This is a genomic window from Limosilactobacillus mucosae DSM 13345, from assembly GCF_001436025.1.
In the GTDB taxonomy this organism is placed as follows: domain Bacteria; phylum Bacillota; class Bacilli; order Lactobacillales; family Lactobacillaceae; genus Limosilactobacillus; species Limosilactobacillus mucosae.
Genome location: NZ_AZEQ01000001.1, coordinates 115,344 through 197,339, shown reverse-complemented (window position 1 = coordinate 197,339; position 81,996 = coordinate 115,344). Strand labels below are relative to the sequence as shown.

The window sequence follows — 81,996 nt, the reverse complement described above, 5'->3', positions numbered from 1 at the left end:
CGCTCTTAATTTATCTAGTTCTGCCCACTCGGCTTTGGGCTTAGCCTTACCCCGCCGATCACGAAGTGATTGCGGGTCATTACCACTCTTACGATATTTCTGATACCAGCCATAGACTTGTTGGTAACTCACGTGATACTTATCTACAGCCCAACTGTAATTAACATCGTGCTTGATTAAGTCTTCAATAATCGATAATCGTTCTTCAAAAGTAGTTTTGCGTCCTGGCATAATTGAATCTCGCTTTCTCGGCGTATAAGCCTTCAGTTTTGATTCATTATACTGGATAATCCATTGTGATAATTGCCAATCGGATTTTAAACCATGCTTTAAAGCAAATTTTTCTAAGGTATCCGTTGAATGCTCAAATTCCACAACTAATTTGCGCTTAAACTCAACGGAATAAACTTTATTATGGTGAGCACTTTCAAGTCCTCTCATTCCCTGGTATTTGTACACTCTCTTCCATCTTCTGATGGTGTGTGCGTTGACGCAATATTCCTGAGCTAATCTTTCAATAGATTCTGTTTGAGCTTTCTTGATAATAATTAATTTTTGCTGAACTGAAAATTTGGCTCGTCTTCCCATAATTAAAAACACCCTCCAAGTATCAGACGAATTTTCTATTTCATCTGTATACTTAGAGGGCATTATAGCCACAAAAGTCCAAGACATTTTTTCATTATTCAGTTGCTTTTTCAGCAGCAGCTACCAATTCTTCTAGCGACTGGCTGCCAAAGATAACCGGTCCGTCATTGATAATCGTAGCCGGTACGCTCATAATCTGCCGTTCCTTTCTTAAAGCTGGGAAGTGCTGCAGATCAATCATTGTTGCTGTAATGCGCGGATTGAGCGAAGCCATCCGCTGACAAGCAGCCACGACATCCGGACAGAAGTGACACGTTAAAGAGACCCCAATCTTAATATCAGTCGATGGCAGCTTTTTGATTCGTTCAGCCAGCGCCGGTTCAACACTTTGGCCTGGACCGCCAACGTTATAGATTCCCAGAATCAATGACGTCAGCTCATGGCCGGTTGGAACCCCGGCATAATGCAGTCCGGTATCCGTACCGTCAACGACCAAGCGCAATTGTGGCGTGTAGACCAGACTATCCGGTGCCGTCGTCTTTTGAAGCTTAAGATGATCGCTGAGCTTGACCATTTCACCAATAAAGCTGTCCATTTCTTGGCTCAGCTCCGTGTCGTCATCCAAAAGCTGCAGCGTTACGTCCTTGGTCAATTTGCCAAAGACGGCCTGCATCTGCGCCACCAGATCTGGGGTAAACCAGTCCCCAGTATGATGGGCTGGCTGAGTACTTTCAACTTTGGAAGTCTGACCAACCGTAGCGGCTTTAGGAACCTCTTTTTTGACATGAACCGGGATTCCCAACCGCTGCTTTTGTTCCGTCACGTATTTTTCCGCGCTGGTAGCTGCTACCGCCCCATCAGCCGCGGCCGTGATGATCTGACGCAACTGCTTGACGATGACGTCGCCCGCCGCATAAACACCAGGCAGGTCGGTTGCCCCGTTTTGATCAACGTGAATATAGCCGCGTTCATCCAGATCAACGATACCCTTTAACCGCTCAGTAGCCGGCTGCGTACCAACATAAATAAAGACGCCAAAGGTTTGGTCGCCATCATCGACATGGTAGACCGTTTCCTCGCCGGTTTGATTATTGACCATCGTCAGCGAGTTCAGGTATTGATCACCATCAACGCGCTTGACTTCGGTATGATACATCACGCTGACCTTAGGATTGTCTAGCGCCCGAGAAGCTGTCAGTGGTGCACATTTGAAATGATCACCCCGGACTAAAACCGTAACGTGCTTGGCAAATCGCGTCAGGTAGTCAGCTTCTTCAGCGGCCGAATAGCCACCACCAACGACAAATACCTGCAGTCCACTGAACAACTCACCATCACAGGTTGAACAATAGGCGATCCCCCGCCCACGAAACTCTGCTTCACCAGGGAAACCAACCTTACGTGGACTGGCACCCATTGCCAAGATGATGCTGCGGGTTTGATAGACGGTACCACTCTTGCCAGTCAGCTTTTTGACGTCGCCATCAAGCTCAAACTTAACGATATCGTCTTTTTGAATATTAACGCCAAAGTCAGCAGTCTGCTGCTGCATTTGATTCATCAGTTTGGTGCCGTCAATGGCCGCATTGCCGGGATAGTTGTAGACCGTTGAAGTCGTAGTAACCTGACCGCCGACCGTGTCCGCCTCCAAAATCAAGGTGTCCAGCGTTGCCCGGCCAGCATAGATGCCAGCAGTCAACCCCGCAGGCCCAGCGCCCACGATAATCAGATCATAAATATGTTCTGCTGCCATTTTAATCACCTGCAATCATTAAAGCTTGCCGACCAAATCCAAGCTTGGCTTAATGGTATCTTGACCTGGCTTCCAGTTGGCTGGGCAGACCTGATCGCCATGCTCACGAACGAACTGAGCAGCCTGAAGCGTCCGCAGAATCTCCTCGGCGGAACGACCAATCCCCATGTTATTGATCGTGTATGACTGAATCTTGCCATCTGGGTCAACAATGAACACGCCACGGTAGGCTTGACCTTCATCTTCGTTTAAAACATCAAACATGCGTGCCAATTTACCAGCTGGGTCGGCCAACATGTGATACTTGATCTTGCCGATTTTTTCAGATGCTTCAGCCCAGGCCTTGTGAACGAATTCAGTGTCTTCTGAAACCGAGTAAATTTCCGCGTTGGCCTGCTTAAAGGCTTCATAGTTGTCCTGCAGCGCTTCCAGTTCGGTTGGGCAGACAAATGAAAAGTCGGCTGGGTAGAAGAAGAAAATGCTCCACTTGCCAAGAACGTCCTGCTTGGTTACATCCATCGTTTCGCCATCTTGATAGGCACGCACCTTAAAGTCTGCGATTTCTTGACCGATAAAGTTCATTATAATCCTCTCCTTTAGTTTAGAATGATTATCAACTACAACTATAATTTAACACTTTTATCGCTCAATGTAAATCAAATCACTTTTAATTTTGCAATTGCTTTACTTTTTTTAGATTTGTTTTTGAAATCGATAACCAAAACGTGCTCTGCCCATTAAAATGCTATCAAGTTTATTTTAACAAGTTTTATTTTCTTTGGAAAGCGGATACAATATCATAAGCTAAAAGCAGGAGGAATAAGCATGCAGTTTTTTGAAGACGGCTATCTGCCAACGATCAACACTACTTTTTCATTTTTTGGCGGCCATGCCGAAACCGTCGAGCCTGGCTGGCGCTGGCCAACTGAACACCACCCAGCCTTTGAAATCATGTACATCATGGATGGCGCGCAAAGAACCGTTACCGAATCAGCAGAAAAAATCATTAAAGCCGGCGAAATGATGATCATTCCCATTGGCATGGAACATACCAACTATTGCTGGGGCAACGAATCAATGACCTTTTTACCATGCATTTCAATCTTGACGGCCCAGCAATCAAATATCTGCTGGTGAAAAACTTTACCAACCAGATTATTGATCAGACCGCGCCTTACTATGACGAACTGCGCCAATCGCTTGACTAGGCTTTTTGTTGTTTCTGGAGTCCTTTTTCTAAAATATTCAGTGCTGCATTGTAATCACGGATATGATGAACATGGCACTGTGGACATATCCATTCGCGATCTGCCAGTGTCAGCTTTTTGGTCCCGGTACTCCCCATTACAAAACCGCAGTCATGGCAGGTTTGGGTAGTGTTTTTAGAGCTGACAGTGATAAATTGACGGTCAAATATGGATACTGCTAAAAAAAACAGAAGAAATCAAGTTAGATAAAAACGGGCGTATCTGCTTTACGCCCGGCTTCTTTATCTGTGCCATTCTTTGGGTGACTAGGATGGCGATCGTTTTGGCCTGCATCTTCATTCAGATGATTCGCTCTGTTAAATAATTTTTACGCTTGATCGTTGGTTTATCATCTCAACTCTTTTAAACAAAATTCCTATTGTAAAATCGCTAAAATTCATTAAAATCAACAACCAATAAAAGCGCTTCGCCATTTCAAAATGACGAAGCGCTTTTTAGTTGATTCAGATTCAGTATTATGGCTAATCCAGCATCAAGCTTTTAGAAAACCCGCTGCTCAGCTTGGAACTTAACCAAAGGACCAGCCGTTACCATGGCACCGTCACGATGGTTGCCAAAGAAGTCAGCATCAAAGACGATTGGCGTGCCATCAGGATTTTCATAGCGTTCTTCTGGTTCAAACGCCATCCCCAGCGTAGCAGTTGTAATCTTGGCATCGTTGTCTTGCGGCAGGAAATCAGCCAAATTAGTCTTAAGATACAGGCCATCAGCTCGCTTCTCCAATTCCAGGACGACTTGATCCTTATCGTCGACGAATTGGTTCTGTTCCTTGCTGCATGACTGGGCACCGTTGAAGTAAGCGTTGCCCGCGTTCCATACTGGCAGATGGTTGTAATAGTGATCGCTGTTTGGCGCATAGATTCCGCAATAGCCATCAAACTGCTGATCCCATTCTGCAAACGTTGGATATTCTTCAAATGGCTGGGTACCGACTTTAAAGTTGTAAGTATCCCATGCATCCGGCTTGTCATGCATCAGTTCAGCCAGCTTTTGCATTTCCGGCCGCAGCTTTTGTTGAACGAAGACATTATTGTAAAAACGATTGTCGCCATGTTGGAACGTCATAAAGCCCATTACCTTGGTGCCGTGATGTTCATGATATGGTGTAAAGCGGTTGGATGGCAGATTGACAGAATTATTGTCCGTCCCAACGCCAACCGCAGTAAAGCTGCCCGCAATCAGGTTGTGCACCATGGCAATTCCCTGCGCAGCAAACCGAATTGAGCGTTCTGAAAGGAATAGGTTGTTGTCAATCAGCGTTGGTCCATGCGAAACCTCGACCCACATATCTTCACCAAGCCCTTGCAGCACGTCGCCCACGTTCTCTTCGCTGACTTCAAAATGCTCTGGTAACGAATTGTGGTCAAAAACATTTTGAGTTACACGTGTCCCTTGTGCCTGCCAGTCCAGCCATAAGCCACGCGTACAGTGGTGAATATGATTATGACGGTAGATCACATCAATGGCAGCATGCATCTTAATGCCGCCAATTTCGGCTCCCACCAGATTTTGACGAATGTTGATATTGTAGATGTCGTTTTCTTCAATCAAGGAGAAGACACCGCCCAAGTGACCAACAATCCCGGTTTGACCACAGTCATGAATGCGATTGCGCCGTACGATATGCGAGCCGACGTGTTCTTTATCCCAGCCTTCATAAGATGCTTGACAGATTACGTCACGCTCCGTCTGAGTACCATCTTTGTATTTCCACTTAGACCATTTATTGTCATTGTTTGGCTGCAGGTACTTGCCAAGCGAGATACCAGAACATTTGGAATGCGAAATCTCACATTCTTCAATGATCCATCCTTTTGACCAGTGTGGACCAACCATCCCTTCTTGGTAAGCCGTTGGTGGCGCCCATTGCGTCGCCGCTTTGGTAACGCCAAATCCTTTTAAGGTAATATAGCCGATTCCTTCAGCCTGTGGGTAAAAACAGCTTTGACGCACGTTGATCTCCACGTTTTCCTGGTTGGGATCGAAATCATGGAAGTTGGCATAGATAATCGTTTCATCCGTGTCAGCATCTTGTTCCGTATACCAAGTATAGATCGTAAAGTCAGGATCCCATGATTTTTCATTGCGAACGGGCTGTTTTACCTCAGCCAGCGTGTTGACCTCATACAAGGCCTTGTCGTTTAAATAGACCTCACCTGTATGAGCCAGGATTCGTGCATCGAACCAGTCACCAAAAATCTTGGTCGTGTATGGATTGCGCTCACTAAACATACTGTTGGGAATTTTTACCTGCCAAATGCCATCTGCAGTTTTTTCCCAGCCTTTAACGACTTCCGCCCCAGTAATAATGGCCTTTAACGGCTCAACCGACTCATAGACGATGCGCTGATCTGCCGTGCCCGCATGCTTAGGATTAACGTTTTCACGATAAATGCCTGGAAAAACGCAAACCTTATCGCCTGGCATTGCGATATCTGCGGCTGCTTGAATCGTTTTAAATGGACGATGCTTGCTTCCATCGCCATCAAATGGTGCCTGCGCATCAACATAGATTTTCATGAACTTTCATCCTTTCCGTTATTTCTGCATTAAGACAGCTACTTTTCTTCAGCTTGGCGGCGATCTTCAATTTCGTGATTGATTTTGTCAACTTCTGCATCAGACAATGGGTACTTACTGATCACCCACATGCCAACAATTGCCAAAACAATTGGCAGCCAGATCATTGAAATCGTAATCCCATTCAAGGCCGTTGCTGATTGCGCAGCCTTAGTACCGTCAAAGTGGCAAGCTGCATTGATGTAGCCTGGAATGATCCCGCCAAGTGCCAGACCAATCTTGAAGAACAGTCCCATCAAGGCGTTGATGATCCCAGCAACCCGCTTCTTTGAGTTCCATTCACCATAGGAAACGACTTCCGGAACCAGTGACCACATGTAGCCAGTAGCGGCCGTAATTCCCCACTGCATGATAAAGCGACCAATGTAGCCCAGGGCAATGCTGTTCTTAAACTGTGGCCATGACCATACCCAAAGAAGCAGCGTCCCAACGATAAACATTCCCAAGAACAGTTGGAAGAATCCCTTTTTGCCGATCTTGCGCCGCACAATTGGCCACAAGAAGACGAGGAAGATCCCTGGAATCGAACCAATCAGATTGATTGAAGCCATCCATTCTGAGTGACCAATGTTGTACTGAACAAAGAATGGCCAAACCGTATTGCCAAAGAACATGAAGGTAAAGCCAACCAGGAAAAAGCAGCCTAGTACCCGTAGTGGTTTGTTACGACGCAGCTCATTCCAAAGATCAGAAAACTTAACGGAATCCGTTTCTTCTTCCGTTGGCAGCACCCGTTCATGAACACCAAAGTAAGTGCAAAGCAACAGAATAAAACCAATCAGCATATAGATTGACATAACGTGGAAGTAGGCACCAGCAGCGTGTGGCGAGGCATAGTTACCTAAATTAAGCTTGATGCCAAACATCCCGATATCTTTTAAATGCTTGGCAGGGGATGCCATTTGAACGAACAATGGCAAGAACGTGTAGACCAAGAGATTACCGATATTGGCTTCCGTCATCCGAACCGTCGTTAAAGTTGAGATCTCATCATTGTCCCGCGTCAGCGAAGCATTCAGCGAGCCATAAGGAATATTAACGAACGAATAGATCAAGGCCGTTGCCAGATACATCAAGAAGGCATAGGCAACATTGCCGCGGACGGCTGGAATTGGCAAGAACAGCATGGCACAGCAGATCGTGAGCGGAATTCCAAAGTAAATCAAAAATGGCTTGTATTTGCCGCCGTGCTTAAAGTGACTTTTATCGACAACCGTTCCAACCCAAGGATCCCAAAAAACATTGACCCAGCGAACAATCAGAAAAATCGTGGCCCCAACAGCTGCTGAGATTCCAAAAACCGTTGTCAGATAAAACAGCAACATTGAGCCAATCGTCCCAAAAATCAGATTTTGTGCCAAGTCACCGGCACCATAAGCGATTCGCTCGCCCCAGGATAGTTTGGCGAACTCATCGACTTGCTTGTTTTGTGGCTTGTCCATAGTTTTTACACCTCTTATAGATTTGATTCAAACAGGTGCAGCGCTGCACGTTAGTTTGTGTTTTCAACCAACGACCAAAATCTAACATAGTCTTTTTGAAAACGCTACCCTAAAAATCAATTTTTTTATCATTCCTGAGTTAGAATTTTTTATTTCGCTAAAATAATCGAGCTCTTTTCTTCATATAGCGTCAACAAAAAATGACCGCTGACAAAAACGAGGTCGCTTAGTAATAAAATTTAAAAATACATATGATTTATTTTTCATACTATTTTTAAAATAGATAGTCGTAAAGATTCCAATCGGCAATTTTAGCGGCATCAGTACGGGCTTCTTTAGGCGTTATCCCGGTTAAGGCATGAAAAACACGTGAGAAATGGGCCTGATCAGAAAAATCATAGCGTTCAGCGAGTTCAGCCATTGACAGATTGGTACCGATCAGATCCTCAATTGCATGATTGATCTGAACCAGGCGTTTAAATTGGCTGATGCTGACCCCGACCTGTTTTTTAAACTGGCTGCCAAGATAGCGACTGGACAATCCCACCGCCATTGCCAGCTCATCGATACTTTGGTCCGTAGTCGGATCACTCATCAGCTGCCAAAAGACTTTGCTGACGGCTGCAGTCATCTTGGCATTAACCATCTCACGGCAGCGTGTGGCCATATCCACATCTGCTGCCTCAATTGCCGCCAGCACTTCATTGTAGGACGTCAACGATTCGATATGTCGTACGTATTGATCATTCAGCGAATATACCAGTTCATAATCCAGCCCAACTTGAAACAGCGCGCGCAGATTTACGGAAACCGAGATAATACCCCAGTTTTTAACGTTGCGCAGTGCGTCTTGATTGTCTGCTAAAATGCCGATCCGCCCCGAATTGATGTTTTTAGAGAATATAATCGGCAAGGCAGCCAGATTTCCTTGCGCAATTGCTTTTTTGACTTCTCGCTCATACAGATAGCTAACGTGACCTCCCTCACTGCTCATCCGCAGCTTCAGCAATTGGGCATCAAGGTCTCTTGAAATACGTGCTTGATGAAATTCGTCACTAATGGTTTCAAAATCGATCGGCAGTTCTAATAACCGTCCCAACACCAAAATCTGCTGCAAAAACTGTTTTTCTTCCAGATAAACCGTCTTCAGCAGCTTTGGCATATACATAACGGCATGACTGCTGATCGCATTGTTATTTTGATAGCGCTGACTGACGTTGACAATCACTGGGCCAAAAAAGACAACTGTTTGATCATGCCACATTAGGCAGCTGTAAAGATTTTGACTGTGCCGCAAAAACTGCAGCGTTTTATGTGGGCAGCGGCGCAGGATTTTTAGATAGTCCATCAATAATAGCTTACCTTGGCGAAACTGCAGGCTATACTGGCCACGATCGTACTCCCAGATTGTAGCCGGTACCCCTAGTGACTCTAGATACTCAGTTACCATTTCCATTCTAATCCGTCCTTTATTCAAAAAATGATTCTAATCTTCAAGTTACTGTGTTAGCGATTACATAAAATAATAGCATGAGCTAGGGAAAATCAATATACTGCTGATTTTAATTCATATCGAATCAGTCTGTCTTTAGGCTGTCAGGCTGACTATTTCCTTAGCTCTCTTTATTAAAATCAGCCATTGACTATAAAACACCCCAATTCTGTTTTTCCCTGCTCATACTCATTGATAAATAGAATATTGGTTATTATCGTTTTGCCGATTGTTTTTAACAATGGGCAAAACTCATTTCACAAATTTTGCTGTTAACTCGGCTTAGACAAGTCCGTTAACCTGTCTACGAATTCGGTTTAATTATGATCATCTTATAAGGATAAATAGCTTGATCGATTGGTCGCTGTTTGTCTACTTTTTCATCCACTATATTAATTATGATCATCTTATAAAGACAAATGGCTTGATTCGCTGATCGCTGTTTGTCTGCTTTTTTGATCCTATATAATAGTAGAAAAAATCAAATACCATAAAAGCGTCATACAGAATTGCCCTAATGGCAGTCTGCATGGCGCTTTTTAATGATGCAAATGAGTTTTTAAGCTGTTAATTGATGAAATAAGTTTTAAGGATTGGACCAACCAGCTAGTCTTCACGACGGAAGTTCAATAAAGCATGGCACAGGTCTTTGGTCTGATCATAGACTTGGTGGTAGATTGCATACAGTTCATCGTACTTGGCAACATTGGCCGGCTTTGGCAGGTACTCCTTGCCAAAGTGAACGAACTCCTTGGCACAGTCCTGCAAAGAGTCAAACCAGCCCAGGCCAACTGCTGCAATCATGGCGGCCCCCAAACCAGGCCCCTGTTCATTGGTTAAGGCAACGACCTTCTTATTGAAGATATCGGCCTGCATCTGAAGCCAAAAGTCGCTCTTGGCCCCACCGCCGATTGCTACAACCGTGTCAAACTCTTGACCGTTTTGATCATAGATGTTCAAGATATCCCGGAAGCTAAAGGTGATCCCTTCCATAACGGCTCGGCAGAAGTCATAGCGATCCTGCATGCTGTCAACGCCAATAAAGCTGCCGCGAATATCAGCATCAGCATATGGCGTCCGTTCACCAACCACGTATGGCGTAAAGATCAAGCCATTCGCACCCAATGGCCGTTGAGAAGCTTTTTCAACCATCATTGAGAAGTCTTCATCTGGATCAAACTTGTGCTTGAACCAATTCAGCGAATGGCCCGCTGCCAAAGTAACCCCCATTGAGTAGTAAGTGTCGGGAATTGCATGGCATTCATATTGAATCTGACCATGATAGTTGACGTCAGCATTTTCTTCATATTTAAGCACCACGCCAGAAGTCCCAATCGAAGACATCACCATATTTGGATGCAGAATGCCGGCCCCAACCGCGCCACAGGCATTGTCACCGCCACCACCATAGATCTTGGTAGCAGTCGAAAGGCCCGAAAACATTGCATAGCTGGCGGAAACATTGCCAGCATAGTCAACTGATTTCATCAATGGTGGGCACATGCTCATTGGAATATCAAAAGCCTCACAGATTTCCCGGCTCCATTGACCTTCCTTGATGTCTAACAGCACCGTCCCCGTGGCATCCGAATAATCCATCCCCAGGTTACCCGTCATGCAGAAGCGAACATAGTCTTTTGGCAACAGGAACGTTTTGGCCTTAGCCCAGATCTCCGGTTCATTCTCCTTGACCCAAAGCAGCTTAGGCAGCGTGAAACCTTCCAGTGGCTTGTTGCCAGTAATATCGATGAAGCGATCGCCCATCTTATCCATGATTTCTTGGCACTGCTTGGTCGTACGCGTGTCGTTCCATAAAATAGCCGGCCGCAGAACTTGATTGTCCGCATCCAAAAGTACCAGCCCATGCATTTGACCAGAGAATGATATGCCCTTGATCTCTTCTTTTTTAATGCCATCTTTTAAGATCATGCGGTCAATGCCAATTGTTGTCCCATAAAGCCAGTCTTGTGGATTCTGCTCACTGTAGCCTGGCTTAGGCTGACTCAGTGGATAGTCATAGCTTTGCTGAGCGGCGATCTTACCAGAACGATCCATTGCTGAAACTTTAACGGCACTCGTTCCCAGATCGACCCCGATTACGTATTCGTTCATAATATTTCCTCCAAGAAAAAAGGATCCGCAGCCAGCTGCGGCGATGCGAATCCTTTCTATTAGTATTGTTAGAGTTTCAAGTGATTACTTAGCCAGCGTTTCAATCATAAAGTGGTTGATCGTATCCTTAACCTGTTCAAGGTGGTCAGATTGCGTAGCAGCCCGCAGTTCGCTTTGTGGCGTGTCCAAAACAGTTGGTTCGATCGACTTGAAGTCTTCCTTGCCTTCTTCGATGGACTTGCCCAGACCTTCATCCCATGATGCGTAACGATCCTTGAGTACCTTGTCCAGGTAGCCGTCTTCCTTAAGGGCAGCAGCAACCCGCAGACCGGCAGCAAACGTGTCCATGCCGACAATGTGGCTGTAGAACAGGTCTTCTGGCTTCCAGGAAGTCCGACGTGGCTTAGAGTCAAAGTTCAGACCACCACGAGGGCCGATCTGACCTGCTTCAACAACTTCGTACATAGCTGCCGTAGCTTCGTACAGGTTGGATGGGAATTCGTCGATGTCCCAGCCAATCAGCTTGTCACCTTGGTTGGCATCCAATGAGCCCAGCATACCGGCTTCACGAGCAACGCGAATTTCGTGTTGGTAAGTGTGACCAGCCAGGTTAGCATGGTTGCCTTCCAGGTTCAGCTTGAAGTCTTTGTCCAAGCCGTATTCCTTCATAAAGTTCAGCGTCGTTGCTGCATCAAAGTCGTATTGGTGCGTCGTTGGTTCCTTTGGCTTAGGTTCCAGCAGCATTTGAGCATCAAAGCCGATTTCGTTTGCGTAGTCCTTAGCCATGTGGAAGAACTTGGCAATGTGTGATTGTTCGCGCTTCATTTCAGTGTTCCAGAGTGATTCGTAACCTTCACGGCCGCCCCAGAAGACGTAGTTTTCAGCACCAACCCGCTTGCCGACTTCCAGACTGTGCTTCAGCTGTGCACAGGCGTATGCGTAGATCTTTGCAGATGGAGCCGTTCCAGCACCAGCCAAGAAACGAGGATTGGTAAACAGGTTGGACGTGTTCCACAATACCTTCATGCCAGTCGTCTTTTGGTATTCAACGATCTTGTCGATGACCTTGTCCAAATTCTGATTGGTTTCACGCAACGTGTCGCCTTCTGGAGCCAAGTCGCGGTCGTGGAAACAGAAGTAGTCAACACCCAGCTTGTCATAGAATTCAAAAGCATAGTCAACTTTTGCCAAAGCATTGTCCATTGGGTCAGTGTACTTGTCATATGGACGAACCGCCGTGCCATCACCAAATGGGTCAACCAGCCGTTGGTCAAACGTGTGCCAGTAGGCAACTGAGAACCGCAGCCAATCCTTCATCTTCTTGCCCAGAATTTCTTCTTCTGGGTTGTAGTATTGGAATGCCAGACGTGAGTTCAGGCCTTTGTGTGGACCTTCATACTTAACTTTATCAATACCTTGCCATAAATCACTCATAATATGGGCCTCCTGAAATTTATTAGTTTGAATAAACAACTAACTTACGACTTTTAATATAGACCATGCCTGCTGTTTTGTAAACCCTTTCTAGCAAAAAAATTCAAAATCAGTTGATCCTAAGCAGCGGCTTTTAAAATATATAATGAAGAAAAAAGTCGCTATCGTCAGCAGCAATTTTTTAAAAAAGCTGCTGCCTAGTTCTTCACTAAAAATTCACGCGACTATTTTTCAAATTCTGCTTGCTTTTATCTTTGAAAGCGGTTATATTATATTCGCGGGTTGGTTTTAGTTTTAAACCAACTAAAGCAATAGGAGTGTTTTATAGTTAAGGAGTTGTGTAATCATGCGCAAAGTATCTGCGGGCTTTATTTACTTTTTCGGGGCCCTCGGCGGTTTGCTCTTCGGTTACGATACTGGTGTTATTTCCGGGGCCATTCTGTTTATTCAAAAACAGATGCATCTGGGAACTTGGGAACAAGGCTGGATCGTTTCCGCGGTACTGCTGGGTGCCATCTTAGGTTCATTGTTTATCGGGCCATCGTCTGATAAGTATGGCCGTCGCAAGCTGCTATTATTGTCATCGGTTATCTTCTTTGTCGGTGCACTTGGTTCTGGATTCTCACAAGGATTCTGGTCACTGCTCTGCTTCCGGATCGTTTTAGGTTTAGCCGTTGGGGCATCATCTTCAATGGTTCCTACCTACTTAGCCGAGCTTTCGCCAGCCGACAAGCGGGGCATGGTTTCCAGTATGTTCCAATTAATGGTTATGACTGGTATTCTGGTTGCCTACATCACCAACTGGTCGTTTGAAAACATGTACACTGGTTGGCGCTGGATGCTTGGCTTTGCCGCTATCCCTGCTGCCATCATGTTCTTTGGTGCCCTTTACTTGCCAGAATCCCCTCGTTACCTGGTTAAGATTGGTCGTGAAGACGACGCACGGGCTGTTTTGATGAACATGAACCGCAATGACAAAGACGTCGTTGATAAAGACATGACCCAGATTGAACAGCAAGTCCACATGAAAAATGGCGGCTTAAAAGAACTGTTTGGTCCAATGGTTCGGCCGGCTTTGATTGCAGCAATCGGTCTGGCCGTCTTCCAACAGGTCATGGGCTGCAATACCGTGCTCTACTACGCACCAACGATCTTCACTGATGTTGGTTTCGGTGTTAACGCTGCGCTGCTGGCTCACATTGGGATCGGGACTTTTAATGTCATCGTTACGGCATTTGCCCTTTCCATCATGGATAAGGTTGACCGTAAAAAGATGCTGATCTATGGTGGTCTTGGCATGGGGATCTCATTGTTTGTCATGAGTGCCGGGATGAAATTCTCTGGCGGTTCAAAGGCAGCGGCGGTCATCTGTGTCGTTGCCATGACGATTTACATTGCTTTCTTCTCTGGTACTTGGGGTCCTGTTATGTGGGTCATGTTTGGTGAAATGTTCCCACTTAATATTCGTGGCCTGGGCAACTCATTTGGTTCCGTGGTCAACTGGACCGCCAACCTGATTGTTTCATTAACCTTCCCGACCCTGCTGGACTTCTTCGGTACGGGTAGTCTGTTTATCGGCTATGGCGTTCTTTGCTTCTTTGGTATTTGGTTCGTCCATGCCAAAGTCTTTGAAACCCGTGGCAAGTCTTTGGAAGATATTGAACAGACGCTGCGTGACCGCGCTGGTTCTAAGAACTAATCTCAGTCATTATTCAAAATCCCACTCAAATCTTAAATCTAAATTTAATCTTACTTGCTGAATCCTAAACCCTCTCAATATATCGATAGTAAGTATTTTGCCTGGCAGTTTTATTGTCGGGCTTTTTTATTGCGCTTAACAGCATGGTGCTGATTCTGGCATCATCCAGTTTCTTAAAAAAATAAAGTGAGTTTTCTTATTACCATTCTATTTTCAAGGCACTTATTTATTTCATTGATTAAACAACGATGATTATAGATTAAAGCAAGATTAGAGTTGACTTTGTTTTTCTCATAATATATACTCAATTCAACCTTTAGGAAATACTTAAATTAAGGAGCAGCATTATGAAAATTACAAACGTACGATTTAGCTATTATTATCAATCATATTAACGCTGACATGACATAGATTGTTGGCGTTAGTCTAGCAGTCTATGTGATTGATAATAGTTTGTAATTACCGATTACATGGCAGATGTTTTGTTAAAGCACTATGTAATCGGCTCCGCTCCAACCAGCATATCAATGCAAGCGCGAACCCTCATGGTGTTTTAACATCATGAGGGTTTTTGAATTGATTAGTAAGGGAGCGTTTATTATGATTATCGTATTAAAAAATGATCAAGCAAAAGCAGCAATTGAAGAATTAAAGCAGCATTTCGGCAGTCAGCAGGAGATTTTTGTCCATAACAATCGTGTTGCCATTCAAAATGCCGATCCAAGCGACCTTACCCCAGCCGAACAAGCCGCTGCTCAAGAAATTATTACCGATGTTCCAGCCGCCGTTCAAGCATCCCGCTTGTTCCATCCCGAGGATACGATCATTAAAACGCCACACTCAACGATTGGCGGAAAGAACTTTACCTTAATGGCTGGACCTTGCTCAGTAGAATCCGCCGAACATATTTTAAAAATGGCGCAAGTTGTTAAAAATGCTGGTGCAACCGTTCTGCGCGGTGGTGCCTTCAAGCCTCGCACCTCACCATACTCATTCCAGGGATTAGGCAAAGAAGGTCTGATTGCCTTGAGAAATGCAGCCGATCGACTAGAATTGGATGTGGTAACAGAAGTCATGGATGTTGAGCAGGTGCCGCTGGTTGAAGCCTACACTGATATTTTTCAGATTGGTGCCCGCAATATGCAAAACTTTTCTCTTCTAAAGGCGGTTGGAAAAACCCGTAAACCGGTAATGTTAAAGCGTGGAATGTCAGCAACGGTTGATGACGTCTTGAACGCAACCGAATACATTGCTGCTGGTGGAAATCACCAAATTATGATCGTTGAACGTGGGATTCGAACGTTTGACAACAAATACACGCGCAATACTTTTGATGTTGGTGTCATCCCGGTTTTACAAAAGTTGACCCACTACCCCGTAATTGCTGACCCAAGCCATGCTGCTGGTCATACTGAATTTGTAACGCCGCTTGCCTTGGCAGGTGTTGCTGCTGGTGCCAACGGATTGATTGTTGAAATTCATGATGACCCAGCCCATGCATTTTCTGATGGCGCGCAAGCCTTAAAACCAAATGAATTTAACGAAATGGTAGTCAAAACGAATGCGGTCCGCCAAGCTTTGCAGTCGATTGAATAATCAAAGAAGGAATTATCATGGAAAAAATCACGGTATCTTTAGCCAATCAACAATATCAAGTCTTAATTGAACCGGGTTTGTTAAAAACGGCCGGGGAGCGAATCGCCAAAATCTGGTCAGCGCGAAAGGTAGCACTGATCAGCGATGACAACGTTGCACCACTCTATCAGACTGACTTGGCTACCCAACTGACCGCACACGGCTTTGAGGTCCACTGCTATGATTTTCCAGCCGGTGAAGCTTCAAAATCGCTGTCACAGCTCCAAAGACTAAGTGAAAAATTGGTGGCGGCCAATTTTAATCGTGATGATGCGGTAATTGCGCTTGGCGGTGGCGTAACAGGTGATTTAGTAGGCTTTTTGGCAGCTACTTACATGCGAGGGATTTCCTTGATTCAAATTCCAACATCGCTGCTGGCTCAGGTTGACAGTTCAGTTGGTGGCAAGACTGCCGTTGATTTAGGAACGACCAAAAATATTGTTGGTGCCTTTTACGAACCTGATCTGGTGCTGATTGATCCAGAAACCTTAAAGACATTGCCGCCTCGCGATCTAGTAGAAGGCTATGGCGAGATCGTTAAAGCTGCCGCAATGGTTGGTGGTGATTTTTGGCAATTAATTGAACAAATTGACACTCCTGAAGCAATCTTGGAACATGCATTAGGACTAATCAAATATTCCATCCAATTTAAAGCTGAAGTCGTCATGAGCGATGAAAAAGAAAGTGGTCAGCGACAGTTGCTCAATTTTGGCCATACAATCGGTCACGCGGTTGAAGCTTTATCTGCCGGTGAGTTGCGCCATGGTGAAGCGGTCAGCATTGGCACGGTTGCGATTTGTCAAGCCTTTGAAAACGAAGGCAAAACAGCACCTGGCGTAACCAAAAAAATTAAAGACCGATTGGCAGCAGTTGGTCTGCCAACAACTTCACCATGGCTGGCCTCTGATAAGGTCTTGGATCTAATCAAACACGATAAGAAAAATCATAATGGTTACTTAAACTTAGTCTACGTCAAAACAATCGGCGCGCCTGCCATCCTAAAGGCACCTGCTGATCAGATTGCGGCAGTCCTACAGCTTCCTCGCTACTAAAAAACACGTCTCACTGAGCTGTCATGCTCGGAGACGTGTTTTTACTTAATATTGGAAACTGATTTAGGCCATTTCAGCGTCAACGAATAGCGATCCATATCTAAAAAACGATGGATGGCCATTGAGCTGGCGCCTAAAAGCGATGCCATTTCAGAACCTTTGATCATCTGCAGGGGAATATCGATCTGGTGGTCCTGCAGCCAGTCGCGCAAATGCTGATATAATTCAGGCATCTCATCAAACAGCGGTGAATCAAAGTAGACTGCCTGCGGGCCAAAACTGACGATTGCATCATAAACCAGCTTTTGCAGATTTCCCATTGCCTGGTTAATCACGCGAATGACGGTTTCATCATGCTGCCGATACAGCTCGTATAGCCGTGCTGGTCGCAGATTATCCAATCCCTTTGCCTGGGCAATCTGAGTCAGAATTGCATCTTCAGAGCAGAGTGCCTCAACTTTGACCAGCTGTCCATCCTGACCAACGACCAGACTGCGGCCAATTTCGCCAGCTCGACCATGAAAGCCGCGATACAGCTGCTGATTGGCAATGATTCCGGCACCCACGCCACGATGAATGCTGATTGCCAACAAATCGCGGTATGATTCCCGATCGCCAAAATCACGTTCAAAAATCGCGGCCAGGTTGGCTTCATTCTCTAAAATCGTCGGAACGTGAAACTCATTTTCAAAATAGGCGGCCAGGTCAATGCCATTCGTACTGATAAATGGCGCGTCAACAATCTGATTATGGTCAACGATTCCATGAACGGAAAAGCCAATCGCCAACAAGCCATGGATCGTATCATCGTTTTGTCCCATCTTCTGCAGCACTTCTTTGATTGTCTGCATGATTAAAAGCATATCGCGTTTTTCCAATGCAATCTGCTCATAGCTGATGATCTCGCCATTAATATAGCTGAACATAGCCCGCAGATGACCAGTGCCGACTTCAAAGCTGGCGACAAAGCCATACCGCTTGTTCAAACAGACCAGATTCGGCTTGCGTCCACCACGGTTGGTCGACTCACCCTGTCCCAACTCCTCAATGAAGCCTTCATCATTTAGTTCATTATAAATTGCTGAAACGGTTGATTTATTGATTTTTAATTCACGAGCGATGTCAACCCGAGTCGTGGTAGGATGATTGAACAGCTGCTGTAGTACCAGCTGCCGATTCGCTACCCGGACCAGGCTGCGACTATCGTTTTTCATGTCGGAGTCCCCTTTCTAGGTTAGTATGTATTTTAAACTATCTCTAGTTTACCCGTTTTTAAATGAATTATAAACCAATTATTGTATAAAAAAAGAGAAAAGCAAACTGCTTCTCTCTTGTCTTTATTTTTATGTTTAGGCAAATGCGGTTGCAATGCTGCCGATTACGATTAAAACGATTCCCCAGAAGGTAAATTTCGATTCACGTGGACTCTTGTGCTCATGCAGGATCAAGATTCCGCCAAACGTTGCGATAATCACGTTCAACTGGGTGAAGACAAAGGCAACCGTAACCCCAATCATCCGAGCCGCGAAGATGTAGGCAAATGCCGCAATCCCCCATGAGATACCAGCCAGAATATTGGTGTACTGTTCTTTTTGCGTAAAGGCCTTTGCATTGCCTGAAGCCAGATCATAGATGATGGCTCCTAATAAGATTCCCAGTACTTCTGGCAAGAAGATGCCGACTGAGTCTTCATGCGCCAGGATCGGCATCTTAGGGAACGATGAGTAGATCCAGTAACCAATCGTCGTTGCCAGCAGGAACAAAACATCCTTGGTCGTAACGTTTTGACCATTGGAACGATCGGTAAACGAGGTCATCATTGCCCCAATAATCACGATTGCCAACGCGATAAAGCCAATCGTCAGTGCCCGTGCCGAGTGCCATTCACCGAAAATCAGCACCCCGATGATTGAGTTACCAACCAATTGGAAGACAGTTGACAGCGGCACCGTATTGGATACCCCGATTCGCTTAAATGAAACGAACTGACCAACCTGAGCCGTTGACCACAGTGCCCCGCAAAGCAATGAGAACAAAAATGCCTTCATGCTTACTTGCGGATGCATGATCAAAAAGGCAACCAAACCAACCAATGAAGCTCCAGCACCAATCCCAAAAATCTGGTTGGCTTCTGATCCACCAACCTTACCAGTAATCAGTGGCATAAAACCCCAGCCCAACGCTGGAATTAAAGCAATAAGATAAGCCATAATCAAAATCTCTCTCTCTTAAAAATTTCGATAAAAGTAGTTAAAAACTTTACGAAAAATAACTATACCTTAATGCAATCGTTTTCACAAGTATTTACATTCAAAAAGTTAGTAAAACTATTGGTGGTATCGATATCCTAAAATCGTTTACCATCGGCCTTGCAAGCGATTACTCAAAAAGTTGGTCTAAAATTGAAAAGGTTTGCAATTATATTTTCCAAAACGCAATTTAATCATCTTCACTGTGCGGTGTAATGGCATGCGGGGCGTATTCTCGATCAGGGAAAAAGAGCGTAAAAGTCGTTCCCTTGCCTAATTCGCTGGCAACCTTGATTGTTCCTCCATGCAGCTCAACTAAATGATGGACGATCGCCAAACCAAGTCCTGATTCACCATACTGCGTGTTCATTCGCGAGCGGTCGGCTTTATAGAAGCGTTCCCAGATCTGTTCCGTCTGCTCTTTAGTCATCCCAATCCCGTTGTCCTTAATCGCAAATTCAGCTCCTTTTGGCAGTCGCCGACCGGAAATCTCAATTTTGCCATTTTTCGTAAACTGAATGGCATTTTGGATGATGTTAAACATAATCTGGACAAACCGGTCATAATCGGCATAGACACGCAGAACCTTGGGCAGATCCACAGCCAGCTCATCATTTTGCACCTTGGCCTTTTTTCGCAGCTGAGCCTGGAGATTGTTGATCACTGCTGTTGCATCAAAGACTTTGCGGTCCATTGAGATCTGATTGGTCCGTATCTTTTCATAGTCCAGCGTGTCGTTGACCAGACGAATCAGGCGCCGCGTGTCATTTTGCATCAATTGAATACTATGCTTTTTATCCTCTTCTGGAATCGCATCGTAGGCCAGGCCTTCCAGTAAGCCATTGATCGTGGTCAAAGGCGTCCGCATTTCATGAGCTGCATCAGCCATAAAGCGCCGCCGCCGTTCTTCTTGTTGACGAATCTCTTCTTGTGATGCCTGCAGTGCATCTGCCATCTGATTGAAGTCGCGGCCCAGGTCATCAAGTTCATCATTAGATTGAGTATCAATATGCACTTTATAGTTGCCGCGTGCGATCTGGTGCGTTGCTCGGCGCATTTTACTGATCCGCTGCGTGGTTGAGCGAGCCAAGAGATAACTGACCACCAGTGCCACCAGCATTGCGATTACAAACGTTGCCAGCAGATTGTTAAGGATCTGGTGCCGGCTTTGCTCAACCGTTGATACAAAAGTCCCAATTGATACTACCGCGACCAGCTTTCCCTGATAAAAATACGGTCTTAAAATATCGGTCATGCTTGGATGCGGACCCGGCTTTGACTTTTCTTTTGTTCTGTTTTTATCGGAAACGTCCAAACGGGGATGGTCGATTTTCTTTTGAATCGTCTTCCCCTGCTTTAGGGCCTGCCATTCCTTTTTGGTCAGTGTCGCCGTATAGCCGTTGCTGGCAAAAATTTTCTGCTGGTCGGCATCATAAATCGCAAAGTGCACGTTTTGCCGCGCTAAAAGATTCGCATTGCTTTTCAGCGATGACGTCTTTAATCCCTTAAACTGGCGCGTTGTCTGATCATATTTAATGGAGTCTTGAATCAGACTATCGGCGTCCTGCTGCAATTCTCGCCAGGTATTGGTATACAAGGTTCGATTAGTAACGTTGATAAATGAGATGGTTACAATGATCAGCAGTGTGCAGATGACGGCAAAAAAGCTCAGCATCTGCCGGTAGATCAGCTTCATTGATCTTCAACCTCGCTGTCATCAAATTTATAGCCAACGCCCCATACCGTTTGAATAACTTGGGGACCAGCCTTTTCAATCTTTTGACGCAGCTTTTTGATGTGTGCGTCAACCGTTCGTTCATCACCATAGTATTCATAGTTCCAGACCAGCTGCAGCAGCTGTTCTCTGGTAAATACCTGTTTCGGTTTGGAAGCCAGCGTCTTTAACAGGTCAAATTCTTTGGGCGTCAGGTTTTCGATCTGCTGGTCATCCAAAAATGCCTCACGCGTCTTGGAATTCAGCTTGAAATGCGGCGTCTGCACGTCAAAGTCACTGGCAATCTGCTGTGTGCTGCTGCTGAGCTGATTAAGCTGGGTGCGGCGATACAGAGCTTTAATCCGGGCAATCAGCGCGATCGTACTAAATGGCTTGGTAACGTATTCGTCAGCACCCATTTCAAGCCCCAGCACCTGATCACTTTCCGAGTCACGTGCCGTCAGCATGATGATCGGTACGGTTGGCGAAATTTTACGCATTTCAGCTGCCACCTGCATCCCATCCATCTTGGGCAGATTGAGGTCCAGCAAGACAATATCCCAGCCCGTTGGATCCTTTTTAAACATTTCCACGGCTTTAACGCCATCTTGCGCGTAGCCAGCCTCCCATTTTTCTTTTTTGAAGAACATTGCCATCATTTCGCATAAGGTTTGATTGTCCTCCACCATTAAGATTTTCATTTTCTTCACCCCGTCAGTAATTCTTGATTGATTCTAAAAGTCATTATACGGCATTGATCTACTACAATAGGAATATTTTGTGACCAAAGTGCGAAACTTTAATAAATTCAGCACCGTTGTCAAATTAATCAGGACCCTGAAATTCTTGTCGCGTGCATTCAGAAATCAAATATGTTAAGATTTATTCAGTAACGGGGATGTTTATGGATTCGACGGGTATAGTTCGAATTCCGGCTGCGTTTCGAAGGTTGCGGCTTCGTAAAAACGCTCAGTTTCAAATTATAACTGCAAACAATAATTCAAACTCTTACGCATACGCTGCCTAACAAGTAAGCATGCGTAAATCCGGCTGGGCTCGTCCATGGTGCAGTACCGGGTTTTATCTAACAGTGGACTTACGCTTGCTGCTCCGGCTTGAAGCAACAAGAAGAGACCAATCAAGCTAGTTGTGTGGGTGAGCCCTGATCAGCGGCGTTCCAGACAATGAACCTTAAATAGCTGAGATATGAACGTAGACGCCGAAATGGCGATATATTCGGACGCGGGTTCAAATCCCGCCATCTCCATTTATAACTTGTTCAAGAGTGTTGATAGGTATTTAAAGTACCAATATATCAACACTTTTTTATTTCCATCAGCCGATGTCAGACGGTATTAAAAAAAAAAACTGCGGACAATCTATCCAACAAGCATTCTCAATCGGGGATGCTTGTTTTATTTATATCAAAAACCTCTAAGCAGCTGGCTGTTTTCCAACTGCTTAGAGGTATTGCTAAGCTTGCGATAACGCTATTCAATTCGCATAATCAGTTGATCTCAATCAACGTTTTTAATCAACTTTTTATTGACCGACAGATTCGCCGGCAATGGCTTTGATGACATCAGCCTCAACGTCACCGACATTTTGCCGCTTTAGATCATCCTCAAAATCCCGTTGAATCTTAAACAGTTTATCGCTTAAAGCGTGATGAATGTTGCGGCCAACCGGACAATCCAGATTGACGTGTTCGTGGAAGTTAAACAGCTCATCTTTGTTTTTCTCCACTGCTACATAGACGTCATAAAACGTAATCTGATCCAGCGGCTTTAAGAGCTTGATGCTGCCAGGTCCTCGTTTGGTATCAATTAGTCCCGCCCGTTTGAGATCTGACATTAAAGTCCGGATGATTACCGGATTACTGCCAATACTGTCGGCCAACATGCTGCTGTTGACCGTTTCTTTATCGCTAAAGTAGTCAATTGCCACCAACATGTGAATTGCAATCGTAAATTTAGTTGAAATCTGCATTTAAACACTTCTTTATTATAAATCTGCTTAAAAGTATTTTATTACAGAGATTCAAGAATTGCTAATCAGCTTAAGCCTCAACGACTGAGATCCGCTGTTGAACGTGGTTGCCCTTTTCAATCTCGTCAATCATGGCAACAGCATAATCAGCATATGAGATCACGCTTTGCTGGCGATCGTTAAGCATGAATTCTTCGCCGCCCAGCAGATACTTGCCCGTCTTTTGACCATCAGCCTGAAAATCAGCTGCTGGTGAAACATAGGTCCATTTAACGTCTTTAGCAGCGCGCAGAATTGCCAAAGCCGATCCATGCGTTGCACTGACTGGTTTGTATGCGTCTGGAAAATCAGGCTGCAGTTCCAAAGTTGAGGTATGTTCAGGATTTACGTACAGTGAGCCCGCACCGCCAACCACCAGCAGCCGCGTATCGGTTCCCTTCAGCAGATCAGCCAGGTAGGCAGCTGCCTTGGGAATTACGTAAAGATTCGTCAATTCCCAGGCCCCGACTGCATCTACGACCGCGTCAAAGCCCTGCAGATCAGTCTTCGTCAGGTCAAAAACGTCTTTTTGAACATAGCTGGCAGCCTGCGTATTGTTTTCATGACGACCAAATGCAGTCACGTCTAAGCCACGTTCAACGGCTTCACTGATAATTTTTTGCGCAGCCCGACCATTAGCAGCAACAACGGCAATCTTCTTACTCATTTTAAATCACTCCATTTTGTAATATAATAAGTTACAATTAATTGTTGTTTATAATATATTATGTTACAAATTATTTGTCAAGGATTTAATTACAAAAAATCAGTCTCCACTCCGGGAAACTGATTTTAATTTCTTATTCTTATAATTCTATGGCATCCGCTGAAAGCTAGTTATCGGCAATTACGACTTTGGTACCCTCAGGCAGGTTTTGCTCCATCCACTTAGCATCTGGAACCGACAGCCGAATACAGCCATGTGAACCTGTTGACTTGCCTAGCTTGGCAGCTTCCTTTAGATTATATGAGCCGTCTGCTTTGGTAGGAACCGAGTGGAAAAGATATTCGCCATGATTGAGCCAGGAAACATAGTAATTGGCGCCTTCGCCCAGCTCTTGATTATAAAAGCTGTCGCCGCGCTCAGCTTGAACGTAAAAAGTACCAGTTGGCGTAGTGCTCTTCATCTTGCCGGTCTTGGCATCTTTTTGATAGACTCCGCCTGAACTGTACATGGTGTAGATCAGCTTAGAGCCATCATAAAGATAGGTCCGGTTGCCTTTTAAGCTGACCTTGACCCAAAGATTTTTAACCTTGCTCAAGTCTGGGTACGGAACGGTTTCAGATGATTTCTGCCAGTCAATCGGTGTCCGCATATTGCTTTGAGACTTGGAACTAGAACTGGTTGCCTTGGATTTGGCAGTCGTAGCGACCGTCTTGTTGGTGGCAGCCGGCTGCTTAAGATGATTATTATACATATAGAAGCCGCCTAAAATAATTACAACCAAACAAAGCAGCCAGTAAATCGTATGTCTTGATTTCAATTTTCTTTCTTCCTATTTCCTATTTCTGTAGTAAAATTGTAGCAAATTCGAGCGATGGGAGAGTCTGAATTGCGCACCAATTTAAAAATTGCCTATCTTTCGGCAATCGGATTTGCTACTGCAGCTATTATTTTATCAAATTGGCACTAATAATGCTCGCGGGGGAAGTAATATTGACCGATTTTTTAAAGAAATTATGGCGATTGATCAACACCCACAAATGGCTCAAAGATCTGCTGCGGGCCGATTGTCTGTACTGTTTGATAGTCGGCAGCTATAATCTTTTTTGCCTGGTTGTTCCGCAATTGCTGCATTCAGTTTCGCTTTACGTTTTCGGGGGATATTTTCTGCTGCTTAATCTTTGCCTGTTGGGGCGGACCATCTTTTTGAAGACCGTAGCTCATCAATACTAATTCATAGCTTTCTAAACCGCATCGTCTTGCTTATCAGCAGGCGATTTTTTTATTACTGTCAATGCTAAACCAAACGCTAAATTTTAGTTTTGATCAACGAATCTTCAATCTTGTTGCTTAATGTTATGATAAAATGACGCTGATGTAATTGTTTATTATCTATTAGGAGCTTTTCGTTCAATGAAAAAATTTATCGCTATTTTTCTAACCTGCTGGCTGGCTTTACTGAGCTGGCTGCCAAGCGTTCATGCCGAGACGTTTATAAACGCCAATCAGCTGGACGCAGCAGCAGCTTTGGCAATCGATGCCAAGACTGGTCAGATTCTGTATTCGCAAAACATCAATCAAAAGCTGCCAATTGCTTCAATCAGCAAGCTGTTAACGGTAATGGTCATTGAAGATGAGATCAGCCAGCATCAATTAAGCTGGAACACTAAAGTCAAGATCAACCAAAAAGTGGCTGCCATTGCTGATGACCCTGAATACTCAAATGTCAGTCTGACGCAAGGCCAGTCTTACACCGTCTCCGATCTGGTCAAAGCCGCACTGATCAAGTCAGCTGACGGTGCAACGGTTGCTCTAGCCGGCGCTTTAGGCGACAGTACCGCGCAGTTTAACCAAAAGCTGCAGAAAAAAGCGCGGCAGATCGGGATTAAAGATGCTACCATCGTTAACAGCGTCGGTTTGACCAACAGCCAGCTAAAGGATCTGGCCGTTAAAAACATTGATGACAACGCCGAAAACAAGATGTCAGCCAAAGACGTCGGTAAAATGGCCGCCTATCTGGTCAATCATTATCCCGATCTATTAAAAATTGCCGGTCAGACCTCATTTCAACTGGATGGATCGACCGTCAACAATATCAACAAAATGCTGACGGATTCCCAGTATCAGACCAGCGGCGTAACGATTGACGGCTTAAAGACCGGGACTTCAGATGCTGCCGGTGCCTGTCTGGTCAGCACGGCAACTTTCCAAAATCGGCGCATTGTAACGGTGGTGCTGCATGCCAATGGCGATAGCACTGATGCCCGTTTTACGGCAACGCAAAAGCTGTATCAGCTGATTGCCAATAGCAGTCTGACTCCGCAAAAAACAGCTCTGCCCAAATCGTTTTATCAAAGAAGCGTTGTCAAGTTTCTGTTTTTCAAGCATCAGATCAAGCTGCGCCCCCGTTCAATCACGATCTGGGAAAACGCCAGTGATGCCAACCAGTCATCCCGCTTGACCATCTATGACCATTTAACGGCTAAAACCAACCGAAGCGGACAGTTAAAAGCACCGATCAAAAAGGGCCAGTCGCTAGGATATTCCTACGTAAAGGTAAAAGGCGTTCAATTTATCAATAATCACGGCTTAAGGCTGCCATTGATCAGTCAGACGACCGTGCAATAGATTATAAGTCAGTGACTGCCACTGGCTTTTTTATTTTCTGCCATTCAGATTCGATTAAAATCAGCTTTGATAAATTAAGTTTTTAATGAACTTTTTTATCCTTCATCAACAAAAAACAGGCGTATAATTTATCCCAATGTATAAATATTTATTGAGAGAAGGAATTCAGCTATGGATTCACAGTCATCCAACACCAAGATTAAGCTTGGTGCATTGGTCTTGATGATTTTTTCATCAATTTTTGGCTTTAGCAACTCTTTGACTGCCTTTTATCAAATGGGCTATGCCAGCATCATCTGGTATATCGTGACCGCAGTGCTGTTCTTTTTACCTTCCGCATTGATGTTTGCCGAATATGGCGCTTCATTTAAGGCAGCTCGCGGCGGCATCTTCTCATGGCTGCGCGGCTCGATCGGTGAAAAGCCAGCCTTTATCGGAACTTTTATCTGGCTGGCAGCTTGGGTCATCTGGCTGGTATCGTCAACCCAGTTTTTCTTGGTTTCGGTATCAACCATGATCTCGGGGCATGATCAAACGCAGACTTGGCATTTGTTCGACCTCAGCGCCAATCAGACATTAGGTATTTTGGAAATCGTCTTTTTATGCATCGTTACTTTAATTGCCTCTCAAGGGATCGACAAAATTGCCAAGATTTCCTCGTTTTGCGGCATTTTTACGCTGGGCATCTCAATCATCTTTATCCTGGCCAGTCTGCTGGTATGGATATTGGGACATGGTCAGCTGGCTGAGCCAATGACGGCCGCCAGTCTGATTCACTCGCCAAATACCGCGTTCGTCTCACCAATTGCCGTCATCTCATTTATCGTCTACGCGTTGTTTGCCTATGGCGGTCTGGAGACGATGGCCGGCGTGATTGACTCGGTTGATCAGCCAGAGCGGACTTTCCCCCGCGCCATGATCATTGCCATGTTTTTGATGACTTTCATCTACATTGCCGTAATTTTTCTTTGCGGAGTCTGCACCAACTGGCAGGCCGTTTTAAGCGGCAAAAAAGTCGATCTGGCCAACGTTGAATACGTTTTGATTAACAATATGGGACTGGTAACGGCACAAAAGCTGGGGCTCTCTCATGCAGTCGGCGTCATGCTGGGCAAGGCCTTTGCTCGCTTTACGGCACTGACTGACGTCTTGGGCGGATTGGGAGCAGCTTTTGTCATGACCTATTCGCCAATCAAGTCGTTTATTGAAGGATGCGATCCGCGCCTTTTGCCAAAAAAACTGACCGCTATGAATAAGTACCAGATGCCTTCATTTGCCATGTGGATTCAAGTCATCATCGTTTCGGTCATTATTTTGTTTGTTTCGTTTGGCGGCAATGCTGCGGGACGCTTCTATACCATTCTCACCGATATGATGAACGTTTCATCATCGACGCCATATCTGTTTTTGGTAGGGGCCTTTCCATTCTTTAAGATGAAAAAGAATCTGGAGCGTCCATTCGTGTTCTACAAGAATATGACGGTTGCCTGGATCGTCTCGATGATCGTCTGGCTGGTACTGGCCGTGGGAATCATCTTCACCTGCATTGAACCGATTCTTGAACACGACTACGCCACTGCTTTTTGGACGGCAATCGGACCATTGGCATTCGGCGTTGTAGCCTGGATCTATTATTCATGGGCTGAGCATAAGCATGTTTTAGATGATAAGCCAGCTGCAGAATCAAATGATGATTAGCCAAAACCGATCAAATAAAAATCGCACTGCCACTGGACAGTGCGATTTTTATTATCTAGAGACACTACTTAAGACTGGCCGCCATTTGAACCAAGGTATCGATACTGTGGGCTTCCATTGTATAAACCACGTTGCCGCGCATCCAGGTCAAAACCTGAGGCCGCTGACCATCGCCTACGCTGACCTCAAAAGTCCCCGTCCCACGATCGTCTGGTGCTGGCAGATAAAATTGTTCCAATAATTCAACAATATGGCGTGCAGTCGGCACTGGATCTTCACCATTCACTGCTGCGGCATGAACCGTCAGCTGCCAATGTCCTTCTTTCCACGTCAGATAGCGCTGACCAGCCCCCGCGTCAATCGTCCCCGTTAAGCCATGACCAAGATCAACGGTTGGCAGGCCAGCAGTGCTGCTGTCATCATAGTGTCTGATTGCCTGGGCAGCCGCAGCCTTGCTGGCATAGGTCTTTTTACTTAAGATCAGGTAAGGCGTCTGTGAGCTTAAAGTTGGATCATTCAAGCGCTTGGCCGTGTAGCCGACACTGTAATAGATCGTGTAGCTATTGGCATTTCCAGAATAGCGAACGTTTAGATGACCATTAGTCGTAGCAAGTCCTGGCGTGGTAGGCAAAAGAACGTTCCCCAGCTGCGCGCGGATCGATTGATTAAAGGCTGCCAGACGCTGTGCATCGCTGCCGGCTGGATTGACTGCACTGGTCTTGATTTGACCGGCAGCTGAATTATCTGTCGTTGATTTTGCCGCAGCTGATGAAGAGCTGGCAACTGACGATGTTGAGCCATTACTGGTACTTGATTGACTGGCTGATGATTGCGCGGCTTGTGATGATTGGCCAGCTGCTGTCGACTGGGCTTTTTTGCTTGTCTTTTTGGCCGACGAATGCTGCTTGGCCGTCTTAGTACTGCTGGAACTGGATGAAGTCTTTTGACTCGATGTCGTTGCCGAACCGCATCCAGTCAGCAGCATGGCTAAAACCACTGCACTGGCCATTAGATTGAATTTCCGTTTCATGTTATTTCCTCCCATCAACAGATTTGAGAAAGCGTTTTCGTTTAACTATATTATCCATCAAGTCCGCATCAAAAACAAATTCAATTCGGCAAGCACAATGAGTGGCCGTTTTAGGAACCTTCACAGGCAATAAAAAAAGCCGCTGGGATTTTTCATCCTAGCGGCGATTAATCAGGTTTGGCTAAAATACCAAGCGAGCACCCAGTACCAAAACGGAAATGGCAATTACGATGCCCACGCATTCAACGAAAAGGCAGCTGATGTTGATTGTCGTTGCTACCCAGGGGGCCGTTTGCGGCAGGTTATCCTGCACATCCTTTAATACGACAAACAAACTGCCTAGACCCATGACGGCAAAAACAATTAATGCGCCGAAAAGAGCGGCCTGGTTGAGAGCAGCAACAGCAACAAACATAGTAAAACTTCCCTTCTTCAACTTATTTGCAAGGCTTATTCTAACACAAGCAACTATTAAATCCACCCCACCACCCTTGACAACTGATGGCATCTATGTTTAAAAATGTTTGAAAAATGAATAAATTCGTTTTTAACCCATAAATGTCGTTTAAACCTTGATTAAATCGGAATTTATGCATATTTAATTTTTAAAATATTTTTTTAAAAAGTTTTTTGCATTTCTCGAAGATACCGCTTTCACAATTGATTTAGTTAATTCTAAGCGTTTTATCATTGATTTTTTCAATATTTGTTCACAATCTCAGATGTTGTTTTTTTCATATTTAAATAAAAAATAACTCCTCGTCCTGCTTTCCAGACGAGGAGTTATTACAATCAATTAAAGCTTAAAGCACCGTCAAATGCATCTCGCCATCTCGTACCAGCTTCATCTTTTTCATGATCTGGAAGCCAACGACTGAGATCAATGCTGGCAGTGCCATCCCGCAGACAACATAGGTTGCAAATGAGCCAGTACCTTGCCCCCAGAAGTAGATTGGCGCGATAAACGAGTTAAGACCCAGGCCGCCAACCGTGTAAGTAGCGCGGAAATTAAACAGAACCGTTGCCAATGGCGCACAGACCGCGGCAGCAACAACCGGTGGAATCAGTTGCAGTGGATTAACGATCAAATTAGGGAACTGCAGCTTAGGCGTAACTACAAATTGAGCAATATTGGCACCAACCGTGTTCTGCTTCCAAGACATTGCCGTAAAGCCAACGAATTGAGCTGTCGTACCAATGGCAGCCGCTGCAGCAGAAACTGGATCCAGCGTCAGTGCTACCGCCAATGCCGCTGAAGAAGCCGGCGTCATTAAGAACAAGGCCCAGACTACCGAGATGCAGACCGAACCAAGCACTGGGTTGACTGCCATCGACTTGGCAATAAATCCACTGACGGCAATCAAAGCTGGCGTTACAACCGCAGCCAGGCCCAGACCAGCCAGCGTCCCGACCATGGTTGCCGCAAATGGAACCAATACCATATCCAAAGGCGTCTTACCAGAAAGGTACTTGCCCAGCAGTGCCGCAATCAATGCTGCACAGACGGCCGAAACCGGCTGTCCCGTGCTAAAAACACCAGTCCCCGCAGCTTGAACGGCGGTCTGACCCGTTGCCGTTACAGCTGCAACCCCTTTGGTCGCCGTAACAAAGTGCACCGCGTTGGAACCAACCGTCGCTGCAATCATTGAGCTGAACATTACCAGCGTCGTCGTTCTTAATTCGACGGCCACGGCAATTCCCAGGGCTGGGGCTAAAAGATCCTGTGCCAGCGTTCCGGCCATATACAGCGGCTGGAAGTGAACAAAACCGGCAATCGTCTGCATCAACAGTCCCATCCCCAGTGTGACCAGAATGGCGTTGGCAACCGCGGCAGAAATATTGTAGGCATATTCCTTAACGGTTGTTTTGTGTACGGCCCTTTCACGAGCACTCATGCTAAAGTTCGCTTGTTTGGTATTGGCTGCTTGCTCCATATGCATTACCTCTTTCTTCTCATCTATTTTTAATAAAAACATCCACTGCCGATTCAACAAGCAGTGGATGTCAAGCGAGGATCCAAATTCATGCTTGTCCACTACCGCGTTTTCGGTTTTAGGCGCGCGTCGTGGACAGAAATCTCAATGCTAAAAAGCTGGGATTCTTGATCGCACGGCCCGCACGATAATAATGACCAGGACTAGGATAATAATGGTTAGGACAATTGCTGATGGTGCCATTGCGATCAAGCTCCTTTCTTAAAATAAAATGAGATTTCTTAATGCATTTATAATATCAAATCAAAGCGATTATGCAAGACGTTTTTTATAGTTTGTCTATTATTAAGTTGGTTTATGTTAAAGCTACAAAAAAGAGCCGTTGCAAGCGACTCCATTCACAACTCATATTATTTTCTTAATGAACATAACGTTAATTATCTTAACATAGTGTCATCTTAACGCTGTCCCCGATCGCCATTGTCTTTAAGCCGTGGCACGTATTTAATCAACGCAGCCAGCAGGCAATCAACATCTTCAATCGTATTGTAGATACCAAAACTAAATCTTAACGTCTCCCAGACACGAGGACTGTCTTGACCATACATGGCTACCAAGACATGCGAAGGGTCCAACGAGCCAGACGTGCAGGCCGATCCCGCCGCGCCGACAATGCCATCCAGATCCAGATTCGTCAAAAGAGCATCGTTGGGGACACCTTTAAACCAGATACTGATGACTTGTGGCGCCATTCCCTCGTTTAAGCGACCATTGACCGCAAAGTCGATTCCATTGGCTTCTAGTCCATCAACCAGATGCTTTTTCAAATCCAGATAGCGCGCGGCCTGCTTTTCTAAATCAGCCAGGTGCAGATCAATTGCTTTGGCAAAACCAGCCGCTGCCGGTACGTTTTCAGTCCCTGCCCGCCGTTTAAGCTCTTGGTCGCCACCACGGACGAACGATGGAAAATTAATGCCCCGCCGTCGATATAAAAAGCCAATCATCTTAGGACCGTTCAGCTTATGACCAGAAACCGAGAGCAGATCAATCTTGTCTTTTTGGACGTCGATTGGCACGGTTCCATAAGCCTGAACCGCATCTGTGTGGAACCAGGCATTGGTTGGTGCCACGATCTCACCGATTTCATGAATTGGCAGATGACTGCCGACTTCATTATTGACCGTCATGATCGAGACCAGAATCGTATCAGGACGAAGCGCCCGTTTCAGCTCTGCCAGATCAATCTGACCGTTCTCATCAACATCAAGGTAGGTAACCTCATACCCTTGCCGTTCCAGATCTTCTAAAGGCCGTAGAATCGCCTCGTGCTCAAACCGCGTCGTAATGATATGGCGTCCTTCACTGGCGCGGGCCAATGCCGTCTGCTTGATGGCGGTATTGTCACTTTCCGTTCCACCACTGGTAATCACGATCTCATCATCATAAGCAGCGTTGATTGACTTGGCCATCACATGACGGCTGTCTTCCAATACCTGTTTGGCAATCCGGCCATAATAGTTGGTCGTTGAGGCATTGCCAAAGACATTGCTCATCTTATCGGTCATTTCAGCAACGACCTCTGGAGCCATTGGCGTGGTGCCGGCATTATCAATATATACTCGCTTGTCCAAAATATTCGCTCCCATTTTTTGATTTGGTCAAGGTTCTTGTTCTAGCGCATTTCCTAGTATAAACCTTTGCCGTCCAGACGCAAAATAAAGCCGCTCAGCTTGGGGGAACTGAGCGGCTTTGTTAGTGCTTTATTCAATAATTGGGAGTATTTTTGAGAAAAAGTAGGGGATCATCAAATCAATCACCGTTGCTTGATTAATTTGATTGTCATTATCTTACCGATTAAATGCAATTAAGCTGTGGCAGATTTGTGAAGTAATTGCGAATATTGCTTAAGAAAGCTTAATCATAACAGCATCTCAGTCAAAATCTCAGTCAAAATCACCTGCTGATTTTCACCTGTCAGCCAGATTCGATTCGTTCAGCTGCCGGCAGATCCGTGCCAGCTGGTGGCGCTGGTTTTTAAAGAAGCTGTTTTGAGCCGTTACCAGATAAAGCGCGTGCTCAATTGCCAGTCCGTTCAACTTCCATTCAAAAAGCTGTCCGGCTGCCAGTTCGTCTTCAACCAGCGCTTGGTACATAAAGCTGATGCCCACGCCGTCTTTAAGCAGCTCAATAATGGCATTGGGACTGCCAATCTCAATTATCTGTTTAAAATCTGTCAAGGAACTGCCATGCCCCTGCAGCCATTTTTCCAGAATCTGTCGTGTCCCGGATCCCGGTTCACGAACTAAAAGCGGATAGTCAAACAAATTTTCTAGATTGACCGCTGCTTTAAGCTGGTGGCTGCCAAACAGGGCAAATTTTTCTTGGCCAATGGTTTCCCAGACAAAATGCCGATGATCAAAATCTCCCTCAACTAGTGCCGCATCCAGTTCCCCTCTTTGAATTTGGCTGAGCAGTGTCTGCGTATTGCCGATCTGTGTCGTAACTGGCCAGTCCTGCTCGATCATTTTAGCCAGCACCTGGGGCAGTAGAAAACTGCCAATTGAAAGCGTCGACCCCAATCTTAATGGCGCAGTCTGTATTTTCAGCTCTGCCAGCATTTTTTGGTTCTCATTCCTTAGAAACGTCAAATAATCAACCAAGCGCTTGGCACCAGGAGTCAAGGCTACTTTCTTTCCCTGATGATCAAGCAGCTTGAATCCCAGCTCCTTTTCCCAAGCGTTCAGCTGCTGTGAAACGGCCGGCTGCGTAACAAACAGCAATTTGGCGGCTGCCGTCAGCGATCCCGTTTTTGAAACGGCCAGCAACGTTTCGCTGCGATGATCGAGCAGCGGATCTGGTTGCATAAGCGTCACCTCAATTTTTAATAAGTAAAACTTTGAATATCTAAAAAATACTAATTTTTATTTATTAATATAACATGATAGGCTTAAATCATCATCAATCCGAGTTAAGAGAAAGGGTTTTGGATATGATTAATACATTATTCTCACGGCAGTTTATCGTAGCATTTTTGCTTACGCTGCTCTGCTCTCTGGCAGGCTCTTTTTTAGGCGGTCTGCCCTACCTGTCCGTAATTGGTGCTTTGGTAATTGCCTTGATTCTAGGAATGCTGATGCAGTTAGCTCAGCCTGCCGTTGCTTACAGTCAGCCTGGAATCGGCCTGATCTCCAATAAATTTTTGCGTCTGGGCATTATTCTTTTAGGATTTAAGTTGAATCTGATTGCCCTGGCACAAGCCGGCATCAAGACCATCCTGCTGGCAGTCGTAATCGTTTCGGGGACGATTCTGCTGGTTTATTCCTTGGCGCGGCGCTTTGGCGTTGATCGTCATCTGGCCATTCTGGTCGCCAGCGGAACCGGAATCTGCGGTGCGGCAGCCGTAATGGGAATCTCATCACAGTTTGACAATGCCGCCAACGAAACCGAAGCTGAGCGTCAGCGTGAAAACAAGGTCGTTGCCGTTGCTATCGTTGCGATTCTGGGAACTTTATTCACGCTTTTGGAAATTGGCATCAAGCCGCTTTTACACATGTCTGCCGTTCAGTTTGGCGTTATGACGGGCGGCTCGCTGCACGAGATCGCCCATGCCGTAGCTGCCAGCAGCGCTGGTGGTCCGGTCAGTCTGGACACTGCAATCATTACCAAGCTTTCACGAGTCCTGATGCTGGCACCGGCCGCGATGATCATTGGCTGGTGGTACCAAAAACAAGGGATTAAGGATGGCTCAATCGTTTTAACGAATGACCAAAAACGCGTCCCGATTCCTTGGTTTATGGTCGGCTTTATTCTGGCCAGCGTGATTGGCACCTTTATGCCATTAGGCGCCGCTGTTATTGCTGGTCTGGTTAAGCTGGCCTACCTGGTCTTAGGAATGGCAATGGCTGCCCTTGGTATGAGCGTTAACTTTAAGGTCTTGCTGACACGCGGCCGCAACGCGCTGCTGGCTGCCATTTTAGGCTCGGTGGTATTATTAACCTTCGTGGCTGCCATGAGCAAATTATTCTTCTAAATGTCAAAAAAAAGCTGAGGAATTCCTCAGCTCTTTTTTAATTGCTTACAACCGTACTATATTCGGCACCGTTTGGCAGCGTGAACTCAAGATTGTTGATTCCATCATAGCCATTTTGAACGGCATAGTTGTAAAGTCTGGTTTCCGTGTTGGTAACATGTTTTGGCTTTTCACCAATTGATTTGCGAATTGCCTTGGAGACCCGGTTGATCTCAGTTGGCGTGACTGCCTGGAAGGATACGCCATCAATCGTGGCACTGATTCCCTGCAGATGATCGATCTTAACGTTGCTCAGTGCTGGACTGTATTTGGTATAAAGCGTCGTAACGGCTTTAACCGGCAGATCGGTCCGGACGCCATCGCCAGCCGCCTGCAAAAGCTTATTGGCAACCGTGATCGAGCCATTTTTCTTAAACTTATTGATAACGGCCTCTAAGATCTGCTGTTGACGGTATTGACGGCCATAGTCGCCTCTTGGATCATCATAGCGCATCCGGGAATATTTAAGTGCTTGACTGCCGTTCAAATGCTGCTTGCCCTTTTTAAAGTGATGTCCTTCATAGGTAAAGGCAAATGAATTGTTGACCGTTACCCCGCCAACCGCATCAACGACTTTTTCCAAGACTCCCATGTCAACAGAGGCGTAGTAGTCGATCTTAATGCCAAGCAGGTCCTCTACCTGCTTCTTCGTTTCCTTGACGCCGCCCAGCGCATAGGCCGCGTTCAGCTTAACGTAGGTGTATCCTTTACTTGTTTTTACCTTTACTGGAATATCACGAGAAATTGCTGTTAACCGAACAGTTTTCTTCTTTGGGTTAACGGTAATGACTTCAATCGAGTCGGTATTGCCAACTCCCCAATTTTTACGCCCTAAAGCCCCTGAATCAAGTCCCAGCGTTAAAATCGTGATTGGCTTACCTTGACGCAGCTTTTTATCAACCTTGGCATTATCACTAAATACTTTTGAAGCAGCTTGATGAACCTGATAGTATTCATAGCCGCCACCAATTGCAAGCCCTGCAACGATTAAAGCCAACAGCCATTTAAGCCAGCGCCATTTTTTATTTTTAGGCGCTTTAGCTGGTTGTGTTTTTTCTTCCATATTTTATCCGCATCTAAAATCAGGAATCTGTTTAAACTATTATTTTAACTGATCCTTGATCAATAATGCGATCCCTCCCGTCATTGATTTGGCAGTCACATAAATAACTGCCACGTTTAGCCTGACTAATTCAATTTAGCAGAAAAAAACAGTGATAATCTGGTTTCACCGAAAAATTTAACAATCAATAACTTTCTTTAAAAAAATTTAGAAACTATTTGAAAATAAAAAAAGCATCGTTTTCATAAAACGATGCCTCAAATTATTAAAGTCTGATTTTAGTACCAGCCATTGCTCAGCCAGTGTTGCTTAGCATTCGTCCAAGAACCATAACGACCAGCAACATACTGATCAGCTACGCGTTCTTGGTTGGCAGGTGAGTAGTCGCCATTCAGGTAGGCCGCGCTCAATTGGTACTTACCGATGTATTGACCATTGCGGGCGCCATAGTTGTTGCCAGATTCATGAGCGGCGATCCAAGCCTTGGCATCTGCTTCAGAGCCGTAAGCCGTGGAAGTGTAGTTGGAAGTGGTTTGTGAAGTTTGAGCAGCAGCTGATTGCGTAGTTGCTTGAGCGACTGGCTGAGCAGTCGTTTGAGCATCAGTTGCCTGGCCATCAGTCTTAACAACCAATTGTTGACCAACGTAGATCTTGTTGATGTCTTGAATGTTGTTTTGCTGAGCCAGCGTTTGAACCAAGCTGTTGTCATTAGCGAACTTTTGAGAAATGCTGGACAGCGTGTCGCCGGATTGAACCGTGTACAGCGTGTCAGCGTTGGCAACCGTAGCCGTAGCAGCAACGCCAAAGGCAACGGCACCCAAAGCAGCGGTAATCTTCTTAAAGTTCTTCTTCATAAAAATCAAAACCATCCTTTATCAATTATCAATTCGTTTTTATCATTTCCTTATCAACGTCCCTTATCATACACGCTCAATATTACTAATTGATAACAAGGCAATTGCGTTTTAAGAGTTTTTTACGGCTATTTTGTAACATTCTGTAATAAAGTCATAACCATTCAAACAACCTTTTGATTATAAATGTTGTTAGATCAATATTTTTCGGTTTGACTAACTTTTTTATATTGACGTTTAAAATGTTGCAAAAAAAATCGTAAAAAGTCACACAAAAACCATTTTTATGATTTCAGCGGCTTTTTACGACCAGATTTTAAGACTGAATTACGCCTTATATTACATTAATGTTGCAAAAAAATTCTCCAAGTAAACGGCAACGCCATCCTCATTATTAGATTTGGTCAGATGATCGGCAGCTTTTTTGACGCTATCCAAACCATTTGCCATTACTACGCCATCGCCAGCATCGCGAATCATCTCATAATCATTATCGGCATCGCCAAACGTCATCAGATTGGCAAAATCCCAGCTATAATGCTCCAGCAGTGCCCGCAGACCCACGCTCTTGTTGACCCCGTTTGGTAAAAATTCCAATACCATTGGCTGCGACTGAACAACATTGACCTGCTGCCGTAATTCATCAGGAACGGCTGGCAGAACCTCTTGACTCATCTTAACAGCTGGAATCGCCATAATCGCTTTGGCATAGACATGATCGCCACCTGGCAGATCATTGAAGTGTGCGTCTTTAAATTCAATGTTTTTTAAAATCGTTTTATAGATGGAACGCGGCATGTCCATGATTTCATAGACGCGATCAAAGTCTAAGACATCTAGCGAAAAATCGTGCTGCTTGGCAAAATCAAAGACTGCCTGCAGCTTGTCTTTTGAGATCCCATGTTCTGACAAAGCAGCCCGCGTTTGATTATTGACAACCAGCCCGCCATTAAAAGTAATCGTGTAGTCGTCAGCCGTAGTCAGACCTAATTGTTCAATATAAGGCCAGATTGCGTTGATTGGGCGACCCGTACAGAGCACGATTTTGATGCCTTGTTCATGCAGCCGTTTCAAGACCGCCTCGTTTCGGGGACTGATCTCTTTTTGGCTGTTGAGCAGCGTGTTATCCATATCTAATGCAATCATTTTAATCATAAGCGTTTCTCTTTTCTATTTGTTTTTCAAGATCGTTTTAACAATCAGCCGCGTAAAGTACGCATTCCCCTGCTCATTCATATGAACCTTGTCCTGTGCAAACCACTCGGCATGACCATTGGCAGCCTGATTCCAGTCAATCACGTGTACATTGGCATTTTGCTTAGCGGCCTGCTTGATCTGATCGCAAACCGTCTGTTCCCAGTCACGCGTCGGCACGTGCGGCGTGATCCAATAAACCTGATGATCCTTGCCGATTGCCGTTAAGATATCATTAATCGTCTGCGAATCCATCGCGCCATTGGTTCCAAGATTTAGAATCACGTTTTTTTGCAGCTGCCCCTTGGCTTTAAGATCTTTAATAACGGCTGGCGTAGCGCTCCCCTGACGCCCGACTTCAGCATCAACATAAGCATGCGGCATGATTTCTTGAATATCCTGAGATGCATCGGCCATTACCGAATCACCGATTGCCGTGACTTTTAGCTCTGAGGCTGCCTTAAGCTGGTTCGAGGTCAGACCATATTTTTTCTGCAGCGACTTGCTGTTGACGTTAACTTTAGCCGTCTTTCCCTTTGCAATCTGCTTGTTTTTAGCAGCCGTGGCCTGGCGACTCTTTTCAATGCGGGTCTGAACCGCACTTTTTTTAGCCGGCTTGCTTGGCAGCATCAGACCGCACAGCGCGATAAAGCAGATGATGACGACTGGGCCAACTTTTAGCCATTGGTGCCAATCATGCATTTTAAAGTCGATCCAATGACGAATGCTGGCCGGCAGATACCGCCACTGATAATGAGCAAGCGGCTGTTCAACCAATCGATAGGAGAACTCGCTGATCGCTAAAATCAACAGACATTCAACCAAAGCATTGATTACTGGGTGCCGGCCAATCTCAACGACTCGTTCATAAAAGACCATAACCGGCAGCTGGTAGACGTAAATGCCGTATGAGCGCTGACCGATCCAGGTAAAGAAAGGGTTGGTCAGCCAGCGATTCATATGACTGCCTGGATGAACTACCGTCGCAATCAAAATCATTCCGATCAGGCTGTAAAAAAACATGCCGCCGCGATAGGTCCAGCTGCTTTGGCCTGGCAGCGTAAAAAAGCCCAGCAGCGTGATCAGCAGTGCCCCAATCCCGACTCCATCCAAGATTCTGGCAGCATGTGCCGTCAAGCTGGCGTTAAGGCGATCAATCGGCCAGCATAAGGCCAGCCAGGAACCCAAAAGCAGCGAAAAGGCTCGGGTATCGGTTCCATAGTAGACTCGGTTGATATTTTGCGGATCAAACAGCAGCGCCATTTCAACTGCTGAAGCAACCGCTAGGATAAAGACGGTCCACTTGATTTTGGAACGTTTGCGCAAAATCAAAAACAGCATGAATAAAATCAGCGGCCACAAGAAGTAAAACTGGGCTTCAACGCCTAACGTCCACAAATGCGTAAACGGCGACTCGCCATTGAAACGATCAAAATAAGACTGGCCATGGCCGATTTCCCACCAGTTGTAGACCCATAGCAGATTAGTAGCGATGGTACTTTTGATATTATGCAGCAGATCGCGAGCAAACAATGTAATATAGGCCGTCGTGACCGTCAGCATAACGATCAGCACCGGATACAGCCGCCGCAGACGCTTAAGGTAAAACTTCGTCAGCTGAATACCGCCCGTCTGATCCATTTGCCGCACCAGCTGTAAGGTAACGAAATACCCAGAGATCAATAAGAACAGCGGCACGCCCAAATAACCGCCTGGCAACGTTGTCGGCAACAGGTGATAGATGATCACGCCAAGCACGGCCAACGTTCGGACGCCATCAATTCCTGTCACGTATTGCTTGGACCGCATAGATTTCCCCCCAAATAAAAAAATAACAACTTTTATTATAATCACAGTTGACCAATAAGTCCCATTAAAATGATTTTTTTATAAAACAACGGTCGTGACAGCCTTTTTCTGCCCCGACCGTTATTAGAAATATCAGAATTACTTAATCAGCCGACTCGGTTTTCACGCAGAATCGCCTTGACCAGCTGATCGGCTTCTGGGGTTCGTTTCCATTCCTCCCAGTGATCCATCGACTCATCTTGCATCTGATAGTGCGTGTTGATGAAATGCTCATAATTGATCACGTTTTGTGAATGTGGGATATTCAGCTTTAAAATACGAACTTCCTTAATATAGCCACGCTCAGCAGCCAGCTCGGCACGGCCGTTATGCACCATATTGCCGATTTCATAATATTTGGTGCCATCATTACGCGTAATTTCTTCTATTAGGGTAAAGACTTCATGCTGTTCTTCCATTAAATAAATCCCCTTTCGCATCTATTGTATCAGAAAACAAAAATCATCGCCGTGGACCGACGATGATTGGCATAAGAGAGAAAGAGAATTGATTAGAAGGTAAATACTTAATACCTTGTGACTATATATTACAAAATATTGTAAGCGCTGTCAATAGTTATTCAGATTTTTTCAGCTGTTAACATAAAATAAAAAGAAGAAACGGCCAACCGCTTCTTCTTTTTATAATTACTGTACCGTAACCGACTTAGCCAGGTTACGCGGCTTGTCAACGTCTAAGCCCTTGCCCAGACTCGTGTAGTAGGCAAGCAGCTGTGCAGGAACGACACTCAAAAGCGGCGTCAGCAGTTCGTCAACGTCTGGAATGATGATATTGTCGTCTTCATGTGCCAGATGACGTGAAACAATCGTTAAGACAGCAGCACCCCGTGACTGCGTTTCTTCCAGATTGCTGCGCGTAAGGCCCGCAGTCCGATCCTGAGTAATAATAGCAATTACCGGCGTTTGGTTTTCAATCAGCGCGATCGTACCATGCTTAAGCTCACCGGATGCAAAACCTTCCGCTTGAACATAGGAGATTTCCTTAAGCTTCAAGGCTGCCTCCAAAGAAACCGACCAGTCAATGCCCCGGCCAATGTAAAAGGCGTTGCGTGGCTTAGAGAGGTAGCGAGAGGCCAGTGCTTCAATGTCTTCTTTTGAGTCGGTAATTGACTGCATCCCGTTGGCAATCGTTCCCAGCTGGTGCTTTAAGTCGAAGTTTTGAGCAGCATCGCGACTCAGATATTCACCCAATGCCTTGGCTAAAATAGCTTCAACCGCGATCTGAGCCGTGTAGGCCTTAGTGGAGGCAACGGCAATCTCTGGGCCAGCGTACAGCAGCAGGGTAAAGGTAGCCTCACGAGAAAGCGTTGACTTATCAACATTAGTAATCGTCAGGCTTGGCCAGTTGTGCTCATTGACGTGTACCAGTACTTCGCGACTGTCTGCCGTTTCACCACTTTGCGACAGGAACAGGAAGAACGGCTTTTGACTAAGCAGCGGCTGCTCATAGGCAAATTCTGATGAGATATGAACCGTAGTTGGCACGCCACAAAGCTTCTCAAACATCCGGGCCCCAATCAGACCGGCATGATAGCTGGTCCCGGCACCAATGATGTAGATGTGATCGGATTCAGCCATTGCCTGCAAAAGCTTTTCGCTGATCTGCGGCTGGTCGTCACTGTCAAAGTATTCCTGAACGAGCTTGCGCATTACGGCAGGCTGCTCATCAATTTCCTTTAGCATATAGAATGGGTAGGTACCCTTGTCGGCAGCGCTTGGATCCATGTCAACCTTAAAGGAATCGCGCTTCTTTTCCGTGCCATCGAATTCTTCAATCGTTACATTGTCTGGCTTGACGATTACCAACTCATGGTCGTTGATTTCCATAAATTCGTTGGTTTCATCAATCATCGACATGGCATCAGAACCTACCATGTTATAGCCTTGGCACAAACCAACCAGCAATGGGCTCTTATTCTTAGCCACAAACAGCGTATCTGGCTGCTCGCGATCCATCAAGGCAAAGGCATATGAAGAATCAGGACTGATCAAGCGCAGAACCTTAAGCAGCGCGTCCTTGGTATCCATCTTGTAGTCAACTACGAACTTGTCAACCAACTGAACGATAACTTCCGTGTCGGTTTGACTCTTGAATTCAACACCCTTAAGATATTCTTCTTTCAGCTGCTGATAGTTTTCAATTACCCCGTTGTGAACCAGATAGAATCGTTCATCATTGGAGTAGTGCGGATGCGCGTTGGTTTCATTTGGAACACCGTGCGTCGCCCAGCGCGTGTGGCCAATCCCAGCCAACCCTTTAACTTCTGGCGTTAAGGCAGCTTCCAGGTTGCTGATGCGGCCGGAACGCTTAACCAGGTAGTCATGTCCTTTTTCGTCGTTGACGTAGATGCCGGCGGAGTCGTAACCGCGGTATTCCAGACGCTTCAACCCGTCGATCAAAATGGAAACGCTGCGATCGTTTCCTGTAACACCAACAATTCCACACATAATATTTCCCATCCTTCAATAAAATTGGTATAGATAACTTTAAAATCAAGCTATTATTTAATAACACTATTGTATATTAATAATTGCCGGCCCCAATGTCAATCGATTAACCTCGATTGGTATAGAGTCGGCAATTTTTTAATAGTTTTAAAGGCGTCACGGCAACGATTCAGCCCCTCGCTGCCAGCCTAAATATTATCTAAGATTATTTAACTTCAAGCTCGCGGCGGGCAACTTCCGCGATTTTTTCAACATAGGCATGGACCAGTTCTTTGGTTGGCGCTTCAGCCATGATTCGCAAAAGCGGTTCAGTACCAGAAGGACGAACCAAGACGCGCCCATCACCGTTCATTTCTTTTTCAACATCGGCAATGACGGCCTTCAAAGCTGGATTGTCCATTGCAGCTTGCTTGTCAGCCACGGTGATATTGACCAGCTCTTGTGGATAGGTCTTGACATCAGATGCCAGTTCCTTAAGGCTCTTGCCACTGGATTTAACGACCTGCAGCAGCTGCAGTGCCGTCAGCATCCCATCACCAGTCGTATTGTGGTCAAGGAAGATAATGTGGCCTGACTGCTCGCCACCCAGATTGTAGCCTGACTTCAGCATTTCTTCAACGACATAACGATCGCCAACCTTAGTCTGCACGCTCTTCATGCCATGAGCCTCCATTGCCTTGTACATTCCCAGGTTGCTCATCACCGTGGTAACGATCGTATCTTTTTTCAAGCGGCCATTTTCATTCAGATACTTGCCGCAGATGTACATGATCTTGTCGCCGTCAACCAGATTACCCTCGTTGTCAACGGCAATGCAGCGATCGCCATCACCATCAAATGCCAGACCTAGATCAGCATGGTTGGCAACTACGGCTTCCTGCAGACTTTCCGGATGCGTTGACCCACAGTCAAGGTTGGTGTTGAGACCATTAGGATTGGCATGAATTGGCGTAAAATCAACATTTAAGTCTGCCAACAGATTGGAGACAAAGCCGCTGGTAGCACCATTGGCAGCATCAACAACTACCTTTAGGCCAGACAGATCCGTTGAAATCGTCTGTTCCAAAAATGACGTGTATTTGAGCGCGCCTTCGTGGTAGTCCTCAACCGTTCCCAAACCAGCATCAGATGGACGTGGCAAAGTATCCGCTTCGGCATCCAACAGCTGTTCGATCTCATATTCCAGCTCATCGGAAAGCTTGAAGCCATCACTGCCAAAATACTTGATTCCATTATATTGGATTGGATTATGACTGGCCGTGATCATTACACCAGCATCGGCTCCCTGTGCTCTAACCAGGTAGGCAACGCCAGGCGTAGTGACGACGCCTAAGCGCAGTACCTCGATGCCGACCGAAAGCAGACCAGCAACTAAGGCATTTTCCAGCATCTGACCGGAAATTCGCGTATCACGGGAAACCAAGACTTGGGGCTGCTTGCGTTCTGAGTGCCGAGTCAAGACATAGCCCCCGGCACGGCCAACCTTAAAAGCCAGTTCTGGACTCAGGTCGCGATTGGCCACGCCACGAACGCCATCAGTTCCAAAATATTTTAACTTCATGTTTCTCCTCGTTTCTGGGCTAAAAAGCTCCGTTAAAATTCACTATGTTTGATTATACTACTTTGTATCATTTTCGCTTGCCGAAACCGACGAATTATTTGACTGACTGCCAGATGCCGAGCTGGCTGAACTGTGCTTGGCTGAAGAAGCGCTCGCAGACTCCGCTGAACTGTCAGAATTGGACTGCGTTATCGCCGAGCTGGTCGTCGCAGATGAACTGGAATTCTTGTCGCCGCTGTCAGTCTGACTGATTGGTACGGTTACGGAGACCGTATTTGGCATGATCACCACGTTCATTGTCTGACCGCTTTCATTGATTGCCTGCAGCGTTACCGTCCGATGCAGCGTACTTTGCGCGTTTTTAGGCACGTTGACATAAGCAATTACTTTGGCAACCTGTTGAACCTCACTTTTGGCCCCGGTAATCTGGACCTTTTCCAATGCGGCTTTAGGCGTTCCAACCTGATAGCTACCATTTAAGGTTTTAGAGCTTAAGCGCACTTCTACCGGCACCGTCGCGGTATTGCGCGATTGAATGTTGACCTTGATCTTGGCCGGCGTGATCGTATAACTCAATTCCTTATTCAATCCCGATGCCTTCAGACGCACCTCATGCTTGCCGGTTCCCAGCTTGGTCAGATCCGCATAGACCTTAAAATTTTGCGTATTAGCCGTGGTCGTTACCAAGGCAGAGGGTCCGGTAATCTTGATTTTGACATATTGCGGAAAGCCGGTGACAACGTATTTTTCCGAATTCGACTCAACCTCTAGCGGTATTTTGAGCGTCTGCGTCTTATTGGCCATCAGCGCAGTATTTTGACCGTTTTGTGATGACTGACGCGTATCGCTGCTTTTGCTGCCAGTAACGTATATAAACAATAGGATTGCCAATACCAAGGAAACGATTCGCAATACCCAGACATGGTCGAACAGGCCCATCTTGTCATTTTTCATGCTGATCGCCTCCCTGCTTACGAAAACGCCGCATTAAATTGGTAAGAAAATTCTCGGGACTTGGATGCTGAGGAGTTTCAGTATAAAGCTGCGCCCGCAAAAACTTCAGATAGTCTTTGCGTGACATGCCACGCATCAGCTCGTTGTTTTTGGTGATCGAGACTTCACCCGTTTCTTCTGAGACTACAATCGTCAGCGCGTCGGTAACCTCGCTGATCCCGACTGCCGCGCGGTGCCGCGTGCCAAGATCTTTAGGAATCAGCTTCGAGTCAGAAAGCGGCAGATAAGCAGCGGCGACAGCGATGCGATTATTTTTGATGATCACGGCTCCATCATGCAGCGGCGTATTTGGAATAAACGTATTGATCAAAAGGGCACCAGTAACTTCGGCATCTAATGGTATCCCCGTTTCAATGTATTCTTCCAGGCCGGTTTCCATCTCAATACAGATCAAGGCCCCAATCCGTCGTTTAGAAAGATATTGAATCGCCTGGTCCAATTGCCGAATCAAGTCCTCTTCTTCTTCGTTGGCTTTAGGCGTACGGGCAAACAGCGCGCCACGGCCTAAATGCTCCAGCCCCCGCCGAATCTCTGGCTGGAAGATCACAACAATGGCGATGACCCCCCAGTTGATGACCTGATCCATCACCCAAGAAACCGTGCTGAGTCCGATATACCAACTGATCAGCTTAACCAGGATGATAATCAGAATCCCTTTGAACAGCTGCACGGCCTTAGTCCCGCGAACCAGCATCAACAACTCATAGATCAAAAACCAGATGACTAAAATGTCAATTAGATTGACCAGATTATGCCAGTTGAGGAGTGATGCAAGAAACTGCAATATATATCTCTCCCTTCTGCCTTAAAATAAAATTCTTAAATATGATTATATCATTAAAAATGTTCGTTATTTAACCAGTCAAGCCGATTGTCTGTTATGCTAGGCATAAGTTTTTTAAAGAGGTGGTTTTTTGCCTAAACTGTCTTATCAATGGAAATTAAGACTTTATTTTTTGATTCTGCTGGCAACGCTGCAGCTACTTTTGAAGTCGCCATTTAATTTTATGGTCTTGAACGTTTTTCTAGCCTATCTGCCAATCGAATTTGGTTTTTGGGTCCAGCATTTTGCCGATCGACGCTCACTGGCTTTTTGGTCGCTGCTGTTTTTATGGCTGATTTTTTATCCCAATGCTCCCTACGTCATGACCGATCTCTTCCATCTTTCATGGCTGCATCCCCATACCAGTACTACTGGCATCCTGCGTGCTGATCCTAAGATGTGGCTGATTTTTGCGCTGATGGTTCTGTCGGCATTCAGCTGTGCAATTTTTGGCACGGTTGAGATGGCCCGCCTCAGTCGACTGTTAGAAAAGATGCTGACGCCTAAATTTTCCCATAGTCATTTAATCTGGGTTGGCTGCTTCTCTTTTCTAGCCGGTATTGGCATCTATATTGGCCGTTTTTTACGCCTGCACTCAATCTACCTTTTTATAACGCCATCTTGGTTCTTTAGACAGCTGTTAAGCATCTGGAGCTGGCCAATGCTTGAATTCGTCTTGATCATGACCATATTGCAGCTGCTGCTTTACTGGTGTCTGCACTTGATCAAACAAACCGATTTGATGTAATTGAGGATTCTCGTCGCTAACTGGGACGAGAATTTTTTATACCAAAATAAAAACCAGGATTATCAGTGACAATCCCAGTTAAATTCATGAAACTTTTATTCAGTTTCCCGGCCGATAATACGGACCTCAGTTTCCAAGCTGACGCCGAATTTTTCTTTAACGGTTGCTTGAACATGATGAATTACGTTTAGATAATCCGTTGCTGTACCATGGTCAACATTAACGATAAAACCGGCATGCTTGGTTGAAACCTGCGCGCCGCCTGAGGTATATCCCTGCAGACCGGCATCATGGATCAGCTTGCCGGCAAAGTAGCCTTCTGGACGCTTAAAGACTGAACCGCAAGATGGCAATTCCAACGGCTGCTTAGCGGCTCGCCGGGCGTTAAGATCATCCATCAATGCGGTAATCTCAGCTTGATCACCTGGCTTCAGATCAAACACGGCTTCCAGAACGATGCCGTGATTATCCTGAACCGCGCTGTGCCGATAGCCAAAATCAAGCTCTTCATTGTCATAATGCTTGATCGTTCCATCTGGCAGCATTGCAGTGACTTCACTGGCAACGTTTTTAGTTTCACCGCCATAGGCACCGGCATTCATAAAAATTGCGCCGCCAACGCTGCCGGGAATGCCAGCAGCAAACTCAAGGCCAGTAAGCGAATGATCGCGAGCTGCCTTGGTTGTTTCAATGTATGAGGCCCCAGCCTGAGCAATGACGCGGTTGCCTTCAACTTGAATCCCATTCATCTGAGTCAGGATCATGGTCAGACCTTCAATACCGCCATCACGCACGATCAGATTGCTGGCGTTGCCGATTACCGTCAGTGGCATGGCATTGGCATCAGCAAACTGAACCAGCTTTTGAACTTCCGCAACGTCTTTAGGGAATGCCAACCAGTCTGCTGGGCCACCAGTTTTAGTATTGGTATACTTTGAAAGTGGCTCGTCCTTTAAGATTTGAATATCAGGAAATTCTTGCATCAGATTATTTGCCATAAATTCGTTCTCTCGCTTTCTCAACAAAAATTCGTCAATCTTTTCTTATTGTAGCATTCTTTTGGAAATTGACGATCCGAACCTCTACAATAGTACCAGATAATTTATTTGCGAGGTTGACTGCAATGACCAAATTTATTTCTTGGAACGTCAATGGATTAAGGGCCGCAATCAAGCATGGCTTTTTACAGGTTTTCAATGAAATGGACGCGGATTTTTTCTGCATCCAAGAAACCAAACTAGCACCCGGCCAATTGGATCTTGATTTGCCCGGCTATCATCAATACTGGAACTATGCCGAAAAGAAAGGCTATTCGGGGACGGCCATCTTTGCCAAACAGCCACCGCTTAGCGTTCAGTATGACATCAATGTACCGGAGTTTGATCATGAAGGCCGTGTCATCACTTTAGAGTATCCTGATTTCTATCTGATCAATACCTATGTGCCCAACTCCGGTGCTGAACTGAAGCGCTTGGATTTTCGACATGGTTTTAATGAAGCTTTTTATGAATACGTTAATCAGCTTAGTCAGCAAAAAAGCATCGTTTGGTGTGGCGATCTCAACGTGGCCCATCAAGAAATCGACTTAAAAAATCCACAGAGCAATCATCATCATCCGGGATTTACCGACGAAGAGCGCTTTGACTTCTCTAAGCTGCTAAAAAGCGGGTTTACTGATACGTTTCGTTATTTTTATCCTGACCAAGAGCACAGCTATTCTTGGTGGAGCTATCGTTTCCACGCTCGTCAGCGCAATGCTGGCTGGCGGATTGATTATTTCGTTGCCTCAGCCGATCTTGACTCACAGCTGGTTGATGCCAAGATTCATGATCAGGTTCTTGGCAGTGATCACTGTCCCGTCGAATTAGACATTCAATTATAGGAGGAAATTAACATGAACTTTGTTGCGATGGACTTTGAAACTGCCAGTGGCAAACGCTGGTCGGCCTGCTCGCTTTCTTTGGTCGTCGTTCGTCAAAATCAAATCGTTGATGAGTTCTATACCTTGATCAATCCACAGACGCCTTTTTTCTGGCGCAACGTTCAGATCCATGGCATTCATGAAAAAGACGTTGCCAATGCCCCAGTCTTTCCTGAAGTCTGGGATCATATTCAGCCATTCTTTGATGCCAACAAGCTGGTGATTGCCCATAACGCCTCCTTTGACAACAGCGTCCTCAAAAATACGCTGACTCATTATGAATTACCGGTTCCCAATTTCTTATCATTGGACACGTTAAAGACCAGTCGCCAGTTCTGGCCGCAGCTGCCTAATCACAAGCTCAATACGATCTGCGATGCATTGAATATTCAGCTGCATCATCATCATAACGCGCTTGATGATGCTCAAGCCTGCGCCAATATCCTGCTGACGCAAAATCGCCAGTTCGGCCCGGAAATGATCAAGCCGTTTATCGTTAATGTCTAGTTATCGATTCAACAAAAAAGCACCGTCAAAACTGACGGTGCTTTTTTGGACCGGCTGACTGCCGATCAAGAGAGTTTTAATGTCTTAGAAAGCCTATTGATCCATGCCGCGTTTTAAAATCTCAACGTCCCACGGTTCCAGTTTGGCTTTCGGAGCGGCTCCGGTCAAGATATCCACGAAGCCGGCCTGCTGCAGATCTGTTGGCAGCAGGCGCGACTCATTGCGCAGATTAAGCACAAAGTAGAGTTCCTGCCCATTCTTAACACGCCGCGTGATTTCCAGATCGGTTGTTTGGCTGGTTAGGCCGGCAAGCCCAGTCTGATCAATGACGCGCTCAATTACTTTGCCAAGTCCCTGATCATCTAAACGCGTGCCAACGTACCACGCCAGCCCCTTGCCAAATATATTTTCAACTACAGCTGGCGTGCCGGCATAAAATTCACTGGCATAATGAGCCAATGCCCGAGTTTTTGATCCCGTCAGATGAATCTGATCACACAGCAGCCGCCCTTCATATTGCTGCGCTGACTGATCAAAAGCTACTTTGACGGTTTGTCCTGGTACCGTCGCATCAGTTTCTTCAACCCAGATGCCCAATACCCTGCTTAAAGGACCTGGATAGCCGCCCAGGTAGACATTGTCGGATTCATCAACCATCCCCGATGCATAGGTGGTCAGCAGATGCCCGCCATTTTGCACGTAATCACTGATCTTTTCGCCCAGTCCCTTTTTGACCATGTACAATACTGGCGCGACGATCAGATCATATTGTGAAAAGTCATCGTCAACGCCAATCACGTCAACTGGGATCTGGTGCTGATAAAACTGGCGGTAGTAGTCCAAGATCAGTGGCACGTACTGCAGATCCTGCGTAATCCCGGCCACGTACTCAAAGGCCCAGAAGTTGCTCCAGTCAAAAACAATGGCTGCCTTAGCTGGAGTCGCGGCATCTTTAAAATCAGCGCCATTTTTTTTCAAATCGTGTCCCAGGCGTGCTACTTCTTGAAATGCGCGCGTATCGGTCCGCTGCGAATGACTGATTACGGCACCATGAAATTTTTCGGATCCCCCTACGGCCTGCTTCAACTGAAAATACTGAACAGTGTCCGCGCCATGAGCCACCGCCTGCAGTTCCGTGGCCCGCATTTGATTAGGGCGCTTCAACGGACTGTATGGCTGCCAGTTGACCTGCGAAGGCGTTGATTCCATCAGCATGAACGGCTGGTGTTTCAATCCCCGCATTAAGTCATAGCGAAACGCGGCTACATAGGCTGGATCGTCATAGGCTGGGTAGCTGTCATAGGCAATGATATCTTGATCCTTGGCCCAGGCATGATAGTCAATCCACTTATTAGGCGTGCCATGGAAATTGGTCAGAATCGGTGTCTGCCTGTCATATTTTTCAATCGTCTGTTTTTCAAGATTGTATAACGAAAGCATTGCATCCGACTGAAAACGCAGATAGTCAACCGACAGCCCAGCCACGATCGTATGCGTGCCTTCTGCTCCCCAGGCATCACCCAGCTCGTTGGGAACTTGAATCTCATCCCAGTCATAGATCGTATGGCTCCAGACATTGTTGTCCCAAGCCTGATTTAGATTATCCAGCGTTTGATAGCGCTGCTTGAGCCATTCTTGAAAAGCCCGGCGACAGTTTTCACAATAGCAGTTGCCGCCATACTCATTATTAACATGCCAAGCAACGATATGCGAATTGCCAGCATAGCGCCGGGCCAATTGATCAACCAATCGACCTGCTAATCGGCGATAGTTGGGTGAACTCGGGCAGAAATTATGTCGTTGACCAAAGACGTGCCGCCGCCCTTGATAATCAACTCTGGCGACATCCGGATATTTTTTAAACATCCAGGCAGGCATCGCGGCCGTGGAAGTTGCCATAACAATCTTAAAGTCAGCTTGACTCAGCTTTGCAACGATATGATCCAGTTTTTCAAAATCATATTCGCCTTCACGCGGTTCTAAAAGGGCCCATGAAAAGACGTTGATCGTTGCCGAATTGATATCGGCCTGCTTAAAGACCTTGATATCGTCATCCCAATCTGTTTCTGGCCATTGATCTGGATTATAGTCGCCGCCATATAGAACGGTCGGCAGTCCCTGTTTCATACTTCTCCCTCCAAGCCTTTATTTTTTATATTCTGCTTTGGCAATTGGCTGACCATGCTCAACCTTGTCCCCAAGCCGTAGCTCTTGTAACTGAACTTTTTGCGGCTGTGTTAAAAAGTCTACAACGATATCATCATAACCATTTTGTAAAATCAGATCACGGTTAAATTCCATCAACAGGTCACCGGCATGCACGGTCTGTCCTTCTTGGAAATGAATATTAAAGCCGGCGCCACGCATATTGACCGTACCGATACCAACATGAACTACCAGGCCAATCCCGGCAGCTGATTCAATCTCAAAGACATGCTGCGTTGAGAAGGCAAACTTGATCGTGCCGTCAAATGGTGCATAGATGCGACCATCAGCTGGCTCAATCGCAAAGCCCTTGCCAGGGAATCCTTTTGTGCCGTCTTCATTGGTTACGGAAGCAAGATCAACGACTTTTCCATCGACTGGAGCCAAAAGCGTTAATGTCGTTTGAGCGGCAGAGACATCCTCAACCGCTTCCGCACCATTGCCGGCAGCCAATTCATTCTTTAATTCTTCAACGACTTGAGCATGCTTCTTTTCGCTCAGCGTAACCTTGCTTAAGAAAATGACGATTGACAGCAGCGCCAAAACCATTGGAATGTAAAAGGCCATGCCATCAAACGTACGAATGCTCTTGGCAGTCATGTCAGCTGCCGTAGCACTGCCGGTCATGCCACAGGCTAAGGCAATCCAGCCAACCAAACCATTTGAGATCGCGCCCGTCAGCTTATCGATCATCGGCCGCACTGCTAAAACAACGGCTTCGTTTCGCTGACCAGACTTAAGCTGACCATATTCAATCGCATCCGTCAGCGTCAAAACCGTTACCAGCTGAGCACAGTTGATGTTGAACAAAACCAACCCCAGATCCATTACATAGATGTTGCTGCGGCCAAAGATAAAAATCAAGTAGGCTGCTACCATACAGCATTGACCAATCGTAAACAGCCATTTCCGTGGTACGTATTTGTTGAAAATCGGGAACAGTGGGCTGACAAAGAAACCAACAATCGTCGCAATTACCCCAACGACCCAGAAATGACCGGGCTCGCCGATAACAAACTTGTACAGGTAGAACAAAACCCCATTGGTAACAACATAGGCACAAGAATACATCAAGTATGCCAGTGCTGGCCACATGATCTGGTCGTTATGGAAAATTGCTGAAAAGACGTCCTTGATCGATGTCTTTTGCTTGGCTGACTGCCGAATGATGTTGTCGTTTTCCTTAGTTCCCAAACAAACCGCCAAGGCACTCAGCAACGCCAGCAGCGTAACGATTGCCGCAAAAGCAAACCAGCCGGCTGGACCCTCAGTACGATGGCCGGTTGCCAGATAGGTAAACGTTGTAACGATTGGAACCACGATAATCGTCAAACCGTTCCAGCCAATCGTACCGGCAAAGGCTCCCAGTGAGGTATAGATGCTGCGTTCATGCGAGTCTTCACTCAACGCTGGTACCATGCCCCAATAGGAAACATCAGAAAAAGAATAGAAAATATCAAACGTAATGAAGATCACGACAAACAAAATCGCAAACAGGACCCAGTTGACCTTTGCCAAGCCAAAAATTCCAGTAAACAGGACTAAAAGCAGGGCACCGCTGACGATATTGCCCCATAAGATCCAAGGCTTAAACTTCCCCCAACGCGTGTGCGTATTGTCGACGATATTGCCCAGCAGCGGATCGATAACCAGCTCAATAATCCGTACCCCGACAATCAAGCCAGTAATCAGTCCGATTAAACGGTTGGCAACTGATTTGCTTAATCCAGCAAACATGCCGCTGGTAACAAAAATAATAAAATAATTGCTCATAACGCCATAAAAAGCGGAGTGGCCAACATTCCCAAAACAGAATGCTGAACGAGAAATCCACTGCTGCTTGCTTAAATGCTGCCGTGGCGCTGCAGTTTTGGTGGTAGTATCCACGATAATGCCTCCCTTAATTTACTCTCACTCAAATTCATCTCGTAATCGATCGTTTCGTTCTAAATGCATTTATCTGAAATCGCTTACAGCTAATATTGTACGCATTTAACGAGTAAAGTAAATAATTTATCATAAAAAATAAATCATTTACCATATTTAGTAAATGATTTATTCAATCCAGCCATTATCACAGATATATCTTTCATTCTATTTCAGTTTAAAACTTTCACGCATAATTAAATTGGTATCAACCAATGCATGAACGTGCGGTCGCTTCGGATTAGCGATTGCATCCCGCAGAATATTCAGCGCCATGCGGGAAATCACCTTTTGATTGATGTTATACGTTGAAAGCGGCGGCGATACGTATTCGGCAATATCGCTGTTGTTAATGCTGATGATGCTGGTATCGCGTGGTACGATCACTCCAGCATCGTTAAACGCCTGGAGTACCCCAACGCTTAAGGTATCCGAGGCAATCAAAAAGCCTTCCGGCAGCTGATCGCCGTATTGCTTGATGGCTGCTTCTCCCAGCTGACGACCGTTTAAAACGCTGAACGAGCCGCTAGAAAAAACATCCGCCTGCTTGAATTCCAGTTCCTCAGCCACGACTCTAAAGGCCGTTTCCCGTGAGTCTCTTTGTCTTGGCCGCTTCCCGATCTGCGGACCGATACCGCCAATAAAGGCAATCCGCTGGTAGCCAGCATCAGCAAACTGTTCCAGGGCATCTCGCACCGTCATCGACAGATTGGGCTGCACTGAATCAAACAGATGCGGCAATGGATCAGTGTCAACAAACACCCCCGCTGGCAGCAGCCGATGCAGCCGCTTAAAAACGTTCAGCTCAACGTTGTCGTCACCAACGCATAAAAAGCCTTGAAATTCTTCTGCCTGATCAATCAGCTCCTCGGCATATTGAAAGACCTTGACTTGCATGCCGGCATCTTCAATCGTTTTCAGCAGGGCATCCTTAAGACTGGCAAAATACGAGTCCTGCAGCTGTTCTTGGTTGTTCATTCGAAACAGCAGCGCGATCGTGGGTGCAACTGCTGGTTTCTTGCGGTCTTTCCAATACCCCAGCTGGTTGGCAACCTTTAAAATCTTGTTGCGCGTCGTTTGGGTAACCGAAAGCGTCTGATCGTTATTGAGCAGGCGCGAAACCGTGGCTGGCGAATAGCCAGAGCGCTGGGCAATCTCTTTGATGGTAACCATTTGCTCACCTCTTCTGCTTAGTTGCGTGGTTTAATTATACCTTATTTAGTAAATCTAAATAAATAATAAGTAAAAAAGCGCGAAACAGCAGGCTGCCGTTCCGCGTTGCTTGATTAGTCATGATCAGCTGCAGCGGGCTGAAACTCCATTAGAACTGCTGCGCGCTGCTGGCCTTGTTGATCAGTCACCTTAGCCTCACCGGTCTTGACAAAGCCATATTTTTGATAAAGCTTGATGGCCGGCACGTTATCATCAAAAACGTCCAATACCAGCTTTTGCAGGGTACTGTAGTTTGCAAACCAGTACGTAGCCTCATCAACTAAAAGACTGCCAATCCCGTTTCGCCAAAAGTCCTTTAAGACAGCCACGCCCAACTCGCCTACCTGTGGCCGATCAGCCAGTTCCATGATCGTAACGATACCAATGGGATGATTTCGATACTGAGCCAGTAAGATCAATGAATCAGTACTGTCGTTAATATCATAGAGACTGTACGCTTCTTGTTCGACCGTCAGCGTATCCAGATGCGGCACCAAGATGGCCGAGCTCTCTTGAGAAAGCTGTTTGAGCAGATTCAGGATTGCCTGTGCATCATCTGGCGTGGCCAGCTTGATTCCAACCGTTTCAGTCATGATCTGCCACCAATCGTTTTACCAATGATTCAAAGTGCCGTCCATGCGGTTCAAAACTCAGCTCACGGGTCTGTTCATCATCAGTCCGCTTAAAATTGATTGCCAAAAATTCGGTCGGCAATTCGTCTTCAATAAATTCTGCCCATTCAACCACACTGATGCCATCACCATCAAAATATTCTTCCAATCCTAAGTCTTCGGCCCCGCCATTCTCAAGTCGATAGATATCCATATGGTAAAGCGGCAGGCGTCCTGATTGATATTCACGAATAATCGTAAAAGTTGGGCTCTTGATCACGTCTGAAATACCCAGACCAGCTGCCAGTCCTTTGGTAAAAGTGGTCTTGCCAGCTCCCAGATCGCCATTTAATACGATTACGTCGCCAGCCTGCAAAAACGGGGCCATTTTCTTTCCTACCGCCATCGTTGCTTCTCGATTGTGTAAAGTTAGTTGAGTCATTATCATTATCCTTTGCTGGAATTGACCATTTTGATCAAATCAACGATCATGGTCTTCGATAGTTCCTATTTTATCGTATCCTGCCCGTAAATCAAAAAGGTCGCTTGACTTTTGCCAAACGACCTTTGAGTTTACAGTGCCTGAGCCGCCGTAATCAAAGCAACCTTATAAACGTCTTCTTCATTGCATCCCCGCGACAGATCGGCAATTGGTGCGTTCAATCCCTGCAGAACCGGACCGATAGCTTCAAATCCACCTAAGCGCTGAGCAATCTTGTAGCCAATGTTGCCGGCTTCCAGACTTGGGAAGACAAAGACATTGGCATGACCTGCAACCTTGGATCCAGGAGCCTTCAATTCTGCAACGGCTGGAACGATTGCCGCGTCAAACTGCAGCTCGCCATCGACAGCCAGTTCTGGATCAGCTTCCTGGGCCAGTTTAGTCGCTTCGGCAACCTTGGTAACCATTTCGCCTTTTGCTGATCCCTTGGTTGAAAAGCTCAGCATGGCAACGCGGGGATCAATCCCAAACAGTTTGGCCGTCTTGGCGCTTTCAACGGCAACCTCAGCCATCGTTGGCGCATCCAGTTCAATGTTGATCGCACAGTCAGCAAAGATATAGCGCTGATCGCCTTTTTGCATCAAGAATGCCCCACTGATCCGCTTGATGCCAGGCTTGGTCTTAACGATCTGCAACGCTGGCCGGACCGTGTCGCCGGTTGAGTGAATCGCGCCAGAAACCATCCCGTCAACCTTGCCCATGTAAACCAGCATCGTAGCAAAATAGCTGACGTCTTTTAACATCGCGTCGACCTGTTCTGGTGTATTCTTACCGTGACGCCGTTCTAAAAGTGCGGCATGCATTGCTTGATAGTCGGCTGCCGGATAAGTCTGCGGGTCCATGATTTCAACCCCAGTCAGATCAATGCCATCCTGCTTGGCAGCTGCTTTGATCTTTGCTTCATTTCCCAGCAGAATCGGCGTCAGCAGACCATCATGCGCTAACCGAGCTGCTGCGCCAAAGATCCGTTCATCCTCACCCTCTGGAAAAACGATCCGCTTGTCTTGTGATGAAAGCTGTGACTTTAAGTGTTCAAATACATCCATTATTCATAACCTCATTTCCATTGTGCGTCAATATCAACATGTTCGGGCAGACGCCAGTCAATCGGTGTCTCACCCATTGCCACCAGAGCCTCATTGGTTTTAGAAAAAGGCTTTGAGCCAAAGAAGCCACGGTTGGCAGAAAAAGGACTGGGGTGCGGTGATTGCAGAACAATGTTGGTCTGCGTGTTGATCAAAGGAATTTTTGATTGGGCTGCCTTGCCCCAAAGAATAAACACCACTGGTCGCGGCCGTTCAGACAACGCATGAATCGCTGCATCCGTAAGCTGCTCCCAACCATGACCGCGGTGCGAGAACGCCTGACCAGCCCGGACGGTGAGCACGGAATTTAACAACAGCACGCCTTGATCGGCCCACTTCTTTAAATAGCCATGCTCAACGGGCGGATAGCCAAGATCGTCTTGCAGCTCTTTATAGATGTTTTGCAAAGAAGGCGGAATCTTGACGCCTGGCAAAACTGAAAAACTGCAGCCGTGTGCCTGGTGCGGTCCATGATAAGGATCCTGTCCTAAGATTACCACTTTTACCTTTGAAAAGGGAGTCCATTCAAAGGCTTCAAAAATATGATGCATCTCTGGATATATCGTCTGATGGGCATACTCATCAGCTAAAAAAGCGTGCAGCTGAGCATAATAGGCAGATTCAAACTGGGGTTCAAGCACGCCCCACCAATCGTTATGGATAAGTTGTTTCAAAGTCAGCACCTCGTGAATATTTTAACATGATTATTATAAATACGATACCTATTTTGATCGCGTTAATTGACTGTTTTTATTGCCGACAGCTGTTAAAATGGTAGTTAGATATTTAGGAAAAGTGGTGATTTCTGTCATGCGGCAATTGTACATCCGCGACCGTTCGACCGACTTGAACAGCGCTACCGTCATTCACGACGCAAGCGGCCATTCATGCTACCTGTTAGCCGGTAAATGGGGGATTCGCTATGATGCACTTTCATTATATACGATGAGCGGTGAATTGTTAGCTGAAGCCAAGCAATTAACGCTCGGTCTTACGCCAAAATTCGCTCTTTATTTAAATCGGCGTCAAGTTGGCACGATCGGCAAATCACTGGGACTTTTTCATGAACTGATCTATATCCACGGTCTCAACTGGATTGTCGTCGGCTCATTAGTAAGTGGACGCTTCAAGGTCTTTTGCGGCAGCCGCTTGATCTTTGCAGTTGAGCCGGTACCGAATACTGGTGGCTTTTGCAGCTGTTTAAGCGTCACCAATCAAGCCGATGAGCCATTGGCAATCTTAACGGCCACCATCATCAACCGCTGGGCCAGACATCATGATCGCCAGCCGCTGCGAGAACGATTGCGTCAGCTGAATCCGATGTCATCAACTGACCAGGGCGATCTAAGCATGGGATTCGTACCTAAAACAGTGCTTAATGATCAAAGCCTCAGTAGACACGTTCATCAGCCAGAATAAAAACGGGGTGCATTTTTTTAGAATGCACGCCCGTTTTATTTTGCACGAAATCTGATTTTTAGTAATGTTTCAAAACACGTTCGATCTGGCGCTCCTGCTCACGCTTCTTGATCGACTCGCGCTTATCGTATTCATGCTTTCCCTTAGCCAGGCCCAGCAGTACTTTGGCATAGCCATGCTTGATATACATTTTCAGCGGAATCAGCGTAATCCCCTTGGTCGACAGCTCACCGGCAATCTTTTTAATCTCTTTTTTATGCAGCAGCAGCTTACGATTGCGCAGGGGATCATGATTAAAGAAGGTGCCGTTGTCATATTGACTGATATGCACGTTCATCAGCCATAATTCACCGTTATGAAGCTGAGCAAAGCCATCTTTAAGATTGACGCGCCGAGCTCGGACGGATTTGATCTCAGTCCCAGTCAAAGCAATCCCAGCTTCATAAGTCTCTAAAACTGAATAATCGTGACGCGCTTTTTTGTTCTGCGCGATTAGATTATCATCTTTTTCGTGATGGGATTTTTTTGCCATCTTTTTCCCTCCCGTCATAGCTTAACGCGAGCGGCGATCACCATTGTTGCGGCCGCGCTGGGAACGCTTGCCGCCATCATGCCGACGTGAAGGCCCGCGATCAAACAGATGATTGCTGCGCCGACCATTACCGTTGCCATTGCTGCGGTAGGAACGCTTACCATCTTTTTTGTCCCGCTCGCCATGGCCGAATCTGCTGTGCTTGTCGTCACGACTGCCACGTCCTCGACCATTAAAGCGACCATCGTTTTTACGCGGCACCCGCAGCTTGGTTGTTGGGGCTTCCTCAGGGTTAACCAGTTCAAAGTCAACCTCGCGCTGATCCTTGTCTACTCGAATCAGTTTAACCTTGACTGGCTGACCGATTTGGAAGATATGATGATGGCGGCGGCCAACCAATGCCATGTTGGATTCCAGATACTCGTAGAAGTCATCGTTCATGACACTGATATGGATCAGGCCTTCAACGGTATTTTCCAAGGCTACGAACAAGCCAAACTTCATGACGGAACTAACAACGGCATCAAAGGTCTCGCCAACATGATCTTCCATGTATTCTGCCTTCTTCATGCTGTCAACGTCGCGTTCCGTATCAATACCCCGCCGTTCGGTAACCGAGGTGTGCTCAGCTACTTCTGGCAGCCAGTCGCGATATTTAGCCTTGGCTTTTTCTGTCGTGCCGTTTTCAGCATACCAGCTAATCAAGCGGTGCACCATTTCATCAGGATAACGACGAATTGGCGAGGTAAAGTGCGTATAGTATTGGGCACCCAAACCAAAGTGACCGACTTCTTCATCAGCATACTTAGCCTGCTGCATACTGCGCAGCATCATCACCTGGACCATCTGTTCTTCTGGCTTGCCAGCCACGCTCTTTAAGACGTCTTGGAGCATCTTGGGCTTAACGTTTTTCAAGTCACCCTTCATTTCAATGCCAAAGACGCTGAGCAGCTCAGCAAAGCTCTTGATTCGATCGGCATCCGGCGTTTCATGAATCCGGTATAAAAACGGTACGTGCAGCTTATAGTAGTGTTCCGCCACGGTTTCATTGGCTGCCAGCATAAAGGATTCAATCATTCGTTCAGAAGTCCCCCGCTCGCGCAGCTGAATGTCGGTTGGGTGACCCTCCTCATCAACAATGATCTTGGCTTCTGGCGCATCAAAGTCAATGGCGCCGCGATCATGCCGATGCTTTAAAAGAATCTGGTGCAGCTCGCCCATCGTCTCAAACATTGGCACCAGTTCTTCGTATTCTTTGATAACCTGTGGATCATGATCTTCTAAAATTGCGTTGACGGCTTTATAGGTCATCCGAGCATGAGAACGCATTACACTAGGAAAGATCTCGTGCTTGACAATGTTGCCCTGGGGATCAATCTCCATCTCACAGCTCATTGCCAACCGTTCTTCATTCGGATTCAAGGAACAGATGCCGTTTGAAAGTCGCTTTGGCAGCATTGGAATCACACGATCCGTTAAGTAGACTGAAGTTCCTCGTTTAAAGGCCTCTTTGTCCAGTGCCGAGCCCGGCTTAACATAGTGCGTAACGTCAGCAATATGAACCCCCAGATGATAGTTGCCGTTGTCAAGCTTCCAAGCCACGACGGCATCATCAAGGTCTTTGGACTCAATACTGTCGATCGTAACCAGTGGCTGAGCGGTAATGTCTTTACGACCCTTCTTTTCTTCTGGCAGCACGTGATCAGGAATGGCGTTGGCCTCATCCATGACCGCTTGTGGGAAAACATGCGGAACGTCATGGGCATAGACAACGGAGAGAATATCAATTCCCGGCTGATCCTTGTCGCCAATAACCTCAGTGACCATCCCTGTCATGATCTGCGGTGAATCATCGCTTGGATATGATGCAATCGTGGCGTTGACGATTTCGTTGTCTTCTGGGTGCAAACCATCATCAGTGACAAAAAAGCGGAAATTGCTGAGCTTTTTGTCTTTTAAAATGATCTCACCAATAAAGTTGCCCATCGTAATGTTTTTAAACTCGCCAACCACATGCTCATAATGACGCGTGAGAATTTCCGTTACCTGTCCTTCTGGTCCCTGGTCGCTGCCGGGTTCAGGAGCACGCAGGATCTTGACTTCAACCTCGTCACCGCTCATTGCATGCATGGTGTGATCAGGGTTGACATAAACGTCTGGCTGCTCCGGATCATAAGCTACAAAGCCAAAGCCCTTTGCATTGCCACGAAAGATCCCGCTGATCGTTTTAGGCTTGATAACCGCCTTAAATTCACCCTGATCGGTTACCATGACTTTTTTATCCCGTTCCAATTGTGCCAGTGCCTGAACGATCGGCGTAAATTGATCTGCTCTGTTCATTCCCAGCTGCTGGGCGATTTTTTCAGCCGAAAAGCTGAGTTCTTGATGATCGAGTAAACGCTTGAGTATTTCAAGTTGTAATTGTGTCATCCATATACCTCTTTAAAATAAATAAAAAGCCCCCTGATATTGGCAGGAGGCACTTAAACTAGTGTGAAGAAACATAGACCAGCGCCAGTGCCAGGATAAAAAACAGGGCACCAAAGATGGTCGTAGCAATCTGCATAACCGCTTCAAAACCGCGAGCCTTGCGCCGACTGAACAGGTCGCCAGCTCCCCCGGTCAAAGCGGACATGGCATCGTTGTCATTCTTGGCTGGCTGCATCATTACGCAAGCAATCAAAATGACGCAGACAATCAAGAAGAGGGTCATAATCGTATTATACAAAAAAATTTCCTCCTATTTCACCCGCTATATCCGTTAAATAATACCATATTTCCAGTCATTTGGCTAATCATGCGCTGATTGTCGGGCTGCCAGATTGATCCGCGCCTGGTTGGCAATGTGATTTTTGCCGCGCAACTGGATGACCAGCGTATCGCCCGCTTTCAGTCGCGTATCACCATGCGGAATCAGCTGATTTTCGCCACGATAGATACAGGTGATCAGAGCACCGACTGGCCAAGCAAAATCCTTGATCAGACAGCCATCCAGCCTGGAGCCGACAAAAATTGGCGTAGTCATCTGTGTCAGCCCCAGCAGTTCTTTTTGCGGCTGTTTATGCATCATATTGGCAAACATAGCCGCGTATACCGGTGTCCCACCCATCAGATCAACGACCAGCCAAGCTACGATTGAAACGATTGCCAGCGGCATAAGATGCGTCATCGTGCCGACCATTTCGGTAATCAAAAGAATAGCAGTAAACGGCGCCTTGCTGATGCAGGCAAAGTAGCCGGCCATGGCATAGATCACGTAATTAGGCAGATATCTGGCTGGAATTAATCCCCAATGCATCATGATTACGCAATATAGAGCACCAATAATGCCACCCAGCGTCAGAATCGGTAAAAAGATCCCCCCTGGCAGCTCAGTCGCGTAGCTGATCATCGAAAAGACAAAGCGCAAAACCAATAAGCCCAGCATTACCTTAAGCTCAGCCGGCATCTTAGGCAGCGCAACGACCAGATTGTTTCCTCCACCCAGCGTTACCGGCCACCACCAGGCGATTGGAATGACCAGCAGAAATGGGATGATTGGATAACAGACTGGTTTGAGAAATTTTATCTGGCGCATCCATTTAGGCAGCCGTAAGATAACGACCTGATATAGCCTGCCCAGCAAGCCCAGTAAAATCCCCAACAAGATCAGATGCCAATACTGTGAAGCTGGAAACAGCACCTCATGCGGCACGTTCAGATCAGGTTCCAGGCCAAAGAACGCCATCGAAACCAGATTAGCCGACAGTGAGCTGATAAATACCGATAGCCAGACCAGTGGCGAGAAATTATGATAAACCTCTTCTAAAATAAACATCGTGCTGGCAATTGGCGCGTTAAAGGCTGCCGAAAGCCCGGCTGCCGCGCCGCTGGCAATGCCAACTCGTCTTTCAATTTCAGTTCTGGCATTTTTTTCGGCAATTCCCTGACCAACAGCAGCTCCCAGCTGGATCGAGGGTCCTTCACGGCCTAAAAACAGCCCCGAACCAATGCTGATAATGCCACCAAAGAATTTACGCCAAAGAACCGGCCACCATTCTTCATCAAACTGTCCCGTCAGCTGACCTTCAACTTGTGGAATCCCTGAGCCTTTAATATCCGGATTTTTTTGAACCAGATTGCCTAAAAGCAGTGCAATGAAAATACTCATGCCAATCCAAGGCAGCAGCCAGACCGGATGCCCATGAAAATAGGCAAATGCTTTGATAACCACACCCAATAGATTTTGAATTGCCCAGCGAAAGAGACTGACAACCAAGCCTGCCGCCAAGCCAATTAAAACGGCGCGGCCTGCCTGGCGCAGATTTGAATAACTGAGTCCTGCAATTCTAGTTGTTTTCACTTTCTTCTCACACCTAAAAAATTTTGTTACCTAATCAGTCTAGCACAAATCAAAGCAATCAAAAAAAGCGTTTGGAAAAATCCAAACGCTTTTAAAATCATTAATTTAGATATTAACGGTTTTCGATGTCTTGACGAGCTTGTTCGCTCAAGTTGTAGAAGGAGTGAATCCCCTTGTATTGAGCAACGTCGCCCAGGTTGTCTTCGATCCGCATCAGCTGGTTGTACTTAGCAAGACGGTCAGTCCGGCTCATGGAACCAGTCTTGATTTGGCCGGCGTTGGTAGCAACAACCAGGTCAGCAATCGTCGTGTCTTCAGTTTCACCAGAACGGTGAGAAACGATTGCCGTGTAGCCAGCTTCCTTAGCCATTTCGATTGCTTCAACCGTTTCCGTCAAGGTACCGATTTGGTTCAGCTTGATCAGGATCGAGTTGGCAGCACCCATCTTGATACCCTTGCGCAGGTAGTCAGTGTTCGTAACGAAGAAGTCGTCACCAACAAGTTGAACCTTCTTGCCCAGCTTGTTGGTAATCGTTACCCAGTCATCCCAGTTGTTTTCGTCGATTGGGTCTTCTACGGATACGATTGGGTACTTTTCAATGATGCCCGTCAGGTATTCGATCCATTCTTCAGTAGTGTATTCTTCACCAGTGGACCAACGCAGCTTGTACTTCTTGTCTTCGTCGTTCCAAAGTTCAGAAGCAGCAACGTCGCAGGCAATAGCAATGTCCTTACCTGGCTTGTAGCCGGCATCCTCAATTGCCTTGATCAAGTATTGGAATGGTTCTTCATTGTTGGCAAAGTCAGGAGCAAAACCACCTTCGTCACCAACTGAGGTAACCTTACCAGCAGCTTCCAGTTCCTTCTTCAGGGCGTGGAAAGTTTCGGCACCCCAACGAATTGCTTCACGAACAGTTGGTGCACCAACTGGCATGATCATGAATTCTTGGAAGTCAACCTTGTTGTCGGAGTGGGCACCACCATTGATGACGTTCATCATTGGCGTTGGCAGCAGATGAGCATTGAAACCGCCAAGGTAGTTGTACAGTGGCACTTGCAGCTCATCAGCAGCAGCCCGTGCAGCAGCCAAGGAAACGGCCAGGATAGCGTTGGCACCCAGCTTGCCCTTGTTAGGCGTACCGTCAAGCTTGATCATAGCCTTGTCGATGGCAACTTGGTCAGTAACTTCCATGCCAACGATTTCCTTAGCGATTACGTTGTTAACGTTGGCAACGGCCTTCAAAACACCCTTGCCGCCGAAACGGTTCTTGTCGCCATCGCGAAGTTCAACTGCTTCGTGTTCACCAGTAGAAGCACCAGATGGCACGATGCCGCGGCCAACGCCACCGGCTTCAGTGTAGACTTCTGCTTCAACAGTTGGGTTACCACGTGAGTCCAAGACTTCACGAGCATAAATATCAGTAATGAGTGACATTGATGAATCTCTCCTCTGTCATTTTAAAATTGGAAAGTTCTTCCGCTTTCCATTGTATTATTCAGAACAATTTAAAACAAGCTTTATCTTAAGAGTTTACAAGCTTTAAGAAACGATCAGGATCCAGGCTGGCACCGCCAACCAAAACACCATCGATATCATCATAGGCCATCAAGGCTTTGATATTGGTTTCATTGACGCTGCCGCCGTAAAGAATTCGGACGGCGTTGCCAATGTCTTCACCATACATATCACGAATCGTCTGGCGAATCAGATAGCAGCCTTCAGCAGCCTGTTCAGGATCAGCACTTTGGCCAGTACCGATTGCCCAGCTTGGCTCAAAGGCCATCGTAACCTTGGTAACATCAGCTGGTGACAGTCCCTTAAGATCTGCCAGAATGCGGCTGACTACCCAACGAACCTTTTTACCGGCAATTCGTCGTCCCATCGTATCATCACAGCAGACGATCGGACACAAGCCATTGCGCAAGGCAACCTGGACTTTTTGATTGATCAGCTCATCAGTTTCATTAAATAAACGACGCCGTTCAGAATGTCCCAGAATGACATGATGAATGCCAGCCAAAGACAATGAGCGTGGACTGGTTTCGCCGGTGTACGCACCTGCAATCCGGCAATAGCAGTTTTCAGCAGCGATTTTTAACGGCGTATCTTTCGCGGCTTGTACCATCGACGTCAATGAAAGCGTCGGTGCAGCCAGGACGATTTCTCGTTCACTGGGGTCTGGCAATTCATTTTTAATATAGTTGACAAACTCAACTGCTTCAGAAACCGTTTTGTTCATCTTCCAATTGCCGGCGATGATTGGTACTCGCATGCAAAAGCCCCCCTTTTTAATTTTTCCGCTGCTTTAATTTTAGCAAAAAAAGCGACTGAATCGCTACTATGCTAATCAATCGCTTATCTAGCTTTACTTTTCAGAAATTGCTGCGATCCCTGGCAGTTCTTTACCTTCCAAGTAAGTCAATGAGGCACCGCCACCAGTTGAGATGTGGCTCAAACGGTCAGCAATTCCCAATTGCTTGGCTGCAGCCGTGGAGTCCCCGCCACCAACAATCGTCGTAGCACCAGTCAACGTGCCCAGGAACTTGCCGATTTCCAGCGTACCCTTGGCAAAGTTACTCATTTCAAAGACACCCATTGGGCCGTTCCATACAACCGTCTTGGCATCAGCCAAAACGCTCTTGTACAGTTCAATCGTCTTAGGACCAATGTCCAAAGCCATCCAGCCATCATCAATGTCGCCTTCAACTACTTTAGTGTTGGCGTCATTCTTAAAGGCATCAGCAACTACATTGTCAATTGGCAGAACCAGCTTGTCGCCGGCTTTGTCCATAATTTGCTTGGCAACATCGATCTTGTCTTTTTCAACCAGTGAGTTACCAGTCTTAATGCCCTTGGCAGCATAGAACGTGTAGGCCATCCCACCACCGATGATGATCTTGTCAGCCTTGTCCAGCAGGTGGTCGATAACGCCAATCTTGTCAGATACCTTGGCACCACCCAAGATGGCAACAAAAGGACGAACTGGATTGTCAACAGCGTCACCCAAGAACTTGATTTCTTTTTCCATCAAGAAGCCAACGCCTGACTTGCCAGCGCCGATTGCTTGGGCAATACCAACGTTGGAAGCATGGGCACGGTGTGCAGTACCAAAGGCGTCGTTTACAAAAACATCGCCCAATGATGCCCAGTACTTGCCCAATTCAGGGTCATTGCCTGATTCACGCTTAACGTATTCACCGTCTTTAACATCTTCGTAACGCGTGTTTTGAACCAGCAGCACGTCACCATTGTTCATTTGGCTGATGGCATCTTCCAACTGCTTGCCTTCAGTTACCGGAACAAAAGTAACTGGCTTGTTCAGCAGGTTGGAGAGACGTTCAGCAACTGGACGCAGCGACAGACCTGGCTTGTCTTCTTCTTTCTTGATCCGACCCAGGTGAGAGAACAGGATTGCCCGACCACCATGATCGATAACGTAGTTGATCGTTGGCAGAGCAGCCACGATTCGGTTGTCGTCGCCAACGACGCCATCCTTGATTGGCACGTTAAAGTCAACGCGCATCAAAACTTTTTTGCCTTCCAATGGAAGATCTTCAACAGTCATTTTAGCCATAATTGACCAATTCCTCCTTAATCTGCAAAGAAGGCGGGCGGAGTTTCCTCCTCCCGCCTTTCAATTGATACTATTCAGTTCGCCTTACAGGGTAGCGAAGTGAAGCAGCGTACGGATCATGTTGCAAGTGAAGCCGTATTCGTTGTCGTACCAAGCAACCGTCTTAACCAGTTGTGCGCCATCTTCGCCTTCCATGATTTCAGTTTGGGATGGGTCAAAGACGGAACCAAAAGTAGAGCCGATAATGTCGGAAGATACGATTGGGTCTTCAGTGTAACCAAAGGCTTCGTTGCCTTCAGTTGCCTTCTTCATAGCATTGTTTACGTCGTCAACCGTAACCTTCTTGTCCAGAATGGAAACAAGTTCAGTCAGGGAGCCATCAACAACACCAACACGTTGTGCGTGACCGGACAGCTTACCGTTCAGTTCTGGAATAACCAGGCCGATAGCCTTGGCAGCACCAGAAGAGTGAGGAATCGTGTTCGTGCTTGCAGTACGGTTGTTACGCATCTTCTTGCCACGAGGGCCATCCAGGATGGCTTGCGTAGAAGTAAATGCGTGGATCGTAGTCATGGTACCAACCTTAACGCCGAATTCCTTGTTCAGGAAGTAAGCCATTGGAGCCAGGCAGCTGGTCGTGCAGGAACCAGCAGAAACGATCTTGTCGTCAGCCTTCAGCGTGTCCAGGTTAACGCCTGGAACAACAGTTGGGATGTTACCAGCAGGTGCAGAAATCAGCACACGCTTTGCGCCAGCGTCCAGGTGTGCTTGTGACTTTTCTGCAGAAGTGTAGAAACCAGTACATTCCAGAACGAAGTCAACACCATCGTTCTTAACCCAAGGAATGTCCCGTGCATCGCGTTCAGCGTATACAGGGTATTCCTTACCGTCTACAACGATGCCCTTGTCAGTAGAAGAAACTTCGCCAGGGAACTTGCCGTGAGTAGAGTCGTACTTCAGCAGGTAAGCCAGCATTGAAGGGGTAGTCAAGTCGTTGATTGCTACCACTTCGATGTCCTTGGAGCCCAGTTCGTGGATCCGACGGAATGCCAAACGACCAATACGGCCAAAGCCATTAATACCAATTTTTACAGTCATACTGCAATTTCCTCCTTTAGGAAAATAATTCAATGTTCTTGTTTAGTTTAACATACATTTTTATCCAAAATTGACATTTTTAAGGAAAAAATTCGGAATTTTGGCTGTTAGCTAAACAATCGCACTAACCTACGTTTTTTATAATACTCAAAACCGACTAACTTGTCCATGGAAATGTGTTCAGTTTTAGATAAACCAGCTTCATCCAATTTTTTTGTAAAAATATTCATTTTTTGCTTGCATTTTATCGTCACTGGGGATATTATAATAAACGTTCGTGTTAATTCAGCGAGCTTAAAATTATTTCGCGCCCTTAGTGTAATGGATCGCACGTGAGATTCCGGTTCTCGAGATCCGGGTTCGACTCCCGGGGGGCGCACTTAAATATAAAAAAGCACTGATCAATCTGATCAGTGCTTTTTTATTACCACGAAGTCAAAACTACATCACAACATATTAAAAGACCTCATCCATAATCCTGGATGAGGTCTTCTTAAACGGAAAAGCAAATTACTTTTCTTCAGCTGGCTTTTGCTTAGCCCACTTGCGAATTGCTTCGATTTTCTTTTCCTTCTTAGCCCGCGTGTAACGGTCTGCGACTGGGCGACGGCCTTGTACGCCGTATGGATGTGCTTTACGCATTGCAATATGCCTCCTTTATATCTAACGTAAATAATCAACATTCCAATTATAAAGGTCAGGTTATTAAAAATCAACAACTATTATTGCAACCAACTGATCAGCAATAAATTTAAAAAAATTTTTGGACGGTCGAATTGAATTTTGGACATCTTGCTCACTTTTTATCTTTTTCAACACAAAGGCTATTCAGCATCAAATTTGGAAACGGTAGCACTATTTTCACAAATGAAAATTGATAAACGTTTTCCGTCAATTTGAACTATACCAATTTGATTATTAAAACACTAAATCGCCTTAAACTGGCACTTGTCAATAATACCAATTTGGTGTATAGTCTTAGACATCACAGAGGTTAACAATTAATTCATTCACAATTTCAACTAAACGGGGAGATGAGACTTATGTTTAAAAAGAACATGCACGAATTAAACGAACTTAAAAAAATGATCGAAAACGATGATCGCGCAATGCTGGATGCCGAAATCGCCAACCAAGAACTGAGCATGATCTCAGCTGATTTGAAATAACTATAACTATACCTATATTATCTACCAGCATTAAGGCACTGCTGCTAACGATATCAGCATCGTTAGCAGCAGTGTTTTTTTCTGACAAAACATTTGACCTTTTCTGACCTATCGAGTATAGTATTCACATAAGTTAGCAATCGATGCTGACTACTGCTAATTAAGAGGGAGGCCAAAGCATGAACCTAGTTCCAACGGTCATTGAACAGTCATCGCGTGGCGAACGCGCCTATGACATCTACTCACGTCTGTTGAAGGACCGCATCATTATGCTATCCGGTCCAATTGAAGACGACATGGCAAACTCAATCGTTGCGCAACTGTTATTCTTGGATGCGCAAGATTCTACCAAAGATATTTACCTTTACATTAACTCACCTGGTGGCGTCGTAACCTCAGGGATGGCCATCTACGATACGATGAACTTCATCAAGGCTGATGTCCAGACGATCGTAATCGGCATGGCCGCATCAATGGCCAGCGTGCTGGTATCATCCGGTGCCAAAGGCAAACGTTTCGGTTTGCCACACTCAACGGTTATGATTCACCAGCCTTCTGGCGGCGCACAAGGTCAGCAAACTGAAATTCAGATTGCGGCCGAAGAAATCTTGAAGACGCGCAAGATGATCAATGGTATTCTGGCTGAAAATTCTGGCCAGCCAATTGAGCAAATCGAACGTGATACGGAACGCGATCACTACTTAACGGCCCAAGAAGCCGTTGATTATGGTCTGCTTGACGGAATCATGGAAAACAGCGCCAAACTAAAGTAATTGTTTGACCTAAATAGCTAAAAAAACCACGACTGCATCCAGTCGTGGTTTTTTAGTTGCTCTTAGCCTGTCGCAGTTCTTCGGCATAAGCATTTAGCTTGCGCAGCCGATGATTAACCCCTGATTTTGAGATCGGGCCACCTGGTACCAAAACGCCAAGCTCCTTTAAGCTGACCTCTTGATGTGCGAGCCTGGTTTCAGCAATTGCCCGCAGTTTTTCTGGCAAGCTGTCCAAACCGACCATTGAATCGATCAAACGAATATTTTCAATCTGACGATTAGAGGCATTGGCTACCTTATCCATATTGGCATTTTCACAGTTAACCAAGCGATTGACGGAATTACGCATATCACGAACGATTCGGATATTTTCAAACTTGAGCATGCCGTTAGTGGCACCGATCAGCTGAAGAAACTCCGCAATTTTTTCCGCTTCCTTTAAGTAGACGATATAGCCGCTGCGACGAGCCGTAGTTCTGGCATTCAGGTGGTAGCGATTGATCATCTGAGCAATCATCTCATTATGTTCTTCATATAGTGAATAGATTTCCAGATGATAGCGCGAGGTTTCTGGGTTATTGACCGAGCCGCCCGCCAAAAAAGCCCCGCGCAGGTATGAACGAATCATTAAATCATCTTTAAGCAGCGCCATCGGGACTTTTTCTTTGATCTGAAACCCCTCTAAAATCCCCAGATCGCTGAGAATCTCTTGCGCATGGTAGCGAAGCCTTACAACGTATTGATTGTTCTTTTTCAGCTTCATTTTTCGCCGGACGACGATCTCACTTTCGACTTGATAAAACTGCTTTAAAAGCGAATAGATTCTTCTGGCAATGGCGGGACTTTCTGTTTGGACGTTAAGAATCATGTTGCGATTAGCAATTCCTAAAGATCCATTCATCCGAATCAGCGCCATCAGTTCGGCCTTGGCATTATCCAAGTGCACCTGCAGCCCCGTCAGCTCTTTTTTTACCTCGCTGGCATATGACATGCGCGATCCTCCTCTTATTTAATAGTGTACGCCATGCAGACGATTCAGCAGTTCGGCTACCACCTTGTCGCGATCATGAAAGGCACCGTTATCTCTTAAGCGCAGGAAATTACTGGAGATTACCCGACACCCCATATCCCGCAATCCTTGAAAATCATGCTTGACTGGCTGGGAAATCTCATTCCATTCCTTAAAATCAATGTAGTCTTTAGGTACCGGCTGGATATTTACCAAAACGGTATCAATAAAGTTCTGTTTCAAATGCGAATTAAGCACGCGTACATGATCGGCATCAGAGAAATTATCGGTTTCACCCTTTTGAGTCATAATGTTGCAGATATAGACGACTTCTGCTTTGGTTTCACAAACGGCCTTGCCGACGTTTTCAATCATCAGGTTGGGCAAGATACTGGTAAACAGACTCCCAGGTCCCAAGACAATCTGATCGGCGTCCATAATGGCATCAATAACCTGCTTAACGGCCGCCGCTTGATGATGGTCATTGTTATTGGACGGCGTAATCCAGACACGCTGAATTCGTTTATGAGCAGCCGTAATCTCTGACTCGCCGCTTAGAGTCGAGCCATCTGTAAATTCAGCGTTTAAGGTTAATGGCTCGTCGGTAACGGGATAGATATGTCCTCTGATTTTCATCAGCGATGACAGTTCCTGGACCGCCGCAAAAATATCGCCGCCTTTCATCTCAGTCAGCGCCGAAATGATCAGGTTGCCAATTGCATGGCCAGCTAAAAACTGGTCGGTACTGTTAAAACGATACTGAAAAATCTCTAGTTCCAGTTCAGAAAGCTCTGATAAGGCAACCAATGCATTACGGATATCACCAGGTGGCACCACGTTGACATAGTTACGCAAAATTCCTGAGGAGCCGCCATCATCAGCTACCGTCACGATTGCCGTTACATCAACGTCTTTATCCCTAAGGCCATGCAGAATCTCAGGAAGTCCCGTCCCGCCGCCAATCATTACGATTTTAGGTTTATGGATCATTCAAATACCTCCTTATTTTGCCTTATCAACATCGCGATGATGCAGATTGACCGTATAGCCGCCTTTGCGCAGATCTTGATTTAACAGGTTGGCAATCGTCACCGAACGATGCTGCCCACCCGTACAGCCAATCGCGATCGTCAAGCTGCTCTTACCCTCTTGGATATAGCCTGGCAAAGCAACCTTCAGCAAAGCCTTTAAGTGTGAGTAGAAATCTTTAGCCAGCTGACTCTGCATGACATAATCCTGTACTGGCTTATCATTGCCGGTTAGATGCTTAAGCTCGGGCAAGTAGAAAGGGTTGGGCAGAAAGCGGGCATCCATAACGATATCAGCATCCAATGGCAAGCCGTACTTAAAGCCAAATGACATCACCTCAACAAAAAAACTGCTGGTCTGGCCATCGCCAAAGTAATCATCAATTCTTAAGCGTAGATTGCGCGGCGTCAGCTCGGTCGTATCAATCACGACATCGGCCTGACTCTTTAAATCACTCAATAATGTCCGTTCTTTTTGGATTCCTTCTAAGACACCGCCTTGCCGCGATAATGGATGTGAGCGGCGCGTCTCTTTATAGCGCGAAACCAGCTCAACATCGCTGGCATCCAAAAATAAAATCTCAACCTGCAGATCAGTACGACTCTTTAAGCGCTGAATGCAGGGTAGAATCTGATCATAAAATTCCTGTGAGCGCGAATCCATTACCATTGCCATTTTGTCAAATTCGGCAGCGTTTTGGATCACGTCGGCAAATTTTTCCGCCAGATTCGGCAGCATGTTATCAATTACAAAGTAGCCAAGATCCTCAAAGCTTTGAACGGCAACCGTCTTACCGGCACCGCTCATCCCTGTAATGATCACGACTTGCAGTGGTTTTGCCACGGAGCTGTCACCTCTATTCAAAATACGCTTTCCATTGTATCATACCCGGGCGTGTCTTTTAATTTTGAAGTCTTTTTCATCTAAATAAAAGGCACTCTTGAAGCGACCAATGGCTTCCAGAATGCCTAATGAATTAAATTCTTAGATTGGCTAAAGCCTGCCTTAAATCAGCAATGCTCAGCTGACCAGGCGCTGAAGCCGTACCAACCGTGCCAAACGTCAACGCCGATCCAAAAACTGCACCGGCAATCCGCGTTACCTTGCCTAAATCTCCCATTGCCATGGTAATCAAAGGCAGGTCCAGTTTTTCATTGGCCTGGTGAGTGGCCGACAGCAGCGTCAAAACATCAGCAGGATTTTGAGGCATCACGGCAATCTTGGCGACATCAGCTCCCAGATCAGCCATTTTATGAAGTCGATAGTAGATTTCACAGTCAGTTGGCGTCTGCTTAAAGTCATGACTGCTCATGATTACCTTGATGCCATGATCATGAGCCAACTTAACGATTCGCATAACGCCTTCTTTTGGATGAAATAACTCAACATCAATGGCCGTCGTCAGTTCATTTTCAACTACCAGGCGTACAATTTGAAAATACGTCTCATCATCAACGGCTAGATTGCCGCCTTCCTTAGCCGTGCGAAACGTAGTCAAAAGCGGCGTCTCACCCAACGTTTGTCTTAGGTCGAGAGCAGCCGTCTTTAGTTTTTCTGGATCTAAAACGCTAGCCAAAAAATCAATCCGCCATTCGATGACATCCGGCTGAGCGGCTAAAACCGTTTTTGCCTGCTCAATGATTGCCGCTTGTTCCGTGGCCACAATCGGAACGGCAATCTTGGGACTTCCATCGCCCAAAACAACGTTATTCAGCTTTACTTTTTTCATCTAGTCTTCCTCTTTAAAAAGCAGATTGCGAATGTATTCAACCGGCATATCTTGGCCAGTCCAAAGCTTAAAGGCTGCTGCCCCCTGTTCCAGCATCATTCCCAGCCCATTAAAGACGTGATCGACGCCGGCCTGCTTGGCAACCTGCATTAATTTGGTCTCACGCGGCGCATAGACCGTATCATAAACGATCATATCTTGGTGGAACCACGTTGGATCTTCAACCAAAGTCATGTCTTCCAATGGCTTCATGCCCACTCCTGTTGCATCTACATAGATATCACAGCTGGCCAGTTCTTTTTTTAAGTCGGCCTGGTCTTCGAGATGATGCAGCGTGGCATGCGCACCCGTTTTTTCGTTGATGATCTTAACATTGCGAACGGCATTTTCCCATTTGTCGTCATCAATGTTGAATAAGGCGATTTCTTTAACTCCCTCAATAGCTGCCTGCATGGCAATCGGCGTTCCGGCCCCGCCAGCTCCAGTCAGCACCATCTTTTGACCGGTAATGTCCAATCCTTCATCCTTTAATGACTGCATAAAGCCGATCCCATCCGTCGTGTACCCGGTTAAAATGCCGTGATCATTGACAATGGTATTAACGGCTTGGCAGAGTTCAGCTGACTCATCCAAGCGATCAAGGTAAGGGATTACTTTTTGTTTATTGGGCATTGAGATGTTTGAGCCGCGCATATCCAGCGTTCTGATAGCATCAATGGCTTTAGGCAGCTTTTGATTGTCAATTTCAAAACAGAGGTAGGCATAATTAAGCCCCAGCTTGGCAAAAGCATTATTGTGCATGGTTGGCGACATTGAATGACGAATCGGGTCCGCCATTAAGCCAATCAAAATCGTATGACCATTCAGTGAGATATTTTTTCCTGTATGAATGTTGTTCAGATCCATCTGCAAGACCTCCGCTTTAACTTTACTTTAATGAAATTATAATGTTTTAATCTTAATATAATGGCATTGCAATTTCAATCATAAACATAGAAAAAGCTTAGTGCACCTTTATGCAGCTAAGCTTAATCCCTTTATATTTTAAAGTTCATTTATTTTTCCTGCTGAGCCTTTCTTTGTCGATCCCGCTCGAGCATTGGCTTCAAGTACTGTCCTGTGTAGCTTTCAGGTACTGCAGCAATCGTTTCTGGCGTTCCGGCTGCTACGACAAAGCCGCCAGCCTCGCCACCCTCTGGACCCAGATCAATCAGCCAATCCGCTGATTTCACTACGTCTAGATCATGCTCAATCACCAAAACCGTATTCCCGGCATCAACCAAGCGCTGTAAGACGCCCAACAGCCGCTTGATATCTGCCATATGCAGACCAGTTGTCGGCTCATCAAGGATATAGAAACTCTTGCCATTCGATTGGCGATGCAGCTCACTGGCCAGTTTCATCCGCTGGGCTTCCCCACCAGAAAGCGTTGTTGCCGGCTGCCCCAGCTGTACGTAGCCCAGACCAACATCCTCAATCGTCTGCAGCTTGCGCCGAATCTTAGGAATTGCACTGAAAAATTCCAAAGCTTCTGAAACCGTCATTTTCAAAACTTCAGCAATGTTTTTGCCCTTATACTCAACTTCCAGCGTTTCAGAATTATAGCGCGTACCGTGACAGACCTCGCATGGTACATAAACATCCGGCAAGAAGTTCATTTCAATCTTTAAAATCCCGTCGCCTCGGCAGGCCTCACAGCGACCGCCCTTAACGTTAAAGCTAAAGCGTCCCTTGGTGTAGCCGCGCAGTTTAGCCTCATTGGTCTGAGCAAACAGGTCACGAATATCATCAAAAACACCGGTATAGGTTGCCGGATTGCTGCGTGGCGTTCTGCCAATTGGCGATTGATCAATATCGATTACCTTTTCAACGTTTTCCAGACCGCTGATTGACTGATAGCTTCCCGGCTTTGCTGATGCACCATTGAGTTTTTGTGCCAGGATTCGTTTTAAGATCAGGTTGACCAGTGTCGACTTGCCGGAGCCAGAAACCCCGGTAACGCATATAAATTCGCCCAATGGAAACTTAACGTCGATGTTTTTGAGATTATTGGCGCGCGCACCCTTAAGCTCAATAAAATTGCCATTACCCGTTCGCCGCTTTTCTGGTACCGGAATCTGCTGTTTGCCAGAAAGATACTGTCCAGTCAGTGATTTACGTGAGCGCATAATCTGCTTAGGCGTTCCCGCTGCCATGACCTGACCGCCGTTTTCACCCGCGCCAGGACCAATATCAACAATATAGTCGGCAGCCCGCATCGTGTCCTCATCATGCTCGACGACAATCAGCGTATTGCCAAGATCTCGCATTTTTTTGAGCGAGGCAATCAATCGATCGTTATCGCGCTGATGAAGCCCGATTGACGGCTCGTCTAAGACATACATTACCCCAGAAAGATTCGAACCGATCTGGGTAGCCAGCCGAATCCGTTGCGCCTCGCCACCGGAAAGCGTCCGTGCGGCTCGACTCAGGGTCAGATATTCAACGCCAACATTGGCCATAAAAGTCAGCCGATCCAGAATTTCTTTTAAGATCGGCTGAGCAATCTTGGCCTTGGCTGGTGAAAGCTCAACCGATTCAAAAAACGGAATTGCCTTGCTGATTGGCAGCTCTGAGACCTCACCAATGTTTTGGCCCATGATCTTAACCGCCAGTGCCTTTTGATTTAAGCGATAGCCATGGCAGGCCGGACAAGGAAGCTCAGTCATGTATTTGCGCATCTGTTCGCGCGTAAAGTCAGAATTGGTTTCCCGATAGCGACGCTTAACGTTATTAATCACGCCTTCAAATGGAACGTCAACATCCCGCACGCCGCCAAAGTCGTTTTCATAATGGAAATGGAAAGTGGTTTCGCCATTGCCATAAAGCACTTGTTTTTGCTGTTTGGCAGACAGTTTCTCAAATGGAACATCCATGTCAATCCCTGCTGAGTCACAAAACTGTTCCAGCATTTTGGGATAATACTGTGAAGAAATGGGGTTCCAAGGCAGCATCGCCCCTTCACGCAGCGTTTTTTTCCGATCCGGCACGACCAGCTCCTCATCGACCTCCAACTTGCTGCCCAGCCCCTCGCATTCCGGACAGGCCCCCAGTGGCGCGTTAAATGAAAACAACCGCGGTTCCAGCTCGCCAACCGTAAAGCCACAGATTGGACAGGCATACTGTTCAGAAAACATCAACGGTTCGCCGCCAATCACATCCGCCGTGGCATAGCCGTCACTCAAGCGCAGGGCAGCTTCAAATGAATCAAATAGGCGTGAACGGATGCCTTGTTTGATAATGATCCGGTCAACCACGACGTTAACGGTGTGCTTCTTATTTTTGTCCAGTGCTGGAACCTCTTCTAGATCATAGGTTTGACCATCAACCTGAACCCGTACGAACCCAGCTTTTTTGATTTTTTCAAAAACGCTTTTTTGAGTTCCTTTCTTATCACGGACAATCGGCGCCAACACTTGCAGCCGTGTTCGCTCTGGCAGTTCCATGACCCGATCAACCATCTGATCAACGGACTGGCTGGCAATCACGCTGCCATCATTAGGACAGATTGGCGTTCCTACACGAGCCCATAACAGCCGTAAAAAGTCATTGATTTCGGTCACCGTCCCAACCGTTGAGCGCGGATTATGAGAAGTCGTTTTTTGATCGATCGAGATCGCCGGTGACAGTCCATCAATTGAATCAACATCCGGCTTATCCATCTGTCCTAAGAACTGCCGCGCATAGGCCGACAAGCTCTCCACATAGCGCCGCTGCCCCTCTGCATACAGGGTATCAAAGGCCAGCGAGCTTTTTCCAGATCCGGAAAGCCCGGTAATTACGACCAGCTTATTTTTAGGAATCGTCACGTCAATGTTTTTTAGGTTGTGGGCACGTGCGCCATGCACCACAATTTTATCGTTGGCCATTGCCAAATCCCCCTAGCTTCATTGTTTAGCTTGTTTGGTTTTTTTATTCTTGACTGCCGCATTAAGCTCCATAATTGTGTCGCGCAGCGTGGCGGCCTGTTCAAAGTCAAGTCGTTTAGCGGCTGAACGCATCTGCTCAGTCAGCTCAGCTAGCAGATTCTGCTGCTCGTCTTTTGCCAAAGCCTTGAAATCTTTAACCGTAAACTCAGTATCATGCTCGATCTCACCAGCATCCTCAGCCGGCTTAACTGCAGTAATTGCTTCTTGAATCGGCTTGATTATAGTCTTAGGTACGATATGGTGGGCTTGATTATAGGCTTCTTGAATCTCACGCCGCCGTTTCGTCTCATCAATAGCGGCCTGCATCGATGCAGTAATCGTATCGGCATACATGATGACCTGACCGTTGGCATTACGGGCAGCCCGCCCAATAGTTTGAATCAAGGAGCGTTCATTACGCAAGAAGCCTTCCTTATCCGCATCCAAAATTGCGACCAGCGAAACTTCCGGAATGTCCAGACCCTCCCGCAGCAGGTTGATTCCGACCAACACATCGAATTTACCCAACCGGAGTTCACGAATGATCTGCGTTCTTTCCAAGGTCTTGATGTCACTGTGCAGATACTTGACTTTTAAGCCGAGATCTTTTAGATAATCCGTTAAGTCTTCTGACATTTTCTTGGTCAGAGTAGTAATCAAGACCCGCTCATTTTTTTCGATCCGCTGATTGATTTCGCCAACCAGATCATCAATCTGTCCCATAACCGGGCGAACCTCAACTTTAGGATCCAAAAGTCCAGTTGGCCGAATGATCTGCTGAACAACGTGATCAGTCTGTTCCTGCTCATATGGTCCAGGCGTGGCTGACATGTAGATGACCTGATTGACCCGTTCCTCAAACTCGCTCAGCTTAAGCGGCCGGTTGTCCAATGCACTCGGCAGTCGGAATCCATAGTCGATCAGCTGCTGCTTACGGGCCCGATCGCCATTATACATTCCGCGCACCTGTGGCATGGTCTGGTGCGATTCGTCAACGACCAACAGAAAATCCTTAGGGAAGAAATCCAAAAGCGTAAACGGCGGCTCGCCTGGCTTGCGGCCGTCCATGTAACGCGAGTAGTTTTCAATGCCGTTGGTGTAGCCCATTTCACGCATCATTTCAATATCATAGGTCGTTCGCTGCTGAATTCGCTCGGCTTCTAGCGGTTTGCCTTCCTGGGTAAATTTTGCGACCTGTTCTTTCATTTCAGCCTCGATTTGCGGCAAAGCGGTATCCATAATGTCATCACTGGTTAAAAAGTGTGTAGCTGGGAAGATTGAGACCTGCTCACGATCGCCGATAATCTCGCCAGTCAAGGCATCAACCTCACGAATCCGGTCAATCTCATCGCCAAAAAACTCGACGCGCAGTGCCCGCTCATCGCGTGAAGCTGGGAAAATCTCAACGACATCGCCATGCACGCGAAAACGGCCTCGCTGAAAATCAATATCATTGCGATCAAACTGAATCTCGACCAGATCTCTTAACAGCTGATTACGCTCAATTTCTTGGCCGACATGCAGCGACAGAACGTGATCGCGATATTTGCGCGGATCACCCAAGCCAAAGATACTAGAAACCGAGGCAACGACAATTACGTCATTGCGTTCCAAAAGCGCACTGGTTGCCGCGTGTCGCAGCTTGTCGATCTCATCGTTGATTGAGGCATCCTTTTCAATATAAGTATCACTGGATGGTACATAGGCTTCGGGCTGATAGTAGTCGTAATATGAAACGAAATACTCAACTGCATTATTAGGGAAAAATTTTTTCATTTCACCATACAACTGACCAGCCAGCGTTTTGTTATGCGACAAAATCAGCGTTGGCTTATTGGCTTTGGCAATAACGTTTGAAATCGTAAACGTCTTGCCTGTTCCCGTGGCTCCCAGCAAAATCTGAGCGTGCTCGCCTTTTTTTAGCCCTTGCGTCAGTTGCGCGATGGCTTCGGGCTGATCGCCGGTTGGCTGGTAGTCAGAAATCAATTCAAATGGTCGATCTGGCTGACGATAAATCAAAGTTTTTCCCCCTTGCAGACGGTTGATGGCTGTTACCTTAATAAAATCGGTACAAGTCTATCACACGAACGTTTATTCGTCTAATGATTTGCACTATCATTTTCAGATCATTTCAAAATAAAAAGCTGCCTTTGTTCTGGCAGCTTATCTTGCTTAGTTTGACTGGCGTCCAGCACGTTCTTCCATATCTGGCGCCACGCGTGCGATATAGTCCGGCAATTTCTCCAGAGTCGGCAAAGCCTTGTTATGCTTGTACATCCGCGAGTTGGCCATTGCCTGACGATTGATCCAGACATTATGCCAGGAACGATCCGCAGCCGGCTTAATGTCTTGCCAATAGTCGCTGCCAATGTGAGCATGCGCTTGATGGTCAAAATCAAGTTTTTCAGCAACTCGCTCAAACAAGGCAGCTTGCGGCTGGTAGGACTGTGCCTGTTCAGCCGTTAAAATACCATCCAGCCATTCATCAAGCACTTGCAGCTGAGCCTGCGCAATATCATTGTCAGTGTTGGCAACTGCATATAGCTTATTGTGGCGCTTGAGCAGCGGCAGCGCTTTTAACGCATCATCAAATGGCGACAGTTCTTTTTGGGCAGCCAGCAGTTCTTCATAGTGACGAGCAAACCAGCCCCGATCATTAAACTGAACATCCATCAGCATCAAAGTCTGTTTTAAAATCGTCTTGGCATCTTGATAGGCCTGGCCATACTGCAGACGGGCCTGATAAAAACGATAGGCAAAAGCCACCTGTTCTGCATCCAGTTTTGGTTCTTCAGCAAGTGCTTTTAATTTTTCAAAAAATGGCGTTTCATCCAATAGCGTGCCATTGACGGCAAAAGTCAAAATCATTGGCAAAGGGCTCCTTTTTAAATTATTCTTTCATCCAGTATAGCGCACTTTCAATCATCGTGACGCTGTTCAACGGCTAATTTACCCATTAGATAAAACTGCAGTCCGGTAGCTGCTAAATAGATCAGCAGCATAACCGCCATCCAGCCCATATGCTTGCCGGCCAGACAAAAACCGCCGACAAACATGGCAAAATTAGCCAGCCCTGATAATAAGATCTGGCCATCAATCCGACGACGCGTTGGCTTATCCATTCCAATTCCTCCTTGAGGTAGCGTTTTCTTAAATTATAGGTGATTGACGCGCAAATTGCATTTATTTGTCAAACCGCGAAAAACGTGAAAGAATTAGTTATCTTATCAGTCTATCGGAAAGGATGTTTGGCATGTTTGTTACGCCAGCTATGTGTAAAGGACTAGAACGTGAATATCTTACCTATCGCTTCAATCAGCATACCAATTATCTGACGGAATTTTTTCGCTCACCGCTTTTAGAACCGGGGCGGACCGAATTTATTTTTCGCCCCACTAAAGCAACGATTACTGCCTATGATCGTGCGCGGCTGGAATTGAATGAGCGTTCCCGATTGGCACAGCAAAAAGCCGGCATTCCCGAAAATCTTCAGCAGCTGGCATTTTCCCAAAGCTTTAGCCAGGATTTCAATGAAAACGACTATCGCTACTCAACGGTTCAGGCCACGCGCTGGATGGAGGAGCTGACTGGTCAGCCGATTCATATCTGGCGAGTCAGTGCCCAGCTGCTGGATCATGTAGGCACGACTTCATTGGATCATGCCCTGCTGTGCTTTTTTGGCACCGATCCAATGCATCATGACTACCAGATGTTTACTGCTGGTTTTGCACCACTGTACCACTTAGCACATTCAATGGAGACGGCTTTCAACTTTTCTGCCAACGATCTTTTTTCAACCAACTACCATCAGTTTGATCAATGGGTCTTTACCCTGTTCCATGCCTTAGCGTTGGAAATGACCGAACAGCCCGATCAAGGCGAGGCAGCTGCCAGTGATACCTTGTTTTTACAGCCAGATCGCCATTTTGAACGGTGGACGCTTCAAGACGACTTTCCGACCCGTGCCGACTATTGGAATCTGCACGGCCGAGTTATCATGGCAATGTCGCTGGATGCTGATCTAGCTGGCGAAGATCCAGATTAGAAAGGATGGCGCGTATGATTCCAGATGAATTGTTTGAACAGCTGTTGCAGGAATTCTCCAGCGATCCAGTTCATGACTACATTTTAAAAACTTTTTCATCTTCACCGCTCAAACCAGGCGAGACCGAATTTTTTTACTCACCCCTGGGACTTGATACCTTCACTGCTTTTGACGAACAGCGCAGTCGCATTGCGGCTCAAAGGATTCATCATTCGATCCCTTCATTTACCGAAGAATTCATGACTGATCCTAAAAGATTCGCTGGCTCAACCAGATTTGCCAATCAATTGCTGACCAGCTATGCTAATTCGACGCGTGATCGGTCTGATCAAACCGTAGTTCAGACAAAAGCAGTCGTGGCCGCGCTGCTTGACGTTATTGGCACTCAGCAGCCCTGGCAGACGCTGCAGCTTTATTATGGTCAATCACATGACGAGCAGGACTATTTTCTGCTGCAGACGGGAATCGTTCCATTGATTGCCCTGGCTCGCGATCTGGCGCATGATCATGAAATTCTGAACCAAGACGCTGATCTGGCTCATATCAATGACATCCAGAACTTCGCCGCTGCCCTAAACGATATCGCATTTGCCCTGGCTCATCGCTGGTTTAGCGAGATTGTTTCAGCATCGCCAGTTATGACAAGTTTGCAGGCGGCCTGGCCTTATCTGCTGATCCCAGCTCAAAAAAGTCTTTTTAATGCGTTGTTATCCGTAGA

70 protein-coding genes, 1 tRNA gene, 1 other RNA gene and 2 pseudogenes (1 of these 74 cut by a window edge) are annotated in these 81,996 nt (G+C 46.3%); 18 read left to right on the top strand and 56 right to left on the bottom strand.

The window, feature by feature from the left end:
* The 3 genes from FC47_RS00910 to ahpC form a co-directional block, all read right to left on the bottom strand.
* Nucleotides 1-588: helix-turn-helix domain-containing protein (locus tag FC47_RS00910; RefSeq protein ID WP_056967551.1), on the bottom strand; the 588-nt coding region annotated here is incomplete at its 3' end.
* 94 nt (nucleotides 589-682) lie between these two features.
* Complete coding sequence (locus FC47_RS00905) at nucleotides 683-2,341, bottom strand: FAD-dependent oxidoreductase (protein WP_056967557.1); 1,659 nt, start codon at nucleotides 2,339-2,341, stop codon at nucleotides 683-685.
* A gap of 18 nt (nucleotides 2,342-2,359) precedes the next feature.
* A complete protein-coding gene (gene ahpC, locus FC47_RS00900; RefSeq protein WP_006500333.1) occupies nucleotides 2,360-2,923 on the bottom strand; it encodes an alkyl hydroperoxide reductase subunit C in 564 nt (187 codons plus the stop codon).
* A 243-nt stretch (nucleotides 2,924-3,166) separates the two neighbouring features.
* Between ahpC and FC47_RS00895 the strand changes: the two genes are divergently transcribed.
* Nucleotides 3,167-3,478, top strand: coding sequence for a cupin domain-containing protein (locus FC47_RS00895; RefSeq protein ID WP_056967550.1), 312 nt, complete (start codon nucleotides 3,167-3,169; stop codon nucleotides 3,476-3,478).
* 67 nt (nucleotides 3,479-3,545) lie between these two features.
* On the opposite strand, the pseudogene FC47_RS10355 reads toward FC47_RS00895, so the two are convergent.
* The 6 genes and pseudogenes from FC47_RS10355 to xylA form a co-directional block, all read right to left on the bottom strand.
* Nucleotides 3,546-3,758, bottom strand: a pseudogene (locus FC47_RS10355) (zinc ribbon domain-containing protein); the annotation flags it as partial.
* A gap of 331 nt (nucleotides 3,759-4,089) precedes the next feature.
* A complete protein-coding gene (locus FC47_RS00890; protein WP_056967549.1) occupies nucleotides 4,090-6,129 on the bottom strand; it encodes a right-handed parallel beta-helix repeat-containing protein in 2,040 nt (679 codons plus the stop codon).
* Between the two features lie 38 nt (nucleotides 6,130-6,167).
* Complete coding sequence (locus FC47_RS00885) at nucleotides 6,168-7,631, bottom strand: MFS transporter (protein ID WP_056967548.1); 1,464 nt, start codon at nucleotides 7,629-7,631, stop codon at nucleotides 6,168-6,170.
* Nucleotides 7,632-7,905: 274 nt separating this feature from the next.
* The gene (locus FC47_RS00880; RefSeq protein WP_033934374.1) at nucleotides 7,906-9,087 is read right to left on the bottom strand and encodes an AraC family transcriptional regulator; all 1,182 of its coding nucleotides are present in this window, start codon (nucleotides 9,085-9,087) and stop codon (nucleotides 7,906-7,908) included.
* 642 nt (nucleotides 9,088-9,729) lie between these two features.
* The gene (xylB, locus tag FC47_RS00875; protein WP_056967547.1) at nucleotides 9,730-11,235 is read right to left on the bottom strand and encodes a xylulokinase; all 1,506 of its coding nucleotides are present in this window, start codon (nucleotides 11,233-11,235) and stop codon (nucleotides 9,730-9,732) included.
* Nucleotides 11,236-11,319: 84 nt separating this feature from the next.
* On the bottom strand, nucleotides 11,320-12,669 hold the full coding sequence (xylA, locus tag FC47_RS00870; protein ID WP_006500342.1) for a xylose isomerase: 1,350 nt from the start codon (nucleotides 12,667-12,669) through the stop codon (nucleotides 11,320-11,322).
* A 346-nt stretch (nucleotides 12,670-13,015) separates the two neighbouring features.
* Here xylA and FC47_RS00865 point away from each other — a divergent pair, with 346 nt between their 5' ends.
* The 3 genes from FC47_RS00865 to aroB all read left to right on the top strand — a co-directional run bounded on the left by FC47_RS00865 (nucleotide 13,016) and on the right by aroB (nucleotide 17,055).
* The gene (locus FC47_RS00865) at nucleotides 13,016-14,368 is read left to right on the top strand and encodes a sugar porter family MFS transporter (protein ID WP_006500344.1); all 1,353 of its coding nucleotides are present in this window, start codon (nucleotides 13,016-13,018) and stop codon (nucleotides 14,366-14,368) included.
* A gap of 600 nt (nucleotides 14,369-14,968) precedes the next feature.
* A complete protein-coding gene (gene aroF, locus FC47_RS00860) occupies nucleotides 14,969-15,964 on the top strand; it encodes a 3-deoxy-7-phosphoheptulonate synthase (RefSeq protein ID WP_056967546.1) in 996 nt (331 codons plus the stop codon).
* Between the two features lie 17 nt (nucleotides 15,965-15,981).
* Nucleotides 15,982-17,055, top strand: a complete 1,074-nt coding sequence (gene aroB, locus FC47_RS00855; RefSeq protein WP_056967545.1) for a 3-dehydroquinate synthase — start codon at nucleotides 15,982-15,984, stop codon at nucleotides 17,053-17,055.
* A gap of 41 nt (nucleotides 17,056-17,096) precedes the next feature.
* Here the strand turns inward: aroB and FC47_RS00850 are convergent, their stop codons facing one another.
* From FC47_RS00850 to FC47_RS00835, 4 genes are all read right to left on the bottom strand, one after another.
* Complete coding sequence (locus FC47_RS00850) at nucleotides 17,097-18,269, bottom strand: ROK family transcriptional regulator (RefSeq protein ID WP_056967544.1); 1,173 nt, start codon at nucleotides 18,267-18,269, stop codon at nucleotides 17,097-17,099.
* A 135-nt stretch (nucleotides 18,270-18,404) separates the two neighbouring features.
* Nucleotides 18,405-19,265: a GRP family sugar transporter gene (locus tag FC47_RS00845; protein ID WP_034541340.1), complete on the bottom strand. Its 861-nt coding sequence runs from the start codon at nucleotides 19,263-19,265 to the stop codon at nucleotides 18,405-18,407.
* 229 nt (nucleotides 19,266-19,494) lie between these two features.
* Nucleotides 19,495-21,000: a sensor histidine kinase gene (locus FC47_RS00840; protein WP_056967543.1), complete on the bottom strand. Its 1,506-nt coding sequence runs from the start codon at nucleotides 20,998-21,000 to the stop codon at nucleotides 19,495-19,497.
* Nucleotides 20,997-21,719, bottom strand: a complete 723-nt coding sequence (locus FC47_RS00835) for a response regulator transcription factor (protein ID WP_033934368.1) — start codon at nucleotides 21,717-21,719, stop codon at nucleotides 20,997-20,999. Before FC47_RS00835 ends, FC47_RS00840 begins: the two co-directional genes overlap by 4 nt.
* A gap of 193 nt (nucleotides 21,720-21,912) precedes the next feature.
* Between FC47_RS00835 and ssrA the strand changes: the two genes are divergently transcribed.
* Nucleotides 21,913-22,288, top strand: a transfer-messenger RNA (tmRNA) gene (gene ssrA / locus FC47_RS10350).
* 272 nt (nucleotides 22,289-22,560) lie between these two features.
* Here the strand turns inward: ssrA and FC47_RS00830 are convergent.
* The 3 genes from FC47_RS00830 to FC47_RS00820 form a co-directional block, all read right to left on the bottom strand.
* Nucleotides 22,561-23,007, bottom strand: coding sequence for an Rrf2 family transcriptional regulator (locus tag FC47_RS00830; RefSeq protein ID WP_056967542.1), 447 nt, complete (start codon nucleotides 23,005-23,007; stop codon nucleotides 22,561-22,563).
* Between the two features lie 70 nt (nucleotides 23,008-23,077).
* On the bottom strand, nucleotides 23,078-23,713 hold the full coding sequence (locus FC47_RS00825; RefSeq protein WP_056967541.1) for an NAD(P)-dependent oxidoreductase: 636 nt from the start codon (nucleotides 23,711-23,713) through the stop codon (nucleotides 23,078-23,080).
* Nucleotides 23,714-23,879: 166 nt separating this feature from the next.
* Complete coding sequence (locus tag FC47_RS00820; RefSeq protein ID WP_006500353.1) at nucleotides 23,880-24,464, bottom strand: L,D-transpeptidase; 585 nt, start codon at nucleotides 24,462-24,464, stop codon at nucleotides 23,880-23,882.
* Between the two features lie 239 nt (nucleotides 24,465-24,703).
* Here FC47_RS00820 and FC47_RS10535 point away from each other — a divergent pair, with 239 nt between their 5' ends.
* The 3 genes from FC47_RS10535 to yjeM all read left to right on the top strand — a co-directional run bounded on the left by FC47_RS10535 (nucleotide 24,704) and on the right by yjeM (nucleotide 28,036).
* Nucleotides 24,704-24,943, top strand: a complete 240-nt coding sequence (locus FC47_RS10535; RefSeq protein WP_048345448.1) for a hypothetical protein — start codon at nucleotides 24,704-24,706, stop codon at nucleotides 24,941-24,943.
* Nucleotides 24,944-25,123: 180 nt separating this feature from the next.
* Nucleotides 25,124-26,338, top strand: a complete 1,215-nt coding sequence (locus FC47_RS00815) for a D-alanyl-D-alanine carboxypeptidase family protein (RefSeq protein ID WP_048345447.1) — start codon at nucleotides 25,124-25,126, stop codon at nucleotides 26,336-26,338.
* Nucleotides 26,339-26,509: 171 nt separating this feature from the next.
* Entirely contained in the window at nucleotides 26,510-28,036 is a 1,527-nt protein-coding gene (gene yjeM / locus FC47_RS00810; RefSeq protein ID WP_056967540.1) for a glutamate/gamma-aminobutyrate family transporter YjeM, read from the top strand.
* 64 nt (nucleotides 28,037-28,100) lie between these two features.
* Here yjeM and FC47_RS00805 read toward each other — a convergent pair whose 3' ends face one another.
* The 5 genes from FC47_RS00805 to FC47_RS00785 all read right to left on the bottom strand — a co-directional run bounded on the left by FC47_RS00805 (nucleotide 28,101) and on the right by FC47_RS00785 (nucleotide 33,864).
* On the bottom strand, nucleotides 28,101-29,066 hold the full coding sequence (locus FC47_RS00805; protein WP_056967539.1) for a hypothetical protein: 966 nt from the start codon (nucleotides 29,064-29,066) through the stop codon (nucleotides 28,101-28,103).
* Nucleotides 29,067-29,247: 181 nt separating this feature from the next.
* The gene (locus FC47_RS00800; RefSeq protein WP_006500359.1) at nucleotides 29,248-29,481 is read right to left on the bottom strand and encodes a hypothetical protein; all 234 of its coding nucleotides are present in this window, start codon (nucleotides 29,479-29,481) and stop codon (nucleotides 29,248-29,250) included.
* Nucleotides 29,482-29,869: 388 nt separating this feature from the next.
* Nucleotides 29,870-31,000, bottom strand: a complete 1,131-nt coding sequence (locus FC47_RS00795) for a PTS sugar transporter subunit IIC (RefSeq protein WP_393959793.1) — start codon at nucleotides 30,998-31,000, stop codon at nucleotides 29,870-29,872.
* Nucleotides 31,001-31,458: 458 nt separating this feature from the next.
* Nucleotides 31,459-32,646: a cysteine desulfurase family protein gene (locus FC47_RS00790; RefSeq protein WP_006500361.1), complete on the bottom strand. Its 1,188-nt coding sequence runs from the start codon at nucleotides 32,644-32,646 to the stop codon at nucleotides 31,459-31,461.
* A 321-nt stretch (nucleotides 32,647-32,967) separates the two neighbouring features.
* Complete coding sequence (locus FC47_RS00785; protein ID WP_006500362.1) at nucleotides 32,968-33,864, bottom strand: LysR family transcriptional regulator; 897 nt, start codon at nucleotides 33,862-33,864, stop codon at nucleotides 32,968-32,970.
* A gap of 125 nt (nucleotides 33,865-33,989) precedes the next feature.
* Here FC47_RS00785 and FC47_RS00780 point away from each other — a divergent pair, with 125 nt between their 5' ends.
* Nucleotides 33,990-35,030, top strand: coding sequence for a YeiH family protein (locus tag FC47_RS00780; protein ID WP_056967538.1), 1,041 nt, complete (start codon nucleotides 33,990-33,992; stop codon nucleotides 35,028-35,030).
* A 37-nt stretch (nucleotides 35,031-35,067) separates the two neighbouring features.
* On the opposite strand, the gene FC47_RS00775 is transcribed toward FC47_RS00780, so the two are convergent.
* The 9 genes from FC47_RS00775 to cdaA all read right to left on the bottom strand — a co-directional run bounded on the left by FC47_RS00775 (nucleotide 35,068) and on the right by cdaA (nucleotide 45,855).
* A complete protein-coding gene (locus tag FC47_RS00775) occupies nucleotides 35,068-36,132 on the bottom strand; it encodes an LCP family glycopolymer transferase (protein ID WP_056967537.1) in 1,065 nt (354 codons plus the stop codon).
* A 278-nt stretch (nucleotides 36,133-36,410) separates the two neighbouring features.
* On the bottom strand, nucleotides 36,411-36,992 hold the full coding sequence (apf, locus tag FC47_RS00770; RefSeq protein WP_155519122.1) for an aggregation-promoting factor: 582 nt from the start codon (nucleotides 36,990-36,992) through the stop codon (nucleotides 36,411-36,413).
* 333 nt (nucleotides 36,993-37,325) lie between these two features.
* Complete coding sequence (locus FC47_RS00765) at nucleotides 37,326-38,141, bottom strand: Cof-type HAD-IIB family hydrolase (RefSeq protein WP_056967535.1); 816 nt, start codon at nucleotides 38,139-38,141, stop codon at nucleotides 37,326-37,328.
* Between the two features lie 15 nt (nucleotides 38,142-38,156).
* Nucleotides 38,157-39,989: an acyltransferase family protein gene (locus tag FC47_RS00760; RefSeq protein ID WP_056967534.1), complete on the bottom strand. Its 1,833-nt coding sequence runs from the start codon at nucleotides 39,987-39,989 to the stop codon at nucleotides 38,157-38,159.
* Nucleotides 39,990-40,135: 146 nt separating this feature from the next.
* Complete coding sequence (locus FC47_RS00755) at nucleotides 40,136-40,447, bottom strand: hypothetical protein (RefSeq protein ID WP_006500368.1); 312 nt, start codon at nucleotides 40,445-40,447, stop codon at nucleotides 40,136-40,138.
* 228 nt (nucleotides 40,448-40,675) lie between these two features.
* On the bottom strand, nucleotides 40,676-42,496 hold the full coding sequence (glmS, locus tag FC47_RS00750) for a glutamine--fructose-6-phosphate transaminase (isomerizing) (RefSeq protein WP_048345442.1): 1,821 nt from the start codon (nucleotides 42,494-42,496) through the stop codon (nucleotides 40,676-40,678).
* 205 nt (nucleotides 42,497-42,701) lie between these two features.
* Entirely contained in the window at nucleotides 42,702-44,057 is a 1,356-nt protein-coding gene (glmM, locus tag FC47_RS00745) for a phosphoglucosamine mutase (RefSeq protein ID WP_033934351.1), read from the bottom strand.
* 57 nt (nucleotides 44,058-44,114) lie between these two features.
* Nucleotides 44,115-45,011 carry a CdaR family protein gene (locus FC47_RS00740; RefSeq protein WP_006500373.1) on the bottom strand — a complete coding sequence of 299 codons (897 nt, stop codon included), beginning with the start codon at nucleotides 45,009-45,011 and terminating at the stop codon, nucleotides 44,115-44,117.
* A complete protein-coding gene (cdaA, locus tag FC47_RS00735) occupies nucleotides 45,001-45,855 on the bottom strand; it encodes a diadenylate cyclase CdaA (RefSeq protein WP_033934349.1) in 855 nt (284 codons plus the stop codon). The genes FC47_RS00740 and cdaA overlap by 11 nt, the downstream gene beginning before the upstream one ends.
* Nucleotides 45,856-45,985: 130 nt before the next feature.
* On the opposite strand from cdaA, the gene FC47_RS00730 reads away from it, so the two are divergent.
* Nucleotides 45,986-46,642, top strand: a complete 657-nt coding sequence (locus FC47_RS00730) for a DUF1361 domain-containing protein (protein ID WP_039945954.1) — start codon at nucleotides 45,986-45,988, stop codon at nucleotides 46,640-46,642.
* Between the two features lie 95 nt (nucleotides 46,643-46,737).
* On the opposite strand, the gene murB is transcribed toward FC47_RS00730, so the two are convergent.
* Entirely contained in the window at nucleotides 46,738-47,640 is a 903-nt protein-coding gene (gene murB, locus FC47_RS00725) for a UDP-N-acetylmuramate dehydrogenase (protein WP_006500376.1), read from the bottom strand.
* A 125-nt stretch (nucleotides 47,641-47,765) separates the two neighbouring features.
* Here murB and FC47_RS00720 point away from each other — a divergent pair, with 125 nt between their 5' ends.
* Together FC47_RS00720 and FC47_RS00715 are read left to right on the top strand one after the other, a co-directional pair.
* The gene (locus FC47_RS00720) at nucleotides 47,766-48,524 is read left to right on the top strand and encodes an exodeoxyribonuclease III (RefSeq protein WP_056967533.1); all 759 of its coding nucleotides are present in this window, start codon (nucleotides 47,766-47,768) and stop codon (nucleotides 48,522-48,524) included.
* A 12-nt stretch (nucleotides 48,525-48,536) separates the two neighbouring features.
* Nucleotides 48,537-49,070, top strand: a complete 534-nt coding sequence (locus FC47_RS00715) for a 3'-5' exonuclease (protein ID WP_056967532.1) — start codon at nucleotides 48,537-48,539, stop codon at nucleotides 49,068-49,070.
* Nucleotides 49,071-49,163: 93 nt separating this feature from the next.
* Here FC47_RS00715 and FC47_RS00710 read toward each other — a convergent pair whose 3' ends face one another.
* The 7 genes and pseudogenes from FC47_RS00710 to FC47_RS00680 form a co-directional block, all read right to left on the bottom strand.
* The gene (locus tag FC47_RS00710) at nucleotides 49,164-51,197 is read right to left on the bottom strand and encodes a beta-galactosidase (RefSeq protein ID WP_056967531.1); all 2,034 of its coding nucleotides are present in this window, start codon (nucleotides 51,195-51,197) and stop codon (nucleotides 49,164-49,166) included.
* Between the two features lie 18 nt (nucleotides 51,198-51,215).
* Entirely contained in the window at nucleotides 51,216-53,105 is a 1,890-nt protein-coding gene (locus FC47_RS00705) for a sugar MFS transporter (protein ID WP_393959900.1), read from the bottom strand.
* Between the two features lie 264 nt (nucleotides 53,106-53,369).
* Nucleotides 53,370-54,377, bottom strand: a pseudogene (locus FC47_RS00700) (LacI family DNA-binding transcriptional regulator); the annotation flags it as partial.
* 110 nt (nucleotides 54,378-54,487) lie between these two features.
* Nucleotides 54,488-55,006, bottom strand: coding sequence for a GNAT family N-acetyltransferase (locus FC47_RS00695; protein WP_006500382.1), 519 nt, complete (start codon nucleotides 55,004-55,006; stop codon nucleotides 54,488-54,490).
* The gene (gene tsaE / locus FC47_RS00690) at nucleotides 54,999-55,466 is read right to left on the bottom strand and encodes a tRNA (adenosine(37)-N6)-threonylcarbamoyltransferase complex ATPase subunit type 1 TsaE (RefSeq protein ID WP_033934345.1); all 468 of its coding nucleotides are present in this window, start codon (nucleotides 55,464-55,466) and stop codon (nucleotides 54,999-55,001) included. The genes FC47_RS00695 and tsaE overlap by 8 nt, the downstream gene beginning before the upstream one ends.
* Nucleotides 55,467-55,597: 131 nt before the next feature.
* The gene (gene pta, locus FC47_RS00685) at nucleotides 55,598-56,572 is read right to left on the bottom strand and encodes a phosphate acetyltransferase (RefSeq protein WP_006500384.1); all 975 of its coding nucleotides are present in this window, start codon (nucleotides 56,570-56,572) and stop codon (nucleotides 55,598-55,600) included.
* An 11-nt stretch (nucleotides 56,573-56,583) separates the two neighbouring features.
* A complete protein-coding gene (locus FC47_RS00680) occupies nucleotides 56,584-57,285 on the bottom strand; it encodes a uracil-DNA glycosylase (RefSeq protein WP_033934344.1) in 702 nt (233 codons plus the stop codon).
* Between the two features lie 136 nt (nucleotides 57,286-57,421).
* Here FC47_RS00680 and FC47_RS00675 point away from each other — a divergent pair, with 136 nt between their 5' ends.
* Nucleotides 57,422-58,030, top strand: coding sequence for an LURP-one-related/scramblase family protein (locus tag FC47_RS00675; RefSeq protein ID WP_006500386.1), 609 nt, complete (start codon nucleotides 57,422-57,424; stop codon nucleotides 58,028-58,030).
* Between the two features lie 58 nt (nucleotides 58,031-58,088).
* On the opposite strand, the gene smpB is transcribed toward FC47_RS00675, so the two are convergent.
* The 8 genes from smpB to gap all read right to left on the bottom strand — a co-directional run bounded on the left by smpB (nucleotide 58,089) and on the right by gap (nucleotide 67,577).
* A complete protein-coding gene (smpB, locus tag FC47_RS00670; protein WP_039945957.1) occupies nucleotides 58,089-58,562 on the bottom strand; it encodes an SsrA-binding protein SmpB in 474 nt (157 codons plus the stop codon).
* A gap of 21 nt (nucleotides 58,563-58,583) precedes the next feature.
* Entirely contained in the window at nucleotides 58,584-60,992 is a 2,409-nt protein-coding gene (gene rnr, locus FC47_RS00665) for a ribonuclease R (RefSeq protein ID WP_048345434.1), read from the bottom strand.
* A gap of 58 nt (nucleotides 60,993-61,050) precedes the next feature.
* Nucleotides 61,051-61,290 carry a preprotein translocase subunit SecG gene (secG, locus tag FC47_RS00660; RefSeq protein ID WP_033934341.1) on the bottom strand — a complete coding sequence of 80 codons (240 nt, stop codon included), beginning with the start codon at nucleotides 61,288-61,290 and terminating at the stop codon, nucleotides 61,051-61,053.
* A 63-nt stretch (nucleotides 61,291-61,353) separates the two neighbouring features.
* Nucleotides 61,354-62,904 carry a ClC family H(+)/Cl(-) exchange transporter gene (locus FC47_RS00655; RefSeq protein WP_006500390.1) on the bottom strand — a complete coding sequence of 517 codons (1,551 nt, stop codon included), beginning with the start codon at nucleotides 62,902-62,904 and terminating at the stop codon, nucleotides 61,354-61,356.
* A gap of 112 nt (nucleotides 62,905-63,016) precedes the next feature.
* Nucleotides 63,017-64,339 (bottom strand): phosphopyruvate hydratase, encoded by a 1,323-nt coding sequence (gene eno, locus FC47_RS00650; RefSeq protein ID WP_033934339.1) that lies wholly within the window; start codon nucleotides 64,337-64,339, stop codon nucleotides 63,017-63,019.
* An 88-nt stretch (nucleotides 64,340-64,427) separates the two neighbouring features.
* Nucleotides 64,428-65,177, bottom strand: a complete 750-nt coding sequence (gene tpiA / locus FC47_RS00645) for a triose-phosphate isomerase (protein ID WP_039945959.1) — start codon at nucleotides 65,175-65,177, stop codon at nucleotides 64,428-64,430.
* A 93-nt stretch (nucleotides 65,178-65,270) separates the two neighbouring features.
* A complete protein-coding gene (locus FC47_RS00640) occupies nucleotides 65,271-66,479 on the bottom strand; it encodes a phosphoglycerate kinase (protein ID WP_006500393.1) in 1,209 nt (402 codons plus the stop codon).
* Nucleotides 66,480-66,563: 84 nt separating this feature from the next.
* Complete coding sequence (gene gap / locus FC47_RS00635) at nucleotides 66,564-67,577, bottom strand: type I glyceraldehyde-3-phosphate dehydrogenase (RefSeq protein ID WP_006500394.1); 1,014 nt, start codon at nucleotides 67,575-67,577, stop codon at nucleotides 66,564-66,566.
* A gap of 307 nt (nucleotides 67,578-67,884) precedes the next feature.
* Between gap and FC47_RS00630 the strand changes: the two genes are divergently transcribed.
* A tRNA-Arg gene (locus FC47_RS00630) sits at nucleotides 67,885-67,956 on the top strand.
* Between the two features lie 131 nt (nucleotides 67,957-68,087).
* On the opposite strand, the gene FC47_RS11005 is transcribed toward FC47_RS00630, so the two are convergent.
* Nucleotides 68,088-68,219, bottom strand: a complete 132-nt coding sequence (locus FC47_RS11005; protein ID WP_006500395.1) for a hypothetical protein — start codon at nucleotides 68,217-68,219, stop codon at nucleotides 68,088-68,090.
* Nucleotides 68,220-68,620: 401 nt separating this feature from the next.
* Between FC47_RS11005 and FC47_RS11000 the strand changes: the two genes are divergently transcribed.
* Both FC47_RS11000 and clpP read left to right on the top strand, forming a co-directional pair.
* Entirely contained in the window at nucleotides 68,621-68,746 is a 126-nt protein-coding gene (locus tag FC47_RS11000; RefSeq protein WP_006500397.1) for a hypothetical protein, read from the top strand.
* Between the two features lie 179 nt (nucleotides 68,747-68,925).
* Complete coding sequence (gene clpP, locus FC47_RS00625) at nucleotides 68,926-69,519, top strand: ATP-dependent Clp endopeptidase proteolytic subunit ClpP (protein WP_006500398.1); 594 nt, start codon at nucleotides 68,926-68,928, stop codon at nucleotides 69,517-69,519.
* 52 nt (nucleotides 69,520-69,571) lie between these two features.
* On the opposite strand, the gene whiA is transcribed toward clpP, so the two are convergent.
* The 9 genes from whiA to FC47_RS00580 form a co-directional block, all read right to left on the bottom strand.
* The gene (gene whiA, locus FC47_RS00620) at nucleotides 69,572-70,510 is read right to left on the bottom strand and encodes a DNA-binding protein WhiA (protein ID WP_006500399.1); all 939 of its coding nucleotides are present in this window, start codon (nucleotides 70,508-70,510) and stop codon (nucleotides 69,572-69,574) included.
* A gap of 18 nt (nucleotides 70,511-70,528) precedes the next feature.
* Nucleotides 70,529-71,518: a gluconeogenesis factor YvcK family protein gene (locus FC47_RS00615; RefSeq protein ID WP_056967528.1), complete on the bottom strand. Its 990-nt coding sequence runs from the start codon at nucleotides 71,516-71,518 to the stop codon at nucleotides 70,529-70,531.
* Between the two features lie 12 nt (nucleotides 71,519-71,530).
* The gene (rapZ, locus tag FC47_RS00610) at nucleotides 71,531-72,400 is read right to left on the bottom strand and encodes an RNase adapter RapZ (protein WP_056967527.1); all 870 of its coding nucleotides are present in this window, start codon (nucleotides 72,398-72,400) and stop codon (nucleotides 71,531-71,533) included.
* 133 nt (nucleotides 72,401-72,533) lie between these two features.
* Nucleotides 72,534-73,286, bottom strand: a complete 753-nt coding sequence (gene aroD, locus FC47_RS00605) for a type I 3-dehydroquinate dehydratase (RefSeq protein WP_056967526.1) — start codon at nucleotides 73,284-73,286, stop codon at nucleotides 72,534-72,536.
* On the bottom strand, nucleotides 73,287-74,192 hold the full coding sequence (locus tag FC47_RS00600; protein WP_006500403.1) for a shikimate dehydrogenase: 906 nt from the start codon (nucleotides 74,190-74,192) through the stop codon (nucleotides 73,287-73,289).
* 149 nt (nucleotides 74,193-74,341) lie between these two features.
* Entirely contained in the window at nucleotides 74,342-77,194 is a 2,853-nt protein-coding gene (gene uvrA, locus FC47_RS00595) for an excinuclease ABC subunit UvrA (protein WP_056967525.1), read from the bottom strand.
* A gap of 18 nt (nucleotides 77,195-77,212) precedes the next feature.
* The gene (gene uvrB / locus FC47_RS00590) at nucleotides 77,213-79,252 is read right to left on the bottom strand and encodes an excinuclease ABC subunit UvrB (protein WP_056967524.1); all 2,040 of its coding nucleotides are present in this window, start codon (nucleotides 79,250-79,252) and stop codon (nucleotides 77,213-77,215) included.
* A 153-nt stretch (nucleotides 79,253-79,405) separates the two neighbouring features.
* Nucleotides 79,406-80,101, bottom strand: coding sequence for an HAD family hydrolase (locus FC47_RS00585; RefSeq protein WP_056967523.1), 696 nt, complete (start codon nucleotides 80,099-80,101; stop codon nucleotides 79,406-79,408).
* Between the two features lie 50 nt (nucleotides 80,102-80,151).
* On the bottom strand, nucleotides 80,152-80,355 hold the full coding sequence (locus tag FC47_RS00580; RefSeq protein WP_006500407.1) for a hypothetical protein: 204 nt from the start codon (nucleotides 80,353-80,355) through the stop codon (nucleotides 80,152-80,154).
* Between the two features lie 131 nt (nucleotides 80,356-80,486).
* Between FC47_RS00580 and FC47_RS00575 the strand changes: the two genes are divergently transcribed.
* Entirely contained in the window at nucleotides 80,487-81,278 is a 792-nt protein-coding gene (locus FC47_RS00575; RefSeq protein WP_056967522.1) for a hypothetical protein, read from the top strand.
* Nucleotides 81,279-81,292: 14 nt separating this feature from the next.
* On the top strand, nucleotides 81,293-81,996 hold the 5' portion of the coding sequence (locus FC47_RS00570) for a hypothetical protein (RefSeq protein WP_056967521.1). The gene runs 70 nt beyond the window's last position; only the first 704 of its 774 coding nucleotides appear in the window; the start codon lies at nucleotides 81,293-81,295; the stop codon falls past the right edge of the window.

Excerpts from the sequence above, each read along its gene's own strand:
- FC47_RS00850 (WP_056967544.1), bottom strand. The coding sequence starts at position 18,269 with ATGAAAAACGATAGTCGCAGCCTGGTCCGGGTAGCGAATCGGCAGCTG.
- FC47_RS00790 (WP_006500361.1), bottom strand. The coding sequence starts at position 32,646 with ATGGGAGCGAATATTTTGGACAAGCGAGTATATATTGATAATGCCGGC.
- FC47_RS00865 (WP_006500344.1), top strand. The coding sequence starts at position 13,016 with ATGCGCAAAGTATCTGCGGGCTTTATTTACTTTTTCGGGGCCCTCGGC.
- glmS (WP_048345442.1), bottom strand. The coding sequence starts at position 42,496 with ATGTGTGGAATTGTTGGTGTTACAGGAAACGATCGCAGCGTTTCCATT.
- tsaE (WP_033934345.1), bottom strand. The coding sequence starts at position 55,466 with ATGACTCAACTAACTTTACACAATCGAGAAGCAACGATGGCGGTAGGA.
- FC47_RS00905 (WP_056967557.1), bottom strand. The coding sequence starts at position 2,341 with ATGGCAGCAGAACATATTTATGATCTGATTATCGTGGGCGCTGGGCCT.
- FC47_RS00585 (WP_056967523.1), bottom strand. The coding sequence starts at position 80,101 with ATGATTTTGACTTTTGCCGTCAATGGCACGCTATTGGATGAAACGCCA.
- murB (WP_006500376.1), bottom strand. The coding sequence starts at position 47,640 with ATGGCAAATAATCTGATGCAAGAATTTCCTGATATTCAAATCTTAAAG.
- FC47_RS00575 (WP_056967522.1), top strand. The coding sequence starts at position 80,487 with ATGTTTGTTACGCCAGCTATGTGTAAAGGACTAGAACGTGAATATCTT.
- FC47_RS11000 (WP_006500397.1), top strand. The coding sequence starts at position 68,621 with ATGTTTAAAAAGAACATGCACGAATTAAACGAACTTAAAAAAATGATC.
- FC47_RS00780 (WP_056967538.1), top strand. The coding sequence starts at position 33,990 with ATGATTAATACATTATTCTCACGGCAGTTTATCGTAGCATTTTTGCTT.
- xylA (WP_006500342.1), bottom strand. The coding sequence starts at position 12,669 with ATGAGTGATTTATGGCAAGGTATTGATAAAGTTAAGTATGAAGGTCCA.
- smpB (WP_039945957.1), bottom strand. The coding sequence starts at position 58,562 with ATGGCAAAAAAATCCCATCACGAAAAAGATGATAATCTAATCGCGCAG.
- FC47_RS00825 (WP_056967541.1), bottom strand. The coding sequence starts at position 23,713 with ATGAGTAAGAAGATTGCCGTTGTTGCTGCTAATGGTCGGGCTGCGCAA.
- aroD (WP_056967526.1), bottom strand. The coding sequence starts at position 73,286 with ATGAAAAAAGTAAAGCTGAATAACGTTGTTTTGGGCGATGGAAGTCCC.
- FC47_RS00800 (WP_006500359.1), bottom strand. The coding sequence starts at position 29,481 with ATGTTTGTTGCTGTTGCTGCTCTCAACCAGGCCGCTCTTTTCGGCGCA.
- FC47_RS00830 (WP_056967542.1), bottom strand. The coding sequence starts at position 23,007 with ATGCAGATTTCAACTAAATTTACGATTGCAATTCACATGTTGGTGGCA.
- FC47_RS00580 (WP_006500407.1), bottom strand. The coding sequence starts at position 80,355 with ATGGATAAGCCAACGCGTCGTCGGATTGATGGCCAGATCTTATTATCA.
- FC47_RS00840 (WP_056967543.1), bottom strand. The coding sequence starts at position 21,000 with ATGAAGCTGATCTACCGGCAGATGCTGAGCTTTTTTGCCGTCATCTGC.
- FC47_RS00755 (WP_006500368.1), bottom strand. The coding sequence starts at position 40,447 with ATGGAAGAACAGCATGAAGTCTTTACCCTAATAGAAGAAATTACGCGT.
- rnr (WP_048345434.1), bottom strand. The coding sequence starts at position 60,992 with ATGACACAATTACAACTTGAAATACTCAAGCGTTTACTCGATCATCAA.
- tpiA (WP_039945959.1), bottom strand. The coding sequence starts at position 65,177 with ATGCGAGTACCAATCATCGCCGGCAATTGGAAGATGAACAAAACGGTT.
- FC47_RS00785 (WP_006500362.1), bottom strand. The coding sequence starts at position 33,864 with ATGCAACCAGATCCGCTGCTCGATCATCGCAGCGAAACGTTGCTGGCC.
- FC47_RS00835 (WP_033934368.1), bottom strand. The coding sequence starts at position 21,719 with ATGAAAATCTTAATGGTGGAGGACAATCAAACCTTATGCGAAATGATG.
- FC47_RS00615 (WP_056967528.1), bottom strand. The coding sequence starts at position 71,518 with ATGATCCATAAACCTAAAATCGTAATGATTGGCGGCGGGACGGGACTT.
- FC47_RS00640 (WP_006500393.1), bottom strand. The coding sequence starts at position 66,479 with ATGGCTAAAATGACTGTTGAAGATCTTCCATTGGAAGGCAAAAAAGTT.
- FC47_RS00845 (WP_034541340.1), bottom strand. The coding sequence starts at position 19,265 with ATGGCTTATCTTATTGCTTTAATTCCAGCGTTGGGCTGGGGTTTTATG.
- glmM (WP_033934351.1), bottom strand. The coding sequence starts at position 44,057 with ATGAAGTTAAAATATTTTGGAACTGATGGCGTTCGTGGCGTGGCCAAT.
- FC47_RS00895 (WP_056967550.1), top strand. The coding sequence starts at position 3,167 with ATGCAGTTTTTTGAAGACGGCTATCTGCCAACGATCAACACTACTTTT.
- FC47_RS00765 (WP_056967535.1), bottom strand. The coding sequence starts at position 38,141 with ATGATTAAAATGATTGCATTAGATATGGATAACACGCTGCTCAACAGC.
- FC47_RS00710 (WP_056967531.1), bottom strand. The coding sequence starts at position 51,197 with ATGAAACAGGGACTGCCGACCGTTCTATATGGCGGCGACTATAATCCA.
- ahpC (WP_006500333.1), bottom strand. The coding sequence starts at position 2,923 with ATGAACTTTATCGGTCAAGAAATCGCAGACTTTAAGGTGCGTGCCTAT.
- xylB (WP_056967547.1), bottom strand. The coding sequence starts at position 11,235 with ATGAACGAATACGTAATCGGGGTCGATCTGGGAACGAGTGCCGTTAAA.
- FC47_RS00815 (WP_048345447.1), top strand. The coding sequence starts at position 25,124 with ATGAAAAAATTTATCGCTATTTTTCTAACCTGCTGGCTGGCTTTACTG.
- clpP (WP_006500398.1), top strand. The coding sequence starts at position 68,926 with ATGAACCTAGTTCCAACGGTCATTGAACAGTCATCGCGTGGCGAACGC.
- FC47_RS00795 (WP_393959793.1), bottom strand. The coding sequence starts at position 31,000 with ATGGAGCAAGCAGCCAATACCAAACAAGCGAACTTTAGCATGAGTGCT.
- FC47_RS00820 (WP_006500353.1), bottom strand. The coding sequence starts at position 24,464 with ATGTATAATAATCATCTTAAGCAGCCGGCTGCCACCAACAAGACGGTC.
- yjeM (WP_056967540.1), top strand. The coding sequence starts at position 26,510 with ATGGATTCACAGTCATCCAACACCAAGATTAAGCTTGGTGCATTGGTC.
- whiA (WP_006500399.1), bottom strand. The coding sequence starts at position 70,510 with ATGTCATATGCCAGCGAGGTAAAAAAAGAGCTGACGGGGCTGCAGGTG.
- aroB (WP_056967545.1), top strand. The coding sequence starts at position 15,982 with ATGGAAAAAATCACGGTATCTTTAGCCAATCAACAATATCAAGTCTTA.
- FC47_RS00890 (WP_056967549.1), bottom strand. The coding sequence starts at position 6,129 with ATGAAAATCTATGTTGATGCGCAGGCACCATTTGATGGCGATGGAAGC.
- eno (WP_033934339.1), bottom strand. The coding sequence starts at position 64,339 with ATGTCACTCATTACTGATATTTATGCTCGTGAAGTCTTGGACTCACGT.
- FC47_RS00880 (WP_033934374.1), bottom strand. The coding sequence starts at position 9,087 with ATGGAAATGGTAACTGAGTATCTAGAGTCACTAGGGGTACCGGCTACA.
- FC47_RS00720 (WP_056967533.1), top strand. The coding sequence starts at position 47,766 with ATGACCAAATTTATTTCTTGGAACGTCAATGGATTAAGGGCCGCAATC.
- aroF (WP_056967546.1), top strand. The coding sequence starts at position 14,969 with ATGATTATCGTATTAAAAAATGATCAAGCAAAAGCAGCAATTGAAGAA.
- pta (WP_006500384.1), bottom strand. The coding sequence starts at position 56,572 with ATGGATGTATTTGAACACTTAAAGTCACAGCTTTCATCACAAGACAAG.
- FC47_RS00885 (WP_056967548.1), bottom strand. The coding sequence starts at position 7,631 with ATGGACAAGCCACAAAACAAGCAAGTCGATGAGTTCGCCAAACTATCC.
- FC47_RS00775 (WP_056967537.1), bottom strand. The coding sequence starts at position 36,132 with ATGGAAGAAAAAACACAACCAGCTAAAGCGCCTAAAAATAAAAAATGG.
- FC47_RS00600 (WP_006500403.1), bottom strand. The coding sequence starts at position 74,192 with ATGGATCTGAACAACATTCATACAGGAAAAAATATCTCACTGAATGGT.
- FC47_RS00715 (WP_056967532.1), top strand. The coding sequence starts at position 48,537 with ATGAACTTTGTTGCGATGGACTTTGAAACTGCCAGTGGCAAACGCTGG.
- FC47_RS00760 (WP_056967534.1), bottom strand. The coding sequence starts at position 39,989 with ATGCGGTCCAAGCAATACGTGACAGGAATTGATGGCGTCCGAACGTTG.
- FC47_RS00675 (WP_006500386.1), top strand. The coding sequence starts at position 57,422 with ATGCGGCAATTGTACATCCGCGACCGTTCGACCGACTTGAACAGCGCT.
- gap (WP_006500394.1), bottom strand. The coding sequence starts at position 67,577 with ATGACTGTAAAAATTGGTATTAATGGCTTTGGCCGTATTGGTCGTTTG.
- FC47_RS00740 (WP_006500373.1), bottom strand. The coding sequence starts at position 45,011 with ATGAAAAATGACAAGATGGGCCTGTTCGACCATGTCTGGGTATTGCGA.
- FC47_RS00805 (WP_056967539.1), bottom strand. The coding sequence starts at position 29,066 with ATGAAACGGAAATTCAATCTAATGGCCAGTGCAGTGGTTTTAGCCATG.
- uvrA (WP_056967525.1), bottom strand. The coding sequence starts at position 77,194 with ATGGCCAACGATAAAATTGTGGTGCATGGCGCACGTGCCCACAACCTA.
- FC47_RS00695 (WP_006500382.1), bottom strand. The coding sequence starts at position 55,006 with ATGACTGAAACGGTTGGAATCAAGCTGGCCACGCCAGATGATGCACAG.
- FC47_RS11005 (WP_006500395.1), bottom strand. The coding sequence starts at position 68,219 with ATGCGTAAAGCACATCCATACGGCGTACAAGGCCGTCGCCCAGTCGCA.